Consider the following 110363-nt stretch of genomic DNA (forward strand, 5'->3'; position numbering starts at 1 on the left):
ACCCCGGCACCTCCAAGCTCTACGGTGACGTCGCCGTCAACGGCACCTCCGCCGTCAAGCAGGCCCTGCTCTTCGACCTCCACGGAGGAACCCTGAAGCCCCTCCAGACCGGCCCGAACGACACCGCCATCCTCGAAGGCACCACCGTCCACATCTCCTCCGACGCCGCCGGCCTCCTGAACGACACGTTCAAGACCGACGCCGTCAAGGCCGGCCTCCTCGTCGGAGTCGCCAAGATCACCGTCAACACCAAGTAACACCCCCGCCCAACCAGAACGGCCCGCCACAAACGTGGCGGGCCATTCTGCTGTGTACAGCTCGGTCGAGCGGCTAGTCGAGGTTCACTTTCGCGTTCTCGCTGCCGCCACCGGTCGACCCGGTGACCTTCGACTTCACGAAGCTGATCACCGAAGCGATGCGACCCCCGGGGCTGTCCCAGTACTCGGCGCCGGAGGCGGAGAACTTGACGAGCGTCACGTTCGGGTCCTCCGGTCCATCGGGGAACCAAGCCTCGACGAACGGGTTCCAGTACTCCTTGACTCGCGCGAGGTCGTCCACCTGCTTGGCCGTGCCGGTCAGCGAGACCCAGGTGTCGTTCGACGCGAACGAGACTCCCGCGACCGGGTTGACCCCGAGCTCCGCGACCTCGTGCGAGTCGCGAGCGACGATGAACCACAGGTCGCCGTCGAACTCGGCCTCCTGAACGGTGAGGGGGCGGGCGACGAGCTCGCCCAGTGTGTTGACGGTCGTGACCATCGCGAATCGGAACTCGCGAATGAGTTCGGCGACCTTCGCGACGTCTGCTGATGAATCAGGCATAGTGCTTCTCCTTCTGTGGGTACTCACAACCTTGCGGCAGTGCGCAGGTAGCCGACAGGGGATAGACTTGTGCTCGCAAGGGGAGTATTCCCGCACGGCTGACTCGTCAGTACGGACCCATCGACGGGTTCCGGGCAGCCGGCCTTCACATCGTGAAGGTGGAAGAGACCTTGGTTCTTCTACACCCGACCGTGGAGCTACCCCTATGCAGATCACCCCTCTCGTCTGGCTGATCACCATCGCCGTGACGATTGCCTTCTTCGTCTTCGAGTTCTTCGTGCACGTGCGAAAGCCGCACGAACCGTCCATCGCCGAATCGGCCCGCTGGTCGGTCTTCTACATCAGCCTCGCCCTCCTCTTCGGAGTCGGCATCGGCATGTTCTCCGGCTGGAACTTCGGCGGAGAGTACTTCGCCGGCTACCTCACCGAGAAGGCGCTGTCGATCGACAACCTCTTCGTCTTCCTGATCGTGATGACCGGGTTCGCCGTACCCAAGGCGTTCCAGCAGAAGGTGCTGATGATCGGCATCATCATCGCCCTGATCATGCGCGGAGCCTTCATCGCGGTCGGCGCGACCCTGATCGACAACTTCTCGTGGATCTTCTACATCTTCGGTGCCTTGCTGCTGGTACTGGCCTACCGCCAGGCCTTTAGCAACCACGAGTCCGACCCCGCCAATGGCAAGATCGTCAAGTTCGCCCGCAAGCTGCTGCCGATCACGAACGACTATCACGAAGACAAGATCTCGGTGAAGATCGACGGCAAGCGCTTCTTCACCCCGATGCTGCTCACCATCGTGGCCATCGGCTTCATCGACCTGGTGTTCGCGGTCGACTCGATCCCCGCCATCTACGGGCTCACCAACGAGGCCTACATCGTCTTCACCGCCAACGCGTTCGCACTCATGGGCCTGCGCCAGCTGTACTTCCTGATCGGTGGGCTGCTTGAGCGCCTCGTCTACCTCGCCCAGGGCCTCGCGGTCATTCTCGCCTTCATCGGTGTGAAGCTCGTGTTCCACGCCCTGCACGTCAACGAGCTCCCGTTCATCAACGGAGGAGAGCACGTCGAGTGGGCGCCCGAGATCCCCATCTGGTTCTCGCTCGTCTTCATCGGTCTCACCATCACGGTGGCCACGGTGCTCAGCCTGCGCAAGACGCGCGGCGACGCTCGTCGCGACGAGGTGGCCGTGGCCGAAGACGCCAAAGAGGGCAAGCTCTAAGCGCTCAGCGAGCTCCGGATGCGCGACACGATGACCTCGCGCGCGTCACGCCCGACACGAGTCGGTAGCAACGGGAACACGTGCACCTGGCCGATGCCCTCGTGAAGGTCTAGTTCGACCCCGGCGTCCGCCGCCTTCTGTACGAGGAGGCGGGCGTCGGGGTTGAGCACATCGCGCGTTCCCGTGAACAGGGTGATCGGCCCGAGCCCGGCCAGCTCGCCGAACAGGGGACTCACGACGGGATCGAGCAGATCGTTCTCGCCCCGCCAGTACTCGGCGAAGACCTTTCCGCCGGGCGTCGCCAACCACGGGTCGGTGGGCTGCACCCGAGGAATCTCGGGGTTGCCCCACGTGAGGTCGAGTGCGGGCGAGATCAGCACAGTCTGACGCAGCGTGATGCCGTGCGAGTCACGCAGCGCGAGCGCCACCGACAACGAGATCTGGCCGCCGGCCGAGTCCCCTCCGATGGCGGCGCTGCCGTAGCGGTCGATGTTGTCTCGAACGAGGTCGGCGACCTTCGACGCGACGTCCGCGGCCGTGCCGAACGGAATCAGAGGGTAGATCGGCACGGTCACCGTGGTGTTCGACTCCACAGCGATCTGTGCGGCGAGGTTCCAATGCTGGCTCACGATCTCGTTCACCCAGCCGCCGCCGTGAACGTAGACGAGGCTTCCGACCGGCGTTCCGACGCGCGGCGCGACCGTGTACACGGGCCAGCCGTTGCGCAGGGCGACGTCGACCCGAACATCCGGATGCAGCTGGCCGGGCGGGGCATACGACGTGGGCCTGAGCGATCGGGCACGTACGTGACGCCGCGCCTCGGCGGCCGAGACGAAGTTGCGGTTGGCGCGCACGAGTCGCAGGGCAGGAGCGACGATGCCGCTCGGAACGGTGACCATGACTCCTATTGTGGTCGGCGTTCCTGTGCCGCGGTGTCGAGGTCTCGCAGGTAGTCGGCGTTGCCGCGAAGTGCCGGCTCGTAGCGGTCGATGTCGGGCGAGTGGATGCGATCGGCCGCCAACGCAAGCAGCTCGGCGACGGCGGCGTCACTGCGCGATGCCGCGTGCAGCGACAGGGCGAGGAACGCCCGCAGCGAGTCGGAGTCGGGATAGTCGGAGCACGCCTCTCGGAGAACCGCGATCGACTCGTCGAACAGGCCCAGGTTGCGCAGGGTGCTGCCGTATTGCAGCAGGCATCGCCGCCGCGTATCGCCCTGCAGGCCGGCAGCGAGGGCACGTTCGTAGAAACCACGAGCGCGTTCCTCCTCGCCGGCGGTGTCGTATGCCCCGCCGACCTCGTAGATCGCCTCGGGGTTGTCGGGGTACTGAGCCAGCAGCGCGGTGAAGTACTCGATCGTCGGAGCCATATTGCTGCGATCGCGGCGCGCGTATCCCTCGGCGATCACGGCCCGAAGATCCGGGTCGTCAGCTGAATGCAAGAGCTTCTCCTGTCTCGAGCAACGACTTGAGGCTCGACAGCACGATGGGCCAGCCATCCGTGACTCCCGCAAGAACCGCGCTGCCGGTGTCGAAGCCGCTGTGGGTGATCGTGAGTTTCGTCTGCGCTCCGGCGGGCTCGAGGTCGAAGGTCGCGATCGAGCGCTTCTCCGACGCCAGCCTCGCGAGCAACTCGGGATCGTCTCCGACGGCCTCTCCGAACTCGGGCGTGAACGTCTGCCAGGTGAACGAGAGCCGGCGCGGCTCGTCGAACACGAGCACGAGCTGTTCCGCATCCACGATGTCGACCCCGGCGACGTGCCACGTCATCGTCGACCCGACCGCCCAGTCGGTGCTGTGCGTGAGAAACCAGAACTGGCTCTTGAGCGACGGGTCGGTGAGGGCCTGCCAGATACGCTCTGGCGTCGCACGAATGTAGTTCGTATAGGTGAAGGTCTCGGCCGACATGGTTCTGACGGTAGCGGATAGCCGCCGATGCCGACAATGCACACCGGATGTCGGTGGCCGGGTCGACACTGTGCGCATGACAGTCTCGACACCTTCGATCCATGTCCTTCTGCACACATATTTCGAGCCGAAGATACGGCGAGCCAAGGCAGAACGACGTGAACGTCTGATGCATGTCGACAAACGGCTGCGACGCTATCTCGAGAGTGAGGTGCCGGGCCGTTTGTGCTCGGAGTGCAACACTCTTATCGCCGCCGAGCGACAGTTCAGCCCGTACGATGTCGTGGCTCGATTATTCGATGCCCGGGTGCCGCTGGCAAACCTTCCGAGATTCTTGACGCCGGATCTTCTGCCCGCCGACGCGTTGCCCAGGCGAACCCAGTTCGAGGTCGTTCGAGGCCTCGGCCGTATGCTCGCCGATGACGAACTCGTCGATGAAGACGATTACAGGGCGTTCGAAGCCGCCGTCTCCAGAGTCGTTCAGCGTCCTCCCTACCGTGGTCGGCGGTGGCGGTGACGGAGTGCTGGTGGTGCGCACTCGGTCGACGTAGTCTTCCGCCATGAGAATCACGACTCTGCAGCCCGGCGAGATCTTTGTCTTCGGCTCGAATGCGAGCGGGCACCACGGTGCGGGTGCCGCTGCCCAGGCGCATCGAGACTTCGGTGCGGTCTGGGGTGAGGGCCATGGACTGCACGGGCAGTCGTACGCGATCGATACCATGAGCGGGCTCGAGGTGATGGGCAGGGAGATCGACACCTTCGTCGAGTTCGCCGAGTCGTGCCCCGACCTCACCTTCCTGGTCACCGAGATCGGATGCGGCATCGCCGGGTACACGCCAGCCGATGTCGCACCGCTTTTTCCGCGAGTGCCACTGAACGTGCGACTGCCAGAGTCGTTCGTTCGGGAGCTCGACCCGGGACGGTAGGTACAGTGGAGTGGTGAGTTACTCCAGTTCATCGGCATCGCCCTCAGGGCGTGAGGGGGTTGTCGGCAGTTCTCTTGCCGGCATCAGATAGCCCCGCTCCCCAGCCGCACGCGATCATCGCGCGCGGCCAAGCGGTGCGCTTTCTACCGCGCCGTCCGAATGAACATCTGCCCGTGCTGCTCTGTGCCGCGGGCCGACTCTGATTGGCGACTCACCATGTTTTCTCTGAACGACACAACCATCCGCGACTCCTTTGTGAACGCGTCGCGCAAAGAGCTCTCCGACCTCACGCTGCCCGCGGGCTTCGCCGAGATCGACTGGGCGAAGCTCGACTACGTCGGCTGGAACGACCCGAAGCGCCCCCGCCGCGCGTACGTGGTGGTTCCGGTCGGCGACGTCGCGGTCGGCGTGCTGCTGCGGCGGGCCGAGACGAAGCCCGCATCCAGAGCCCAGTGCTCGTGGTGCCAGGACGTGCGGCTGCCCAACGACGTGGTGTTCTTCAGCGCACGTCGCGCGGGCGCGGCCGGACGCAATGGCGACACCGTGGGCACGCTCGTGTGCTCGGAGTTCGAGTGCTCCCGCAACGTGCGCACACCTCCGGCCATGGCGTACATCGGTTTCGATGTGGCGGCTGCGCGGCTCGAGCGCATCGCGTCACTGCAGACCCGAGCGGCCACCTTCGTCGACGACATCCGCGCGACCGCCTGACGTAAGTGCGCGAGTTCGGTGCTCCTCGAGCATCTCCGCGAGCATCCGGTCGTGCAGTTCGGATTCTGCCGAGTCGTTCGGGTCCATGCCGAAGAGCCAGGTGAGCCCGCGGAGCCGTCTGTTGTCGATGCCGATCAGGGCGATCGAGATCGTCTCGTTCGGCTGCGCCGTGCCGCGTGCCCAGGCGAGGGTCTCGGTGAACGTCGCATTCGAGACGTCGACCGTGCGCACCGCACGATCGGGCAGGGTCGCGAAGTAGACCCGAACGCTCGACTCGTGCTGTTCCCAGGTGCTGTCCCGCTCATCGGAATCCACGATGTTCATGCCGTCGAGCCTAGAGCGGCGGAGGCCGACGGACGTATTCTTGCCGCACGACACAAGGAGGCGACCGTGACGATCTCGCGCCTGCTCGCCCAGATGACGGTGAGCGATTCCGCGCAGTCCATTCCCTGGTATTCGCTGCTGTTCGGGCGCGGGCCCGATGCGCGTCCGATGGACGGCCTCGTCGAGTGGCATCTCGCCGATACCTTCGGCGTGCAGGTCTGGATCGAGCCCGAAAGAGCTGGCGCCTCGTGCATGGTGCTCGACGACGATGACCTGGATGCCCGGCTTCAGCTGCTCGACGGCGCCGGCATCGAGCATGGCGGCATCAGAGCGGCGTCGTCGTCTCGGATTCTGCCCGTCGTCGACCCCGACGGCAACCGCATCGTCTTCACGGGACCGTGAGTCAGCACGTGTGAGGCGTGGCGAAGGCCGTCACTTCAGGCCGCAACGAGCGTCACTGCAGTTCACGACACTGCCAGCCCAGCTCTCCTCGTTCCTGTCTGGCCTGCCATAGTCGTCGTCATAGGAGATGGTGGCGACGTCTGGCCTGATGTCGCCCGCGAGCCTGTCGCCCGCGGCGATGATCGGGTTGCCGTGCGAATCGAGGCTCAGGGCGAGAGCCTCGGTCGACCTGAGATCCTCATTCCGAGTCAGTTTCGCGATCGAACGCGACTCGAGATTTGTGCACTTCGCGTCGAGGCAGCTGATCAGGTCGAGGGATTCGCGCCGCTCGTTGGCGACGGCGATAAGCGGCCGCCCGCTCTCGTCGATGGCGAACGCGGGCGTTCGCAGGCCCGCGTCATAGCCGGTCAGATCGCTGGTGTTGGTCGACGAGCAGGCACTGTCGGCGCAGGTGAAGAGCCGCAGTTTCGAGCTGTCTTCGGGGCGAGAGAGTATGACGGGCAGCCCGTCGGCTCCGAGCTCGATCTGTGCACCGAATGTCTCGTCGTAGCCGAAACCAGATGACTCCTCGCTCTCGACCACGGGGGCCAGTTCGGGGGCCTCGACGCGGAGCTCGGCGCCATCGGCTTTCCCCGAGATGACCCGCAGAGCGGGAGCCGGTACGTCCGCGCGAGAGTCCTCTCGGTTGGCCAGAGTCACGACCGCCGTGCCATCGGCGGTGACGGCGACGTCGATGGAGGCTCTGCTCGGCGCGTTGCCGATCCATTCGAGCTGCGTCGTCTTCGTGGTGGCGGAGGAGCAGGCGGCGTCGTCGCAGAAGACGATCCACATGGTTGCCTCGGGCGGTCCGCCGGTGCGTCGTGCGACGGCGGCGATCACGGGATGCGCGCCGTCGTTCGATACGGCGACGGCGCTGCGGTCGGTCACGGTTCGGGTGTCGACCTCGTCGTCTTCATCGAACGTCGAATCGAATGAGGCGAGGGTGGTGCGGCTTCCGGGGGGCTCCGTGGAGGTTCGCTCACCCTGACGCGTCGTGTCATCCCATCTACGCAGTTCGTCGGCGCTCGTTGACACCGCGTCGAGCTCGAACCGATTGTCGGCGGTGTCTTCCTCGTCTCCGACGAACATCCACTGCGCGGTGAAGAGACCGCCGTCGTCTGTACCGATCGTGTCTGTCGAAAGGTACGACGACAGGGTGGAGATCGGCGAGCAGCTCGCGCCGTGGCAGACGCGCAGCGAGTATCGGTCGTAGCCGACATTTGCGCTCAGCACAGCCGTGCCGTCGTCGCCCACGGGCACGATGCTCGCCGAATCCTCGATCGAGGGCACCGTGACAGCCGAGTACGACACGAATCCCCACGGATTCACGAGCGCGAGCGGCACCGCGAGCAGAGCGGGAACCAGCAGCACGGCCAATCCGACCAGCGCGCCGCCGCGGGTCCCGACATCCGAGTCTTTCTGCGCCCACGACGGCGCGGGCAGGGGCACGATCGGCTGGGTGCCGATGCGAGCGCGGGACTCCTCGCGTACGATCACGGCGCGCACCGCGACGGCGGTGAGAAACAGAACGAGAGCGGCGGGAACGACGATGCCGAGCGCGACGGAGACCATGGCGGAGAGCAGCGACTGGAGCATGAGTCCGGCGAGCAGCCTCAGGCCAACGCCGATCCCGACCACGACCACGGCCGCGATGATCAGACTGACCCTGGGCGAGCGGTCTTCGGTGCGCCCTGAGACGACATCTTTTCCCGAGCGCCAACCGCGCGCGAGAGCCTGACCCCACGACGCGCTGCGCAGAACGAGCTGTGGCCACGCCAAAAGCAACGGCGCGGCCACGATCAGAACGATCAGGGCCACGACGAGGCCGACGATGGCCTGAACCGGTGCGATCGCCAGAGCGACGGATGCGGCCACGCCGGCGACGGCGATCGCGAGCGCGCCGACGAACGCGAGCGCGACCAGACCGGGTCGGCCCGCGGCACGGCGCCACGCAGCAGGCGCCGGGAGACGGGCATCGGTGGTGTTCGCGATCAGGGAGTGCGTGGCGGCGGTGATACCGAAGGCGTGACCCGCGCAGAGCAGGATCACGGCGATCGCAGCGGCGACGAGCGCCTCGGTCGTGCCGGCTACTTCGGTGACGTTTCCGTTGATGAGCACGAGCGCGTCGCGCGGCACGATCGACAGAGCAGCGACCGTGGCCGCGACGGCGGCGATGATGACGGGAACGCCGTAGGCCAGCGCCGGAGCCGGCGACAGCAGGACCAGCGCCCAGGCGCGGGGCGGGCCGTACATGCGGCGGGCGGCATCCCGAGCGGCTTCGGCGGAGCGCTCCGGCTGCTCCGGCGCAGGCTCGGGGGTGGGCGTGGTCTGTGAGGCGGAGTCTGGCACCTAAAGCACACTAACAGCGACGGAAAATCCCCCACAGGGGGAGAACTCCCCATACCCCGCATACGATTGAAATGGTGCAGACAGAACCGAACCAGCCCATCGCATCCGCCGAGCCCGGTTTCGTGCGCGTGCGCGGCGCCCGCGAGAACAACCTGCGCGACGTCGACGTCGACGTGCCGCGCGACCGCATCGTCGCCTTCACCGGGGTCTCGGGATCGGGCAAATCGTCGCTGGCGTTCGGCACCATCTTCGGCGAGGCCCAGCGCCGCTTTCTCGAGTCGGTCGCGCCGTACGCACGTCGTCTGATCGCACAGGGCAGCACTCCTCACGTCGATGAGATCACGGGTCTGCCTCCCGCCGTCGCCCTGCAGCAACGACGCGGAGCCCCCAGCTCGCGTTCGACCGTCGGCACTCTCACGACGCTGTCGAATCTGCTGCGCATGCTCTATTCGCGGGCCGGTACCTACCCCGCGGATGCGACGGGTCGGCTCGACTCCGATTCGTTCTCTCCCAACACCGCGGCCGGCGCCTGCCCGCGCTGTCATGGACTCGGCATCGCGCACGACGTGACCGAGGCGACGGCCGTGCACGACCCCGCCCTGAGCATCCGCGACGGCGCCATCGCGGCCTGGCCCGGGGCCTGGCAGGGCAAGAACCTGCGCGACGTCACGGCCGGGCTCGGCTACGACATCGATCGCCCGTGGCGCGAACTGTCGCAGAAAGACAGGGACTGGCTGCTCTTCACCGACGAGCAGCCCGTTGTCGAGGTGACGCCGCAGCGCGATCGAGTGGCGAAGCCGTACAAGGGGCGCTTCTGGAGTGCCAAGAGCTTCATCATGCACACCCTCGCCGACTCCAAGAGCGAGGCCCAGCGCAATCGTGCTCAGCGTTTCGTCGAGACGGCGCCCTGCTCGCTGTGCGGGGGCAGCGGCCTCACGCGCGCGGCGCTCGCGGTGACCTTCGCGGGGCACAGCATCGCCGAACTCAACGACATGCCCTTCGCCGCGCTCGCCGACGTGCTGCGCCCCACCGCCGAGCTGAAGACCGCTGGCGTCGCACGTTCCGACCGCTCGTCCGGTGAGCTCACCGAGGTGGCGGTCACGATCGCCTCCGATCTGCTCGCCCGCATCGAGGTGCTCGTCGGCCTCGGCCTCGACTACCTCGGTCTGAGCCGCGCGACCCCGACTCTGTCGCCCGGCGAGATGCAGCGCCTGCGCATCGCCACCCAGCTGAGATCGGGTCTCTTCGGCGTGATCTACGTACTCGACGAGCCGTCGGCCGGGCTGCACCCTGCCGACGCCGAACCTCTCATCACGGTGCTCGAGCAGCTTCAGGCGTCGGGCAACTCGGTCTTCGTCGTCGAGCACAACATGGACGTCGTGCGTCGCGCCGACTGGGTCGTCGACGTCGGCCCGGGGGCCGGTTCGAACGGCGGATGCGTGCTGTACAGCGGACCCGTCGGCGGGCTCGCCGAGATCGAAGACTCCGTGACGCGGCCGTTCCTCTTCGCGTCGCCGGCCGACGGGTCGTCGCGGCGCACGGCACGCGACCCCCAGCGCTGGCTGAACCTGCGAGCGGTGTCGCGGCACAACATCCAGAATCTGGATGTGGACATACCGGTGGGAGTGCTCACGGCGGTGACCGGGGTATCGGGCTCGGGCAAGTCGAGCCTCGTGGGCGGCGTGCTCGCGGAGCAGGCGCTGGCCGACGACGCCGTCGATCGCGTCGTGCAGGTCGATCAGAAGCCGATCGGGCGAACTCCGCGATCGAACCTGGCCACCTACACGGGCCTCTTCGACGCGGTGCGTTCGACCTTCGCCGCCACCGACGATGCGCGTGAGCGCGGCTACGACGCCGGTCGCTTCTCGTTCAACGTCGACGGTGGACGCTGCCCCACCTGTCTCGGCGAGGGGTTCGTCTCGGTCGAGTTGCTCTTTCTGCCGGGGAGCTACGCGCCCTGCCCCGACTGCGGCGGCACGCGCTACAACCCGGAGACCCTCGAGGTGCGCTATCGCGACGCATCGATCGCCGATGTGCTCGCGATGACCGTCGATGAGGCGGCAGTATTCCTCGCCGACGTGACCGTGGCGGCGCGCAGCCTCGACACCCTGCGCAAGGTGGGGCTGGGCTACCTGCGACTCGGCCAGCCCGCGACCGAGCTCTCGGGAGGCGAGGCTCAGCGCATCAAGCTCGCGACGGAACTGCAGCGTGCCCGACGCGGCCACACGCTCTACGTTCTCGACGAACCGACGACGGGGCTGCATCCGGCCGACGTGCGCCTGCTCGTGGCGCAGCTGAACGCCCTCGTGGATGCCGACAACACGGTGGTGCTCGTCGAGCACGACATGAGCGTGGTCGCCGACGCAGACTGGGTGATCGACATGGGCCCGGCCGGCGGCGACAAAGGTGGCCTGGTCGTGGCGGCCGGTCGTCCGGAGGCTGTCGCCACGAATGGAGACAGCCGCACGGCGCCCTACCTGGCGGCTGCGCTCGCTTCGGCCTGAGTCTCGTCGAGTTCGTCGGCGTCGTCGGGCCCGCGCAGGCGAGCCAGCAGATGTTCGATCGCGAAGCCGGCGGGGGAGTCCGGCTCCGGGACGATCACGTTCATGAAGAGACCGCCGGGTACGTCGAGCACCTGAAAGGGAAGCTCGACCCAGCCGTAGCCGTCGACGAAGTTGGGGGCGAGTCCCGACGAGAAGGGCCGAGCCTCGTGGGCCAGCCAGAACTCCCGGAAGTCGGCATCCGGCATGAGCTGGTCGACGATCTGCCGTAGACGAGGGTCATCCGGATCGGCGTGGAAGCGTAGCGCCGCGACGGAGTCTCGCGCGGTCTCGCGCCAGCGCTCGTTCGATCTGTTCTCGAGGGGAGTCTCGAACATCATCACGACGTAGTTGTTGCCCGGTATCGAGTAGCCCGGTGCAAGAGCCGCCGCGAGGCTGTTGACGAAGATCAGGTCTTGATTGCGGTCGAAGATCTCTGCCGAGGTGCCCGCCCACTGGTCGAGCAGGGCGCGCAGTCGTGGAGTGACCTCGTGGTCTGTTTCCTGGAGGCGTGCATCGGAGGGCGATGGAAGAGCGAGCTTGTAGAGGTAGCTTCGACCGCTGTCATCGAGGTCGAGCGCGCGGGCCAACGCCTCGAGCACCTGTTCGGAGATGCGGTGGTTCTGCCCCTGCTCGAGACGCACGTAGTACTCGAGACTGATGCCGGCGCGCTCGGCGACCTCTTCGCGCCGCAGTCCCCGCACGCGTCGCTGCGGGTCAGGCGGATATCCGACGTCCTCGGGCTTCAGGGCGGCGCGTCTCGCGCGGAGATACTCCGCGAGAACCACCTGCTTCGCCGTCATGGCTCCAGCATAGAAGCATTCTGGAGTCGTCATGCAAGAAATGCCGACGGGGTCGTGTGCCGGTCATGCGCTGTTACTTGCCGATACCGTCGGCGAGGCCCTTCACGAAGTAGCGCTGGCCGAAGAAGAAAAGCAGAACGACGGGGATCGCCGCGATCACCATTCCAGCGAACACGACGGGGTAGTCGGTGCCGTGCTTGCTCATGAGACTGGTCAGCCCGACGGGCAGTGTCTGCACGTCGGTCCCGCTCGTGAACACCATCGCGAACAGGTACTCGTTCCAGGCGAAGAGGATGTGCAGGATCACGGTCGACACGATGATCGGTTTGCACATGGGCAGGATGATGCGCCAGAACGTCGACCAGCGGGATGCGCCATCGACCTCGGCGGCCTCGTCGATCTCGCGGGGCAGGTCAATCATGTATGCGCGGATCAGGAACGTCGTGAAGGGGATGCGGAACGCCGTATAGAGGATGAGCAGGGCCCAGAAGGTGTTGTAGAGACCGAGGCTCTGGAACATCTTCACGAGCGGAATGAGGGCGACGGCCGGAGCGAGCATGAGTCCGCCGAGGATCACGGTGACGATCGCCCTGTTGAAGGGGATGGTGACTCGGGTGAGACCGTAGGCGGCCCAGGCGCTGATGAACACCGTCGCGATCGTCGAGGTCACGGTGACGAGCACGCTCATCATGAGGTAGTTGCTGACCCCGCGGTTCCACGCGGTCACGTAGTTCTCCCATTTCCAGGCGATGGGAAGGGCGAACGGGTTGCCGAACAGCTCGGCATTCTCTTTGAAGCCGTTCAGGATCATCCAGAGAAGCGGATAGACCACGACGACCACGAGGCCGAGCAGGAAAGTCCACATGAACACCCTGCCGATGCTGCCGAGGAACGTGAGGCGTTTCACCATTCCACCCTTCTTCTGCGAGTGATCCAGAGTTGAACGAGCGCGATCGCGAGGGTGACGAGGAAGATGACCATCGCGATCGCGGCTGCGTAGCCGAAGTCGTTGCGCACGAAGCCCGAGCGGTACAACCAGGTGCCGAGCACCTGCGTCGAGTTGTTGGGCCCTCCGCTCGTCATCACCATGACCTCGTTGAACACCTGGAAGGCGCCCGAGATGGTGACGATCATCATCAACCCGGTCATCTCGCGCACCAGTGGCAGCGTCACCGTGAAGAAGCGGCGGAATGGGCCGACGCCGTCGATGGAGGCCGCCTCGTAGAGTTCCGACGGAATGCGTTGGATGGCGATCGCGAACAGCAGTGTCGAGTAGCCGAAGCCCTGCCACTGGCTCATGGCGATGATGCCGAGCATCGCCGTGCTCTCTTGACCGAGCCACGGGCGGGCCAATGCATCGAGGCCGACGGAATCCAGCGCGGCATTCAGGAGACCGAGGTTGGGTTCGTAGATGAAGTAGAACAGCAGGCCCGCGACCGTGAGCGAGATGGCGGAGGGGACGAAGTAGATCGCTCGAAGGCTGCGCCGCCATCGGTCGCTGCGGATGCTCTCGATGATCGCCGCGAGGACGATGGCGCCGAAGACCTGGAATGCCACGGAGATGACGGCGTAGAGCAGATTGTTGCCGAGCGCCGACCAGAAGATCGGATCGTCGACCAGTTTCAGGTAGTTCTTCAGTCCGACGAACTCCGAGGTGCCACTGTAGATATCCCACTTCTGCAGGCTGAACCCGAAGTTCTGCACGAGAGGAAGGTAGACGAAGGCGCCGAGGAGGACGAGCGCCGGCAGCACCCAGGCGAACCCGAGGGCTTTCTTCACGGCTGTCTGCATCGAGATTTCTTCCGGCTAGAGGTGTGGGAGGGAGGGGATAGCCGGGGCGGCATGTGTGCGCCGCCCCGGCCGGTTGCTACTTGGCGGACTCGGATGCGTCGCGGACGCTGGTGAGGACCTCGTCGGGTGTCGCGCTGCCGCTGATGATCGCTTCGCCGCCGGCCAACCAGGCATCGGCAACTTCGGGAACCGTGACCATGTCGAGCCAGGCCACGATCTGCGACGCCTCGTTGACCTGCGAGATGCCGTCGACGACGGCGTTACTCGAGGTCTCGGCCGACACTGCTCCGACCACCGTGCTCGGCTGACCGTAGGGAGGCGCGGCGAGGGTCTGGGCATTGGTCTTGTCGGTCACGAACTTGAGGAAGTCGATGGCGAGAGCCGCTCGGGGCGACTTCGCGTTCACCAGATAGCCCTCGGGTGCTCCCTCGATGGCGTCGGGATCTCCCTGTGCTCCGGCGGGAACCGGCAGGGCGAAGAATCCGAAGTTGTCGGTGGTGAGGGCGTTGCCCTCCGCGGTGACCGTGTCGAACTCGAGGATCTCCTGGTAGTACATGGCCGCCTTGCCTCCGGCCAGCGCCTCCTGCGCGGTCGTGTAGAGAACACCGTTCGTGCCGTCACCGGTGTCGGTGCAGGTATCGACGAGGGTCTTGAACTGTTCGAGCGCCTTCAGATACCCGGGGTCGTCGAGGGTGGCGGTCTCGGGGTCGAAGTCGGCCTCGAGCACATCGGCGGGCACGTTGTAGGCGAATAGCTGCTGCAGGTAGTGCAGGCCAGGCCATCCGTCTTTGTTGCCGAAGGCGATCGGCTCATAGCCCGCCGCCCGGATCGTGGGGCAGCTGTCGATGAGCTCCTCGAATGACGTGGGAACGCTGACGCCCGCCTCGTCGAAGATCGCCTTGTTGTAGCCCATGAACTTGCCGTTGTTGTAGAGCGGAACGCCGTAGTACTTGCCGTCGGTCTCGAAAGCGCCGAGCGAGGCGGGGCCGAAGGTCTGGCCCCAGTCGGTGTCGGGCCCGATCACGTCGGTGAGGTCGGCGGCCAGTCCGCCGCCGATGAAGTTGTCGGCCCAGTTGCCGGTGAAGCTGAAGTAGATGTCGGGCAGCGCGCCGGATGCGGTGAGCGTCTTGGTCTTGTCTTTGACGCTCTGGTCGGTCTCTTGGATCAAGTCGAACGACACGTCGGGGTGCAGCGCGGTGTACTCCGTCGCGAGATCTTCGAAGTAGGGCTGCAGGGGGTCGCCCGCGAATTTGGTCAGGATGCTGAGGGTTCCGGAGTATTCCGGTGTCGCGGTCACGTCGACCGGCGCGGCGGACGAGCCCCCTGCACATCCCGTGACCAGGAGGGCTCCGGCCGCGATGAACGCCGCCGCTGTGATTCGTGTTCGTGTGTGCATGGTCTTCCTTCATCTCTCGCCGGAGCGGGGATCTCGGGGCGGCGTCCCGAGGGCTGCCTTCCACCGATCCGCCATTGGATCTGGTTCAACACGTACTGCGTGGTTTCGCTGAACTATATACACAATCTGATACCGGTACCACTCCCGGGCGAAACTTTCTCGAAGATTGGGCTGATCGATCATTTCAACGTCGATGTGTTGACGATCCGAGGATTCGTGTGTCAGCATCAGAGCCACCTGATACCGGTACCACACTGGGCCGGTGCAGTTCACGCTCCTGAAAGGACACCTGATGCTCGGATTCGACGAGTCTGCATTCGTCAAGCAGATCGCCAGCGCGGTCGCCCTCCGTCCGCAGATCGAAGAGCTGGTCGACACCCTGGTCGCCCGCGGCTTCGACAACCTCTTTCTGATCGGCGCCGGCGGCACCTACGCGGCGATGTGGCCGTATGAGCACTTCGCCAAGACAGCCTCGACTCTGCCCGTGAAATCGGTCATCGCGGCCGAGCTGCTCGTCTCGGGCGACAAGACCCTCACGGATCGTTCGGTGGCGATCTTCACCTCCGTCTCGGGCACGACCGATGACAGCCTGCGCGCCATCGAGTACGTCAAGGAGCGCGGGGTGCTGACCGTCGCGTTCACCGGGTTCCCGGACTCCCCGATCGCGCAGCAGGCCGACATTGCCCTCGTCTCCGAGCCCAAGACCTGGCCGTTCGACATGCAGATGATGCTCTTCACGACACGACTGCTCAGCGTGCGCGGCGAGTTCGACGGCTACGAGAAGTTCGCCGGCGAGCTCGAGAAGCTGCCCGAGATCCTGGTCGAGGTCGCGAAGCAGGCCGAGCCGATCGCATCCGATTTCGCGGATGTCCACAAAGACACCGACTACTACTTCCTCGTCGGGGGAGGCAATCTCTGGGGCTTCACGTACCTCTACTCCATGTGCATCCTCGAAGAGATGCAGTGGCTCCGCACGACGCGGGTGCACAGCGCTGAGTTCTTCCACGGGTCGCTGGAGCTGCTCGAGAAGGACACGAGCCTCATCCTGTTCCAGGGCGAAGACGAGACCCGCGCTCTCACCGATCGGGTCGAGAGATTCGTGCGCACCGTGTCTGACGATGTCACCGTGTTCGACACGAAGGACTACCCCCTCGAGGGGATCAGCCCCGAGTTCCGAGGGCTTCTCGCGCCGGTCGTTCTCGACACCATCACGGGGCGGGTGAGCAAGCACCTCGAGCGGGTGCGTGAGCACTCCCTCGATCTGCGTCGCTACTACCGCGTCGTCGAGTACTGATCCTCCTGCTGCCGGGCGTCCGCGTGAACGTCGCGGATGCCCGGCGGCGCTCGCCCCCTATTAAGGACCATTCATGAAGGTGCTCGGCTTCGGAGACAACATCGTCGACCGTTTCGTCGACCGGGGTATCGCCTACCCCGGCGGCAACAGCGTCAACTTCGCGGTGTTCGCGCGCCAGCTCGGCGTCGATGCCTCGTATCTGGGCGTCTTCGGCTCCGACGCCGCCGGCACCTTTCTGCGTGACGCGGTCAGCGATCAAGGCGTCGACATCTCGCGCTCAGTCGTGCGCGAGGGACCGAGCGGCGTATCGACGCTGACCGTCGTCGACGGCGATCGGGTGTTCGGCGGGTGGAACGGCGGAGGCGTCACCGTGGGCCAGCCACTCGAGCTCGACGCCGAGCTCCTCTCGTATGCCGCGAGCTTCGACCTCGTGCATACGAGCGTCTACTCGGCCACCGAGTCGGAACTGCCCGCGCTGCGTGAGACATCGGCACTCGTGAGCATCGATCTCTCGAGCGAAGACGAGTTCCGCTCGCCCGAATACCTCGACCGCGTCGCCCCGTTCGCTGACCTCGTGCTGCTGTCGTGCAGCCACCTCACCCTGCGCCAGACCCGCGCCGTTCTGGCCGATGCCGTCGACCGAGGTGCGGGGCTCGCGGTCGGCACCCGGGGCATCCGTGGAGCCATCGTGTTCGACGGCCGTGACCACGTGACTGCGCCGGCCCAGCCGGTCGACGACCCGTCGACGATCGTCGACACCATGGGATGCGGCGACGCATTCGTCACAGCCTTCGCCGTGTCGCTGCTGACCTCCGGATGGACCCGCTCCCGGCGTCCCTGGGTGGGGGCGCTCGATACGGCGCTCCGCGACGGCGCGGGTTTCGCAGCGCGCCAGTGCCTCGTGGAGGGGGCCTTCGGCCACGGAGTCGACGCCGGCATCGTGCCCGCTACGATGTGACACACCAGCCTTCATGCACTCGATGACTACCAGATGGGCTCACTGACATGGCCGCCGAACGCGACCGCAACTCCTCGCCGCCGACCATCTCCGAAGTCGCCGCCGAGGCGGGAGTGGGTCGGGCATCCGCCGCTCGCACGCTCGGCGGCTACGGTTACGCCAGCCCCGAGCTTCGCGACAGGGTGCTCGCCGCAGCCGAGAAGCTCGGCTACCGCACGAACGCGCTCGCGCGCAGCATGTCGACGGGGGTCACTCACACCCTCGGAGTGATCGTGGCCGACATCGGCAATCCCTTCTTCGCCGGCGTCGTGCGCGGCATCAGCGACACCTCGCGGTCACGTGGCTTCGACACCATCGTTCTCAGCACGCACGAAGACCTCGACGAGGAGCGCGCCGCGATCGGCGTGCTCGTAGACAAGCGCGTCGACGGCATGATCATCGCCTCGGCGGCACTCGGTCGTGACGACGTCGACCACATTCGCGATGCGGTCGACAGAGGTGTGCCCGTCGTTCTCGTCGACCGGGCGCTCGACTACCTCGACCTCGATTCCGTCGTCATCGACAACAGGGATGCCGCACGGCGGGCCGCCGCCGGGCTCATCGAGGCGGGCCACCGCCGCATCGGCTTCATCTGGGGCCCGTCGACCACGGACGAGATCACGACGCGGCGTGAGCTGAGCGCCGCCGCGTCGGTGAATCTGTGGACAGACGGCGAACGTCTGCGCGGCTACCTCGATGCCCTCGACGACGCCGGCATCCCCTTCGACGCCCAGTTGGTGATGACGGGCCCGAAGACCGAGGAGAACGCCACGGCGTGGGTCGCGCGCATGCTCGAGCTGCCCAGCAGGGCGACGGCGATCCTCTGCAGCGAGACCGACGGCACCACGGGTGCCCTGCGGGCCATCAGGGCGAGCGGATTGCGCTACCCCGACGACGTGTCGCTCATCGGATTCGACGACAGCTCGTGGGCCGCGGTCATGGATCCGCCGCTCACCATGATCGAGCAACCCATGCTCGAGCTCGGTGCGCGCGCGGCAGAGATCCTGCTCGAAGAGATCAATGGCAAGACGCCCAGTCGAACCATGCACACCCTGCAGTCGACGTACATCGAGCGCGCCTCGGTTGCGGCACCAGCAGTCGGGGCCTAGCTGGCACGGCGGTGCCGTTGTCTCGTCTGTTTCATGACCGACGGGCGACGGCGCTATCGATGACCACGAAGGACAAGTCCGACATCATCGACTTCCCGATCATCGAAGAAGGCGGGCAGCGCGCGACGGCACGGCCCGTGTGGGGTGAGGAGATGCGTGACGTGCCAGACCTCGACTGGAACGCCTAGACCCAGACTCGATCGAAGAGGGGAGGACGCTAGCTTCTTTCACGAACTTCCTGGGGGTATCGACATGGCTTGGCACTCTCGGCGGTCGAGTGCTAACTTATTTGTCACAAGTTGAGTCAACTTGACTCAGGTTCACAGAAAGGGGAATCCTCATGGCAATGTCTTTTGATCCTTTCAGCGAGCTCGACCGCATCGCCGGCGACCTGCTCACGTTCCGTCCGGGGCCGAAGTTCATGCCCGTCGATCTCTACCGCGACGGCGACCAGTACGTGCTCAGCGCAGACCTGCCGGGCATCGACCCCGGCTCCGTCGATGTCGATGTCGATGGCCAGTTGCTGACCATCAGGGCCAAGCGAACCGCAGCAGCCCACGAGGGCGTCAAGTGGCTGGCCCAGGAGCGCCCGAACGGCGACTACCTCCGTCAGTTCAGCCTGGGCGACGGTGTCGACTCCGAGAAGATCTCGGCGAGCTACGACAATGGCGTGCTCTCCGTGATCATTCCGGTCAGCGAGCGGGCAAAGCCGCGCAAGGTCGAGGTCAAGACCGTGCAGAGCGCAGACGAGCAGAAGACACTCGCCGTCTGACGAAGCCGACGAAGAAGGGGCGGGCCGATGGCCCGCCCCTTCTGGCGTTGTTCCGACGTAGCCCGTGGCTACGAGCGCTTGGTCGCTCGCGCGATCATGTAGAGGATGGCGCCGAGAACCAGGAAGCCGCCGCCGAACGCCCAGACGATCGGCTCCTGCTGGGTCAGCAGCAGAATGCAGGATGCGACGCCGAGAACGGGAACGAAGGTCCAGACCCGAAAATGCTTGTGTTCCACGCGGTCACGGCGCAGAACGAGCACGGCGATGTTCGTGCTGATGAACACGAACAGCAGCAGGAGCACGACAGCTGACGCAAGCGTGCTGAGGTCTCCCACGAGCGTGAGCAGCAGGGCGAGGATCGTCGTCGCGACGATCGCGACCCAGGGTGTTCTGCGATTGGGCAGAACACGACCGAGAACCGACGGCAGCAGGCCCTGCTCCGCCATGCCGTAGGTGACGCGGCTCGTCATGATCATCGTCAGCAGGGCGCCGTTCGCCACCGCGATCAGTGCGATCAGGCTGAACACCCATTCGGGAATGCCTACCCCGGTTGCGGCGACGACGGCGAGAAGGGGCCCTGACGACGACGACAGATCGTCGGCGGGCAGCGCAATCGACGACGCGAGTCCGACCAGGATGTAGACGACCCCGGCGGCGAGAAGAGCACCGAACAGCGCGCGGGGATAGACGCGCGAGGGATCCCGAACCTCTTCGGCGACGTTGGCCGAGGTCTCGAAGCCCACGAACGAGTAGTACGCGATCACCGCACCCCCGAGGACAGCGAGTCCCGGAGCCGTTTCGCTGGGGAACTCCGCGACCCGCGAGATGTCTCCACCCCCGCCGCCGAGCATCACGGCCACCGCCACGACCACGATGACGAGTCCGGAGACCTCGATCACCGTCATCACGAGGTTGCTCTTCATCGACTCGCTGATGCCCCTCGCGTTCAGTGCGGCGACGAGCACGAGGAAGATCAAGGCTGCGGGGATCGTGGGAACGTCGAGGAAGGTCTTGAGGTACTCGCCGGCGAAAGCGATCGCGAGACCAGCGGCGCTGGTGACGCCGGCGGCCAGCATGCTGAAGCCGACGAGAAAAGAGATGATCGGGGGCTTGAAGGCGCGTTGCGCGAAGATCGCAGCCCCTCCGGCCTTCGGGTATTTGGTCACGAGCTCTGCATATGACCCGGCTGTGAGCAGGGCCAAAACGAGCGCGAGAGCCAGCGGCGCCCAGAGCGCCCCTCCGACCTCTCCAGAGAGCACCCCCATCAGCGCGTAGATCCCGGCTCCGAGTACGTCGCCGAGGATGAAGAGAAAGAGGAGTGGTCCGGTGATGCGGCGGGTGAGCTTCGAATCCGTGTCGCCCGCGGCCTGCCCGGTTGTTGTCGTTGATGCCATGGCGTCACTTTAAGTGCGCGCCAGAAATGTATTCCGACGCCTTGACAGCGGTGCAGAGCCTCCCGGCTCGACGGGCCCAGCCGGTGTTTCATCAGGCTCTTCTCGGCACCTGCCCAGAGCGTTCGTGCATCCTGTGAGGCCAGACCGTTCTATTGAAAGGCCCGAGATGAGCACCCTCCAGCGATTGATGAAGATGGCGTCGAAGGCGCTCGACGGCTCGGGTCAGAGCAAGGCCTCGGGTTCCGGCTCAACCGACTGGCGCGATCTCGTGCGTTCCGCCGCCGACAAGGTGACGGGCGACGGGCGCAACGCGTCTCCTCAACCCGGCACCGCGCATCCGTCGCCGTCGCGTGTTCAGGATGCGCCGGTGCACGACGCACCCGTGCCGCACCCCCACGACGTTCCCGTCTACGGCACGCCGTCCGGCGCTCCGGTTCAGGATGCGGCGAGCGCGGCCGCGTCGACCCCGGAAGACCGGGCCGCGATCGCGCGCTACGACTATCTGCTGAAGACAGCGATGCCGGAGCAGCTCGAGCAGGTGCACCGCGACGCGTTCGCGAGGCTTACGCCCGAGCAACGCCAGCAGGTCGAGTCGCGTCTGCGTGACGAACTGCCCGCATCCGAACAGCCTGTGTCGTCTTCGCCCGACGACTTGGCGCGCTCCGCCGTTCGCGGCGAGGCGCACAAGCCCGGGTTCCTGCGCGGAATCTTCTCGAAGCCCGCAGCCGCGGGCGCCGCCGGAGTCGGAGTGGGCGCCGTCGCCGGCGCAGGCATCGGCGTTGCGGGCGGGCTTCTCGCCGCGGTCGCCGGGGGCGCCGTGCTCAGTAGCGTCGCAGGGCCTCTGCTCGAACAGGCGTCTGGAATGGGTATCGACTTCGATGCCCTGGGTGGCCTCGAGGGCGGTCTCGAAGGACTCGAGGGTGGTCTCGGCGACGTGGCTTCCGGGGCCGGCGAATACGCGAGCGGCATCGGCGAGCACCTCTCGGGGCTCGGCTCCAACATCGAGATTCCCGGCCTCGGCGACCTCGGAAGCCTGTTCGGGCGCGACTAGCCTCAGTACCCCGCGCTGCAATTCAGGGAAAAGTAGATATGGCGCGGGCGAAATTCACTGATCTGGGCAGTTCGGCCTGAGTTGCAGCGCGACCTCCGTGCCAATCTGGAGTCGTGACCGAACTTCTTGTCGTACTGGTGCTCGCTTTCGCGGCGATCGCAGCGTCTACCGTGCTCGGACCGCGGCTGGGCGTGGCCTCTCCTCTACTGCTCGTCGCCATCGGCGTGGGGGCGAGCTTCCTGCCCGTGTTCGCCGAGGTCGAGATCGAACCGGAATGGATTCTCGCCGGCGTGCTCCCGCCACTGCTGTATTCATCGGCGGTATCGATGCCCGCCATGAACTTCCGCCGCGAGTTCGGCGCGATCAGTGGGCTGTCTGTGGCGCTGGTCGTGGCCAGTTCGCTCGTGCTCGGCGTGTTCTTCATGCTCGTCATCCCGGATCTCGGCTTCGCGTGGGGTGTCGCGCTCGGCGCGATCATCAGCCCGACCGACGCGGTTGCGACATCGATCGTGAAGCAGACGTCGGTGTCGAAGCGGGTCGTCGCGATGCTCGAGGGCGAGAGCCTGCTGAACGACGCCACCGCCCTGGTGCTGCTGCGCACGGCCATCGTCGCCACCGCAGCGTCGTTCTCGTTCTGGGGAGCGGTCGGCACCTTCGCCTACTCCGTCGTGATCGCGACCATCATCGGCGTGCTCGTCGGATGGGGAAACCTGGTCGTGCGCAAGCGCGTCACCGATCCGACCGTCAATACCGTGATCTCGTTCGTGGTTCCTTTCGTCGCGGCCGTGCCTGCCGAGTTGCTCGGCGCATCCGGTCTGGTGGCGGCGGTCGTCGCGGGACTCGCCACGGGCATCCGCGCCCCGCGCTATCTCTCCGCGCAGAACCGGCTGTCTGACTCGCAGAACTGGCGCACAGTCGAACTGGTTCTCGAGGGTGCTGTCTTTCTCACGATGGGAGTGCAGATCTCGTCGATCGTGGCGAACGTCGAACGCGACCACGCGGGCGTCTGGGCGGCGGTGCTGGTGGCTGCCGGAGCGCTCGTGCTCACGATCGTCGTGCGCGCCGCCTACGTGGCGCCGCTGCTCTGGGTGCTTTCGACCCTGCGCAATCGCAACGAGAGAATGCAGGACAGGCTGCTCGAGATGCGAGAGAAGATGAGCACGCCCGAGGGCGCTGAGCAGATGTTCGGTGAGATGAACGGGCGACGGCGCCGGGCATCCGACAATCAGATCGAGCGGTTGGGTCGACGCGTGGTGCAGTCGCTCGCCGACATCACCTACTTCCGCAACGCTCCGCTCGGGTGGCGGGATGGCACGGCGGTCGTGTGGGCGGGCATGCGCGGGGCCGTCACGGTCGCGGCGGCGCAGACGCTTCCCGAAGACACGCCCCAGCGGTCTGTGCTCGTACTCATCGCATTCGCGGTGGCGGTGCTGTCGTTGCTGGTGCAGGGCGGCACCATTGCCCCGCTGCTGCGCGTCGTCGCGCCGAAGGTCGACCAGAAGGCCGTCGATGAGCAGACGACCGCAGAGCGGGCTCGACTCATGCAGCTCTTGAAGACGAGCGCCGAGGCTGTTCCTCCGGCGCCGCCGGTCGAGCAGTCGATGAAGGGGTTCATCTCGTCGAAGCAGCACGAACTGGCGGTGATCGGCGCCCAGAGAGCTGCGCTGCTCGAGGCCCGAGACCACGGCACCTTCGATGCAGACGTGCTCGCGTACGCCCTTCAGATTCTCGACGCGTCGCAGATCGCGCTCGAGCTGCGCGGTGGCCCGAAGGGGTGACCTTCGGGCCCGCAGGCGAACGCTAGCCGAGCTGCTTCAGTGCCTCGATCGTTCCGCCCCAGTTGTGTGACGAGATCGCGTCGGCGAACGTGGAATCGCCGCGACCCGTTCCCAGCTTCTCGCCGGATGCGTCGTCGACGACGTCGACGCGGTGGCCCTTCTCGGGGCTGTCGCCGCTGCCCTCTTCTACGAACTCGATGCGCAGGACGCGGCCGTCGAGTCGGCCTGTGACCACAGCTCCCGTCTCGGTGTCATTCGAGCTGTCGGTCATGAAGGGTCCGGTTCCCAGCGTGGCGAGCGATTCGTTGACCTGGTTGATGAGTGACGACGTGTTCATGGTTCTCCTAGTCGTGAGCGAGGCCCCAGGCTAGTGGCGCAGCGCGACGTGTCGACAGGCCTTGACGGCTCAGGATCAGGCCTCGTCGCGTTTTTCGTAAGCGTCGGCGAGCCCCTTCATGGTTTCCATGTCGAGGGGCATCGAGGTGTGCTCGTGGGTGATCTTCCACTCGCCGTCGCGCTTCTCGAGCACCACGGTCATGCGGTTCATCATCGAGTCGACCTGCTCGCCATCGGCGGTGACTTCGGCGTAGCGCACGGCGGCGTGAGCCGTGGCGAGGTCGTCGCGCACCGAGGTGACGACCTCGGTGAAGCGCGCCTCGCAGAGCTTGTCGCCCAGGCTCTCGAACCACATGGTCACCATCGGTCGCCACGCATCGACGCCGGCGAACTCCCACATGCCCCAAGCATCGAAGACGAGGGTGTCGTCGGCGTAGAGGCTCAGAAAGCGCTCGACGTCTTTGGCCAGGACGGCCGACGTGTAGTTCTCGAAGAGAGTGGTCACGGGAGTGGATTCAAGGGGCATGTGCTTATCCTGCCGTTCGATAGCGGATCATGGTGAGCGGGCCGAAGACGGCGACCAGCCCCGCGCACCACAGGAGTGTGATGCTCAACTCGCCCGACGCATCCATGCCCCCCATGAAGTCGCGCACAGCCGTGACCAGGTGCGACACCGGGTTGACCTCGACGAAGGCCTGCAGCCAGCTCGGAAGCGTCGACGGTTCGATGAAGATGTTGCTCGCGAAGGTGAGCGGGGTGATCACGAGCATGCTCACCCCCATGACTGCGCCGGGCGTTCGCAGCACGAGGGCGAAGAAGGTCCAGAGCCAGCTGAAGCTGAACGCGAAGACGAGGATCAGCAGCACCGCCATCAGTACGCCCGCTACGCCACCCTCGGGCCGGTAGCCCAGCGCCAGCCCGAGCGCGATCGTGACGGTGGCAGAGATCGTGTAGCGCACCGCGTCGCCGAGCAGCATGCCGACCAGAGCCGACGGCCGCCAGATCGGCAGCGAGCGGAAGCGGTCGAAGACGCCCCGATCGATGTCGGTGCGCAGCGTCGACCCGGTGTACATCGTGATCATGATCACGCCCTGCACGAGCAGACCGGGCAGCACGTACTGCAGGTAGCCGCCGACGCTTCCGGCAATCGCCCCGCCGAAGAGGAACGTGAACAGCAGGGTGAACATCACCGGGAAGACGGTGACGTCGAACAGCTGCTCGGGCACATGCTTGATCTTGAGCAGCGCGCGCCAGCCGAAGGTCAGCGACGTCGACAGCGGGCCGGGCGGGGTGGGGCGCTCGACGTCGGCCAGCGCCGACCGCATGGCGGCCGCGAGCGACTCGGCGCTCGCGGGTGCGACGTCGGCTCGTTCGTCGAGCTTGTCGAGACGGGTCATGCTGCGACCTCCTCGTCGCTTGTGCTCTCTGAGGTGTGACCCGTCAACGCGAGGAACACCTCGTCGAGCGAGGGCTGCCCGAGTGAGAACTGAGCCAATTCGATCTTCTCGGCAGCCAAGGCTGTGAGTGCGGATGTCACGATGCCAGGGTCGGCGACCGTCGCGCTCAGCGCTGCGGGGTCGGCTTGGTCGCGAATCTCGACGCCCAGAATGCGATTCAGAACCTCGGATGCCCGTGGCCGGTCCGCCGGATTCATCACGCGCACGTGCAACGCCCCGTTGCCTACCTTCGCCTTGAGTTCGCTCGACGTGCCCTCGGCGATGACCTTGCCGGCATTGATGACGCTGATGCGGTCGGCCAACTGGTCGGCCTCGTCGAGATACTGGGTCGTCAGCAGAACCGTGGTGCCCGATGAGACCATCGCCCTGATGATGTCCCACACCTCGTTGCGGCTGCGCGGATCGAGGCCGGTGGTCGGTTCGTCGAGGAACAGCAGCTCGGGGGTGACCACGATGCTCGCGGCGATGTCGATGCGGCGACGCATGCCGCCGGAATACTTCTTGACCTGCTTGTCTCGCGCATCCGACAACCCGAACGCCGTCAGCAACTCGTCAGAGCGCCGTGTGGCGCGAGCGCCTGTGTAACCGAAGAGGCGGCCGATGAGTCGCAGGTTCTCGGCACCGGTGAGGTCTTCGTCGACCGAGGCGAACTGGCCGGTGAGGCTCACTCGGCAGCGCACCTCGTTGGCGTCGGTGACGACGTCGCGGCCGAGCACCCGAGCGGTGCCCGAGTCTGGTCTGGTGAGCGTCGCGAGCATGCGGATCGTGGTCGTCTTGCCGGCTCCGTTCGGGCCGAGAAAGCCGTGCACCCCTCCGCGAGGAATCGCCAGATCGATGCCGTCGACGGCGACCGTCTTCTTGAACGTCTTCACGAGCGCGTGCGTCTCGATGGCGAGGTCGGTCATGCTGCACTCCTGATCTGTCGACGGCGACGGGTCTATTCCTAGTAGGAATATACCTATCAGGAACCTATGGTTATGTCCATGGTTAATTCCGCTCTGTCGACCACGGCGTACGCGCTGCTGGGCCTGCTCGTCTTCGACCGAGAGAATCCCGAGGGCATGACGGGCTACGAACTCAAGCAGCGCGCCGACTTCACGCTGCGTTATTACTGGGTCAGCCCGGCCATGAGCCAGATCTATACCGAGCTGCGCAAGCTGTCCGAGGCAGAGTTCGTCGAGACGGCGCCCTCGGATGGCCCGGCGCGGTATCGGGTGACCGAACTCGGCGAAGAGCAGCTGCAGACCTGGCTCTTCCATGGTGAGGTCGGCTTTCCCATCCTCAAACATCCCGTCGCGCTGCGCCTGCTGATGGGTCGCCTGTCGACGCCAGAGCAGTTGGGCGGCATGCTCGAAGGGCATCTGGACGACCTGGCGGCGCGCCGGGCAGATCTGCAGGGTGTGCGAGACATGCTCGGTGACGAGCACCGGGTGCGCTACGCCGCGATGGTCGCCGATTGGGGTCTCGCCTACTACGACAGTGAGGCGCAGATCGTGGCCGGGCTGCGGGAGCGCCTCGACGGAATGGACTGACGGAGGCTACTCCGCCAGCGCCGCGAGCTCTGCCATCACGCGAGGGTGCGCGAGCACCCGAAAGTGCCCGCCCGTGTCGAGCCGCACGTTCTTGGCGCCGACCAGTTCGCTGCCCGCCGGAACGTGCGGATCGAACTCGCCATAGACCGACACGATGCGATTATTGACCGTCTCGTCGTGCGCCAAAGCCAGGATCGTGGCGTTCTTCGGTGAGAAGATGCGCAGGCTCGGCAGCACCATCAGACGCGCATAGAACGAGCCCCCGAACGGAGCCGCGACCGCCAGCATCGAGTCGACGCGCGCGGCCTCGGCGCCCGCACTCATGACGTACTTGCCGATGAGCCCGCCCTTGCTGTGCGACACGACGACCACGTCATGAAGACCGTGTTCGGAGAGGAACGCCGACACGACATCGGCGGCCTCCACGACAGGGCGATTGTTCCAGTTGAGCGCGTCGACGACGTACACCGGATGCCCTCGGTCGTGCATCGCGCGGATCAGCGGCTGCATGAAGCGCCAGGTCTCGTACACCCCGGGGATGACGACGATCGTCCGCGCCGATCCCGAACGGAACGCCGTGGGGTCGGTTCTGCCGACGATCGCTCTGGCCTGCCAATAGAGGGCGTAGGCGTAGTCGCGTGCCCACCACCCCGCGATGCGAAGAGCTCTCATCGGCGGGTGCTCTGATCGGTGCTCATGCGGGCGATGGTGGAGCGGATGGCCCCCGCAACCGCCTTCGGGGCCGTGAACTGCACGACGTGACGATTGCCGGGAACGGTGACGACGCATCCGACTGGAGCCCGAGCGGCGAGACGGCGACACCAGTCGTCGCCCGCGATCGGGTCGTTGCCGCCCCGGATGACCAGCAGCGGGCGGGTGAGCGCGGCCACGCGCTCGTCGACGGGATAGCTCAGCATGGGCTTCGACTGAGCCAGGTAGTAGGCGGGGCCGCAGCGCAGATAGTCGACGAACACCACGGCGTTCGTCAGCGGGGGTTCGCCCATGACATCGACGGCCAGGGCCCGAGACTGGGCGGCGAGTGTGCGATGGGCCGAGTCGGCAACCGGACCGATCGCGACCACCAGCGACACGAGGTCGGGTCTCAGGAGTGCGAGTTCGACGACCCATTGCACACCCATGGAGTGGCCCACCAGCACGGCATCGCGCACGGCGAGCTCGTCGAGCGCGTTCGCGATCAGCAGCGCCATCTCGCGCACGCTCGCCGTGAACGCTGGCTTGGGAGTGCCGCCGAAGCCCGGCAGGTCGAGCGAGTAGACCATCGTCTCTGTCTCGAGTTCGCGGTGCAGACGAGAGAAGTAGCGGTGCGACGTTCCGATTCCGTGCACGAGCACGATCGTCGGCAGGCGATCGGACGCGTCGGAGGGTGGCGCTGTGGTCGTCGGGCCGCCGAGCACCCGGATGCCGCTGGCCTCGCGCACTGCTGATCGCATGTCTTCACGCTACGGCGTCGGCTCGGGCCTCGCGCGGCGTTGACCAAGCTGAGGCTGTGGGCTAGACCGCGCCGACGAATGCGTCAGAACAGAGCCTGCTGCACGCGTTCCGGGGGAAGAAGGGCTGTGAGAGTGGCCTTGATCGCGGTGAGTCCGGGCTGCTGGGCGGCGGCCAGCAGGCGGCGCATCTCGGGCAGCCACGCCTGCGGATCCGACGTCGCCGACGGCATCCGGTGTTTGAGAACGACGGGCGACTCGCCGCCGTCGAAGCGGAGCGCGACGGTGAGCCCGCCGGCCGCCAGCTCGGCCTTCGATGCTCGCCCGCAGACACGAGTGATGCAGGCCTCCATGAGCTCGGAGGGGCTCCAATCGGGGCGGTTGTAGCCCGAGATGGTTCCTTCGGAGGAGAGGCTCGATCTCGTCTCGATCGGGTTGAGCGTTGCATCGTCGGTGCCGGCCCGAATGCGGCTCAAGCGCTGCGCCATGGTCGCTCCGCAGACCCTGCGTAGTTCGTCTGATGAGATGCGATCGAGGTCTGCGAGGTGAGTGACCTCGATGAGACGCAGGCGCTCGACGGTCTGCGGGCCGATGCCCCAGATGTCGGAGATGGCCAGCGAGACCCGCAAGTCGGCTTCATCACCGTGGTCGATGACGTGCAGGCCGTCGGGCTTCGCCGCCCGCGAGGCCAGCTTCGCCATCAGCTTGGTGCGCCCGATGCCGACGCTGATGGGAATGCTGAGTTCGCGCGCCACGCGTCGGCGTAGAGCCTCGCCGGCCTCGACGGCGGTCTGCCTGTCTACGGCTTCGACGTCGAGAAACGCCTCCTCCATCGACCCGGGCTCGACCGCGTGAGCGCTGTCTCGAAAGATGTCGAAGAGCGCGTCGCTGACCTCCTCGACCTCGCCACGCGGCGTCTCGATCATCACGAGTTCGGGGCAGACGTGCAGGGCTTCATGCAGCTGCATGCCGCCCCGGACGCCCCGGAGTCGAGCCGGGTAGTTGGCGCTGGCGATGAACACGTGGGCGGTGGCGGCCATGGGCCTGTGGGCGAGCTCCGGGTGATGCCGAAGGATCACCGAGGCGAAGAACGAGTCGGCGTCGACGTGCAGAATGAGCGACGTGGTCACGCAATTTATCGTACTGGTGTTCGAACGTCGTCGCGCAGATCGGTGTCACGTTTTAGCCCCAGACGTGACTTTGTTAGCGTGTTGAGCATGGCTGCAAAGAGATTTCCGCTTCGCTGGTGGCTGACGACGGGCCCCGCCACACTCTTCGTGGTGCTGTTCGCCGTGGGGCTCTATCAGGAGTGGCCCGGGGCCGTGATGCTCGTCGTCGTGCTCGGCTTCACCCTGATTCTCTGGGTCGTCGAGCGCCATAACGAACGAGAGATCGACGTCGATCAGATCTGGTGGGTTCCCTCGAGCGTGCTGTGGGCGAGACCGTCTCGCGTCGGTGCGTCGATCATTCTGATGCTGGCCGTGTTCGTCGCGGCGGCTTTTCTCGTGTTCGGCACAGTGAACCCGTGGCTTCTCGTCATCGCCGTGGCTGCCTCGCTTCTCCACCGGCTGGTCTTGGGCCGACTGTGGCTGAAGCGCGATCGCGCCGAGCTCGCTGCGAGTGAGCCCGACGCGCCGAGCTACTAGCGGTCGATGCCTTCGATCGCACACGACGACTGGGCTGGCCGACGAGACCTGTAGATAGCGAGTCCGATGATTCCGCCCACGGCTGCCAGGCTCGTGAGATAGAGCACTCCCGCCCACACCGTGTGCGCCCCGCCGCTGACGCCGTAGGTGTCGGCGATGTCCATGTTCAGGCGAAAGCCATCGAGGAACGCGGGTACGGCCCCAGCCGCGACGATGGCGAGAAAGACGATCGCCAACGTCGAGAGCGAGAGCCGTCTCCACACTCCGACGATCGCGGTGGCCGCGGCGAGCACAACACCGATGGATGCTGTGGCGATCACCCAGGCGATGTCACCGGGGACATCGTCGCCGGCCGCCGTGAGATACGCGTGGATCTCTTCGAGAGTCGCACCGGGAACGGCCGCGAGCGGATCGAGCACGAGCGATTCGACGGCCATCAGAGCCGCGTACGCCGCGACGAGCACGACTCCGCCGACTGCGAGCAGTATGCGGCTTCGGGTCACTTCGCCGCGGTGCGCGTCGACCACAGGGCCCACGCCACGAGCAGGGGCTGACCGAACAGACGCCCGACGCGCTTGGCGTCGGAATCGAGACCGAACGCATCCCGGTGGTGGATCGCCTGCGCTATGTTGCCGGGGAAGATCGCGGTGAAGAAGGCTGCGGCGAGCCCGCCGACGCGTGCCCGCTGCGAGCGCGGGGCGAAGAGCAGAGCCGCGCCCAGCGTGATCTCGGCGACGCCGCTCAAGAGCACGGTCGTGTCTTCTTTGAGAGGCACGAACTCGGGCACCTGCGCGCGAAAGTCGTCGCGACCGAAAGTGAGGTGGCTCGTTCCGGCAAGAACGAGGATGGCCCCGAGAGCGATGCGTGCCGCCGTGCGGCCCTTGGATGCGGGCTTGTCGAGCTGTTTCGTCATGGCGGCTCCTCGTGAGAATCGAATGGTCTGCTTCGACGATACGCCTAGCTCACGACCGGATGCGCCGGATCGGCTACCACCGTGAAGCGCGTAAATCTACGGGGCCGGGTAAGGGCGCGAGCACTCCGTACATTGGCGGAATGAAGAAAATCATCGCTACGACCATCGTGGGTTCCGCCGCGCTGCTTCTTCTCACCGGATGTGTGGGAGAGGCGCAAGACACGGACAAGGTCGGCACGGCGACGCCCAATCCCTCTGTGTCGGAGACGTCCACGCCGACCCCGACAGAGACGCCCACGCCGACTCCGACGCCTACCGAGACTCCCTTCGAGCCCGACAACATCTGATGGCTTCCGGCGTCGGCCTGTGGCCGCGAGCGGTAGCCTGCGAAGCATGAAACACGTGAATCTCGGAACAACCGGTCTGACCGTTTCGCAGCACATTCTGGGGCTGATGCGCATTCCCGAGCTGTCGGCATCCGAGATTCGAACCCTCGTGGGCGATGCGCAGGCCGAGGGCATCACCTTCTTCGACCATGCCGACATCTACGGTTCAGGCGGCAGCCCCGAGCACGTGTGCGAGAGCCTGTTCGCCGATGCTCTGAACTACACCTCGGCCGAGCGTGAGCAGATGGTGCTTCAGACGAAGTGCGGAATCCGCCCCGGCTACTTCGACTTCTCGGCCGAGCACATCGTCGACTCGGTCAACGGGTCGTTGGCGGCGCTGAAGACCGACTACCTCGACCTGCTGCTTCTGCACCGCCCCGACGCGCTCGTCGAACCAGACGAGGTGGCGGCCGCTTTCGAGCAGCTGCACTCCGAGGGCAAGGTGCGTCACTTCGGTGTATCGAACCACACGCCGGGGCAGATCGAGCTGCTCAAGAAGTCGGTGCGTCAGCCCCTCGTCGTGAACCAACTGCAGCTGAGCATCACCCACGCGCCCTCGATCACCTCGGGGCTCGCCATGAACATGGCTCACGCCGAGCAGTCCGTCGACCGGCACAATGGCGTGCTCGACTACTGCCGTCTCAACGACATCACGGTGCAGGCGTGGTCGCCATTCCAGTCGGGCGCGACCGGCAACGTCTTCATCGGCGACCGCGAGAACTACGCGGAGCTGAACGACGTTCTCGACGATCTCGCGGCCGCCCACTCGGTGACGCCCACGGCGATCGCGGCCGCCTGGATCACCCGGCATCCGGCTCGAATTCAGCTGGTGCTGGGAACGACGAAGGGATCGCGTCTGCGCGAGGCGGCCGCGGGGTCGGAGATCGAGCTCACGCGGCCGGAGTGGTACCGGCTGGCGGTCGCCGGAGGGGCGCTTCTTCCCTGATCCCTAGCGGATGAAGGGAATCGCGATGCGGTTGCGCAGCACCGTGTGCTTGTTCGCCGCGACGAGACCCATGATGCTCACGATGAGGTGAGCGAGGCCGATCGCGAGCACCAGCAGAACGGGGATGCCGACCGGGAAGAACCCCGTGTTCTCCTCGGGGCGCGTGACGAGCAGAATGATGAAGAACGTGAAGTCGAGCACCATGTAGACGATCAGGCTGAGTCCCCAGTTCGCGGCCTGCCGGGCGTTCTCTGCAGCGAACCCGCCCTTTCTCTTCTGTGACGGGTACACGGAGGCCATGACGATTCCGGCGATGATCAGGCTCAGATACGGCAGGGGAATGTAGGCGAGGAACCCCAGCCCGTAGGGCAGTGCCCCGGTGGCGGGCGCGGCGGGCGGCGGTGAGTAGGAGCCGGGCGCTGCGGCGGGCGGAGTCGAATTCTGGTGCGGCAGGGATTCGTAGAAGGATCCGGTTGTCATGCTTCCACGTTAGGCAGAGTCGCCCTCGGCCAAAATGGGGAGAAGTCCCCATGCCGCGGTTCAGCTCCCGCTCGCGACTACGCTTGTCTGATGCTCACCGCTGGGGTCGATCTCGCTGCCGAGAGCAAGGGCACCGCGCTCGCGGTCATCGACTGGACCGGGCCTCGTGCGACGCTGACCGAGCTGCGACTCGGCGTCGGTGACGACGTGATCGCGCAGGCCGCGACAGAGGTCGACAAGCTCGGCATCGATTGCGCCTTCGGCTGGCCCGACGAGTTCGTGAGTTTCATCGTCGCCCACGCCGATCACGACTCGACCGAGGCGCCCGCCGTCGACGGCGGCATGGATTGGCGTCGCACCCTCGCCTACCGCGCGACGGATCGCGACGTGCGCGCCAAGACAGGCCGCTGGCCGCTCAGCGTGTCGACAGATCGGCTGGGGCTCACCGCGATGCGGTGCGCCGGGCTGCTCGGCCGCATCCAGGCTCGGGGTGTGCATGTCGACCGCTCGGGTTCCGGGGTCGTCGTCGAGATCTATCCGGGGGCGAGCCTCAGGCTCTGGGGGTTCGACACGACCGGCTACCGCGTGAGCGCGCTGGCGCGCGAGCTGCTGCTGGCTCGGGTTCTGGATGCCGCCCCCTGGCTCGACCTCGAGGGTCACGTCGAGCTCATGGTGCGCTCGGGCGACGCCTTCGACGCCGTGATCGCCGCCCTCGCTTCGCGCAGCGCGGCTCTCGGCCACTACGGCCGTCCGGCTCCGGAGCAGCTCGCCCGCGCACGCCGCGAGGGGTGGACCGCTCTGCCGACGACCTCGCTCGCCGCGCTGCAACCGTCGTAACCGCGCCGCTTCGGCGCATCCGCTGCTGGACGACCAGGCGCCGATGCGCCCAACCGGCGCGGATGCGCGCGCGGGCCTAGAGCGCGGCGGCCGCGGGAGCGGCCACTCGGAGAAAGTCGAGCTTGGCCGCGGCCTCCGACGCCGCCGGGGCTGTGTAGGCGACGACGCGCAGATCGGTGCCGGCCACGCTGAACACGTCGCAGTCGAGTTCGATGTCGCCGACCAGCTCGTTGCTCACGACCTTGCTCTCCGACTGGTGCTCGCCCACGATTCCGCTCTCCCACAGCTCCTTGAACGGCTCGCTCGTCGAGAGCAGATCCTGAACGAGGGCACGCACTCCGCGGTCGTCCGGATAGCGGCCGGCCACGCGACGGAGGTCGGCGACGAGAGACGCGCCGAAGGCATCCACGCTGCCGGATCGACGGACGATGCGGCCCCCGCCGGCGCCGAGCGAGAGATTTCCGAAGTGCGCGCGCAGCAGGTTGGGGCGACCCGAGGCGGGCCACACGGGCTCGCCGAGAAGCGCCACCCAGAGCGGGCTCCAGCTCAGCAGATCCCACGATGCGGTGAAAACCGCGACGGGAATCTCGCCCAGTCGTGCGACCAGTCGCTGCACCCCGGGAGGGATGTGCGCGGGAACCTCGTGGGGTGACGGCGGAAGAAGGCCGGCGAGCACGAAGAGGTGGTCGCGCTCCGCGTCGGTGAGCTGGAGAGCGCGGGCGAGGGCTGAGGCGACCTGCTCCGAGGGGCGCCGGGCACGGCCCTGCTCGAGGCGCACGATGTAGTCCACGCTGAGTCCGGCGAGAGCAGCCAGCTCCTCGCGTCTCAGACCAGCCGCCCGGCGCACATCTCCAGCGGGAAATCCGACGTCGAGCGGTGACAGGCGGTCGCGCCACGCTCGAAGGACCGTTCCGAGATCGCCGTGCGCATCCTGCATTCATTCAGTGTGCCAGCGGTCGGCACACCGTGGGTGGTACTGAGCGTCCATACGCCGAAGCGGGCCACGACAGTTCTCGACGGCAGACGCAGACTTCTGGTCATGACAACAACACTGATCACCGGGGCCAACAAAGGCCTCGGCTACGAAACCGCCCGTCGCCTCATCGAGGCCGGGCACACCGTGTGGATGGGCGCACGCGACGAGACCCGCGGCAGGGCGGCCGCCGACGAGCTGGGTGGCCGGTTCGTGCAGCTCGACGTGACGAGCGACGACTCCGTCGCGGCCGCCGTGAAGACCATCCAGGGCGCGGGTGGCCTCGACGTGCTCATCAACAACGCGGGAGTCAGCGGCCCCTATGCCGCTGCCGAGGATCTCACCGCCGACGATGCCGCGTTTGTCTTCGGCACGAACGTGCTGGGGATCGTGCGGATGACGCTGGCGTTCCGCCCCGTGCTGCTGCGATCGAACGAGGCGGCGATCGTGAACGTGACGAGCGGAATGGGCTCGTTCTCGTTCGTGCTCGACCCGGAGCACGTCGAGTCGCAGATCGTGGCGCCTCTCTACCAAGCGTCGAAGTCGGCGGTGACCATGCTGACCGTGCAATACGCCAAGGCGTTCCCCGAGATCCGTATCAACGCCGCCGACCCCGGCTACACGGCCACCGAGTTCAACAACAACAGCGGCCCACAGACCGTGACCGAGGGCACGGATGCGATCGTCGAGCTCGCCACGCGGGGCGGCGCTGGGCCGACGGGTACCTTCATCAACCGCCTCGGCGTCGCGCCCTTCTAGACGGCGGTCCCTTCCCTATCCCATTCGCACGCGCCGGGGGAAGAAGGTCAGGGCATCGACTGACCGACATCGATGCGGTTGCCGTCGGGGTCGCAGAAGACGAATCCACGCAGACCGTAGTCGGCATCGCGGAGCCCCTTGATCATGCGAACCCCCGCCGCGTCCATCGTCGAATAGAGCGCAGCCGCGTCATCGACGAGTAGATGGGCGACGTTGTGGCTGCCGCCGTGGTGGTTCTTGACGAGCGTGAGATGCAGCTCTGCAGCCCCGTTGCGCACGATGGCGAAGCCCACGGGCTGGCCGTTCGTGAAGTTCACTTCGAGGGCGAGGAACTCTCGGAAGAACGAGATCGAACGATCGATGTCGGTGACAGCGAGCGTCGGCGCGAAACGGCCGAGTTGCAGGGTACGGGTGGTGGAGTTCGTCATGGGATACCTCTCGTCGCGATCACTCCGAAGGCGGTGCTTCTCGGTGTAGTCGGCGCGGTGGCCCTCGGAAGCGAGATTACCAGCCACGACAAACGACGAGGCTCACAGTTTCATGTGGGGCATCACTCTGTGAAGGAACGAAACGACGGGGCGCAAGGGCATGGGGGCTCGGCCCGCACCCGAGTATTCTGGCGGGATCGGGAGGGGACCGAGATGGCGGCCAGAAAGAACGAGAGCGACGACGAGAAAGCTCAGCGCGGCGCCTCACGACGCAATTTCCTCCGCACCGCCGGCATCGGGGTCGCGGGGCTCGCGGTCGGCGGGGCGACGGTCGGCGGCGTGACCGCCGGCATCCGCTCGTCTGACCCGGATGACGACGAACTCGGCTTCTCGCCACTGCCCGTTCGTCACGAACCGGGATTCGACCACGTGGTCGTGATCATGTTCGAGAACCGATCTTTCGACCACATGCTGGGCTGGCTCTACGAGTCGGGGCAGGAGCCCGCGGGGCAGACTTTTGACGGTCTTCACCAGGGGGAGTACAGCAACCCCGGACCCTCGGGTGACACCGTGCCCGCTCACGTCTACAGCGGTTCGACCGACCGCATCATGGCCCAGCCCGATCCCGACCCCGGCGAGTTCTACCCCCACGTGAACACGCAGCTGTTCGGAACGATCGACCCCGAGAGCAACTCCGATCTGAGGAACCCGCTGCAGGAGCCCTGGAACCTGCCAAAAGACGCGTCGACGCCGAAGAACGACGGCTTCGTGAAGGACTACATCGTGAACTCCACGCTGTCTCGCGGGCGCGCGCCGACACCCGAGGAGTACGCCGTGGTGATGGGCGGATTCTCGCCGGCCATGCTCCCGGTGCTGTCGACGCTCGCGAAGAGCTTCGGTGTCTACGATCACTGGCACGCGGCCGTTCCCTCGCAGACGTTCTGCAACCGCTCGTTCTTTCACGCGAGCACCTCACACGGCTTCGTCACGAACGTCGAGGGTGGCGGCATCGACAAATGGCTGGATGCGCCGGCCGTGCCGACCGTGTTCAGTCGGCTCGACGAGGCGGGCAAGTCGTGGCGCGTGTACTACGACGCCCAGCAGGTCGTTTCGCTCACCGGACTGCTGAGTGCTCCATCGCTGCAGAAGTACTGGAAGAGCAACTTCCGCAGCATGGAGCAGTTCCACGAGGACGCGGCCAAAGGAAAGTTGCCCGACTACGCCTTCGTGGAGCCGCGCATGGTGTTCGACCACAACGACATGCATCCGCCTGTCGTGCGACCGGAGAAAGACAAGGTCGAGCCGGATACGCCCGAGATGGAGTCCGCCTTCTCGGACATGCGGGCGGGCGAACAACTGCTCGGCGAGGTCTACACGTCGATCAAAGACGGAGCCTCGACCACCGGCTCGAACGCGATGAACACCGTGCTGCTCGTGACCTTCGACGAGCACGGCGGCCTCTACGATCACGTCGCGCCGCCGGCCGCCGTGCCGCCCGTGAAGAACGAGGCCCCGGGCGAGATGGGCTTCACGTTCGATCGTCTCGGCCTGCGGGTTCCCACCATCGTGGTCTCGGCCTACACGAGAGCCGGAACCGTCATCAACGACGAGATGCACCACGGCTCTCTTGCCAAGACCATCGCCGAGTTGCACGGACTCGAGCCGCTGACCGATCGCGATGCATCCGCCAGGCCGATCTTCAACGCGGTGAATCTGAAGAAGCCGCGCCAGCCCGCGCTCTGGCCCACGGTTACCCCCGCCTACGTTCCCCCAAATCCTGAGGCAAATCCGCGCTCCGACAAGGAGAAAGACCGTAAGCGCCCCCTGACCCCGCCCGCGCTCGGACTCATCGGCATCCTGCTTGCCCGCTACGAGCCGGATGCGCCGGTGCCCGACAACTACGCCGACGCCTACGACGTGCTGGTGAAGCACGGCTTCGGACTGTTCGGCGTGCGCGACTGACGAGTCAGTTCGTCGTGGTGCATGACCGATCACTACTCTGAAGCTCGATGGACATCACACTCACGAACCCCGAATCCGGCTCACGGCCGGTGACAATCGGCATCCTCGGTGCCGGAAAAGTGGGCACCGTGCTCGCCCGGCTCGCGATCGCAGCCGGCTACCGCGTGCTCATCGCGAGTTCCCGACCGCCAGCGGCGATCGAGTTGACGATCGATGTGCTGGCGCACGGCGCAGAGGCGACGACGGCACCGGATGCCGCGGGCCGGGCGGATCTCGTCATCCTGGCTTTGCCCCTGGGTAAGGCCGTGCCGCTCGACGGCCACCGGGCGCTGCCGGTCGACGAGCTGCGCGGCAAGATCGTGATCGACGCCATGAACTACTGGTGGGAGGTCGACGGAAAGCGCCCCGACCTCACCGACGCAGAGTCGACGACCAGTGAGATCGTCGAAGCTCTCCTGCCTGCCTCCCGCGTCGTGAAGGCGTTCAACCACATGGGGTATCACGACCTCGACGAGGGCTCGCGGCCGGAGGGCGACCCGGACCGCAAGGCGATCGCGCTCTCGGGAGACGACGTCGAGGCGAACGACGTGGTCGCCGACTTCATCGATTCTCTGGGCTTCGACGCGGTCGACCTCGGCCCGCTTGCCGAGGGAGCCGTGCTGCAGCCGGGCCGCGAGTTGTTCGGGGCGAACCTCAGTGCTGCCGAGATCCGCGACATCGTGGAGCGGGCTGCCGCCTGAGCGCGCCGCCAGCGGGCGAACGCGCGCTCGACGAGGGAGCGCGTGCCCGCTAAGAGCGCGCTCGGCGATCGCCCGCAGAGGTGGTGAAGCACGGACGGATCAGGCCTTGTCGTGCAGCGTGATGGCGTAGCCGTCGGGGTCGGCGAAGGTGAAGGTGCGGCCGAACGGGCCGTCGACGGGTGCCGAGGTGATCGTGAATCCGTCGGCCGCCAGGGTGTCGTGAATCTGCTGCGCATCGGGTGCGTGCATCCAGACGCCGATGCCGAGACCGAGCTGGGCGCCGGAGTTCAGGTCGACGCCGGGCAGTGCGTCGCGCACCGCGAAGGCAGCGGGCGTGGTGTCGAAGACCACGGCGTGAGGCGGGCCGGGCTGGCGGCTCACGCCGAGGTACTTCTCGTAGAAGGCGGCAGACGCCTCGATGTCGCGGACCTGAAGTGAGATGAAGCCGGGGCCGGATGCGGTCATGAGATTCTCCTTGGTTATGTCAGTTTGTTGACATGATCAGTATGTCAGAATGTTGACATGAGTCAAGGCGCTTCGGGAATCGAATTGAGCACCTCGTTGGGATACCTGATGAAGGAGGTCGCCAGCGCCTTGCGCGCGGCGATGGAGGCGGTGCTGCGCCCTCTCGGCATGAGCGTGACCCACTACTCGTGCCTCGAGTTGCTCGCTCAGCGACCGGGTCTGTCGAACTCGGAGCTGGCCCGCGGAACATTCGTGACTCGCCAGGCGATGAACGTGCTGCTGCAGGCGCTGGAGGCCGACGGGCTCGTGACGAGATCGGAGCAGCCTGCGTCGGGGCGAGCGCTGCCGACGCAGCTGACCGCAGCGGGCCGGGCCCAGCTCACCACGGCGAGTGCTGCGGTGAGAGGGGTCGAAGACCGCATGAAGTCGCAGCTCTCGTCGAAGGATCAAGACGCGCTGCGCGCGATGCTGTCGACCTGCGCGGCGTCGCTGCGCGCGAGCTGAGAGGCTGCGCCTCACCCGCTGAGGTTGCCGCGGAGAATCGTTCGATACGATGCTGAGGCACGAGCAGGGCCGATCGTCGTGGTCGGTGACTGTGTCCGAATCTCCGACAGAGAAGTAGACCGTAGATGACCGCATCGACCATCGATCCCGCAATCGCCCGCTCCTGGCTGCTCGTCTCGGGCATCCGTTCCGAGGAGTTCGACGCGGCCAGCAACTCGCGCGCCGACCAGATCATTCTCGACATCGAAGACGCCGTCGACCCCAAGCTGAAGGCGGATGCGCGCGGCTCGGTCATCGATTGGCTCACGGCCGGCGGTGCCGGGTGGGTGCGCATCAACGACCGCAGCACGGAGTTCTGGAGCGGTGACGTCGACGGCCTCAAGGGTGTTCCGGGCCTCTCCGGCGTGATGCTCGCCAAGACCGAATCCGCCGAGCACGTCACCGAGACGTTCGACCGCCTCGGCGGCACGGTGCCCGTTCTCGCCCTCGTCGAGTCGGCGCTGGGAATCGAGGAGGCGCCGTCGATCGCCCGCGCCCGCGGAGCCTTCCGGCTCGGCTTCGGCAGCGGTGACTACCGGCGCGACACGGGCACGAGTGCCGACGACCTGGCCATGGCGTATCCGCGTTCGCGTCTGGTCGTGGCCAGCCGCATCGGCAATCTGCCCGGCCCCATCGATGGCCCGACGGTCGGCAGCAGCCATCCGGTGCTGCGGCAGAAGTCTGAGCACGCCGTGGCCATGGGCCTCACCGGAAAGCTGTGCCTCGACCTCGACCAGCTCTCGGTGATCAACGAGACCATCAGCCCCACGGTGTCGGATGCCACGTGGGCGCGCGACTTCCTCGACGACTTCGAGTCGCGTGGTCGGGTCATCCGCGATGGCAGCGACCTGCCGAGGCTCGGTCGCGCCGAGAAGATCGACCGTCTCGCGAAGGCATTCGGCATCCAGCCGATCGCGCGCCGCTAGCAGCGGGCGGAGTGCCGGCGGGCGCCTACTGCCGGCGCCCGCCGCACCGGCTAGACGGCGCTCGAGTTCGCCCAGAGGTTGATGTCGCGGTCGCCGGCGAACTCGTCGATGCTCGCGAGTTCATCGCTCGTGAACGCGAGGTTCTGCACCGCGGCGAGGTTGTCGTCGAGCTGCGTCACCGACGATGCGCCGATCAGCACCGAGGTCACGCGCTCGTCGCGCAACGCCCACGACAGTGCGAGCTGAGCGAGCGTCTGCCCGCGCCCTGAGGCGATCTCGTTGAGGCCCCGAACCCGCTCGAGTGTCTCGTCGGTCAGCATCCGCTTCTGCATCGAGCCGCCGCGCGCGCCGCGCGAATCGGCGGGGATGCCATCGAGGTAGCGGTCGGTGAGCAGGCCCTGGGCGAGGGGCGAGAAGGCGATGCAGCCCACGCCGAGATCTCCGAGGGTGTCGAGCAGGCCGGCCTCGATCCAGCGGTTGAACATCGAGTACGACGGCTGGTGGATGAGCAGGGGAGTGCCGAGATCGGCCAGGATGCGCGCGGCCTCGACCGTGCGTTCGGGCGAGTAGCTCGAGATGCCGGCGTAGAGAGCGCGCCCCGACTGCACGGCCGTGTGCAGCGCACCCATCGTCTCTTCGAGGGGCGTGTCAGGGTCGGCGCGGTGGCTGTAGAAGATGTCGACGTAGTCGACGCCCATGCGGGCCAGCGACTGGTCGAGCGAGGCGAGCAGGTACTTGCGCGAGCCGTGGTCGCCGTAGGGTCCGGGCCACATGTCGTAGCCGGCCTTGGTCGAGAGGACGAGCTCGTCGCGATAGCCCGCGAAGTCCTCGGCGAAGATACGGCCGAAGTTCGTCTCGGCGCTGCCATACGGAGGGCCGTAGTTGTTGGCGAGGTCGAAGTGCGTGACGCCCGAGTCGAACGCGCGGTGCAGAATCGCGCGCTGTGTCTCGATGGCTACATCGTCGCCGAAGTTCTGCCAGAGCCCGAGCGAGACGGCGGGAAGCTTGAGGCCGCTTCGGCCCGTGCGTCGGTAGGGGAAGCTGTCGTAACGGGACGGGTCTGCGAGGTAGGTCATCTCTCGATCATGGGTCACCGGGCAGACGACGCGCTACCCGGCAGAGCCGCGCAGAAAAAAGTTCGGCGAAGGTGCATCCAAATGCGGCCCTTCGAGAGAAGTGCTTTATGTAGGCAGTTTTCTCTCAGCCCCTCGGGGCGCTAACAGGAGGTACCCATGCGCAAGACCCTCATCGCCGGCATCGCCGCCGGCGCGCTCGTCGCCGTTGCAGCCGCACTCCCCGCATCCGCAGCGGAAGGCGACGCCCAGCTGTCGGTGCTGCACGCCGTTCCCGGCGTCACCGTCGACGTCTACGTGAACGGAGCCCTGACCCTCGACGACTTCACGCCCGGTACCCTCGCCGGACCGCTGCCGCTGCCCGCCGGAACCTACTCGGTGGCGATCACCGCCTCTGACGCGGCCGACGCCAGCTCGCCCCTGATCGGCCCGGTCGACCTCGCCCTCGCGGCCAACGGCAACTACACCGCCGTCGCGCACCTCGATGCCGCGGGCAAGCCCACCGCGACGCTCTTCACCAACGACACAGCCACCCTCGCCGCCGGCGAGGGACGCCTGACCGTGCGCCACGTCGCCGCCGCCCCCGCGGTCGACGTTCTCGCCGCAGGCAGCCCCGTGATCACGAACCTCGCGAACCCGGGCGAGTCCGTGCTCACCCTTCCCGCCGGCACCGTGTCGGCGTCGGTCGCCGCCACAGGAACCACCGACCCTGTGATCGGCCCGGCCGACGTCGACGTGGCCGAGGGAACGAACACCATCGTCTACGCGTGGGGCAGCCTCGCCGATGGCAACCTGGCGCTCGCCGTGCAGACCATCGGCGGACTGCACTCCAACCCCGGTGGAGTCCCCGCGGGAACGGCCGGTCTCGTCGCGACCAACCAGCCCGCAGACCCCGCCGGCCTGCTGATCGGCGGGGCACTCGCCCTGCTGCTCTCCGCGCTTGCAATCACAGCAGTGCGCAGCCGGATGCTCGCCAAGGTCGAGCGCTGACCCGCAGGCATCCCCACACGGCCGCGGTCCGGGTTCACGCAACCCGGGCCGCGGTCTTCGGCGCGCTCGCGCTCGCCTCGCTGCTGCTGACGACCGGATGCGGCGCCGCCGCCGACGCCCCCGCGAAGTCGACCCCGGCGGGCGTCGAGCGACCGGCGACCCCCACGCCGACGCCCTCGGCGACGGAACCGCCCGCCGGGCCCGTCGCATCCACCGTGCCTCTGACCGACGCGAGCCTGGGGGCGAACGCCGCCGAACCCGTCGTGCAGCCGGCGCGGGTGCAGGTGCCGGCGCTCGGAATCGACGTGACGGTGTCACCGGAAGGTGTCGACGGCACGGGCGCGCTCGCCCTGTCGGATGACCCCGCGATCGCGTCGTGGTACCGCTACGGACCCACGCCGTGGAGCGCCTCGGGCACCAGCGTCATCGCCGCCCACGTCGACTCGTTCGACTACGGGGTCGGCCAGTTCGCGCTGCTGAAGGACGCGCCCGTCGGCACCGAGGTCGTGACCACGTCGGTCGACGGGCAGACGGCGAGGTTCTCGGTTCAGAGCGTCTCGATGCTCGAGAAGAACGGTGTCGACTGGAATGCCGTCTTCGACCGGGAGGGAGACCATCGGCTGGCCCTCATCACTTGCGGCGGAGAATTCGACTACAGCACCGGTCACTACCTCAGCAATGTGATCGTCTACGCCGTGCCGATCGCGTGATGGGGGATGCCAAGTATGCTCGACCCTACGCTGACTCATCGCCCCGAATCCCCCTCCGATCCGCGATTCTCGGCTCGTGCGATCGGGGTGTCCACCAGGAAGCCGCACGCTGACGTGACCGACGTATCCACCGACGACACCACACTGGTCGACGCCTTCTGCTCGGGCGACGATCGTGCTCTGGCGGGCGTCTACGAGCGCTGGTCGTCGCTCGTATACACCTTGGCGCTGCGGTCGCTGGGTGATTCGCGCGACGCGGAGGACGTGACGCAGAAGGTCTTCGTGGCCGCATGGAGGGGGCGCGAGAAGTACGACCCCGCCAGGGCGAGCATGGGCAGTTGGCTGGTGGGGATCACCCGGCACTCCATCGCCGATGCCCACGAGGCGCGAAGCCGGATGCGTCGAGCCGACGAGGCGCACATTCTCGAGAACGCCGTCGCGACGACCGATGACACGGCGGAGGTGGCCGATAGGTTGATGATGGCCGATGAACTCGAGCGTCTCGACCCGGTGCCGCGCACGATCATGAAACTGGCCTTCTTCGCGGATCTGACGCACGCGCAGATCGCGGAGAGACTCGAGCTGCCGCTCGGCACCGTGAAAAGTCATATCCGTCGAAGTCTGTCTCGGCTACGAATACGTTTGGAGGTGAACGATGGCACACATTGATGCAGACCAGCTGGCTTTGATCGGGCTGGGTGAACTCGCTCCGAGTGACGACGAGAGCGCGCACGTGGCCTCGTGCGCGGAGTGCGCGGTCGAACTGCGCGAGCTCCAGGCGGTCGTTCACCTGGGTCGCTCGGCCGAGGGCGAGTCGCTCGCCACGCCCCCGCCCGCCGTCTGGCAGCGCATCCAGGCCGAGATCGAGGATGGCGCCGCACAGGAGTCGCTCGCAGCGGCGCCTCATATGGCCGCGCCTCACGTGGCTACGGGGCGATGGCGGCGCCGCTGGAGCACCCGCTTCGTCGTGCCCGTGACGGTCGCCGCCCTGGTCGTGGGAATCGTCGCCGGAACCGGAATCGGCTCCTGGTGGCAGGCATCCCAGACCGCGCAGACCGGCATCGCGGTGGCCGGAGCAGAACTCGATCCGTTCCCCGACTGGGCCGACTCCCGCGGCAGCGCCGTGGTCGAGGTGCTGCCCGATGGCACGCGCCAGGTCGTCGTCGACGTCGACACGGCGGGCGATAGCGGCCCTTCAGACGCGCAACTGCGAGAGGTGTGGCTGATCTCGGGCGACGGAACGCAACTCGTCAGCATCGGATATCTCGACGGGGTGGAGGGAGTCTTCACGGTTCCGTCGAATGTCGATCTCGCCGACTACTCGCTCGTCGACGTGTCGGCCGAACCCGACAATGGAGACACCACTCACTCGGGCAACTCGATCGTTCGAGGCGAGCTGCGCACGATCTGACTGGCGGCGGAGCACTCCCCGTGCGGGGAGTGCTCCGCCGCTACCAGCTAGTCGTCGGAGTCGCTGCGCTCGACGTCGGATTCGTTCGAGATGTCGACAGCTCCGTCGGCGCCGCTGCCGTTGCCCTCGGTACGGGCGCGATTCTTGCCCTCGTCGACGACGCGGATGCTGCGGAGATCGTCGTCGAGTCCTCCGTCGCGGGCGTTGTCGGCCTTGATCTGGTCTTCGCGACCGGCCTGCTTCTCTTCTTCGGTCGCTTCGTTCGCGCCGTCCATGATGGGGGCGTCCTGGGTCTTGTCGTGTGAGCTCATATCGGAATCGTACGGCGGGGCCGTGACCACCGACATCCCCTTGCGCGCACACGATTGCCGCTCGTGTCTCGTAACGAGGCCGTAACGTGGCAGAAATCGAATAGATCAATCTGATCTGTTTGACTGACCCAGTCGCTACCCGAAAGGACGACATGACCCTGACGATCGCAGGACTTCAGCACGCCGGTGTGCCCGGAGACGTCGACGCGAACCTCGCCATCATCGAGCAGGCCGCGCGTGACGCCCTCGAACGCGGGGCGAGCATGCTGGTCACCCCTGAGATGTTCGTGACCGGGTACAACATCACCGGCAGCCTCGATGAGCTCGCCGCCCTCGATCTGCCGGCCCGCGTTGCCGATATCGCGAGGTCGGTCGGCATCGCGATCGTCGCCGGGCTGCCGCTGCCACGCGAGAGCGGCGGCATCTACAACGCCCTCGTCGTCGTCGACTCGCACGGCATCGAGCTGACCCGCTATCGCAAGACACATCTCTTCGCCGATCTCGACCGCTCTCTCTTCTCTGCCGGTAACGACCTGCCCGAACCGATCGACATCGACGGCGTGCGCCTCTCGTTCCTCATCTGTTACGACGTCGAGTTCCCCGAGACCGTGCGGGCCGCCGCGCTCGCTGGCGTCGACGCGGTCATCGTTCCCACCGCTCAGATGGAGCCGTTCGCCCACATCGCGGAGCAGCTCATCCCCGTTCGGGCGTGGGAGAACCAGGTGCATGTCGTCTACGTGAACCGATGCGGAGCCGAAGGCGATCTGCGTTACGTGGGGCGAAGCAGCATCGTCGCCCCGAGCGGCGAGCGCCTCGCGTTACTGGGCGAGGCAGAGTCGGGCCTGATGGTCGCCACGATCGATCCGGATGCGACCGCTCGAGCCCGGATCGCCAACCCCTATCTCGCCGACCGCCGCCCAGAGCTGTACTGAGCGTCTCGCTCAGACCTGGCTCCGACCACCCGACCACCCGACCGAAAGCAGACCATGACCGCCTCACCCACTGTCACCTCGCACTCGAGCACACGCCTCGAGGGGCAGCTCGGCACGCGCTCCATCGTCTTCATGGTGATCGCCGCGGCGGCTCCGCTGACGGTGATCGGCGGCAACGTACCTCTCGCCGTCGGGAGCGGCAACGGCGCGGGGGCACCCATCGGATTCGCTCTCGCCGCAGTCATCCTGCTGCTGTTCTCGGTGGGCTTCGTGACGATGACGCCGTTCGTGAGAGAGGCGGGCGCCTTCTTCTCCTACGTGACCGCGGGGCTCGGAGCCAGACTCGGTCTCGGCACCGCCTTCACCGCCCTCGTCGCCTACACGGCGATTCAGGTGGGAGTGTACGGATACATGGGGTGGGCCGTCGGCGACCTGGTGACCTACTTCGGCGGGCCCGATGCCGCGTGGTGGCTCTACTCCTTCGCCGCCATGGCGATCGTGGCGGTGCTCGGCTACCGGCACATCGACCTGAGCGCCCGCGTTCTAGGCGTGGCTCTGGCGCTCGAGATCCTGGTCGTCGTCGTGCTCGATGTCGTGATCTTCGCCTCGGGAGGCGACAGCGGCATCGCCACCGAGACCTTCGATCCCGCCACCGTCTTCACTCCGGGAATCGGCGTCGCGGTGCTGTTCGCTCTCACCGGTTTCATCGGGTTCGAGGCGACCGCCGTCTTCCGTGACGAGGCGCGCAACCCCGAGAAGACCATCCCGAGAGCGACGTACATCGCCGTGATCGTCATCGGAGTCTTCTACGCCGTCTCGTGCTGGGCTCTCATCACGGGCGTCGGTGCCGGCAACGCGGTCGCAGTCGCCCAGAAGACTCTCGACGGCGAGGGCAACCTCCTGCTCGACACGGCCACCCGGTACCTCGGCCCGATCATGCGCGATGTGATCCAGGTGCTTCTCGTGACCAGCCTTTTCGCGTGCGTTCTCTCTTTTCACAACGTGATCGCCCGCTACCAGTTCAGCCTCGCGAACAAGCGCGTCTTGCCGTCTGCGCTCGGGCGTCGGCACGCCCGTCACCACTCCCCATCGGTGTCGTCGATCGTTCAGACCATCACGGCCGCCATCGTTCTCGCCGTGTTGGCTCTGTCGGGTCTCGACCCCCTCGTCGGTGTCTTCGGTTCGATGGCCGGGGTGGCGACGGTGGGCATGGTCATTCTCATGCTCCTCACCTCGGTTGCCGTCTTCGTCTTCTTCCTCCGCCGCCCCGCACTCGCCGAGGGGCGCACCGCGGGAGCGCGAGTGTTCCCGGTGCTCGCGGTTCTCGGCCTCATCGTCGCGATGTGGCTCGTGCTGTCGAACTTCACTCTTGTGACGGGTGGCAGCGTGGCCGTGAGTACGGCGCTCGCTCTGGTGCCGGTCGTCGCGTTGCTGCTTGGTATCGTGCTGGGAGCGCGGCTCCGGCTCGATCGGGGTGCGGCAATCGATGTGGATGCCGAGATGCCGCCCGCCTGACCGGCCCTGCCAGCCGGGCCGGCGGCATCCATGACCTGAACGGAGCCGACCGTGGATCTCGACTCACCCGCGCTCGGCGCGATTCGTCGCACCTCGGCCGTCGACACCGTGCGCGCTCGCATCTGGCTCGGAGTGGATCTGGGAATGCTCGCCGCCGGGCAGCGCCTGCCGACCCCGGCGGAGACGGCTCGAGCGTTCGGCGTCAGCGAGATGACCGCACGACGGGCCTATCGGCTGCTGAGTGACGAGGGACTCGTGGTGCGGCTGCGCGGAGGCTCCGGGGGGTCGTTCATCGCCGAGGTCCTTCCCGAACACGGCATTCCGGCTCTGGCTGCCTACCGGGAGGATGCCCAGCACGTTCACGACCTCATCGATCAGCGTGCCGTGATCGAGGCGGGCCTCGCCGGTCTCGCCAGCGCAGCGCGCACGGATGAGGAGTTGGCCGAGCTCGGCGCGCTCGTGACGCGGATGCGGGCGGCCAGGGACTGGGCAGACTTTCGCGAGGCGGATGCCGCCTTCCACGAGGCGGTCGCGGCGGCGGCCCATGTGGCGGGAGCCGCGACCCTGCATCGTCGGGTGTCGAACGAGCTCTACGAGTACTTCGTGCCCTATCGCCTGGAGTATCTCGCGGAGTCGAACACGGAGCACGCGTTGTTGATCGAGGCGCTGGCGAACCGCGACGCGGCGAGTGCGAGCCGGCTCGCGTATGCCCACGTGACAGAGCTGCACCGCTCGATGTACGTGGGGCGCATGGACTCGTTGAGTCGAGACTGAGAGTCGTCGACGAGGCGGCCTAGTTCTGCAGGTCGCCGCTCGTCGACACCGTGGCGAAGCTGCCGTCGAGCGCGGCCATGAACGACGCGTGCACCGTGGCGCCCGGGATCACCGTGTCGCCGAAGGTGAGATCCGGTGCGGCGCAGGCGTCGCTGACGACGGTGACCTCGAAGCCCAGTTCGCTGGCGGCGCGCGTCGTCGAGTCGATGCACATGCTGCTCATCATGCCGACGACGACCAGCTCGGTCACCCCCTCGTCGGTCAGCACCTGCTGAAGTCCCGTTCCGATGAAGCTGTTGGGTTCGTGCTTCTCGAGCACGATCTCGTCGCCGACCGGCGCCACCAGGGGGTGGATCTCGATGCCCGGGGTGCCTTTCACGAAGAAGGGGGCCTCGGCCTCGGTCGAGACGTGAAAGATGTGCACGATGGGCTCGCCGGATGCGCGGAAACCGTCGAGAACCGAGCGGGCCGCGGCGGCTGCGGCATCCGGCCCGACCAGCGGGAAGGCGCCCCCGTCGAAGTAGTCGAGTTGGATGTCAACGATCACCAGTGCGCGAGTCATTTGTCCAGTATGACGTTGTCCATATACAGAGGTGGGAGCGCGGCGGCGGCGAACCTGGCTGTTGCCCGTGACCGCGAGCGTTGACGGGAGAACCGCATGGGACTGTAGGGCCACTCCCAGTCGGCGCCGGAAGAATAGTTGTCATGACAACTAATAGAGGAACCCTCAGCATGGTCACCCGAGTGGCAGCAGCCGTTGCGGGCGTCGCCATTCTTGCCGGATGCTCGACTGCCGGCTCGGCCTCATCGACCGGCGACACGTCATCCAGCCCGACGGCGGCCGCGGTGGTCGACACGACCTCGAGCGGCGGAACGAGCGCGGACCGCTCGAATTCGACGGTCGAATCGGCCAACGAGAAGGCGGTGCTCACCCTCATCGCGGATGTCTTCCCCGATCCCACGTCGGCCAAGGCCAAGGCCGAGGCGGAGGCCGTGGTCGCCCCCGACGCAGTGGCGCACGGTTCCGGTCTCACCGCGGGCCCCGGCGGACTGCTCGACCAGTTCGCGGCGGCGCACACCCGTGTCGCCAACGCGCAGGCGGTTGTCAAGCACGAGGCGGCCGACGGAGATCTCGTGGCCGTGCACTGGCAGATCGCTTCCGACCCCAACGATGAGCGAAGCGGAGAGGCCGCGGTCGACCTCTTCCGCGTGACCGACGGCAAGATCGTCGAGCGGTGGTCGTTCTCGCAGCCGATTCCAACGGGCACCCCGGCGAGCGGAAACACGAACACCATGTTCAGTGATCTGTACGCCAACGCCGCCAAGCCGGGATCCGTGTCCGAGGCCCAGGAGGAGCAGAACCGCACCTTCGCAGTCGGGGCCTACAACACGCTGTTCCGCGACCAGGACGTGTCGGTGCTCGACACCTCGTTCGACCCGAACTACCTGCAGCACAACTCCGTGGCCCCCAATGGCACGGCCGCGCTCAAGGGCTTCTTCTCGGGTTCCACGAAGTTCCCCGCCCAGGAGTCCTCCATCTCGCTCTCTGACGGCGACCTCGTCTGGACCTTCTCGCAGAGCGCCGGCGCGAAGGCGAGCGATCCGTTCCTTGCGGCCGACATCTTCCGCGTCGACGGCAAGCTCATTCGCGAGCACTGGGACGTGGTGCCCGCGAACTGACGCTCGGCGAAGGGTGCCTCTCCATCTGTCGCCACGAGCCGCCGAGCAGCGGGGTCAAGGTGACCAGCGTGTAGACGACCGCGATGATGCCGAAGGCCCAGGAGAGTCCGATGGTGTCGGCAGCGACTCCGCCGAGTAAGGCTCCGAAAGGCACCCCCGCCCACGCCCCGGCATTCACGAGGCCGAATACCCGGCCTCGCATGTGCTCCGGAACCCGCTCGAGTTGCACCGCCCCGAGGATGGGGTTGACGGCCCCGGCGGCGAGTCCTCCCAGAGCGGTGGCCGCGACCAGTACCGGAAGGGGAGCGTCGAGGGCGAACGCGGCGCTGGCCGGGCCCCCGGCCAGAGCGAAGCACACGGCGAGTGTCACCCGACGCCCGACGCGATGCGCAACGAATCCGAAAGCGATGTTGCCAAGCAGCGCGCATCCGCCCATCACCGCGACGAGCAGGCCGAGCGCGGCCGCGCCGCCGAGCCGATCGTTCGCGTACAGGGGCAGCAAGGACGAGCTGCGTGCGGCATCCATCAGGTTCGTGATCAGCACCAGCGCGACGATCAGTCGCATGAGCGGATCGCGGACGACGAAGCGAAGCCCCGCGGCGAGGTCCCTCCAGTAGCCGCTCGGCGCAGCGAGCGCGTTCGCCTCGGCAGCGGGCTCGACGGGAGCAGCAGCCACGAAGGCCCGGGTGAGCAGGCCTGAGACGGCGAAGGTCGCCGCGTTGACGAAGAGCGCCGCGATCGGCCCCATCAGTGCGACGAGCAGTCCGGCGAGTGTGGCGCCGATCAGACGGGCCAGCCTCTCGGAGCCGTCGAGCAGGCCGACGCTGCGCTCGAGCGGAATGCCCGCGCGTTCGGTGAGCCGAGGCAGCATCACCCGGCGCGCGGTCTGGCCGGGGGTGTCGAGCAGGCCCCCGGCGAAGACGAGAACGAGAAGGGCCCAGAACGGCAGTCCGACCGTGAGCGCGAGCAAGGGGATCGCCAGCACGGTGGCTCCGCTGATCACGTCGGCGACGATGGCGGCTCGGCGATGCCCGACGCGATCGACGACCACCCCGCCGAGCGCTCCGCCCACGACGATCGGCACGGTGGAGAAGAAGGCGGCGATTCCCACTTCGACCCCGGATCCGCCGAGACCGAGCACGTAGAAGGGGATGGCGAATGTCGTGATGACGTTGCCGGTCTGCGAGATGGCGTGGGCTGCGAGCAGGGCCGACAGTGACCCGAATGCCCGCCGTCGCTGGCCACGGGATGCTGTCGGCGGCGCGGTGCTCACGGGCGGCGGTAGGCCTGGTACACCACCGACACGGGCGCGGTGTCGGAGTCGGAGTCGGTGCGACCCGCGCTCGTCTCGGCGTAGCGAGTGACCAGAGCCTCGACCTCGGTGGTCAGCGAGGCGAGTTCGTGCGCCGTGAGTCGCAGCACGCGGTCGCCCGTCGCGCCGGCCTCGATCCATTCGCGCGGCATCGTCGGTGCGGCGTCGATGTAGTCGGAGAAGCGGGCGGCATACGCCTGCCCGATCGACTTCTGCAGCGCCCACGATGCGGCCGCCTTCTCCGGGTCGTCGAGCAGCTCGGCCATGTCCCAGCTGGTGAGCGGAGCGGCCGCCTTCCACCAGCGCTCCCGCTTGTCGGCGCTCTGCGGCTCGGCCGGTTCGATGAGGTCGATGGATGCGAGCTTGGCCAAGTGGTAGCTGACCGTGCCCGGTGCCTCGTCGACGATATCGCCGAGCTGCGCGGCCGTCTGTGGCCCGCGCTCACGCAGAAGGCCGAGCAGGGTGAGTCTGGTCGGATGCGCGAGGACGCGCATCGAGGCGGCCGAGGTCAGCGGACTGTGGCCTTCGTGTGCGGGGGTCATAGCCCCACCGTAACTACACAAGAACTATTGCGCAAGAGTTCTTGTGCATTTGAGATCACGGCGCTCGCGGACGCGGGGCTAGTTCCTCCTACGCCTCGCTGACGCGCAGTGGGCGGCGGCCCAGCGACGACTGAAAGCGCACGAGGTATCCGTCGGGATCGGCGACGATGAACTGCGTCACACCGGTTTCTTCGTCGCCGACGCGATACCAGGTGGTCTCGAGCGGCAGGTAGAACGGGATGTCCGCCGCGGACATCGAGGCGGCGAGGCCGTCGGCATCCGGAACGCTGATCTGGAAGTTGATGCCCCGACCGAACGGCACCTCGAGCGGGCCTGTGATCCAATGCCGACCGTCGCCGATCTCCTCGAGCATGAGGTGTGCGGAGCCGTGCGTGATGTAGGCGAAGCCCTCCTCGGGCCGGTCGTACAAGACCGCGAATCCGCACGTGTCGCGCCAGAAGGCGAGGCTCGCGTCGAGGTCGGTGACGAGGAGCTCGGGAACGAGTGCGGGTTCGGGCATCGAGCCATTGTGCCAGCCGTGCGCCTGGTCCCGTGCGATGAGCGCGCCTCGAGCGGGCGAGCGCGCCATGCAGGACGGCGCGCTCGCCCGCTGACGGCGCGCTCGGGCCGGGCTCGCTCTCGACGCGAGCGCGCTCGCTGCGGCTACTCCAGCCCGGCGATCTCGCGGAGCGTCGCGAGGTGGGACTTCCACGCGGAGCGGCCCTGCTTGGTGAGCGTGAGCGAGGTGCGCGGCATCTTTCCGGCGAAGGACTTTCCGACCGCCAGGTATCCGGCGCCCTCGAGCAGAGAGACCTGCTTGCTCAGGGCAGAATCCGTGACCTCGACGGCGTCGCGTACCTCTTTGAACGAGAGGGTCGAGGCGCGGTCGAGCGCGGCCACGATCGAGAAGCGAACGGGGTTCTGCAGCAACTCGTCGAGGCGGTGACGCGGGTGCTGCTCGACCGCGGTCACGGGCGAGCCTCGCGAGCAGCGCAGGCCATGGTCACGAGCAGGATGAGGGCCGACGTGATGCCCGACCAGAGCACCGATCCGTGCGCCCAGATCACGACCGAGATGGCCGCAGCATAGGTCACGAACCAGGCCGCGATGTAGCCGGTCCAGCGGCGGCCGCGTGAGAACGCGGAGCGACCGCGGATCGAGATCATGAAGAACATGATCAGGGCGAACGTCGCCGTCAGAGTGCCGAAGTAGGCCAGACCGAACGCGTTGCCGGTCGTGAGGCCCATGGCGAGCGTGCCCATCGACGTCGCCACTCCGAGCGACAGGATGAACGTGATGTAGGGCCAGCGCGTGGCGTTGTGCGCCGATCTGCTGAGTCGGTCGGCCTGGTCGAGCAGCAGTCGCGCGTCGGCCGGGGCTACGGGTGTTCTGTTCTCCATGAGAGGTCTCCTCGTCGTTTCCTCAATCATGGCAAGTACTTGCCAAAACGGCAAGTACTTTCTCGAGCGAGGTTCTCGTCGCAGGGGTCGAGCGCGCCGTCGGCGGGCGAACGCGCCACTCGCGACGGCGCGTTCGCCCGCTGTGCGCGCGCTCGACGGCCACGTCGCGACAATCCGCACCGCCCGGCATCCGCTCGTCGTCGATTACTGAGCGAAATTCCCGGAATCTTGAAACAATGGCCAGTGACGCACCATTGGCGGTGCATGGGGGAATTCAGTGTCGACAGTGCAGAACGTGACCCGACGCGATGCGATCGCGCAGTACGAGATTCTCGGAGCATCTCCCGAGGAAGACCTGCAGGGGCTCGCTCAACTGGCCGCGACTCTGTGCGCGGTTCCGACCGCGGTGATCAACCTGATCGACGACGAGAATCAGTACCAGGTCGCGGCCGCCGGCTTCGAGCCCTCCGTGTGCTCGATCGAGGAGTCGATGTGCGCGGTGGCCCTTCAGACGCCGGGCCTGCTCGTGGTGCCTGATGCGACGAACGACGACCGTTTCGCATCCAACCCGTTCGTGACCGGCGCCCTCGCCAATGTGCGCTTCTACGCGTCGAGTCCCCTCATCACGCCCGCGGGCGTGCCCATCGGAACCATCTGCATCTTCGACGATGTCACCCGCGATCTCACCGACGAGCTCAGCGGCTGTCTTGCGCTGATCGCGCGCCAGATCGTCGATGTGCTCGAGCTGCGTCGGGCCACCCGCGAGCTCGAGAGATCGAATGAGCAGCTCGAACGCTTTGCCGGTCAGGTCAGTCATGACCTGCGCAATCCGCTCACCGCTGTCGCCGGCTTCATCGAACTCGCCGCCGACAGCCCCGAGGTGGTGGCCGCACCGATGGTCGCCGCCGCTCTCTTTCGGGCGGATGCGGCTGCCACGCGCATGGACAGCATGATCGCCGACCTGCTCGATTTCGCGCGTCTCGGCGGATCGCGCCCGCGCCGAGAAGAGATCGACCTCGACGAGCTGATGACCGCTGTGCTCGACGACCTCGACCAGGCGATCCGCATCACCGAGACCGTCGTGTCTGTCGACGCCGACGCGCGGGTGTCGGGAGACCCGACCCTGCTGCGCGCGCTGTTTCAGAACGTGGTCGCGAACGCGGTGAAGTTCAGTCACGCCGCGGGTGTCGACCCGAAGGTCGAAGTAAAGACTTACGCGCTGGATGGCACGTGGCGTATCACGGTCGATGACAACGGCCCCGGCGTTCCCGATGACCAGCGCGAGCGGGTGTTCGGCCTGATGGAGCGCAACGTCTCGAGTGAGACTCCCGGTCTCGGTATCGGACTCTCGACATGCCGCCGAATCGTGGATGCGCACGGCGGCAGCATCGGCATCGACACCTCGCCTCTCGGCGGCGCGAGCGTGTGGGTGATCCTGCCGCGAGGGGCGTAGCTGCCGACTACGAGCCTCGCTTGCCCTGACCTGTCGTCGACCCCGCCGGCACCACAGCCCTGTTGCGGATGTGCTCGTAGACCACGGTCGTTCGCACGTCGGCCACCTCGCGGCGCTGGGTGAGCCGGTCGATGACGAAGGCGTATAGGTCGTCGTTGTGGCGCACGCCGACGTGGATGATGAAGTCATCGTTGCCGGTGGTGACGAAGACGCCGAGGGTCTCGGGTAGCCCGCTCACCCAGTCGCGAAACGCCTCGATCACCTCGCGCGAGGGTGGCCGGATGCGGACCGCCACCAGTGCCTGCACGCCTCGGCCGATCGAACCCAGGTCTACTTCGAGGCTGGCACCCGTGATGATGCCGCGTGCACGGAGGCTGCGTGTGCGCTCGAGGGCGGTGGTGGGTGAGACGCCGACAGAGGCGGCCAGGTCGCGATTCGTCTTGCGTGCATCTGACTGCAATTCTCGAAGAATCGCGAGGTCTAGTTCGTCCATGTCGGCCATACGCTCTCCTCCACCGCATTAAGTACGGAATTCCAGCGCCGCACCTATCGATGATCGTACGCTGTGCCGGTATTGCTGTTCACTCACGATCCGGAGCATCCATGTCTGACTCTTCTCCATCTGCAATCGGCTTCACCGACGACGAGATCGACACCTCTGCTCCCACGAGAGCTGCGCGTTTGAAGTGGGTCGTCGTGATCAACGACTCGATTCCCGCCGGGCGAGCGGTCAACGCCGCGGTGTGCGTGGCGGGCGCGACGGTCGCGGCGGTGGGCGGCCTTCTCGGGCCGGATGCTGTGGATGCGGCCGGCCAGACGCATCCGGGTCTGCCCTGGGCAGGCTGCTCGGTCTTGACCGCCGACGCCGAGACCCTGCGAGCCATCCGGGCGAAGGGTGAGGCGCACGAGGCGACCTTCGTGGCGGACATGCCCGAGGCCGCCCAGACCACCCGGGTCTACGACGAGTATCTCGGCGCTATGTCGTCGAGCGAGGCCGAGGGGATCGAGTACCTGGCCGTCAGTCTCGTCGGGCCGAAGAACCGCATCGACAAGATCGTGGGGCGGCTACCGCTGATGGCGTAGGTGCCCCTACGACGCGATCGCTCGGTCGAGCCACTCCAGCAGAAGTCGGCGCTCGCCGGTGGTCAAAGATTCGAGCTGCGGAGCGACGGCACGGAAGGCCACGGTCGTCGCGAGGGTGTCGTCTGTGACCGGCCCCGTCGCATCCGTGAGGATCTGAGAGAGAGCGGCGTCATACATCGTGTCGGGCAGTGCGTTGTCGCGCTGCTCCAGGGGTGTCGCCAGCATTGCGAGGATGGCGCCCGTGCCCGCAGCCTGAATGATGCCCACGGCCCGGTTCTCGCTCACGCGAAGGCGGCCGGCGGCGGCGATGCGGTGTACGCGAGCCTCGAGAATGCGCAGCCCGGACTGCGCGGCGGGGGAGTTCTCGGCGCGGGACGGGTCGCTCAGTAGGCGGAACAGCACTGGATTGGCCAGGCCGAAGTCGATCTGGTTCTGCCATCCGGCGCGCAGATCGTCGAGCGGGTCGATGTCGTTCTCTGCCGCGGACTGCACGGTTGCAGCCTTCGCTGAGACGAGCTCGCTCATCACGTGTTCGGCCACGGCCTCGAGAAGACCGTCTTTGTCGCCGAAGATGCGATAGATCGCCGGAGCCTGCACGCCGGCTCCCTCTGCCACGGCTCGCGTCGTGACGGCGGTCGGTCCGCCGTTCTGGAGGAGGCCTGCAGCGGCGGCGATGATCCGGGCGCGCGTGTCGGCCTGCCCGGCTGTTCGAGTCGATTTCTCCACGTAACGACGATAACAGTCGAGTGTTACCACAGAATGTTTCCGGTGCTACTGTTTAAACGATTCCATCGATAACACAAGATCGACTACGCGAAAGGCCTTCTCATGATCATCATCACCGGAGCAACCGGAGCCCTCAATGGCGCCACCGTCGACCACCTCCTCGAGCGTGTCCCTGCGAGCGAGCTCGTCGTGGCAGCGCGCGACACCGCGAAAGCCCAGCGCTTCGGCGACATCGGCATCGAGGTGCGCCGAGCCGACTATGCGGATGCGGACTCGCTGCCGGCAGCGTTCGACGGAGCAGACCAGCTGCTGCTCGTTTCGTCGAGCGACCCCGCGGCTGACGCCGTCAGCCTGCATCGCGCCGCCATCGATGCCGCCGCCCAGGTCGGCGTCGGGCGCATCCTCTACACGAGCCATCAGGGTGCCGCGCCCGACACGCCCTTCGCGCCCGGCCGTGACCATGCCGCCACCGAGCAGCTGCTGGCCGCATCCGGAATCGCATGGACCTCGCTGCGCAACGGCTTCTACGCGCACAGCCTCAACTGGAGCCTCGGCGACTGGCGCGAATCCGGCATGATCGTCGTGCCTGCCGATGGACCGATGTCGTGGACGGCACGCGAGGATTCGGCCGAGGCCGCCGCGGTGATCCTCGCGTCGAACGGCGGCTACGACGGCGCCGTCACGCTCACCGCGAGTGCCGCGCCGACGTTTGCAGACATCGCGGCCATGGCATCGGATGCGGTCGGTCGCGACGTGCGCCTGCGCGTGCTCGACGACGATGCCTGGATCGCGGCCCAGGTTGCGGCCGGTCAGCCGGAGTTCGTGGCTCGCTTCATGCTCGGCATGTACCAGGCTGCTGCCGCGGGGTTCTTCGCCGGAACCGACCCGCTGCTCGCGAGCCTGCTGGGGCGTGAGCCGAAGACGGTGCGGCAGCTGCTCGAGGCGTGACTGGCGAGGTGTGACCGGCGAGGCGTGAGAAACCGCCCTTCATTCAGCTCGCGCGGGGCGATATCTCACACCTCGATGCGTCGCGCGACGATGGCCGCGTGTGGTCGTGTCTTCGGCGAGGTGCGGGTGTGCGTCTCGACGATCTCGAATCCGGATGCGCGCAACCGCTCGCCGAGTTCGGCGGTCGGCCAGCGATAGGCCGTCGTCACGGCGTGGTCGAAGGGCTCGACGATCGCGCCCTCGAAGAACCCCGCCAGCAGGAGCCCGCCGGGCCGCAGGGCACGCGCGATCTCGTCGAGGCCCGGGCCGATCGCATCCGGCGTGTGGTGAATCAGTGAGTACCAGGCCAGCACGCCGCCGAGTGAGGCGTCGGATGCGTCGAGCGCCTCGACGCTTCCCGTCGCGAATCGCACGTCGGGGTAAGTGGCGCGAGCGTGCTCGATGAACGCGGGCGTGAGGTCGACGCCGCGAATGTCGAGGCCGCGCTCGGCGAGGAAGGCGGTCCAATGGCCGGGGCCGCATCCGACGTCGAGCGCCGGGCCGTCGACCTGAGTGCCCCAGCTGGTGATAAGCGCTGCGTCTGAGGGGTGCATGGCCTCGACGACTCCGAGCGCCTCGATGTACTCGGCCGCCCGGGCCGAGTACGCCTCGCTGACGTCGTTCATGCGGATTCCTCTCGGCGTCACCGGGTCTTGTCCGAATCCGACGGGACGTCGTCGAGCTCGTCGGTCTCGACGGGGATGGTCGGCTGGTTTGCGCGGTACCGCATCGTTAGGGTGGCCGCGATCGTGACTGCGAAAAAGAGGATGGCGACCACGAGCCACGGCCAACTGTGGTCGAGCGTGTAGAACAAGAGGTAGCTCGCAATGTAGAAGAACGGCGCGATGAAACTCACGTAGCGCAGTCGTCGGGTGGTGAAGGTTCGCGCCGCAGCAGCTTTCCATCGTTCTGCCATGTCACCCCCCTCGCCGCATCCATTGTCGCCCAATGCTCTTATTCACGTTAGAGGGAGCGTGTGGTGACGAATCGCTGAGCTCCGCTCCGCGCGTCGCTCTGTATTTCAGAGTTGCTATTCAATAGCTAGCGGCGTACTGTGAGGCGCATGACTCCGAAGCCTGCCGCCTCTACCCATGATCTGCACACCTGCGACGCGGCAGTGAGCCTGGCATTCAGCATTCTGGGCAAGCGGTGGAACGGCATGCTGCTCTCGACGCTCGGCAACGGACCGCTCTCGTTCGCGGCGCTCAAGCGCGGTGTTCCGGGCATCAGCGACGCCATGCTCTCCGACCGCCTCACCGGGCTGGCCGAGGTCAACCTCCTCACCCGCAGCGTCGACGCCGGGCCCCCGATTGCCGTCACCTACACGCTCACGTCGCAGGGGGAGCAGCTCCTGCCCCTGCTCGAACAGCTCGGCCAGTGGGCCGCCAGCAACCTCGAGCGCCCCGCCGAAGAGCGCCCTGCCGAAGAGCGCCCGGCCGAAGAACGGCCCGCCGCCGCGCACCAAGACGCGGCTCCCGCAGAAGAGAACTGACCCATGGATTACGGACACACCCTCCGTTTCGGCACCTTCGTCACACCAACCGCGGCACAGCCCCAGGGTGCGGTTCAGCTCGCGCAGCTCTCCGAGACGCTCGGCTACGACCTCGTCACCTTTCAAGACCACCCCTACCAGGCGTCGTTTCTCGACACCTGGACCCTGATGTCGTACGTCGCGGCGGCGACCACGCGCATCCAGATCTCGCCTAACGTGTTGAACCTACCTTTGCGGCCAGCGCCGGTCACGGCCCGCGCGGCCGCGTCACTCGACCTGCTCAGCGGCGGGCGCTTCAACCTCGGCCTCGGCGCCGGCGGGTTCTGGGATGCGATCGAGGCGATGGGTGGGCGACGCCTGACCCCGGGTCAGGCCGTGGGTGCCCTCAGCGAGGCCATCGACATCATGCGCGGCACGTGGGCGGCGGGCGAGCGCGCCCTGCTCAAGGGCGGCGAGTATTACCCCGTCAACGGAGCGAAGCGCGGTCCCGCCCCGGCGCACGACATCCCGATCTGGGTGGGCGCGTACAAGCCGCGCATGCTGCGGCTCACCGGCGAGAAGGGCGATGGATGGCTGCCGAGCCTGCCCTACCTCAAGCCGGGCGACCTGCAATCGGGCAACGCCCGCATCGACGACGCGGCGGCAGAAGCGGGGCGCAATCCCGCGGAGATCCGACGCCTGCTCAACATCACCGGCACTGAGAGCCTCGACCAGCTCGCGGGCATGGCGCTCGACGACGGCATCGGCACGTTCATCGTGATGGGCGACGACCCCGCGGTGCTGCAGCGCTTCGCCGAAGAGACGATGCCGCAGCTGCGCGAAGCCGTCGCCGAAGCGAGGGCGACGAGCGGGATCGTCGCGACCGACAGCATCCGGCCGGCCCGCGCGATAGCGCAGCGGCGCGAGGGCATCGCCTACGACGAGCTGCCCTACTCGCTGCGGGAGAGTGCGATCGAGCCGGGGGACACGGCGTATGCGGGAGTTCGCTCCACTTATATGCGCGGCGGTGCGCCCGGCCTCGTGCTGCGCCCGCGCGACGTCGATGAGGTGCGCGACGCCCTGGCGTTCGCGCGAAAGCACCCGTCGCTGCCGCTCGGTGTGCGCAGCGGAGGCCACGGAATCAGCGGCCGCAGCACCAATGACGGCGGCATCGTCATCGACCTCAAGAAGCTGAACGAGATCGAGGTAGTCGACCCCGAGAATAGGCTCGTGCGCGTCGGTCCGGGCGCGCGATGGATGGACGTGGCCGCCGCCCTGCAGCCCTTCGGCCTGGCGCTCTCGAGCGGAGACTATGGCGGAGTCGGTGTGGGCGGACTCGCGACCGCCGGCGGCGTGGGCTTTCTCGGCCGCGATCACGGGCTGACCATCGACCACATGGTGGCGGCGGATGTGCTGCTGGCCGACGGAACGCTGGCGCACGCGTCGGCGACCGAGAACCCCGAGCTGTTCTGGGCGGTGCGCGGCGCCGGAGCGAATGTGGGCATCGTGGTGTCGTTCGAGTTCGTGGCCGATGAGGTGGGCGACGTCGGATGGGCGCAGCTCGCGTTCCAGGTCGACGACGCGGCGCAGTTCCTCGAAGACTTCGGTCGCCTTCAAGAGGAGTCGCCGCGCGACACCACGCTGTTCCTCATCTTGAGCGGTGGTCGCCCCGCCGAGCCCGCGACCGCGCAGATGTACGGAGTGGTGAACTCCTCAGACCCCGACACGATCATCGCGCGCCTGCAGCCGTTCGCGGAGCTCGCTCCGTTGGTCGGCCAGCAGGTGCAACTGCTTCCGTACGCCGCGGTCATGGCGAACGCCTCGGATGTCGCGCACAACGGCCAGGGCGAGCCGTCGTTCCGCTCGGGGCTGGTCGAGCACCTGGATGCGCCGACCGCGCGGGCCGCGGCCGCTCTGGCGACGTCGGGTTCGGCGCCGTGGTTCCAGATCCGCCCGGTGGGCGGCGCGATCAACGACGTGGCCCCGGATGCGACAGCGTACGCCCACAGATCGGCCAACTTCTCGATCACCTCGGTCGGTCGCAGCGCGCGCTTCGAGCAGCTGTGGGATTCCTTGGCCTCGCACTTCGATGGCCTGTATCTGAGCTTCGAGAGCAGAACGGGCGAGCAGATCGTGGCGCAGGCGTTCCCGCCCGCCACGCTGGCCCGGCTCCGGGCGATCAAGGCACAGGTCGACCCAGACGCCGTGTTCAAAGACAACTTCGGGGTGGCCGTGGAGCCGGTTCCGCTGGGCTGAGCACCTGTGCGGATCGAGGGGCCGTGCCAGGAACGAGCAGCCGTATCGAGATCACTTTCTCGTGACAAGGGGCTGACTTGCCGAAGGCCCGCTGCAACACTGTCCCCTGGTAACGACGCCGCTTCGAAGGGATGAAACATGACGACGATTCTTTGGTACATCGGCGCGGTGGGTTTTCTCATCGCGGGCGTTGCGATGGCACTGCTCAACCAGTGGGCCCTGGGCGCCGCGTTCTTTGCACTGGCTGCGGCCCTGTTCGTGTTCGCCGTGAGGGAGCAACGCAAGGGCGCGCCTCGGAGCTGAGGTGCCGGGCCGCTCCGTACACCACGTGCGCCGGCGATCTCATCCCTTGCCGTATGGAATCTCCCTCTCACGAGGGAGGCGCCGTGCTGTTGCACGCCCGTAGCGTCTGAGTTATCGGGAACAGCACCGTGCTGCGTGAGAGGTAACGATGCAACAAACGATTCGCATCTGGCCGGTGATCGTCGACTCGATCGTCAAGCGCTATGGCAAGAAAGTGGTGCTCGACGACGTGTCGCTGAGTGTCGACTCTCGCGAGATCTTCGGGCTGCTCGGCCCGAATGGCGCGGGTAAGTCGACTCTGCTGGAGAGCATTGCCGGTCTCCGGGCGGTCGACAGCGGAACGGTGCGCGTGTTCGGCGCCGATCCGACCAAAAGTCGTGCCGCCATCACCCCCTACATGTCGGTGCAACCGCAGGCGGCTAGCCTCTTCGAAACGCTGACGGTCGCCGAGACCTTGCGCCTGTACGCCTCGTTCCACTCCTCGCCGGATGATGTGGGCGCGCTGATCGGACGGCTCGGCCTGCGAGAGCAGCGCGACACGAGAGCCGGGAATCTCTCGGGTGGGCAGATGCGCCGCCTCCTCATCGGAACAGCCCTCGTCGGCAGGCCGAAGCTCGTCGTTCTGGACGAGCCATCTGCGGGCCTCGACCCGCAGGCCAAACGCTCCCTCCATGACCTCATCAGAAGCACACGCGACCGAGGCATTACCGTGCTGCTCTCGACGCACGATATGCAGGAGGCTACAGAGCTGTGCGACCGCGTCGGGATTCTGGCCGGGGGTCGACTGCGTGCCGTCGGCACGCCGGACGAGCTGATGCGGGATCGTATCGGCGGGGCGACGGTGTCGTTCGTCATCGACGAGGCCGTCGATCTCGCATCCCTTCGGCACCACCTGGAAACGAGCGAGGTCAGCGTCGACGCAACCGGGTCGGGCACCCGCGTCGTCGTCCGCACCAGTGATCCAGACGACGTCGTTCGCAAGCTCACGTTCAGTCCGACGCTACGGGCCCGCGGCTTCCACGTGCAGCTCCGCACTCTCGAAGACGTCTATCTGGAACTCACCGGAGACGGCACGATTCCTGTCTTCGACGGACATAGCGCAGGAGGACGGGCATGAGCGCGGTTCAGAGCGACACGCCACGATCGGCCTTCGTCGAGTTGAGTTCGGCCAGCGCCAAGGAACTCGTGCGGAACAAGAAGGGTTCCTTCTCGATCTTGTTCATGGTCGGCTTTCTGTTCCTGCTCATCGTCGGGATCAACCAGGCCGTCAACGTGGCGGGACGGCCGGCGCCCGTGGTCAGCGTCTCGGGTGACGCAAGCTCCGTCTCCTCGGTCGAGGCTGCATTCGATGACGCCGGCATCGCCCTCGCCACCGCGGGGTCTAACGCGACCGTCACCGTTCAGGGTGAGTCCGCGATAGTCGTCGTCGATACGGCGGATCCGCCGTACTGGTTCGGGATCGTGGACGCGCTCGAGGGAGCCGGCGTCAGCTCTTCGAAGATCTCGGTCGTCGACGACACCGGCTTCGTGCAATCCGATCTCGTTCGAGCGAACCTCGCCACGATCGCGGCTCTGGGATTCATGGCCATCACGTTCATGGGCACGGCGCTTCCGCTCGTCGCCATGCGCGAGCGCGGAACGCTGCGGCTGCTCGGCACCACCCCGCTGCGGAAGCTGACGTTCATAGCGGCCCAAACCCCCGTGCGAGCCGCAGCAGGCCTCATCGTGGCAGCCGTCGTCGTCGTGGTATCGATCGTCATGGGGTACTTGGATTTCGGCGGAGTGCTGAGCTTGCTCGTCTCGTTCGTGCTCGGTCTCGCGATGTTCTTCTCGTTCGCGTACCTGCTGGCATCTCGCTCTCGCAATACCGAGTTCATCAACAGCATCGCCGTGATCGTGCCCATCGTGGTGATGTTCGCGTCCGGCGACGTGTTCCCGAAGCAGATACTTCCCGACTGGATCGAGGTGATCCTTCAATGGCTTCCGTCATCGTGGTTCGTGCAGGCAGCGAGCGCGGACCTCGTCGGGTCGGCGACCATGCTGCCGGTTCCGATCCTGTGGCTGATGATGGCAGGGTGCACCGTGGCGATGTCACTGCTCGCAGCTCGCCTGTTCGTGTGGGACGACAGAGAACGCTGATTGACCGAAGCGCCGCACGCGATTCGCAGGCGCCCTACTTCTTCGACTTCTCCTGAATCTTCTGAACAGCTTCGTTCCACTCAGCGGCCAGCGTGGCCCTGGTGTCTTCGTCAAGACGATCATCCAGCACGTCGAGGAACGGGTTGGGCATCGCCTTCTTGGCGGGTAGCGACGACAAATAGAGGCTGGCCGCTTCTCGCACGCGCGTCGTAGCGCGCTCGATCTGCTTCATCGAGCTCTTGTCTGCATTAGCCACACGGGAGTGCTTCTCAAGGGCCGACATCAGCTTCTTCAGCGCGTTCGCATTCTTGGTCATACAGGTATTGTGGCGCGTTCTGGAGTGCGCAGTACATGGCCTCTGTAGCAAGCCTTCCGGGCTCGACATGGACTTCCCATAGCGTTCATAATCGGCAGTTTGCTAGAGACCTTTAGGGAATCCGATGGGACGCAGCTCGGGGGCGAGGCTCTCCCATTGCCAGACTCGCTCGGCTTCTTGATCGACGGTGCCGCCCCCGTCGAGGCCAACGGCTTTCGCAGCATATGCCGCAGCGTGCGGCGAGTGGTCGAACATGTGGGCCACAGCGCACGCCTGGCCGGCTGCACGAGCGGCGGCGACGGCTGCCGGCGCCCCTGCTGTGGTCGCATCCCGAGCGGCCGCGTGAGCTGCGAATGCAGCCGTGCGACACGCCGTCATCGGAAGCTCGCCGCGCTCCCACGCGCGCACTGCTTCGATCGCTGCGCGCGGGCGATCATCACCTGGTCGCTGTTTTTCGAAGATCGGCAGGGCGCGCTCTGCGCAGCTCGCCGCCCACAGCGCGATCGCGTGATGGACCGGCGGCTCAGGATTGGCCCACGTGGTCTTCGACTCCTCGCTCACCCCTCGATCGTCTCAGTAATCAGCTTGAACAGGATGGCGAGCCCCCCCAGCCACCAGTATGTAGACCCCAGCGGCGACGAGGCTGACTCGGAATCGCTGTGGCACCCGCGTTGCAGCACTGGTGTTAATGGGCTCCCTGGTCATCGGATATCCCATTCCGCAGAGGCGCGTCGACCGCGTGCGTTCGTTCGTCGGTTCCCTTGATGACCCAGTACACGACGACAAGCGAGAGGACGCCGACAACGGGTCCGAGAAGCGACCCGAGCGCGGTCGAGATCGGAGCGTGGTTCACGGAGAACACCGACACGTCCCACAGGCCGTGTAGCAGCATGGCCCAGATCAGCGAGCCGGTGACGCGACGCACGATGTAGAACGCAGTCCCCGAGGCGAACGCCAGCGCTGCCTGCAGGAGCGAGCCCGCCAGAGGGGCGCCGAGGGCAGCGTTGACGAGGTGCATAACACCGAACAGGGCGCTCGAGAGAAACCAGACCCAGCCCTCACCTAGCCGGGACCGCAGGGCGGTCAGCAGCAGGCCCCGGGCCATCAGCTCTTCGTTGAACCCAACAAGCACCCCGAGCGCCACTAAAGCAAACACGAACGAGGCATCGAACTGCGACCAGTCCGTGTTGATCAGGTTCAACACAGCGGCGACGAGCATGATGATCGGCACGAATACCGGCCACCTGTGCTGAGACCGTCGGCGCTCGAACAGGGCAGGGCGCCACCAGCCCAGCAACGTCGCGACAATCACGAGCCCGACAGCACCGACGGCCAAATCGAGCACCGCCCCACGCCAGGTCGACTCAGCGGATGTGCCGATCTCGGGGAAGGGCACACCGCTCAGGGTCGACACGACGAAGATGACAAGCACGTAGCCGGCCCAAATCGCCAAGCCGATCCAGATCCGAGGAGAAACACGCATAGACAACCCTTCCGTACGGGGGACTACAGACAACTAGGTGAGGAGCCCCCCGCTCGTACTAGTTGTTGATCGGCGCCGACCGCGCCGGCGGCCGGTCAGGCAGGCGTAGCTCGATCGCAGCCGACTTCGCCCAACAAAGTCAACACGACCGTGGGCCAGAGAACCAGACCTTTGTCGATTCGTGACGCGACCATCACAGCGAGTCCTTGACGACCCCTCATCGGGCGCTTCGCCTTGAGCCGTCATGCAAGTGCCCGTAGGACCGGCGTCTTGCAAGCCCTCCGTGTAGAGCGCTGTGCAACTACTCAGGTCACTCGCGGCTAGACGAGGTCGGCTGCACGGTTTGGTCTAGTTGGTGTCGTGCGCGACGGAGTTCCAGAAGGACAGAGGTAGCTCCGATTCCCATGACGGCAGAACCCACTAGTGGTAACCAGCTGCCGCTTCCTAGGGCGAGGAGAATCAACTCCGCAGCAACAACTAAGCCACTCCCAATAGCGATGGCCACCAAAAGGACCTTTATGGGTTTGCGCTCACGCTTCACCCTTGACAGTCAAGCCTACGGAGGCATCAGAACGCAGCGAAAAATTGACCAATCTCGCGGAGCGCCCGTTCGACGAGCCCTCAACGGGTAGTTCGTTCTGCGCAGTCGAGCTGGTGCCCGTTTGGCTACCGCTACATGAGCACCATCCAATGGCGGCGTGTGAGTCGCAGCGATAGATGGTCACATTGCTGCAGCGCTCGATGTCACGGGCGGTGCACGCAAGCCGATTGCCCAGCGCGCTCTGCCCGCTGCTCGTAAACTCGTCGGGGTGAGCGTGAGGCGAAGCACCGTCGATGAGGTCAGGCGTGAAATCATCTCCGCAATAGCCGAGCTTCGCGTCGTAGCGCGGTCGGAAGAGGACGGACCACGGGACCAAGCCTCGGATTGGCTCGAGCAGCTGTTTGCAGGCATTGAGGATCAGCAGGCACTTCGCCGGGCGTCAGCACAGGCTTTGGGGCTGTATCGAGGAGGGATGGGCTCGTTTCAAGACGTGGGTAGCGCCGGGTCGTCAGAAGCCGTCGGCCGTCTGCGGGTTGCTTTGCGTCGCGGGCGTTCCTGGTTCCCGCGCGCGTAGCGTCCAGTGAGGGGCAAGCGCCCCTCAACCGATCCCTCAGCGGGCGCTCGACGCTCGGGAGCTGAGCGAATGAATCGCGACCTCATTACGCTTGGTGGCCGGATGCCGAAATCGGCAGGCAGTGGATTGCCGAGGGCGAAAGCTTGGTGCGTGACCTGCAGGTCGAACTTCCACGGTTCCGGGTCGTCGAAGGTTTCAAGGACTGTGACCCAAACGGAGAACAGAAGCCCGGGCACTGATGCCGAGGCAGTGGCTCCTGCCCCACTCGCCCCTTTGGGGCCCGTCAGCGGGCGCCTGAACCGAGAAGTCGCCGGGTCCAGTCGGCCAGCGCTGCGGTTGCGCTCACCGAGATGGCGGCGGTCGGCATCATGCTCGTGAAGCCGTGGAATGCTCCCGGCCACACGTGCAGCTCTGCGTCACCACCGGCAGCCCACAAACCGCTGGCATAAGCGACCGTCTCGTCGCGGAAGACCTCCGCGCTTCCGCAGTCGATGTATGTGCGCGGGAGTCCGGAGAGGTCGGTCGCCCGCGCCGGTGCGGCGTAGACGGAGACATCCTCGCCGGCTCGGCGGGAGCCGAGGTAGGCGTCCCAGCCGAAGCGGGTCATCTGCCGATCCGCGACCCCGACGCCGTCGATCTGTCTCGTCGAAACGGTGGAGTCGCGATCGTCGAGCATGGGTGACACCAGGATCTGCGCTAGGAGCGCCGGCCCTCTTCGGTCGCGAGCGAGCAGGGCGGTGCCGGCGGCGAGCCCGGCGCCGGCACTCTGCCCGGCGATCACGATGCGCTCGGGGTCGATGCCGAGCTCGTGGGCGTGGGCGTGCACCCAGACGAGCCCGGCGTAGCAGTCCTCGACAGGGTAAGGGTCGGGGTACTCGGGGGCGAGGCGGTAGTCGACGCTGATGAGCACGACGTCATGGTCGTTCAGCAGCCAGTCGTCGTATGAATCGAGGTTGCCGAGGTAGTGGCCGAACATCATTCCGCCGCCGTGGATCGTGTACACCGCGCTCGTGGCTCCGGTTCTGCCGATCCGCTGGATGACCGCGAGGGTGATCGGATCCCCGAGGTGCCCAGGCGCCGTGATCGTGCGCCGCTCGTACCCGCGAGACCGCAGCCGCTCATCGAGCGCTTCTTCGGTGATGTCGAGTCCGCGCATCCGGGGCAGCATCTCGGTGGTTAGCGTGAACGGCCCGCGTGCCTCGAGGGCGGCGAGGAACGTGGCGAGCTCAGGATCGAACGGAGGGCGGGGCATGAGGTCAGACATAGGAAGGCTCCTGGGTGGTGGGCTGGGCGGGGGTGCGGCGCGAACGGTGGATACCGATGCAGACGAGCGCGGCCGCGAGGGCGGTGATGGTCAGGCCCGCGATGAGGATCGCCTGCTGGAATGACGCGAGCTGATTCGGGCTGAAGGTCATTGTCGCGATGCTGCTGCCGACGAGAGCGGCGAGGATCGTGCCGGTCGCGGCGATCCCGACAGCGGTCGCGATCTCGCTGGCCGTGTCGACCATAGCCGCCCCGATGGAGGTGCGATCCCCAGGAAGGCCGCGCAGCACGTTGTTTCCGGCGACGACTCCGACCACCCGCATCCCGGCGGCGACGAGCACGAGGGCGACCAGCACCCAGGGGTAACCGAGTCGGCCGAGGAGCGCGAACACGGCGAGACCGGCGACCACGGCGGCAGCGCTCATCCAGGCCGCTCGATCGAGGCCCACCCGTTTCACGAACGGACCGACGAAGCGGCCGCTTGCGAGGAGCACCACGACCTGCGGCAGCGTGCCGACGGCGGCGAGGGCCGGTGGCCAACCCCAGGCGAACTGCAACTGCAGCGTCACCATGTACGACAACCCGGCCATCGCGAGCCCGGCCGCCGCTTTGTAGGCCAGGCCGCTGGCGACCAGCGGCTGTGCGACGAGACGAAGCTCCAGCATCGGGTGGCGCGCGGTGCGCTCTCGGGCGACGAAGCCGACCACTGCGGCCACGGTGGCCGCCGCTGCACCCCAGGCCAGAGCGACATCGGTGCCGGCGACGAACAGGGTCGGCGTGAGGAGGACGCCGACGACGGACGCCGTGCCCAGGACGGCACCGATCACGTCGACGGGATCGCGGTGGAGGTCGGTTCGACGATCGGCGGCGATCCCGGCTCGGATCCCGAGGAAGGCGATCACCGCGATGGGCGCATTGGCGACGATGAGCACCTGCCACGGTGCCACGGCGAGCACGAATCCGCCGATCGTGGGCCCCACGGCCAAGCCGACCAGCCCCGCTGTAGAGATGACCGTCAGGGCGCGCACGCGTAGATCGTCATCGTCGAACAGGCGGAACGCCAACGCCATCGATCCCGGCGTCGTCATCGCCGCGGCGACCCCCATCAGAGCCCGCACGGCGATCAGCTGCTCCACCGAGGTGACGAACAGGGTCAGGATGCTCACCACCGCGAGCAGCGTCAGGCCGAGGAGCATCACCCGACGCCGACCGACACGGTCCGCGACCGCGCCGAACAGCAGCATCAGACCACCGAACGCGACCGAGTACGCACCGGAGACCCATTGCAGCGAAGCGGTGGACGCCGTCAGCTCGCGCCCGATGGTCGGAAGCGCCACGTTCAAGACGGAGTTGTCGAGCATCTCGAACAGGAACACCGCAGAGAGGCCGGCCAGCGGAATCCACGCGTGGCGGAGACGCTGCGGTGGGGCCGCTGTGGCTGGGGAGGTTGTGGGTTCGTACATGGGCGCACTCCTTCGATGAAGAAGTGGCGACTCCCATGAGACGCTTGTGCGTTTCCGTCGGCCGGAGCCTGACGGGATTTTTCCCTCTGCGGTAAGGCTACCGCACCTGTGCTCAGCCGGACGCGTCCAGACCTCCCGCATACCGTTTCATAATCAATGCCCGAAGACGTTGGTGCTGGCTTGGTACCTTTCGGGCCGTTACCGTTGTTGCGTGACAGCCGCTCCGTTCTTCGTTCGTACGACAAGCGAGGACGACTGGCAGCATCTTCGTGACCTCCGCATCGAAAACGCGACCGACAACCCGATCTCGTTCGGCGCCACTCTCGAGACGACGCTGGGCCTGGCGGAAGACGACTGGCGCGCTCGGGCCCGACGAGGACAGTCAGACGAGGCCACCAGCATGGTCGCGATCGAAAATGGCACCGAGCGTTGGATCGGGATAATGAGCGCCCAGAGTGTAGACGAGGATGGTCTCGACCCAGTCCTGACCGGGGTGTACGTGACTCCTGACTTTCGTGGACGCTCTTATGGCGTTGCAGACGCCCTACTCCACGAGATCCTCACCTGGGCAGCGGGTCGTGGCGACTCCCTGCGGCTCTACGTTTACGAGCACGGCACTCCTGCGCGCCGTTTCTACGACCGTCACGGCTTCGCGCCAACCGGTCGAACACGTCCTCTCGGATTCACCGAGCGTCGCACCCTGGAAATGATCAAACCGCTGCGCTGACACCTGATGGGCAGTCAGCCGGTGCAGATCGTCGGTGGCAGTGAGCGCCGGCGGCGGCACAGATGTCGCGGCTACGGCCGCCCATCGGTGATCGTCAGGACCGCTGCGAAGATCAGCACGATCGGCACGAAGTAGGCGACGAAGTAGGCAACGAAGGCGACCACGTTGAGCAGCAAGGAACTCACGCGCCACCTGCGCTTCTGCGGCACGAAGCGCCGGCCGCTTCGTGCGATGAGCGGAACCGGGGCGTTGGCGAGCACCCCGACGGTGACGGCCGGCGCAACGCGCTGAGTGACGGGCTCCGCTGCGGCGAACTCGAACGCAGGAAGAAGTGAGCGATGTGGCCGGGGCAGTCGCTCGTCGACGAAACGCTGCGTTCTCTGAGCGAGGCGGGGAACGACGCTGTCGATCAGCGTCTGCACCGCGATCCAGGTCTGTGCGTCGGTGAAGTCGGTGGGAGCCGACGTGAAGAACACGAGGGTGTCGTCGACGATCTCGACGTTGTAGTCGCCGGCGTACTCGACCAGGTCGGACATCACCTCGGGCGAGAGCACGTAGAGGGCGTCGGCGCGCTTGTCCACGGGCGCATAGGTCACGAACGACCGGTCGAACTCCCTCTCGAGCGAGATGCGTTGCAACGGCCCGAACCCCGCGGGCAGATCGCTGCGCGACGAGTTGTTCGACGTGGAGTCGAGCACGAGGTGCGGCAGCGGGGCAGGCAGGGTGACCGCCAGGTAGTGCCAGGTCGGGCTGCCCGGTCGCGTGGTCGTGAGAGAGCCGAATTCGAGACCGGATGCCGTAAAGCGCGGGTTTTCGAGCACCGCGTCGCGGTCTGCGGTGATCATCGACGAGAAGGTAGCCCGCTGCGAGGGCTGCGGCTCGAAGCCGTTGGCGAGAGCGGTGAGGTTCTGGCGCCACTCCGTGACGGTCGCCCGCGAGCTGGTTTTACTGCGTCTTCTTCGTGCGATGCGGGCGGCGATGACGATCCAGACGGCGAGGATTCCGACCATCCAGGCCAGGCTGCCCCAATCGCTGCCCAGCACCTGACCGTCGTGCTGATTGTCGATCACGATGTCGATCGAGATGAGCGCAACGGTGAGGTACCAGAGCATCGATGCGGCGTTCAGATGGCCGAGCGCTTTCGGCAGGGTCATGGTCCACGTGATCCGTGATTGCCTCAGATGGGCACCCCTTGCGCGCAGAACCCTGCCATCGGGTTCGTGCAGCCACTCGAGGTACAGCGGTTGGAGGGGCACTCGAAGATCCTACGCGGCGTCCGGCCGGCCAGCCGTCAGAGAGACCGGCTGGCCGCGTTCGTCTCGACGAGCTCTGAGTAGAGTCGCAGTTATGAGCGACCCACGCAGCCGCGCGCGGCCCTACCTCATCGTCGCTCTGGTCGTCGTCGCCGTGCTTGCAGTGCTGTACGCGGCGCGTGTCGGACTCCTCCTAATAGGCGCGTCCGAATGGGACTCGCCGCCTGTCTCAGCAGTCCCTCTTCCTGATGGGACTGAAGTCACACAGGTCAGCACCGAGTGCGCTTCCGGCGGATGCTGGACGCTGATCACGGTGCGCCCGCCCGACGGGACCACCCCTGAAGATCTGAAAAACGAACTAGGAACAACCCCTCAATCACGCCTGCCCGGCTCGTTCTGGGATCCGCGCACAGTCTCATTGACGTCGAAGACCAAGGGTCCATTCCTCGTGATCAAGGCTGACTACTTCTCTCCGGAGTACGTGCACTGACAGTCGACCGTGAGCGGAGCTGGCCCTCGACTAGCGATCGGATGCGCGACCCCGTTCGATGACATAGGCACGCGCTGTCAGAGGTCGCGCTTCTTCATCCACAGGTTGACGGGAACGGCGATGACGCCGACCGCGACGAGGGCGAGGCTGCAGATCACCAGTACGCCGTCGTCTCCCGCAAACGTGAACCCATTCCGCGCCGCCACCACGATACCTACGACGATGCAGACGTACGGCAGGATCTCGCGAAGAGGATTGAACCGCAGGCGTCGAAACCTCTTCGGGGTCGAATTCTCGTCGTCGCCAGCGGTGCTCATGCCTGCAGTCTTGCAGGGACACGCCGCACGAGAAAGCCCCCCCCGCCATGCGCCGAGTTACCCGAATCTGCCGCCTCGGTGGCTCGGGAGGCGGCAGATTCGGGCAACTCGGCCGGCGCCCCCGTCTCGATATGGTTCGGTCGAGATCACAGAGCAGGTGGCCAACCTCGAGGGGAGCACAGGCATCTCGATCGGTCGGGTGGAGTCGGCCGACAACTCGCGGCAGGACCTGATCATCGACACGCAGACCGGAGCGTTGATCGGCGAACGCGAGGTGGCGTTGACGGACGAGGAGTGGGGCTTCCCTGCCGGAACGACGACGAGTTTCACGGCGGTGCGCACCTCGGTGGTCGACTCGGCTCCCGACGGCGGAACGCAGAATGGGCAGTTCGACCGGGAAGGTTGCGTGGATAAGGGGAAGGGGAATTTCCAGTGCTGAGCGCGGGAGAGGCTGTCAGGCCGGACGCACTGTGGCCGGTCGGCACCTACACGGTGGACGTGCCCCTGACGGCGTCGAGTCACTCGACCAGCGAACGACCCTGAATCGCGACTCGACGTGGCGCACATCGACCTAACTTCGCCAAATTAGGTCGATGTGCGACAAGTAGGTGGGCGTGACGGGCCCACCCGCGGTGGCGCACCGGCCGTGGTCACGAAGACCACGGCCGGCGCGTGCATCAGGATGCGGTGGGTCGGCGACGCCGTCGCAGCAGCAGGCCGGCCCCGGTCGCCAGCGCGAGCACGGAGAGTGCCGCCGCGAGGGCAAGGGGAGCGGTCGACATGCCTGTGTCGGCCAGCGGCCGGGTCGAGCTCGCCTGCGGTGAGACGAAGTTCTGCCCGATCGCGCCATTGCCCAGCTCGCCGTTAGAGCCAGAACCCGATCCAGGTCCAGCTCCCGTTCCGGGGTCAGTTCCGGTTCCCGGCGAACCCGACCCGCTGCCGGGCCCGGTTCCGGGATCGACCGGAGTGGGAACATCCGGAGCGTCTGCCGTGATCGCCGCCACCCGCACTCGCGCGCCCAGTCCGAGCGTGTCGTTCACGTCGACGCCCGTCACCGAGAAGCCGTCGGCCGCGCCCTTCTGCAGGTTGAGCGTGATCACCGCGGATCGTCCGGCGAGCTGCACCACCGTATTGGGTGCGATCTCGCCAGCGGCGATGGCCTGGCCGGCCACGGTTCCTCCGCCGGTGGTCATGGTCGCGCCGGTCTTCGTCATCGCCACGCGGATGTTGCTGAGCGACACCTCGAGACTCGACCCCGGGTAGAGCGAGAGCGAGTCGACCTGGGCCGTCGCGGTGCCCGCGGCATTGGATGCGCGTGCTCCGGTCGCCGAGATCTGCCCGGCGACGCCGTCGGTCACGGTCGCGACCTCGAGTTGAGCAGCGCCGAGGGCGGCAGCGTCAGACGTGGCAGCCGACGAAGCGTCCGACGAAGCCGCGTCAGGCCGCGCAGCGTCGGAGTTCGCCACGGCGTTCGGCGCCTTCGCGCTCGCGGCGGCCGCGGCAGCGGCATCCGGTGTCACGAGAGCCACGGGCGACACGACCGAGGGGCCGGATGCGCTGAGCGCGTAGGCGTAGCGGCTCGGCAGCGGCGAATCGGGCTGGGGCGTGGGCTCGGGGTCGGGGGTCGGAACCGTGCTGGGCGCCGACCACCTCACCGTGCCGAGCGCGACTGACGGATAGGTTCCGGTGAGGTCGGTGTAGTGCACGGCCGTGATGAGCACGCTGCCGTCGGGCTGCGTGACCCGCTCGTTGAAGCGCACCGTCACGCGCGGGGTGCCTTGAGCATCGAGTCCCGTGTAGAGGTCGGTTCCGGTGTTGATCCAGACGCCGTTCACGAAGAGCCCCGAGTTCGAGCCCGGGAACGACACCACAGAGCTGCCGTCTGCGGCCACGTCGAGCGCGAGCCCGTAGACGCGGAACGCCGACCACATGTACTCGCCGACGGACGAGGTGTCGGGCACCTGAGTGAAGCTGTCGATCGAGACCTTCGCGGCGCTGTCGTCGGTGCGGCTGACGGTGACGCCCTTCGCGGCGATCGGCGGGTTCGAGGCCGAGAACGTGGCGTCGGTCTTGGTTCCCGAGGCGGTGAGGCTGGGCTCGCCCGCCACGATCGGCGTTCCGTTCGGAGCGGTCACGGTGATGCCCGACACGAGTGCCGGGGTTGTGACCGGCGCGGCGGGGGTGCAGGCGACCTGGCCGAGCTTCACTCGCCAGATCTCCGACGAGCCGGCCTCGGCCTCGATGCGCAACGCGGTGGTCTGAGCGCGACCCGTCGCATCCGTCGTGCGCTCGCCGATGTAGAGCTTGGTGGCGCCCCACGTCGACGACACGGGCAGGTCGACGGTGTAGCCGGTGGCGATGCGCGCCGGGTCGAGGGCGTCGACGCCGTTCACGGTGAGGGTGTCGAACGAGACGGTGCTCGATCCGTCGGCAGTGCACTCGGAGGTGAGCCCGGTGAACGCCACGGGCACGCGGTCGCGCAGCTGGAACGTTCCCGACGCGATCGTCGAGCGAGCCCCGTCAGACGCGGCCCGCGAGACGAGCCCCTCGGTGCGCGTGGTGTTCAGCTTGTAGAGGTCGCCGGTGGAGGCGGCGTTCTGCGTCACCGTGTCGCCCGAGGTCCAGTCGGCGAGCGGGGTGGAGGCCTGCAGCGTTCCTCCGTCGGAGTCGAGCATCTGCACGCCGAAGGCGCTGTTGGTTCCGGATGCCGCGGGTGCGGCGATCGCGGTCGTCGCGGCGGTCGCGGTGAAGCCGACCGCGAGCACGGCGGCGAGGGCCGCCGCGGTCACGAGCCGCACGGAGCGGGAGGTGCGTCGAATCATTTCTGTGCTCCGAACTGGTCGAGAAAAGCGGTGCCGCGGGGAATGCCGAGTCCGGTGACTCTGTCCCAGCCCGGCCCGGACTGCAGGGATTGGGGCTTGGTGTCCCACATGTAGAGGGTCTCGAGCCAGAGCGCGCCGGTCGACGGCGAGCGGCGGAACCAGGTTGCCGCCGACGCCGGCTGCACGTCGGTGATGGCGGTCGAGCCGCTGAGCGCGTAGAGCGAGGGCGTGGCGAGGCCGACGTGAACGCCGTTGCGCACCTTGGCGATGGCGACCATCGAGGCGACCATCGGGGTGGCGAGGCTCGTGCCGCCGTGCGGCTCGGCGCTCACGACGCCGTTCGAGGGCGCGTTCACGATGAAGCCGGTGTTCGGGTCAGACAGCGACGCGACATCCGGAAGCAGCCGCTTGGTTCCCGGCTGGGCGATCTTGTCGCGCTGCCATGAGGGGCGGTCGTAGTAGGCCGACTCTCCTCCGCCGGCGCCGTAGATGAAGCCGGGCGGAACGATGGCGCCGTTGCGGGCGAACCGCGTCTGCGTCTCCCAGCCCGCTTCGACGGCCACGGTGTTGTCGGCGTTGAGGCCTATGCTCATTCCGCCGACCGCGGTGACGTAGGGGCTCGAGGCGGGTGAGGCCACGTCGGTGCCGTCTTGGTGGTCGCCGGCCTGGCTGTAGTCGCCGTCGTTTCCGGTCGAGGCGAAGATCGAGATGCCGCGCGAGGCGCCTTCGACGAGCACTCGCGTGAGCAGGGTGCGGTCGGCGGCGGTGTCGAGCTCTTCGGGAGCGCCGAACGAGAGCGAGATCACGCTGGGGGCGCCATTCTCGGGGGTGCCGCTCTCGACCGCGTCGAGCAGTCGCAGGTAGAGCGACTGGGCTTCGCAGGTGTCGCTTCCCCAGTAGACGATGTTCGCGTCGGGTGCCATCGCGTGCACGGCCTGCACGTCGAGGTGCTGCTCGACGGTCCACGAGCTGGGGCCGCCGCAGCGGCTGTTGTTCGGGTTTGCCGGGGCGTGGTGCGTGTACTGCCCGTCGCGCAGGGGCTGCGCTCCCGCCTTGCTGAAGTAGGCGTTCGTGTTGGCCTCGACGGTCGCGTCGTCGAAGACCCCCACGATCGCGATGGTCGCTCCGGCGCCGGTGGCGTCGTCGGGCAGCTGGTGGATGGCTCGCAACTGCTGCGGTCCGTAGCCGCACAGCGCGTTCGAGCGGTGCTCGACCGTGACCGACTCCGGCCACTGCGAGCTGAGGGTCTGGCCCCAGTAAGTGGCGCAGTCGTCGCTGGTGATGGGAGCGGTGGTGGCGGTGGGAGCGGCGGCGGCGGGCGCTGCGGTTGTTGCTGTTGCGCTCGCGGCGCTTGCCGATGTCGCCGACGAGTCCACGAGTGTGGGCTGCATCGCATCCGTGCTCACGAGGCCGGCGACGGTCTCGATGGCCGTCAGATCGGCGGGCACCGACAGATCGGTGGTGGGCACAACGGCCGTGCGGCCATGGATGTCGGTGGTTGCGAAGGTCGTCGAGAAGGCACGGGCGAAGTCGTCGTAGGAGCCGCTGATCGACTGGCTGCGCACGCTGTCGTGCTGGTCGCCGAGGTCGAGTCCGGCGGTGACGAGCCAGGTGCGGGCAGCCGAGATGGATGCGGTGTCTGCGTTCTCAGCGAAGAGCACGACCGCCGAGGTGACGCCGTCGGGGGAGGTGGAGTCGCTGCTCGGCGCCGCGGTTTTCGCCCAGGCGGGCGCGGTGTCAGGAAGGGAGTGTCGAGCGTCGGAGGGGGAGGAGGCGCACGCGGTCAGAATGCCCGCGCACACGACCCCGACGATCAGGAAGGTGGATGCAGACATCACCGACCCGGGGGAACGCAAAGAGCGCATTGAAGTACTTTCTCGATCAGAGTGTGAAGTGGCAGAGGAGCCGATTCGAACTCTAGCTGAGAATTGTTCTCATTAAGCAATCCGCGAAGATGACGACGCCGATCGAGCAGGCGGTCGTCGACGACGCTCCAGGCTGGGTGCCGGAGCCCGCGTGCGAACTCGAACTCTCACATGGAAGCGCTTCGGGTTCAACCGGCTGCGGCCGAGCGCGGCGGGTGCGAAGCTGGGGCTGCGGCCCACCGAAAGGAAACACCATGCTCAAGGTTCTGTTCATCGGCGGAAACGGCATCATCAGTTCGGCGTGCAGCCGGCTGGCCGTCGAGCGAGGGTTCGACCTGACTCTGCTGAACCGGGGTCGCGATACATTGCGGCCGCCGATCGACGGTGTCGAGACCATCGTCGGCGACTCGACGGATGCGCAGAGCATGCGGGATGCGCTCGGCCCGAGAACGTTCGACGTCGTCGTCAACTTCCGCGCCTTCAGCCCCGAGCAGGTGAAGGCCGACGTCGACCTCTTTGGCGATCGCACCGGCCAGTACATCTTCATCAGTTCGGCGTCGGCGTACCAGAAGCCGGTGACCCGCTTTCCGATCGTCGAGTCGACTCCGCTCAGGAACCCGTTCTGGCAGTACTCAAGAGACAAGATCGCGTGCGAACGGGTGCTGATGGATGCGTTCGACGAGCACGACTTTCCGGTCACCATCGTGCGCCCGTCTCACACCTACGACCGCACGCTGGTGCCCCTCGACGGCGGCTGGACGGCGATCGAACGCATGCGGCAAGGCAAGCCGACGCTGGTGCACGGCGACGGCACCTCGCTGTGGACGCTCACCAATCACCGAGACGTAGCTCGCGGCCTGGTGGGCCTGCTCGGTCTGACGCGCAGCATCGGCGACACCATTCACATCACCGGCGATGAGATCCTCACCTGGGACATGATCGCGAACGAGCTCGCGGCCGCCGCCGGCACCACGGCGCACCTCGTGCACGCGGCGTCGGCAGAGGTGGCGCAGGCCTTCCCGGAGTGGGCGGACGGAATTCTCGGCGATAAGGCGCACTCCCTGATCTTCGACAACAGCAAGATCAAGTCCCTGGTTCCGGACTTCGTCGCCAGCGTGCCGTTCTCCCTTGGCGCCAGAGAGATCGTCGGCTGGTACGACGACGACCCAAGTCGACAGGTGGTCGACCGCGAAGTCGACGCTCGGATCGACGCGTTCGTTGCCCGCGTCGCGGAGCGCGATGAGTTCTGAGCTTCGCGGCCTGTCGATCCCGCGGCTGCGCGAGGCACAGGAGGTGCGCGAGCTGAGCGCAGTCAGATGGACGGCGGCCCCTGCGTCGGTGCAGACGCGGGTCGCTTGATGAACGGGATCGCAAGCCGGTTGTTCAGCACTCCGCGCCCATGGGCTTTGACGAGACCCATGATGATGATCACCAGGTGGGCGACGCAGAGCGCCCCAAAGATCGTGATGAGGATGCCCACCGGGTAGAAGCCCTTCGCGACCGGGGTTCCCGAAACGAAGTAGAGCAGCACGAAGTGGCCGCCCAGGGTGAGGACGGTGCCGATGATCAGGGTCCAGCCCCAGTTGGCCGCCTGTCGCGCATTCTCGGCGGCGAGCGCGCCCTTCTTCTTCATGGCCGAATACACGGACACCATCACGATGCCCGCGGTCAGCACCGACAGAAACGGGATGCCGACGATGGCGAGAAAGCCGAGGGCGTACGGCAGAGATCCGGTGGGAGGCGCCGGCGGGGCGGGCGCGACAGACTGGGCGGGCGCGACGGGCTGGGCAGGCTGGGGCTGGATGGGGGCGGCGTCGAAGTCTGTCACGCGCCCAGCATAGGGAAACCGGGGCAGCGGGCGCCATCGTGGCGTCGTTGCCCGTGAGTGGCGGGCTTCAGTGTTCCACGGACTGCTGTTTGCCAGCATCCCTGCCGAACTCGCTCTCGAATCTCCGTCGCTCGTTCGTGGCCAGAACCAGCTGTGTGGTTCCGATGGTCACGAACAAGACGGTCGGAAAAATCACGGACAGTCTCAGGGGGCGATCCTGACTGATGATGAACAAGATCACCTCGAGCGCCGGGAAAAGCACGGCCCCCGCTAGAAACAGCAGCCCTGTGTTCCGTGATCGGTCGAGTCGCATCCGTTGTTGGATGAGCGAGCCAGGACCGTGAGCTGTTTCGGCTGCTCTGTTGCGACGGTCGATTCGGATGCGCCCTGCCGTCCCCGCAAGCGCGGCTCCGGCGAGGCCGATCATGGTGCCCCAGAAGGCGTCTGCCGCGAATGCGACGACGACTCCGGCGACAGCGATCGCGACACCGCTGATGATCGCAACGAGGACTTTGTTCGTCGTGCCCTTCGTTCCGTGCCGACCGCTCATGGCTTTCCCGTCTGGTGCTCGGCTTCTGTCAGTCGATATCTTGGTGGCGCTGCTCGTCCTTGCACAAGGAGTTGCTGCGGTGGTGGAGTAGGCATAGCCGAGGGGGCGCGCAATGGATGTTGCCGGAAGTGTCTTACCGTGGTTCTGTTGCGCCGTCTTCCTTGCCGTCGTCGTGCTGGTGCCGCGACAGATGAGAGGCTCGGATCGTCTGCGTGACATGCAACTGTCGATGGACGCGTCACCGGGGTGGACCGTGGCCAGCGGAGTGTTGCTGTTGATCGGAGCCGCCATTGCAATTGCCCTGGGAATAGTCTTCCTCGGTACCGGATACGCATTCGCGTGGGGCTTCTTTCCTCTGGCTGCCGGCAAGCTCTTCATCGTCGGCTTCTACGCCTATGTCGTGCGGCAGCCCTGGGTATCCTTCGATGACGACGAAACGAGCGACCAGTTATGAATACACCGCGCGCGCTTGGATTGCGCGCGCTGCTCTTCGGGGCGTTCACCGTTGCTCTAGGCATCTTCATCATTGTGCGCCTGGTCACGGAAGGGTTCGTCGCCAAAGATTTTGTCGCCATCCTGGGCTGCGTCCTCTGCCTGGGGATGAGTCTCGACCTGGGATTCAAGTGGCGCAAGGCGACGCGTGATGGCGCGCCGCCGTCGAGCGTCGATCCTGCCGAGGGGGAACCACCGGCGTGAGAGCTGACGCTGCGCGGATCGATGACACGAGCAGGCGTGATCAGAGTCCGCGTTTCTTCATCCACACGTTGACGAGGGTCACGATGGCGCCGACGGCGACGAGCGCGAGGCTGCAGATCACCAGAACGCCTTCATCTCCTGCCAACGTGAATCCGTTCCGTGCCGCCATCACTATTCTCACAACGATGCAGACATAGGGCAGGACCTCGCGGTGCGGGTGCCGCTGCCGCCGGGAACCGTCGCGCCGATCGAGTAGCCCTGCGCTGATTGAGTTGCCCACCCGCTGCGCCGATCGAGCAGTCGCGCGACGAAGGAGCCGACGTATCGAGATCAAGCCCCAACTGAGGTGGCATGTGCCACGTCGATGAGACGTCGAGTTCCCTCGTGCGTGTGGGCGATCCCCTAGCGTGAGGACATGACGTCGCATACGCCCCCATCCGGTGGCCGTTCACCCGCACGGCGCATCGACGTCGCGTGGCTCGCCGCCGTGATCGCTGCGGTGCTCTGGGTCTCGAGCGGCGCCGTCAACGGTGCGCTCGTCTGGAACGGATTCCTCGGCGGCAGCATCGGAGCATTCCTCCCCGACACCATCCCCCTGTTTGTCTGGGCACGAACCCCGTTGTGGGCGGCACTCGCCGCACTGGTCGGCGCTTGTGCCGTGGTCCTGGTCCACCTGCTCGTCGTCCGAGTCGTCGGCGAGACCCAATCCTCGCGGGCGCGTTTTGTGATCGTCTGGTTCGCCACGATCGTGGCCGGCGCCCTCGTCGGCTTCGCTGCCGACGCGACGACGATCATCGACGCCTTCCCGCCCGGACGGCTGCAGATGCTCCTCAACGGTCTCGGTACCCAGGCCGGAATCGGCGCCTATTGGGGTCTGGTGCAGGGCTGGATTCCCGCGCTGGTACTGGCGGTGCTGGCTCGACGTCGCGCCCGCGTGCCCCGCACATCCACTGACGGGCGCGAGCCGGGCCGCCGCAGACCGGCGATTCTGGCGGCGACGGTCGTCGTGGCGCTCATCGCGGTGGCCGGGGTGGGCGTCGCCGGGCTGCGCGACGCGCGCACAACCGCCCTGCAGCAGGAGGCGGTCGCGAACGGGTTCGATGAGAGCTCCGGGGCGCTTCCCGACCCGTATGCAGAGGGCGATCCGGTTCCGACGGTGGCTCCGGATGCGGCTTCGCCGGCCGCCGATTGGTGCACGCCCGACCAGGCCACGCTGCTGCTCGGCGAGCCGGATGCGGCGACCGGGCACCGCGTGTATTCGGTGACGCTGATGAACTTCTCTGACGCGCCGTGCGTGGTGGAGGGCTACCCCGACTTCGCGTTCGCAGACCAGAACGACCACTTGCTCGACGTGACCATCGAGCACGGCGGCTCGTTCATGGCGACGGACCCGGGCGCTCAGCGGGTGGAGATTCCGGCGGGCGGCTCGGCGATCACATATCTCGGATGGGACGCGGCCTCGTCGGGCGGCCAGCTCGTGGCCACAAAGTTGTACGGCGCTCAGTATGCGGGCGCGGTGCGAGGGTCGTGGCCGGTGAGTGTGGATGTCGTGGCGGGGTCGACCGTGGACGTCACCGCGTGGGCGCTGCAGCCGGCGGACGGCTAGCTTGGCAGAGGCTCTTGTAAAGGGCTGTCTGCCAGGAACTTCTCTAAATTAGTCGCACAGGCGTAACACAAATGTAGGCGACGCAGATCATTGGCCAGGCGAGGACAGATGAGTCGATGACGAGGTGTCTTTGTTCTTCTGCTCCTCGTCGATGATGACCACCCCCATTTGCGACAACGTCTGCACTACGACGAACAGCTCCGCAACGGCATAAAAGAATGTACTGAACCCAAGGGCCAACCCGAGCGAGTGGCTCCAGGTGATATTGGCGGGCGCCAATGCGATTGGACCTCCCAGCGCCAGAGCAATGACGCATGTACCTACAAGGCCAATTTGGCAAAGTGTTGCCCAAACTAGGACGAAGATGAGATCTGAAAGCGCGCTCTTATTCTTGGTTGTCCCGGGCAGGCGTGCCCATCGTTTTATGCGGGCAGCGCCCGGTAAACCTAACGCCAACACAATCGCAGCGATACACGCTCCCATTGCAATCGATGCGAAGGTGAAACCTATACTGGCGGCTTCAGATATTGGGAAATAGGCGGCGGGCAAGTGGGGTAAAGCGATCGCAAGTAAGATCGCCAGCCCGATTGAGACCCACAATGCGGGGCTCGTCAGTAGTTCGTTTCGTCTCGGGAGAACCTGTCCCCGAAACAGGCGCAAATCACGCCTGCCGCTTAAGGAATCGATTGGATCAGCCATCTATCTCATGACCGGTACTATTTCGCCTCTGAGTCGCCGTTAGCATCGCCGCGTTCGACTTCTGGGGCTTCTTGGGGTTCGGCTGCCGAGGGCAGGGCGAGCCTGATATCTGCGTGCTTGATCCCGCTCACGACTTGCCCAATCAACTTTGTAGCTAGGTCTCTTAGTTTGTCGAGCTGCTTATGCGGTCCCTCTGAGGGGTCAAGGCGCGTCGTTCCCTTAATGGTGTGTTTCTGAAGGCTGACGCTTTTTTCCCCTTCGTATTCCGGTGACTCCCCTTTTACTACCGCGTTCTTGAGCGCTGATATTGGGTTTGACGCGAGCTGCATGACATCCATCACTACGCCTTCGGACTTCGAGAGACTCTGTCCTCGGCTTGCCTTCAACTGCACTTGGACTTCTTCGGCATTTGACTCCGGCAGATTTCCGAGAAGACCCTCCGCTGTCTTAGTCCAACTATGATTCGGCCGTCGGAGCGTTATCGATGCTTCCCGAATGCGTGTAAATGATTCAATTTCTTGAACGAAACCAGCGCTCGGTATTGGATTAATCGAAATGGCCAGGCCGCCTAGCCTGAGTTGTTCTTCTCCGAATTTTGCAAGGAAGCGTTCTAACAGGTACACAGGAAGGCCCGGACGTTTTTTCTCCAGAATGAGTACACGCTCAGCCTTATCGACAACTACCCAGGCACCGTTGACAATAAAGCGGTCTTCTCCAGTATCAAGTTCCGACACGGTGGCCGTGCCTGTGTCGTAGACGAGAGCGATCTCGTCGGCACTGCCGACCACGAAGCGGAAAGCTAACAGCCCATTCCCATCGCTGACATCGGAGATCGCGACTGTGTCGCTACCGAATGTATATCTGAGAGTTCGAAGGTCGGACTTCTTCAGCTGGTCGAAAAACTCACCATAGGCAAGGACGTCCTCGTCTACAGATCCAGGTTGAACGTGACCATGAACGCTGAATGCTTCGAGCGTGCGGAGTACCAACTTTGCCAAGACTGCCCCAATCGTGTGATTGAACACTACTGCCCGTATTGGTTAGACGCGACCGATCGGGTTTCTTGCAGAGCTCGAGGCTGAGCGGGCATGCGTAGGGAATCGAAAAGGGCCGCCCAGGTGGCAATAGAGTCAAGACTGCACTGATGCACGGTGCGGTAGAGAAGAGTGGATCCGGCTCAATGTCACAGCAAAACAACGCCAACTTCATCTGGTCGATCGCGGACCTCCTTCGCGGCCCGTATAAGCCGCATCAATATGGCGCGATCGTTCTTCCGTTCACGATCCTTCGTCGGCTCGACGCCGTCCTTGAACCGACTAAACAGGCCGTCCTCGACGAGGCCAAGAAGCGAGCAGATTCCCCGTCAGCGAACGTGTTCCTCGCAAAAGCTTCCGGTGCCGGCTTTTACAACACGTCCTCTTTTACCTTGCAGTCGCTCATGGGTGACCCCGCCGGAATCAAAGCGAACCTAGTTGACTACATTCACGGTTTCTCAGAGAACGTGCGCGACATCTTTGATCGTTTCGAGTTCGAGAAGCATATTGAGAAGCTTGATGCCGAGAACCTGCTCTATCTGGTGACCCAACGCTTTGCGGCTGTAGACCTGCACCCCAATAACGTGACAAACATCGAGATGGGCCTCATGTTCGAGGAGCTCATTCGAAAGTTCGCCGAGACCTCTAACGAGACCGCGGGCGAGCACTTCACGCCCCGCGAGGTAATCAGTCTCATGGTGAGTCTGCTATTCATCGCCGACGATGAGGCACTCAACCAGAAGGGCGTGGTCCGTTCCATCTACGATCCGACTGCTGGGACGGGTGGGATGCTGTCAGTCGCTGACGAATACCTGCTCGAGCACAATCCGGATGCCCGGCTCGTTATGTATGGCCAGGAAATCAACGGCGAGTCCTACGCCATCTGCAAGGCCGACCTGGTGATCAAGGGCCAGGACATCGACCACATCGTGCACGGTGACACCCTCACTCACGATGGGTTGTCCGGCGAAACGTTCGATTACTGCCTCTCCAACCCTCCGTTCGGCGTCGACTGGAACAAGCAGAAGCCTGCCGTGCTCAAAGAGCACGAGGACCAGGGGTTCAACGGGCGATTCGGCCCGGGTCTTCCCCGCGTCTCCGATGGATCGTTACTCTTCCTTATGCATCTCGTCAAGAAGCTGCGTCCGAAAGCCAAGGGCGGCGGCAGGGCCGGAATCGTTCTCAATGGTTCACCGCTGTTCACAGGCGGAGCGGGTTCTGGAGAATCAGAGATCCGCCGCTACCTGCTCGAGAACGATCTGCTCGAAGCAATCGTAGCCCTGCCCACCGACATGTTCTACAACACCGGAATCGCGACGTACGTTTGGATCATAGACAACGACAAGCGCCCGGAACGCCGCGGCACCGTGCAGCTTATCGACGGCACCGGTCTGTCTCAAAAGATGCGTAGGTCGCTCGGCTCTAAGCGCAAGGAACTCGGTACTAAAGACATTGCAAAAATCGTTCAGCTCTATGGCGACGCGAAACAGACGGATGTCTCCAAAACCTTCAAGAACGAGGATTTCGGCTACCGGACGATTACGGTGGAGCGCCCGCTTCGCCTGAACTGGGCACTGACCTTCGAACGGCTGAATTTTGCTGTCGAACAGAAGGCCATTGCCAAGCTCGACATCGATTGGAGCGATTTCGCTGCGGACACCTCGGCGAACGAGTATCCGCCAACGGTGGACCTCAGAACATTTACGATTGAGATCAAGCATCGCCTCGAAAAGACCGGAATCGCTCTCACGGCACCACAGCTTAAGACCTTCCTTGCCGGGCTCTCCGAACGCGACGAGCACGCCCCGATCCTTCCGGATGCCAAGGGCAACCCGCAGCCCGATACAGATGCTCGAGATACCGAGAATGTGCCCCTTAGTGAAGATGTCCACGAGTACTTCACTCGTGAGGTGCTTCCACACATTCCAGGTGCCTGGATCGACGGATCGAAGACGAAGGTCGGCTACGAAATCCCATTCACCCGTCACTTTTACCAATACGTGTCGCCGCGCTCCCTGGACGAGATCGACGCCGACCTCAATAAGCTCGTTCGTGAAATCACAGAGCTCCTAAACGAGGTTGAGGCGTGACGCAAAACCCATACCTTCGTTATCGCGCCTCAGGTATTGCTTGGCTTGGAGAGGTGCCGGCTGAATGGGAGGTCCTACCAGCGAAGGCGATTTTCGCCGAGCGTAAGCAGCGCAATCGTCATGACGATATCCATCTGACACCGTCTCAGAAGTTCGGTGTTGTAGCTCAATCTGAGTACATGCAGCTCACCGGCAACAAAGTTGTACTCAACCTCAGCGGTTCGGACGCCATGCGTCACGTCGAGCCTCGTGACTTTATAAGTCATCTACGAAGCTTTCAAGGCGGACTCGAGCTCTCGCGCTTGCGGGGCAAGGTAAGTGCCGCGTACACGGTTTTGACGCCCCGAGTAGGCGTGGTTGCCTCTTACTTTCGCTATGTATTCAAGTCGGTTTTGTATGTACAGGCGCTTCAAACGACCACGGATCAGCTTCGTGACGGACAGTCCATTAGGTATGGGCAGTTTGCCGGAATCCGATTGGCTCTTCCGCCCGTCGTTGAACAGAGGCAGATTGCCAACTTCTTGGATACGCAGACGGCCAAGATCGACCTGCTGATCGATACGCAGGAGCGGCTTATCGAGACGTTGGCGGAGCGGCGGCAGGCCGTCATCAGCCTCGCTGTCACCAAAGGCCTCGACCCTGATTGCCCCATAAAGGATTCGGGGGTCAATTGGCTTGGCTCGATCTCGGAGCATTGGGCTGCAGTTTCACTAAACAGACTCTTGCGTACCCCCCTCAAGTACGGCGCGAATGAAGCCGCGGTGTATGACAACCCTGAATGGCCCCGATATATCCGAATAACGGACTTCGGCGTCGACGGCGCCCTTAGGGATTCGACGTTCCGGTCACTTCCGCCGGACATTGCGAGTGAGTACCCTCTTCAAGGAGGAGATATTCTTCTTGCAAGAAGCGGGGCGACGGCTGGCAAGTCATTTCTAGTGCCAGACGATATTGGGCCAAGTTGCTATGCCGGGTATCTGATTCGTGTTGCGCTCAATCGCAACCGTGCCAGCCCGCGATTCATCTCATACTTTCTAGCAAGTGCTCCCTTTGCAGAGTGGCGGGCGCTAAGCGTTATCCAAGCCACCATCGAAAACATCAGCGCTGAAAAGTACGCGCGGATGATTGTCCCAGTTCCGCCTATCGAGGAACAGCTCCAAATAATCGCGCATCTGGACCGCGAGACATTGCTAATGGACGCTCTCTCGGCGAAGGCCCGAGAGATGATCAACGTGCTCAAGGAACGTCGGCAGGCGCTGATCAGTGCGGCAGTAACGGGGAAGATCGACGTAAGGGGACTGTCTTGATGGACAAACACAACGAGTACTGGTTCGAGGACGAGCTGGCCACGCACCTTGCGGCGAACGGGTGGGAGTACTCTAAGGACGACGCTGGCTATGATCGGGCCCTCGCACTCTTCCCAGCAGACGTTTTTAGCTGGTTATCTGATAGCCAGGGTGACGCGTTCGGTAAGCGTGTCAAAGCATCCGACCCGCCGGCCCTGCAACACCAAGCGCAGCGGCAGCTGCTGACTCGGCTGACGCAGGTGCTCGACAAACCGTTCGAGCAAGGCGGCGGCACACTGAATGTGCTGCGGCACGGGTTTAAAGACATCGCAACGCAGTTTGATATGTGCCAGTTCCGTCCGTCGCAGAACTTAAATCCCGTGACGCTCGAGCGATACGCAAAGGTTCGTTTGCGAGTCATGCGGCAGGTGCACTACTCCATGTCAAATCAAAAAAGCTTCGACCTGGTGTTCTTCGTCAACGGCCTGCCCGTGGCGACGATGGAGGTCAAAACAGACTTCACACAATCGGTCGAAGACGCCAAGATTCAATACAAGAAAGACCGGACACCGCGAGATTCGGTAACTAAGAAGGTCGAGCCGCTGCTTGGGTTCGGCAGCCGTGCGCTAGTCCACTTTGCTGTCTCCAACTCTGAAGTGTGGATGACCACGCGCCTCGACGGGGACGACACTCATTTTCTTCCCTTCAACATGAGTAACGACGGCGGCAAGGGCAACCCGGAGAACCCGAATGGGTCACCGACCTCGTACCTGTGGGAGCGGGTGCTGCAGCGTGACGCATGGCTGGAGATCATCGGCAAATTCCTGCACGCTAGCTCATGGAAAGAGACAGACGCAGTTACCGGCGAGGTCACGACGAGACAGTCGCTGCTATTTCCTCGGTTTCACCAGTGGGAGTCGGTCACTTCACTTGTGCAGGCCGCGCGCACCGAGGGACCGGGCCACCGATACTTGATCCAGCACAGTGCGGGCTCGGGCAAGACGAACTCCATCGCCTGGACAGCGCATCAGCTCAGCTCTCTTCACAACGAGGCAGGCGCGAAGGTATTCGACTCCGTGATCGTCGTCACCGACCGTACGGTGCTCGACGACCAATTACAGGATGCGATATACCAGATCGATCACAAGTCGGGCGTCGTCGTGCCGATAACGAGGGGCGGCTCGGACTCGAAGTCTTCGGCCCTGACGAAGGCGCTGACAGACCGGGCACAGATCATCATCGTGACGATTCAGACGTTCCCATTTGCTCTCAAGGCGATTCGCACGTCCGGAGCCCTCGTCGGCCGCAACTTCGCGATCATCGCCGACGAGGCGCACTCGTCGCAGACCGGTAACACCTCCGCCAAGCTCAAGCACGTGCTCTCCCCGGATGAACTCGCTTCTCTGGAGGATGGAGGAACGTACGATGTCGAGGCGCTCCTTGCGGCCGAGATGGAAGAAAAGGCGAAAGCGGCGAACATCAGCTTCTTCGCGTATACGGCCACTCCGAAGGCCAAAACGTTGGAATTATTCGGTCGCAAGGACGAAGACGAAATACCGCACGCATTTCACGAGTACACGATGAAGCAAGCGATCGAAGAACGCTTTATTCTCGACGTTCTGCAGAACTACACGCCTTACAAGTTGGCATTCAAGCTCGCCCACAACGGACGCGAGTATGACAGCACCGATCCGCTCGTCGACAAGACAAAAGCCGCGAAAGATCTCATGCGATGGGTGCGGCTGCATGACTACAACATTTCGCAGAAGGTAGCGGTGATCGTCGAGCACTTCCGCGACAACGTCGGCTGGCGCCTGGGTGGGCAGGCCAAGGCGATGGTGGTTACAGGCAGCCGCCTTGAGGCGGTGCGCTACAAGCGTGCCTTCGACAAGTACGTGAGCGAAAAGAAGTACACGGGTCTCGCGGCACTCGTCGCCTTTTCCGGCGAGGTCACCGATGAGGAGGGTGGCGAAGAGTCGGTTACCGAGGTCACGCTCAACCCCGGTTTGAAGGGGCGGAGCTTGCCAAAGGCATTTGCCACGGACGACTACCAGGTCATGCTGGTCGCAAACAAGTTTCAGACGGGATTCGATCAGCCGCTGCTGGTGGCCATGTACGTCGATAAGAAGCTCTCGGATGTTGCGGCGGTGCAGACGCTGTCACGACTGAACCGAGTAGCAACCGGCAAAGATCAAACGTTCGTGCTCGACTTTGTCAACGACCCGAGCGAGATTCTGAAGGAGTTTCGCAAGTACTACCGCACAGCTGATCTTGCTGGGGTCTCGGATCCGAACGTCGTGCACGAGCTACAGAACAAGCTCGACCAGGCACTCATCTACGAGGAATCTGAGGTGGAGGGCGCCGCAAAAGCGTGGATGTATGAGGAAGGCAACAACGCGCTCACGAAGTGGCTGACCCCCGCCAAACAAAGATTTGCCGGCCAATATGCCGATGCGATCAAGGCGGAGGATGCTGGACGCGTTGAGGAGTTGGTTCTTTTCCGCAAAGACCTGAACAGCTTCATTCGCGCATACGACTTTCTCTCTCAGCTCATCAACTATCACGACACAGGGTTGGAGAAGCGGTCAATCTTCTACCGGCTGCTTGCGCCTCTCATCACCGGATCAGAGAAAGATCGTCCGATCGATCTGACCGGAGTGAATCTCAGTCACTACAACCTGCGGGCTGAAGAGGCCGAGGACCTGCAATACGGCGATGAGGGTGAACTCCTCAAGCCGTTCACGGCTGTGGGCTCGGGCACGGCAAAAGATCCCGAGTTTGTGCGGCTGAGGGAACTCATCGACAAACTCAACACTCTGTTCGAGGGTGACGGGCTCACGGATAACGACATGGTCGGCTTCACCGGATACGTTGGCGGCAAGTTCGATGAGAACGAGCGACTCCGGGAGCAGGCCAAGGCGAACAGTTTTGAGCAGTTCATGGGAAGCCCCGACCTCGGTAGCGCTTTCCAAGATGCCGTCATCGAGTCGGACTCGAACTTCAAGTCGATGAGTGAACAGGTGCTCGGAAACAAGGGTATTCAGAAGGCTCTTCTAGACCTGCTTGCTCGGGACTTCTACGAGCGTCACCGCGGGGAGAGCGCCGCGTGATCGTTGCTTGACTCGCTGTACCTGTACTTCAATTCGCGAAAATGTTTTCCAACGGAGGAAATTTGAAGGCCGTCGACTCGCACCTGCTGACACTTCTGAAGAAGAGTAGCCAGTTCGTGGTTCCGATATATCAGCGGGTCTACTCGTGGCAGGACTCGGAATGTGACCAGCTTTGGTCCGACATCCTCCGAGCTGGAGGGAACGAGAAGCTGGGTGCACATTTCACCGGCTCCATTGTGTATGTCGCGAAAGATCAGTCAACAAATACGTCGGCCGAGCCTGACTTAATCATCGACGGGCAGCAGCGGGTTACGACGGTCATATTGCTGCTCGCCGCGCTCGCTAGCCGCCTAGAGGGTCTGGCCGAGAGCGAGCGTGAGCCCGTGGAAGGTTTCTCGCCAAAGAAGATCAGGAACCGCTACCTCCGTGATGATGACGAGGAGGGTGATCGTCAGTTCAAGCTGATCCTTTCGCAGGGCGACAAAGGAGCGCTCATCTCGATTCTTCAGGGTGTGCAGCCCGCGGCGGATGCCTCGACGCGGGTGACGGAGAACTACGATTTCTTCGTCCGGAAACTGAGCGATCCAAAGCTCGACCTGGCCGTGGTGTGCAGGGGGCTCGATAAATTGGTCGTTGTCGACGTAACTCTTACGCGAAACGTCGACAACCCGCAGTTGGTCTTCGAAGCAATGAATTCGACGGGGAAGAAACTCTCCCAGGCGGACCTTATTCGCAACTATGTCCTGATGGACTTGCCGCCTAGGGCGCAGGACACGCTCTACTCGGCCTACTGGCGACCAATGGAGATCGAGTTCTCGGGCGCCGACGAGACGGAATTCGATGAGTTCGTTCGGCACTTCCTAACGGTAAAGACTGGGTCGCTCCCGCGTCTCGGCGATATATATGAAGCTTTCAAAGAGTACGCGCTGTCACTCGCGAGCGAAGACGAGACGATCGAACCCTTGGTCGTAGAGCTTCGTGAGTACGCGCGCCGCTACTGCGCCATCGCTCTCGGCAACGAAACGGATCCCAGACTCCGGGAGGCGTTCAAAGATCTCGACCAGATTAGGGCGGACGTTGTCTATCCATTGCTGCTCGAGGCCTACACGGACCGTGATCTGGGCAGTATCTCTAGCGAAGACCTGCTGGAAATCGTACGGATGGTGACGTCATACGTATTCCGTCGTGCGGTGTGTCGCATCCCCACCAATTCCCTTAATAAGACATTCGCGGGGTTTGGCGCGGCTTTGCGGAAGGACCGATACCTCGAGAGCGTGAAAGCTCACTTCCTCAGCCTCACGAGTTATCGGGCGTTTCCAACTGACGAAGAGTTCTTGAACGCCCTACAGTCGACCGATCTGTACAACTTTCGGCGCCGTTCTTACTTCCTACGGATGTTAGAGAATCTTGGGCGAAAAGAGCGCGTGACGATCGAGGACTACACGATCGAGCACATTCTGCCGCAGAACGAGAATTTGTCTGCCGCGTGGAAGGCCGACCTTGGCCCCGAATGGCAAGACGTGCAGCATCAATATCTGCACACCCTCGGCAATCTCACGCTGACGGGATATAACTCCGAGTATTCGGACCATCCATTCGCAATGAAGCGAGACATGGAGGGCGGGTTCAAAGACAGCCCGCTGCGCTTGAATCGGGGGCTGGGCCAACTCGAGGGCTGGAACGCCATGGAAATCGAGAAACGCGCCAAGCGTCTGGCTTCGGACGCGGCGAAGATCTGGACAAGGCCCGAGCTCCCCGCAGGGGTGATCGCGGAGTTCCAGCAGGCACGCGACGAGTCGGTTCTCACTATCGAGGACCATCCATACTTACTGCCTGCCGTTCGCCGCAGACTCTTCGAGCGGCTGAGGGCCGAAACGCTTGCGCTCGACCCCCTCATTACGAGTACTTTCCTGAAGAACTATGTGGCGTTCAAGGTCGAGACCAACTTCCTCGATGTCGTCCCGCAGAAGGCGAGACTCCGTCTCAGCCTCAATATTCCGATCGAGTCTCTTCACGATGAGCGGGATCTTGCTGTGGATGTTCGAAACAAGGGGCATTGGGGCAACGGTCCGACCGAGGTTGGGCTGGTCGAGGACAGCGACTTCGCATACGTCATGGGGCTGGTGCGTCAGGCTCTCGAGTTCCAGATGCCCGCTGAGTAGTTACGTGGTTACGGTTTGTCGTGCCGCGGCCATCGCCATCGCCCTCGCCGCGCTCCTTGCGGTCGCCGCATCCGGCTGCGCCCTGCTCGCGCCGAGACCACCAGCCTCCGTCTCGCAGACGGTCGACCAGGCCGTCGCCGAAATTCGCGCCACACCGGGCGTCGCCGCCGTCACCTCGAACCTCTATCCCTACGACATCAAAGACGGCGGCCCGCTGCCTAACCCGGGCACCTGGAACGCGAGCATCACCGTTGAGGCGGAGCCCGACGCATCCGGTCTGCCCGTGCTCGCCGACGCCGTTGAGCACAGCATCGACGGGGTGGCGGGGTCGATGCACGTGGATGGCCGGCTCGATCTGAGCGTCGGGGCGAACGCCGTGGCCACCGCGATTATGTTGCCCGTCGAGGGAGGCAGCGCCCGTGCGAGTTCGGCCGGCGAGCTCGTCGCGACGGCCGAGCAGCTCGCCGCGCCAGGCTCGGTGCCCGAAGTTTCCGCTGCGGTGAGGCAACTTGCTGGCTTCGGCGCGGGCGACCTCGAGACCGTGGCGGTGATCTCAGCCTCGAAAGACGCCGAGCCCATCACGACCCGGTTCCTAATGGATGCCTCCTCGCCCTCGGGCGAATTGCTCACCTTTCTCGCGGGCATGGCATGGCTGGGCAGCCGGGCGTCGCATCCGTCGGGTTCGAAGGTGTTCAGTTCTCGCAGCAAGCCATCCCCGAGGGAGGCTGGCGGCCATCGGTCAGCGTGAGTGTCGACGACGAGGCCAGCCAAGCGGCGGTGGTCTCTGCCCTGGCGGGGTTCGCGGGGCCGCAGGGTGTCGACGGCACGGTGCCCCGGGCATTCTTCGAGGCGAGGCGATTCAGCGAGCAAACCGGAGCCGTCGCCGAGACGGGCTTCGTCGGGCTGCCCGTCGGGTCGGCCGATCCGGGAGACGGCAGGCGGCCTCCGCCAGCCGCAACGCCCTCGGATCCGTCTGCCGATGGGTCGGCCCAGCCTCCGCTGACGGTCGAGACGCCCGACGAGCAGGCCGCACGGCTCGCGAGCGATCAGCTGGTCGTCGCCCAGTTTCTGGATGCCGCGGGTGACGCCGCCGGAATCCGTGGCCCTGCCACCACCCAGACAACATCATGCGAGGTGAACGGGGTGGCGATGGGCCAGAAGGTGACTGGGTCGGTCGTGATTCCTGTTTTTGAGATAGCCAAGACTGCAGACGATGCGTATGCCGCCGTGACGAGTGCGTGGACGCAGGCCGGGCTCGGTTCGACAGAAACCGTGATGGGGCGAAAGTACTACTCGACGTCGTCGACGGACGCGGTGGTGAGGCGCGCCAGCATCCGGGGAACGGAAGAGGGGCTGAGCGTCATGGTCGAGGGGCGCTGCTGAGGTCGGGCAGAGCGTTGTCGCCCGTCAGGCTGCCAATGTGGGAAACGTCATCGTCAGGGCGGCAGACGTCGACTGAGCCGACGTGGGTCAGAGGGGAAGAAGTCCTCTGTCAGGCGACCATGTCCAGCGATTCGCAGAAGGATCCGTGTATGTGATTTCCCGGATGTTCCTCTTTTTCGCGTCGGTGACGGGGCGAAGGCCCTGATGTTCCCGTAAGGCAGTCTCGGATGCCCAAACGCGTGGTTCGGTTTTGGTAAGCGATTCGACGAAATACCGACCAGGAGGCAGTGCTGTGAAGTGGAGGCCAGATCGATTGTCGACGTCATCGAGGACCGGAGATATGGTCACATCTCTGAATACGGCCTCGGACGTATTCGAGATGACGACTCCCCATACCTGACGGCCTTCTAATAGACCCTCCACCCACCATGCGCTAAGACCGGCCGCGCGCTGAGTGCGGTCCGCTCCCTGCTGATGGCGAAGAGAGCGCCACGCAAAATAGGCAGCGAGGATCGCGGCGAACAACGCCCCTGCTGTGCCGATCGCAGCGATCCAGTTCGGCACATACTCGCCCCACAATCGATCCACGAGCTGAGCCTATCGGCCTCGATCGGGGTTCAGAGTTTGGGCTGTCACAGCGCCGTCAGCACTGCTCGCGCATCGGTCGACCAACGTTGGTTGAGGTTGTCGGCGAATTCGATGCTCTCGATCTGGTAGTCGTCCGTGTTCATGTACGGCTGGAGGACACCGGTGCAGGCCTCGACGGGGAGGGGGAAGTCCCAGATGAACTTGCCCTTTGGAGTGTGGGCGACGAAGTGTGTTCCCGGAGGAAGGATCTTCAGATTAATAGGCCACTGCACTCGCGAGCCATCGATCTTGACCGTGATCTTCACGTCATGGAACGTTGACCCCGACGAATTGGAGACAACCACACCGAGGATCTTCGGGTCGTGAGTCTTGATGTCGCTGACGGTCCAAGCGGTCAGGCCGGTGGCTTGAGCCTTCGATTCGCGTGCCGCTTCGACCGCTCACAGCTTCTTGTCGGCGGCGAACTGACGGGCGGCAATAATAACCGCGCCCGCCGTGAACCACGTTGGCAGATCGCCCAGCCACTGATATTGATCGATTCGGAGTCCCTTCGAGCGTCCCCCAACGGTCCGATGGTAGTTGGAATCGGGCGCACAGGCCGGGTGCCAAGTGGACGCACTGTCTCAACACGGGATGTGCCCGTCGAGTCACGATGTGCCGAATGATCGGATCATCTCAGCTGCCCTCGTTCGCCGGTTGGAACCGCGTCCTGTGTTGGCTATTTCCCGAACCTGAAGATTCGGCGTGACGTGCCCACCTCACGGCGTCAAATTTCACTAGACGATCGTATGATCAACCGTCGCGCGAACGAGCGCTTCTTACGAGCCTTACCCGAGGGTAAAGAAGGAGATCAACGTGAACAGTTCCATCAAACGATCGGGAGTCGCAGCAGTGCTACTTCTCGCCGCCTCTATGGCGGTGGTTCCCGCGGCAGCGGCCACGGCCGCGACCACCGACTCGTCTGGGACGGTGAACTACGTCGCCCTCGGTGACTCGTACGCCGCAGGCCAGGGTCTGGCGACGCCGACGGGGCAGCCGGCCGCCGGCTGCAATCAGACCGCCGAGGACTACCCGCACCAGCTGGCCGCGAAGCTGGGCTACACCCTCACCGACATGACGTGCTCGGGCGCGGTGACCGAGAACATCAGCAAGAACGAGCAGTCCGTCACGGACGCGTCGGGTGCGGTGACGTCTCTCCCGGTTCAGGCGTCTGCCCTCAACGACAGCACGAACATCGTCACCGTGACCATCGGCGGCAACGACGCGGGCTTCTCCCCGGTCATCCAGTCGTGCGTGGCCTCATCGGCAGACGGGCCGGTCGCCGGAAGCAACCAAGACTTCAAAGACCCCAACTGTAAAGAGCAGTACATGAAGAAGGGCGTCGACACCCTGTCGAAGAACATCGCCGACAAGGTGGCGCGACACCTCGATTCGACGTTCAAGACCATCAAGAGGGCGGCTCCGAACGCTCAGATCTTTGTGGTCGGCTACCCGTCGCTGTTCCCGGATGCGGCCAGCACCCCCGCGGCGGGCTGCTTCACCGACCTCGGCTCCGAGCCGTCGTCGGTGTCGTTCACCGCAACGGATGTCGCCTACCTGCACTCCGTTGAGGTTCAGCTGAACCAGACGATTGCCGAGCAGGCAGCGGCCGAGGGTCTCACCTTCGTCGACAACCTGCCCGCGAGTGTCTCGCACAGCATGTGCCCGCAGGGTCCGAGCTCGTACATCAACGGCATTGCGCTCAACAGCACCGGCACCGGCCCGCTCGTGAACCCGGCGTCGCTGCACCCGAACCTCGTCGGAGCGACCTTCCTGGCGTCGCAGACGTACGACGCGGTTACCGCCTCGGGGTACTAACAGCCCGCCATCGTCGGGGCTCGGATGGGATCTCCGAGCCCCGACGGTGGCGTTACCGTCGCTATGGTGAGTTTGTGACACGTTCCTTTTGGCTGCCGACCGTTGTCGTGCTCGCGTTGGCGACGCTGACCGGATGCTCCGCGGGCGTCGGCGACGCCCCCTCCGGCACCACGAAGCCCGACACCCCCGCCGCGAGTGCTCCGCCCTCGGCGACTCCGACTCCGGAGGCATCCGGAACCGACGCCTCAGCCGACGCAACAGCCCTGCCGACGAGCTGCGAGTCGATCTACAGCCCGGCGTACCTCGACATGCTTCGCGCTGCACCGGGCATCGCCCTGAATCCGGAATGGACGGCGACCCCGGGGCAGGCCACCTTGGGCTCTACGGAGCCGGCTCTGTTCGATGTGCTCAAGTCCAAAGAGCGGTTGGACTGCTTCTGGGTGTCGCCGGCGGGGGCCAGTGGCATGGGGCTGGCCACGTCGATCAGTCTTTCCACGAGCGACGAGCAGGCCGTTCTGCTGGCAGACATGACGGCAGCCGGATTCACCTGCACCCCGCAGAGCGCGGGCACTCGCTGCGAGATCGACCGGACCGATGAGAACGCCTCGTGGGGAGAGACGCACTTCATCGGGGGAGGTCTGTGGATCGCCACGTCGTACGTCGACTTCGCGCCGAACGGCTACACGGACGACATCGTCACGACGCTCCTGCCTGGCTGAGCGCTGGGCTGACCAGAACGGGCCGGGGATGACGGCTGGTGGTCGTCGAAGCGTCTTGGCTCCACGTCGTCGCGCCGCAATTCAGGATCGATCGTGATGTGAGCGTGTTTTCGCACGCGGCGACCCGGTTGAGCCTGAGTTGGAGCGGCTGGGCCTACGCGGACCCACGCTCCACGAGCTCGATCGGGATCCACGTCTCGCGCTCGACCGCTTCTCCGGCGATGAGCGTCAGCAGCGCCTTCACCATCTCGGCGCCCTTCTCCGACGTGTGCAGGTCGACCGTCGTCAGCTGAGGCTTCGTGTCTGTTGAGAAGGAGTTGTTGTCGATCGTGCTGATGGCCACATCACCGGGAACCGAGAGTCCGTGCTCGCGCAGAACGGACAGGGCGCCCGACGCCATCTGCGCCGATGCGACGAAGAGTCCGTCAAACGGAACCCCGCGCGCGAGCAGGCGTTCCGCCGCCGCCGCTCCGCTAGCCGGGGTGTAATCTCCTTCTTCGACCAGCTCGAGAGCCGATTCGGAGGCGGAGCCTGACGCAAGCCCCGCGGCCTCCAGCGTCGAACGCCACCCCTCCAAGCGGTCTCGAGCTGCGGTCGCCGCGAGCGGCCCGGTGATCGTCGCGATGCGCGTGCGCCCGCTATCGATCAAGTGCTGCGTGGCGATCGACGCCGCCGCGACGTTGTCCACATCGACCGTGTGCGCCTCGAAGTCGACGTCGTCGACGGGCCGCACTCCGAAGACCACGGGCAGCGAGCGCGACAGCTCGAGATAGGTGGCCGACGAGCTGTGATGTGACAGCAGCAGGGCTCCGTCGACGCTTCCGCTCTGCAGAAAACGGTGGGTCTTCTCGGCGTCTGCCTCGCTCTCGATCAGCAGCGTGAGCGTGTAGTCGGTCGTCGACGCGTACATGGCCGCGCCCTGAATCACCTCGGCGAAGTACGGGTCGGCGAAGAACGCGGCCGTGCGCTCCGGGATCACCATCGCGATCATCTGGGTGCGCCGGCGCACGAGGTTGCGCGCGGCGCGGTTGGGCACGTAGTGCAGCTGAGCAATTGCCGCGTTCACTCGCGTGATCGCTTGCTCTGTCACGCGGGGTGATCCGTTGATCACGCGCGATGCCGTCGACTTCGAGACGCCGGCGAGCGCGGCCACGCCCTCGAGAGTCGCGACTGCAGGGGCGGCCGGCGCCGAAGCGGCCGACGAAGCCGCAGCCGCATCCGATGCCGCAGCCGCATCCGAAGCCGGCGCCGCATCCGATGCCGGAACGGCAACAGTAGTCGAGGCCGACGCCGAGGCAGCAGCAGCCGCGACAACGGGCACCCCACGCGCAGCCCACTCAACGCGGGGGATGTCGGTCGTCACGTGGGTGCCTGCGATCTACTAGTCGAGATGGTCGTTCAGCGCGCAAGAGCGCTGGGATCACTTTATTTGGTGTTCCCTCAGCTTTTGCGCGCGAAGCCCTATTCAGGAATCGCGTGCGACCGGATGAGCCTCGACAGCCACCGCCCGCTGTCCTTCACCGTGCGCTGCTGCGTCTCGTAGTCGACGTGCACGATGCCGAACCTCTTGCTGTAGCCGTAGCCCCACTCGAAGTTGTCGAGCAGCGACCACACGAGGTACCCCCGCAGATCGACCCCGCGCCCGATCGCGCGATGGGCAGCCGTGAAGTGCCGACGCAGGTAGTCGAGCCGTTCCACATCAAGAACGCGTCCACCCACCACCTCATCATCGAAAGCCGCGCCGTTCTCTGTGATCATCAGCGGCAGCTCCGGAAACTGCGAGCTCAGCGACACCAGCAGCTCCTCGAGACCGTCGGGGGCTATGTTCCAGCCCATCGCGGTGAACGGCCCATCCTGCGTGAGAAATTCGACATCGAGGCTGCCCGGCCAAGGCGACCCGCCGACATCCTTGTGCCCGTCGGCGTTCTCGCGCGGCGACGTGCCGTTCCACATGCGCACCCGGGCCGTGGAGTAGTAGTTGACGCCCAGAAAGTCGAGCGGCTGGTGAATGATGGCCGCATCGCCGGCATGCACGAACGACCAGTCGGTGACGTCGGCGGTGTCGGCGATGAGATCGGCCGGGTAGCCGCCCGCCAGCATCGGCCCGGTGAACGAGCGGTTGGCCAGCGCATCGATACGCCGGATGGCCTGCGGCGAGGTCTCGTCGTCGCCACGGATCACATGGAAGTTCAACGTGACGGACACCTCGGCGTTCGGCACGACCTCGCGCAGCACCTGCACCGCGAGGCCGTGGGCGAGATTGAGATGGTGCATCGCGGCGAGGGCATCCGCCCCGGATGTTCGGCCCGGCGCGTGCGCGCCCGATCCGTAACCGAGAAAGGCGCTGCACCACGGCTCGTTCAGCGTGGTCCACACCTGCACCCGGTCGCCGAGCTCGGTGGCCACGATGCGGGTGTATTCCGCGAAGCGATACGCCGTCTCGCGGTTCGTCCACCCGCCCGCGTCTTCGAGCGCCTGCGGCAGATCCCAGTGATACAGGGTGGCGATGGGCCGGATGCCGCGGTCGAGTAATCCGTCGACCAGACGCCCATAGAAGTCGAGCCCCGCCTCGTTGACGGCGCCCGAGCCGAGAGGCTGGATGCGCGGCCACGCGATCGAGAACCGATACGCCTCGAGCCCCAGCTCGGCCATGAGATCGAGGTCGTCTTCGAGCCGGTTGTAGTGGTCGTCGGCCACCTCGCCGGTGTCGCCGTTGACGATGGCGCCGGGTGTCGCGCTGAACGTGTCCCAGATCGACGGTCCACGTCCGTCGGCGGTGACAGCTCCCTCGATCTGGTACGAGGCCGTGGCCGAGCCGATCACGAAGACCGTGTCGAAGACGAGTCCGGAATCGCGGTAGTCGGGGTTGCCCGCGGGGCTCTCCCGGGTGTCGGGAAGGATGTCGATGGTCATGTCAGCCTTTCACTGCGCCTTGCATGATGCCCGCCACGAGCTGCTTGCCCGCGACGATGAAGAGGATAAGAAGGGGAATCACGCTGAGCACGGCGCCGGCGAGCACCATGGAGTTGTCGGGAGTCTGCCCTCCGCTGGCGCTGAGCGCGGCGAGCGCGGTCTGCACGCTCGGATTGCGCGGCCCGAGCACGAGCAGCGGCCAGAGGAAGTCGGTCCACGCGGCCATGAAGGTGAACAGGGCGAGCACGGCCATGGCGGGCCTCGCGGCCGGAACGGCGACGTGCCAGAACGTGCCCCACATGCTCGCGCCATCCATGCGTGCGGCCTCGATGAGCTCGTCGGGAATCACGTCGACGAGGTACTGCCGCATGAAGAACACGCCGAACGCAGTCACCAGCCCGGGCACGATCACGGCCTGCAGGGTGCCGATCCACTGCCACTCGGCCATCAGCATAAAGAGAGGAATGATGCCGAGCTGCGTGGGAATCGCCATGGTTGCGATCACTGCGAGCAGTAGTCCGTTGCTGGCCCTGAAGCGCAGCTTGGCGAACGAGTAGCCCGCCAGCGTCGAGAAGAACACCACCGAGATGGTGATGGCACCCGAAATGATGATGCTGTTCGCCAGCGCCTGCCAGAACGGCACCGTCGTGAAGACCTCGGCGGCTTTGTCGAGAAAGTTCGGGCCGGGCAGGATGGCCGGGGGCACGAGATTGGTATCGGACGACTGGCGGCTGCCGATGACGAACGACCACCAGAGCGGGAACGCGGAGCCGATGAAGAAGGCGGCGAGCAGCGCGTAGCTGAGCATGCCGGGGCGCTCATAGGCCTTCTTGCGTCGCGACCGGCGCTCGGCCTCGATGAGCCGTGGCGTCGCATCCGGTTCTGATTTCGGCGGGGTGATCAGGGCGGTCATGACGCCGCTCCTTTCGCTCGCTGCGCAGCCGCGGGTGCGGATGCGATGGGCACCGGTTTCGCGTCGGCCGTGCGGATGGCGCGGGTGATGGCGAAGTTGATGAGCCCGGCCAGGATGATGATGAGGAAGAGGATCCACGCGGTGGCGGAGGCCCGGCCGAAGTCTCGGCGGGGGAAGGCCAGCTCGTAGAGGTAGAGCACGATCGTCTGGAACTGGCGGTCGCTGCCGCCGTTCGTGCGGCCGTCGAAGAGCTTCGGCTCGGTGAAGATCTGCAGCCCGCCGATGGTCGACGTGATGACCACGAAGATGAGCGTCGGGCGGATCATGGGAACCGTGATCGACCAGAACCGTCTGATCTTGTTCGCACCATCGAGGGCGGCGGATTCATAGACGTCGCGGGGGATGGCCTGCATCGCGGCGAGCAGGATGAGCGCGTTGTAGCCCGTCCAGCGCCAGTTGACCATGCTCGCGATCGCGAAGTGCGAGGGCAGAACGTCGAAGGCCCAGCGGATGGGCTCGAGCCCGAACGCTTCGAGGAGCCCGGCGACGGGTCCGTGGTACTGGTTGAAGATCTGCGCGAAGATCACGGCGACGGCGACCGGGGCCACGATGTACGGCAACAGGATGCTCATGCGCCAGAAGGTCTTGCCGCGCAGCGCCTGATCGAGCAGGGCCGCGAGACCCGTGGCGATGATCAGCTGCGGGATGGCCGACAGCAGGAAGATGCTGATGGTGTTGCGGAACGCATTCCAGAAGAACGGGTCGGTCAGCACCTCGACATAGTTGTTGAGACCGACGAAGTCGCCCTGGCCCTTGAGCAGGTGCCAGTCGTAGAGCGAGACGTTCAGCGTGTACGCGATAGGGAAGATGCCGATGAGCGCGAAGAGGATGAAGAACGGCGCTATATAGAGGTAGGGGGAGACCTTGTAGTCGAAGCGGGCGAGCTTCTGCTTGAGGGTCAGGTCGGGCTTCGCCGGTTTCGGTGAGCGCGGCGGTGTCGACGGGTGTGACGGTTTCGTCAGGGTGGAGCTGGTCATCTTTGAGCCAATCCGAAAGGCGACGCGGGGTGCAGGTGGTGTGGGTGGGGGCGACTCGACAGGCCCGCGACAGACGTGCGGTTCACCTGTCGGTCCTGTCGGGCTTGTCGAGCCGCCCCCGGTAGAGCGGGAGAGCTAGCCGACGATCTGGTCGAGCAGCTTCATCGCTTCCTTCCAGGCGGTGTCACCGTCGGTGATCTCGCCCTGGCTCACGCGGTCGAAGATCGGCCCGAACACGTTGTCCTGGATGTTCGAGTCCTCCGGTCCCTTGACCTGGGCGATGACGCCCTCCGAGCGGGCAGCGAAGATCTCGCCGATGGGAGCGTCGTTGAAGAACGCGCTCGTCGTGTCGCCGACGAGCTTCTGGCCCTCGACGGTGCTGGGGAACGGGCCGGCCAGTTCGAACGATGCAGCCTGCTGCTCGGGAGCTGCGAGCCAGAGAGCCAGCTTCGCTGCCTCTTCCTTGTGCTCGCTCGACTCGGAGACACCGAGGAAGGCGCCGCCCCAGTTGGCCGATCCGCCGGGAAGAACGTCGGCGAAGTCCCAACCGCTGTCGGTGGTTCCCTCGTCGTAGTAGCCCTGCACGATGCCGAGCATCCAGCTCGGGCACATGTAGACGGCGTACTTGTCTTCCTTGGCCTCGGGGCCCACGTCCCATCCGGGAAGGCCGGCACCGAGCTTGGACTTCTCGGCCTCGACGATCTTCACGAACTGGTCTTTGAGAACGTCGTTGCCCTCGATGTTGAGGGTCTCGCCGTCTTTCTTGTAGTAGCCCTCCTCCTGCTGGTTCACGAAAGAGTTCCAGAAGAATCGGGGGCTGTGATAGAACGCTTTGCCGCTCTTGTCCTTGTACTCCTGGCCGACCTCGAAGAAGCGATCCCACGTGGCGTCTTCGCCGCCGAAGTACTCTGCGACTGCCGTGCGTTCGCTCGGAAGGCCCGCGGCCTCGAACAGGTCGCCGCGGTAGCAGAGGCCCTGGGGGCCGATGTCGAGACCGGCGCCGATGACCCGGCCGTCGGCATCCGTGCCCTGCTTGTACTTCCAGTCGAGCCAGGAGTCCTTCTGGTCTTCGATGCCGTAGTCGCGCAGATCGACGAACGAGTCGCTGACCTCGGCGATCGTGCCGAGCCAGCCCTCTTCGATGGCGACGACGTCGCTGAGGCCGGTGCCGGCCGCGATCTTCGCGTAGGCGTCGTCGCGAGCCGCGCCGCCGCCCTCGAGGTTGGTCGCCTCGATGGTGACGTTGGGGTTCTCCTCCATGTACTTCTCGTAGTTGGCGTCGACGCCCATGGTGCCGAACGTGGTGATCGACAGGGTGACTTTGCCCCCGTCTTCACCTCCGTTCGACGAGCCGGATGCCGCGCATCCGGTCGCGAGTAATGCCAGTGTTGCGACGCCGGCGACAGACGCGGCGATTTTTCGTCGTGAAGATTTCACGGTCACTCCTTTGTGTGCGTGGGCAGTGCCAGAGAGCGCTCTCAACCGACCTCGTTTGCCAGCCGTGGAAGCGCTCCCATGGGTTGCGAGAAACACTATGTCGAGGCTTCTCGGGAGTCAAGAGTTTTCGTGGAACCGTTCCCACGGATGTCGAATCGTGACCTTTGCGGGGCTGCGGCGCCGGGTGCCTCGGGGCTGCGGTGGTGGCGTCTGCTGTATCCGCGCCGGTTGGGAGCATCCGCGCCCAGCCGTCCAGGCGCGGATAGACCGAACAGCAGCGAATGCGCGCAAACGCGGCACTGCGCAATACTGAAGAGCGTGATCAGCGCCGTCGAAGTCGAAGAATGTGCCCTCTCGATCGACGACGTCGCTCTGCTCGAGCCCGTCTCGTTCGCGGTCGAAAGCGGCGAAGCGCTCGCGGTCACCGGCTCGAATGGCTCGGGCAAGACGACTCTGCTGCGCATTCTCGCTGGACTCGCGCGACCGACCTCGGGGGTGGCGCGCATCCAGGGATCTGCCGTCGACGAGCGCAGCGCCGCGTTCCGCAGGGCGGTCAGCGGATCGATCGGGCGGCCTCCCGTGGCGCGAGACCTCACACTCGAAGAGCACCTCGCATTGGTGGCCGCGTCGTGGGGCGAGTCGGTGGATGCCGCACGGCAGCGCGCCGCGGCCGAACTCGAGCGGTGGCAGCTGGGTGCGCTCCGCCGCAGGTTTCCGCACGAGCTCTCGTCGGGGCAGTCGCAGTTGTTCGCGCTGGCGCTCGCGGTGGTGCGCCCCTACGACGTGCTCGTGCTGGATGAGCCGGAGCAGCGGCTCGACTCCGACCGGCTCGGCATCGTGAGCGAGGTGCTGCTCAGCGAGATTGCGGCGGGGCGCACGCTGGTATTCGCGACGCACAGCTCGGTCTTGGCCGACGCCGTGGCGACGCGGTCGATTCGGCTCGGCGACGTCTTCACGCGCAGCGGCGCGGCTGAGCTCGACAGCGAAGGTCGCGACGACGCTGCGATGGAGGGCGCACGAGGCGACCACCCGGCAGCCGACGGCACACGAGGCGACGCCGCGGCGGGCGACGGCGCGTGACCGAGGCGGCCACGAGCATCCGGCCCGCGAGCGTGCCGAGCGCGAGCGAGACCGCGGCGTCGCTGCGGGCGGTGCGCGTGATCCGGAAGGCGCGCTCCGAGGGGCGTTCGCGCGGCGACGTGGCCTATGCCGTGTACGCCGGAATCATGGTCGCGGCGATCGTGGTGGCGCCCATTCTGCGGGCCGTCGTTCTGTATCTGGCCGAGCCGGCGGCATCCGCGGTGCTGGTCGAGGTGGGCCCCGCCACAAGCGGAGCCGTCTTCGCGCTCGCGTGCGCCGCATTCGTGGCGCTCGGCGGAGTGCGCGGCCCGGCGCTGGTGACGCCGTTTCTGACGTTCGCGATGGTGGGCGGTGGGCATCCGCGGCGACGCACGCTGCTGAGGCCGATGGTGCGAGCGGTGCTGGCGCTGGCCCTGGCGGGTGCCGCGATCGCGCTGCTGCTCGGGCTCGTTCTGGTGACCGTGGGCAGCGCGTCGGTGGGCGCCGCGGGCGCGTTCGCTGGGGCGGGTGCCCTGGTCGGCATCGTGTGCGCCGGATGCTGGCTGCTCGGCCAGCGCGCGTCGGCTGCGGTTCGCGCGGGCGCCGTGGGTGGGGTGCTGGCGAGCGCGGTTCTCTGGGCGGCGCTGCCCGGGGCATCTGCCGTGTTGCCGTGGGGGTGGATCGCGGAACTCTTTCCTGCCGGAGCCGTGGCGGGCAGCGCGATCGGCCCGCTGCTCGGGCTCGGCGTTCTCGCGGTCGTGGCGCTCGCGGCCATCCCGCTGCTGCTCGACGGGCTTCGTGGGTCGGGGCTGCTGGCTCAGGCTCAGCGCTGGCAGACCGCCGGAACGCTCGCCTTCACGGGTGACCTCGCGATGGCGATGGGGGAGTTCCGGGCGGTGCCGCGGCGAGGGCGAGGTCTGGCCGCTCTGGGCCGCGGCGGCGGTCGCCGTCGCGGCGGCGGTCGCCGTCGCGGCGGCTTGGTGGGGGTGTTCGCGCGGCGCGACCTCGTGGGGTCGTTGCGCACGCCGGCGCGCTTCGTTCTGGCGTGCGCCGGATGCCTCGGGTTCGGTCTGCTGATCGCGGTGGCGGTCGGCGCATCCGGGGTCGCGGTGTGGATCGCGGCCTGCGCTGCCGCGGTCGTGGGGTTTCTCGCGCTGGGGGTGTGGAGCGACGGATTCCGGCACGCAGCCGAGGCGGCATCGGCGCCCGCGCTCTACGGGGTGTCGACGCTGCGGCTGGTCGGCCTGCACGCGGTGCTGCCGGTGGTCGCGGGCGTTCTGTTCTCGGCGGGCGGCGTGGTGATCGGATTCATCCTGTGGGGCGGGGGTGCGTGGCTCGCGCTCGGCGCGGCCGTGTTGAGCGTGCTGCTGCTCGTTCTCGTTCGCGTCTACGACTCGGTGAAGGGGCCGTTGCCGCAGGAGCTGATGGCTCCGATTCCGACGCCGGCGGGTGACGCGTCGGCGCTGGTGGTTGCGGTGTGGCAGGCAGACGCGGTGATCATCGCGTGCGTGGCGGTGGGAGTCGTCACAGCGAACGTCGCCTCGGGTGGCGTGGCTGGCGTCGCATGGGCGGTGGCGTTCGGGGTCGTGGTCGGCTGGATGGCGCGGCGGCGCGTTCTGGCGAGCTGACGCGTTCACCGAGTTGCACGAAAACGCCGCTTCCCGAGGAAGGGAAGCGGCAATTTTATGCAACTCGGTGCTGTGGCGACTGCTCGTCGCCCGGCGCAGCGCCTACGAGGCCGGGGCGGCCGTCGTGTTCAAGCGGCCGTAGCCCGATCCGATGTGGTCTTCGATGAGGTGCTCGAACGACGGTGTCTTCGCGGTGAGGATGTCGTCGAGCAGCGCCTTGTGCTCCTGCACGATGATGCTGTGATAATCGTCGACGCGCACGCGCCGGGCCAGCAGGAACAGGGCGACCTGCCACTTGATCGCCGTCCAGGCCGTGTAGAGGCGTGAGTGGTCGGCGAGCACGAAGATGCGGTCGTGAAAGTCGATATCGAGTCGAACGAGCTTGGCCTTCTGCTCGCTCTTCACCGCGAACTCCATCTCGGCGATGATGGCGTTCAGGTCGTCGACGGCCTCGGGCGAGACGCGCTCGACGGCGCGTGCCCAGGCCAGCTTCTCCAGTGCGATGCGCAGCGTCGAGAGTTCGAGAAAGTCCTGCTGCGACAGGCTGACGACAGACGCTCCTTTATAGGGGAGCGAGACGACGAGCCCCTCCTGCTCGAGATGCAGCAGCGCCTCGCGAACCGGTGCGCGGCTCACGCCCAGCGTGCTCGAGAGGCTCACTTCGCTGAGCCGCTCTCCCTGAACCAGGCGCCCTTCGAGGATCGCCTCGCGAAGCTCGTTGACTGCGGCGCCCGATAAACCGGAGCGGGGGAGTGTGTCCATAGAGGACACCATACTGGACGAAAATGCGCGTCGGTAGATTGTCGACAGTCGGCAAAATTGTGCTAGCTTGTGTGAATCAACAGCGCTCCATAACCACGTCGGTTGCTCGCTTTTCGGGATTCCGACTCCAAGAGATTAGGGACACTTCGTGAAACGAAACGTGCGAGTCACGCTGCTGGGTGCAGCTCTGGCTATCGCTCTCACCGCCTGCGCTCCGACCACCTCGAACACCGGAGGTGATGACTCCGGCACCTCCGCTGACGCCGCCCTCTACGGCGGAACGATCGAGACGGCCGCCGCGTCAGACCCCGAGACCTTCGACCCCGCCGTCTGCACCGGCGCCACCTGCTGGAACATCATGCGCATGGTCTTCGACCGCATGTACGACTACAAGGGCGAGACCAGCGAGCTCAAGCTGCAGGCCGCTGAGGACTTTCCCGAGATCAGCGACGACGGTCTGACCTACACGATGAAGCTCAAAGAGGGGCTGACCTTCTCGAACGGCGACCCCGTCACCGCGAAGGACGTCGCCTACTCGTACGCTCGGGTTCTCGACCCCGCCACGCAGGCCGGACTCGCCGAGTTCTGGAAGGGCATCGCCGGGGCCGAGGAGTACGCCGCGAACCCCACCGGCCTTCCTTCGGGCATCGAGGTCGTCGACGATCTGACCCTCAAGATCACGCTGACCTCGCCCAACTCGTCGTTCAAGTACGTGCTGGCGATGCCGGCCGGCTCGATCATCCCCGAGGGCTCCGGTGACACGATCGGTACCGAGCCCGTCGGCTCCGGCCCGTTCACGCTCACCGACTTCACCCCGGGTGTCGAGGTCAACCTCGACCGCAACGCCGACTACTGGGACTCCCCGCGACCCTACGTCGACGGCGTGCACATGACGCTGGGCGTCGACCCCGACAACCAGGTGCTGATGCTGCAGAAGGGCGACATCGACCTGATGGGCAGCCCGATTCCGCCGGCCAAGTTCTTGCAGGTGACCACCGACGCGAAGCTCGCCGACCAGATCGTCGAGATCGAGAAGCCGAGCATCTACTACCTCGCCATGAACGTGACCACGGCGCCGTTCGACAACCCGAAGGTGCGCGAGGCCATCTCGTACGCCTTCGACCGCGACGCGCTGCTGAAGCTCGTGAACGGCCAGGGCAAGCCCGCCACGGAGTTCATTCCGCCGGGAGTGCTCGGCTACTCGGGTGACGACATGACCCACGGCAAAGACGTAGAGAAGGCCAAGGAGCTGCTGGCCGAAGCCGGCTACCCGAACGGACTCGAGACGCAGATGTTCGCCTGGAACGTCGCGCCGTTCTCGGCTCTCGCACCGCAGATGCAGCAGGACCTGAAGGCCATCGGCATCACCGTCGACCTGCAGACCCTGGCGCCGAACACCTTCGCCGAGCTCGCCGGTAGCGGAAAGGCGCCGCTGGCGCTGACCTTCTGGGTCGCCGACTACCCCGAGGGATCCGACTTCCTGCAGGCTCTCATGAGCTGCGCGACCGCTGTGCCCCAGGGTCACAACTACGCGTACTACTGCAACGAGAAGATGGACGCCAGCGTTCAGGAGGCCCTCGCGGCCACCGATCCCGACGTCGCCACCGAGAAGTACACCGAGGCCTCCGAGCTCATGCTGAGCGAGAACCCGGTCGTGCCCCTTTACTTCGGTACCAAGACCGAGATCCACGGCCCGACCGTCGGTGGCTACTTCCCGCAGCCGATCTGGGGTTGGGACATGGCCGAGTACTGGAAGACCGACGGGGAGAAGTCCCGCTCGTAGCACCCGCACAACCGCTCGGTGTCGGCGGCCGTCTCGACCAGACGGCCGCCGTCATCGCACCGGCACCGGCACCCCACCGAAAGAAAGCGCAATGACCGCACTTCTCGAAGTCTCAGACCTCGTCGTCGACTTTCCGACCTCGTCAGACGGGGTGTTCCACGCCGTCGACCGGGTGTCGTTCACGGTGAGCGCCGGTGAGCGAGTGGGCATCGTGGGCGAATCAGGGTCGGGCAAGTCTCTGACCTCGCAGGCTCTGATGCGTCTCGTGCCCAGCCCCGGCACCGTGTCTCAGGGAACGGTGCTCTTCGAGGGCGAAGACGTGATGTCGTTCTCGCCCAAGAAACTGCAGACCTGGCGCGGCTCGCAGACCGCCATGGTCTTTCAAGACCCCATGTCGAGCCTGAACCCGCTGATGCGCATCGGCCGCCAGATCACCGAGTCGCTTCAGGTGCACCTCGGTCTCTCGAAGGCCGAGAGTCGCACCCGGGCCATTGAGTTGTTGCAGAAGGTGGGCATTCCCGACGCCGAGTCGCGGCTCAGTGACTTTCCCGGGGCGTTCTCCGGCGGCATGCGTCAGCGGGTCTGCATCGCGATCGCCACCGCCTGCTCGCCGAAACTGCTGATCGCCGACGAGCCGACGACGGCCCTCGACGTGACCGTGCAGGCGCAGGTACTCGACCTGCTCGACAACATGGCCAGCGAACTCAACACCGGCGTCATTCTCATCAGCCACGACCTCGGCGTCATCTCGAGCTTCTGCGACCGCATCCTGGTGATGTACGCCGGCAGAATCGTCGAGCAGGGCACCGCCGAGCAGATCGTCGGCGACCCCCAGCATCCGTACACCAAGGCGCTGCTGGCCTCGATCCTCAAGCTCGGAGAGCCGATTCCTCGTCGGCTGCGCTCGATCTCGGGCGCTCCGCCCACCGCGGGTCACCGGCCGGCCGGATGCTCGTTCGCCGCCCGGTGCGCCTCGGTCATCGACACGTGTCTCACGATCGACCCGGCCCTCGTGCCCGCCGAAAACACCCGGCCCACGAACAGCACCGCCACGAGCACCACGACCACGTTCGCCGGAACCCCTGAGCAGCTGGTCGCGTGCGGCGTCGCCGCCCCGGCCGCGTTCGCGATCAGCGAGGGAGCGACCGCCGCATGAGCACCTCTCTTCTCGAGGTCAACGACCTCGAAGTCACCTTCCGCCGTTCGGCGGGGCCCGGCCGCAAGGCCGCGTCGGTTCCGGCCGTGCGCGGCGTGAGCTTTCAGCTCGAGGCCGGCACCACGCTGGGTATCGCGGGCGAATCCGGATCGGGCAAGAGCACGATCGCCCGAACGCTGATGGGCATCAACACGCCGTCTGGCGGATCGATGAACCTCAACGGCGAAGACGTGACCGGGCTCAAGGGCCGTCGCCTGGCCGAGTACCGGCAGACGATGCAGATGATCTTCCAAGACCCGTACGACTCGCTCGATCCGCGCATGACGGTGTCGCAGACCTTGCTCGAGGCGATCAAGCTGCGCAAGACGAACAAGCCCCTCAGCCCGATGGCCGAGGTGCACGAGCTGCTCGACAAGGTGGGCCTCTCGCGCAGCTTCGCCTCGCGCAAGCCGCGTGAGCTCTCGGGCGGTCAGCGTCAGCGCGTCTCGATCGCACGTGCGCTCAGCGTCGACCCGCGGCTCATCCTGTGCGATGAGGCCGTCTCGGCGCTCGACGTTTCGGTGCGAGCCCAGGTGCTCAACCTGCTGAAAGACCTGCAGGAGGAGCTGGGCCTCGCCTACCTCTTCATCTCGCACGACCTCTCGACGCTGCGTTTCATGGCCGACTACGTGGGCATCATGTACCTCGGCAAGATCGTCGAGCTCGGCACGCGCGACGAGATCTTCGACCGCCCCCAGCACCCCTATACCCGTGCCCTGCTCTCGGCCGTTCCCGAGCCCGTGGTCATCGACCGCACCGTGCGCCTTCCTCGGGTGCGGCTCACGGGCGAGCCGCCGAGCTCCACGAATCCGCCGTCCGGCTGCAGCTTCCACCCCCGCTGCCCGCTGGCCCAGGATGTCTGCCGAACGGTCTCTCCGGCAGCCCGGCCCACGGCATCCGGCCAGGTCGCGGCCTGCCACTTCGCCGACCCCGAACTGGTGGTGGCCGAGTCATGAGCGAAGCTATTCCCGCCGCGGCGATCGTCGACCCGGCCGAGCTGGGTGACAAACCCGTGCGCGCCCGCGAGGTGTGGCGGAGCCTCACCAGAGATCCCGCGGCGCTGATATCGATCATCGTGCTCGTGCTGCTGGCGCTCATCGCCCTGGCGGCCCCGCTGCTCTCACCGCACGACCCGCTGCAGACCTTCCCCGACCAGGGTCTTGGCCCGCAGGGGCAGCCGCTGCCGCCGGGAACGCCGGGCTTTCTGCTCGGCACCGATGCGCTCGGGCGAGACCTGCTCTCGCGACTCATCTACGGCGCCCAGGTCTCGCTGACCATCGGAATCGTCGCCAACGGTCTCGCCACCGCCTTCGGTGTTCTGGTGGGCGTGGTGGCCGGCTACTTCGGCGGCGTCGTCGAGGCCGTGCTCATGCGCATCACCGACGTGGTCATCTCGTTCCCCATCCTGCTGCTCTGCACCGCTCTCATCGCCGTGACCACGCGCAGCACCTTCA

General features: G+C 65.7%; 118 protein-coding genes and 1 pseudogene (1 of these 119 running past the window's edge). 62 read left to right on the forward strand and 57 right to left on the reverse strand.

The features are described 5' to 3' along the window. A pseudogene (locus ASF79_RS10295) lies at nucleotides 1–257 on the forward strand (hypothetical protein); the annotation flags it as partial. A gap of 73 nt (nucleotides 258–330) precedes the next feature. Here ASF79_RS10295 and ASF79_RS10300 read toward each other — a convergent pair. Next, the gene (locus ASF79_RS10300) at nucleotides 331–819 is read right to left on the reverse strand and encodes a pyridoxamine 5'-phosphate oxidase family protein (RefSeq protein ID WP_055779663.1); all 489 of its coding nucleotides are present in this window, start codon (nucleotides 817–819) and stop codon (nucleotides 331–333) included. Between the two features lie 205 nt (nucleotides 820–1024). Between ASF79_RS10300 and ASF79_RS10305 the strand changes: the two genes are divergently transcribed. Next, on the forward strand, nucleotides 1025–2038 hold the full coding sequence (locus tag ASF79_RS10305) for a TerC family protein (protein WP_055779660.1): 1014 nt from the start codon (nucleotides 1025–1027) through the stop codon (nucleotides 2036–2038). Here the strand turns inward: ASF79_RS10305 and ASF79_RS10310 are convergent. Genes ASF79_RS10310 through ASF79_RS10320 form a run of 3 tightly spaced genes read right to left on the reverse strand, consistent with a single transcriptional unit; the run spans nucleotide 2035 to nucleotide 3942 of the window. Beyond that, complete coding sequence (locus ASF79_RS10310) at nucleotides 2035–2937, reverse strand: alpha/beta hydrolase fold domain-containing protein (protein WP_055779657.1); 903 nt, start codon at nucleotides 2935–2937, stop codon at nucleotides 2035–2037. The two genes, ASF79_RS10305 and ASF79_RS10310, sit on opposite strands and share 4 nt — an antisense overlap. A 5-nt stretch (nucleotides 2938–2942) precedes the next feature. Then, nucleotides 2943–3476, reverse strand: a complete 534-nt coding sequence (locus tag ASF79_RS10315; protein WP_055854732.1) for a tetratricopeptide repeat protein — start codon at nucleotides 3474–3476, stop codon at nucleotides 2943–2945. Beyond that, complete coding sequence (locus tag ASF79_RS10320) at nucleotides 3463–3942, reverse strand: SRPBCC family protein (RefSeq protein WP_055854735.1); 480 nt, start codon at nucleotides 3940–3942, stop codon at nucleotides 3463–3465. Before ASF79_RS10320 ends, ASF79_RS10315 begins: the two co-directional genes overlap by 14 nt. Here ASF79_RS10320 and ASF79_RS10325 point away from each other — a divergent pair. From ASF79_RS10325 to ASF79_RS10335, 3 genes are all read left to right on the forward strand, one after another. Beyond that, on the forward strand, nucleotides 3941–4459 hold the full coding sequence (locus ASF79_RS10325) for a hypothetical protein (RefSeq protein ID WP_156366219.1): 519 nt from the start codon (nucleotides 3941–3943) through the stop codon (nucleotides 4457–4459). The genes ASF79_RS10320 and ASF79_RS10325 overlap by 2 nt on opposite strands. Before the next feature lie 43 nt (nucleotides 4460–4502). Further along, on the forward strand, nucleotides 4503–4868 hold the full coding sequence (locus ASF79_RS10330) for an A1S_2505 family phage non-structural protein (protein ID WP_055854740.1): 366 nt from the start codon (nucleotides 4503–4505) through the stop codon (nucleotides 4866–4868). A gap of 216 nt (nucleotides 4869–5084) precedes the next feature. Further along, nucleotides 5085–5576: an FBP domain-containing protein gene (locus ASF79_RS10335; RefSeq protein WP_055855970.1), complete on the forward strand. Its 492-nt coding sequence runs from the start codon at nucleotides 5085–5087 to the stop codon at nucleotides 5574–5576. On the opposite strand, the gene ASF79_RS10340 is transcribed toward ASF79_RS10335, so the two are convergent. Beyond that, complete coding sequence (locus ASF79_RS10340) at nucleotides 5523–5900, reverse strand: hypothetical protein (protein ID WP_055854743.1); 378 nt, start codon at nucleotides 5898–5900, stop codon at nucleotides 5523–5525. The genes ASF79_RS10335 and ASF79_RS10340 overlap by 54 nt on opposite strands. Before the next feature lie 66 nt (nucleotides 5901–5966). Between ASF79_RS10340 and ASF79_RS10345 the strand changes: the two genes are divergently transcribed. After that, entirely contained in the window at nucleotides 5967–6302 is a 336-nt protein-coding gene (locus ASF79_RS10345; RefSeq protein WP_156366220.1) for a VOC family protein, read from the forward strand. A 30-nt stretch (nucleotides 6303–6332) separates the two neighbouring features. Here the strand turns inward: ASF79_RS10345 and ASF79_RS10350 are convergent, their stop codons facing one another. Beyond that, nucleotides 6333–8690, reverse strand: coding sequence for a hypothetical protein (locus tag ASF79_RS10350; protein ID WP_156366221.1), 2358 nt, complete (start codon nucleotides 8688–8690; stop codon nucleotides 6333–6335). A 71-nt stretch (nucleotides 8691–8761) separates the two neighbouring features. On the opposite strand from ASF79_RS10350, the gene ASF79_RS10355 reads away from it, so the two are divergent. Beyond that, nucleotides 8762–11194 carry an ATP-binding cassette domain-containing protein gene (locus ASF79_RS10355; protein ID WP_055854749.1) on the forward strand — a complete coding sequence of 811 codons (2433 nt, stop codon included), beginning with the start codon at nucleotides 8762–8764 and terminating at the stop codon, nucleotides 11192–11194. Here the strand turns inward: ASF79_RS10355 and ASF79_RS10360 are convergent. The 4 genes from ASF79_RS10360 to ASF79_RS10375 form a co-directional block, all read right to left on the reverse strand. Continuing rightward, nucleotides 11164–12033, reverse strand: coding sequence for a helix-turn-helix domain-containing protein (locus ASF79_RS10360; protein WP_055854753.1), 870 nt, complete (start codon nucleotides 12031–12033; stop codon nucleotides 11164–11166). The genes ASF79_RS10355 and ASF79_RS10360 overlap by 31 nt on opposite strands. Before the next feature lie 73 nt (nucleotides 12034–12106). Next, entirely contained in the window at nucleotides 12107–12943 is an 837-nt protein-coding gene (locus ASF79_RS10365) for a carbohydrate ABC transporter permease (protein WP_055779634.1), read from the reverse strand. Next, complete coding sequence (locus ASF79_RS10370) at nucleotides 12937–13824, reverse strand: carbohydrate ABC transporter permease (RefSeq protein WP_055854758.1); 888 nt, start codon at nucleotides 13822–13824, stop codon at nucleotides 12937–12939. Before ASF79_RS10370 ends, ASF79_RS10365 begins: the two co-directional genes overlap by 7 nt. A 76-nt stretch (nucleotides 13825–13900) precedes the next feature. After that, a complete protein-coding gene (locus ASF79_RS10375) occupies nucleotides 13901–15220 on the reverse strand; it encodes an ABC transporter substrate-binding protein (RefSeq protein ID WP_055854761.1) in 1320 nt (439 codons plus the stop codon). A 262-nt stretch (nucleotides 15221–15482) separates the two neighbouring features. On the opposite strand from ASF79_RS10375, the gene ASF79_RS10380 reads away from it, so the two are divergent. The 5 genes from ASF79_RS10380 (at nucleotide 15483) to ASF79_RS10395 (ending at nucleotide 19392) form a co-directional block, all read left to right on the forward strand. Then, nucleotides 15483–16514 carry an SIS domain-containing protein gene (locus ASF79_RS10380; protein WP_235500731.1) on the forward strand — a complete coding sequence of 344 codons (1032 nt, stop codon included), beginning with the start codon at nucleotides 15483–15485 and terminating at the stop codon, nucleotides 16512–16514. A gap of 73 nt (nucleotides 16515–16587) precedes the next feature. Beyond that, entirely contained in the window at nucleotides 16588–17472 is an 885-nt protein-coding gene (locus ASF79_RS10385; protein ID WP_055854768.1) for a PfkB family carbohydrate kinase, read from the forward strand. Between the two features lie 47 nt (nucleotides 17473–17519). Next, nucleotides 17520–18620, forward strand: a complete 1101-nt coding sequence (locus tag ASF79_RS10390) for a LacI family DNA-binding transcriptional regulator (RefSeq protein ID WP_055854771.1) — start codon at nucleotides 17520–17522, stop codon at nucleotides 18618–18620. Between the two features lie 59 nt (nucleotides 18621–18679). Then, entirely contained in the window at nucleotides 18680–18808 is a 129-nt protein-coding gene (locus ASF79_RS17790; RefSeq protein WP_268750578.1) for a hypothetical protein, read from the forward strand. Nucleotides 18809–18960: 152 nt separating this feature from the next. After that, nucleotides 18961–19392: an Hsp20/alpha crystallin family protein gene (locus ASF79_RS10395; RefSeq protein WP_055854775.1), complete on the forward strand. Its 432-nt coding sequence runs from the start codon at nucleotides 18961–18963 to the stop codon at nucleotides 19390–19392. A gap of 68 nt (nucleotides 19393–19460) precedes the next feature. Here ASF79_RS10395 and ASF79_RS10400 read toward each other — a convergent pair whose 3' ends face one another. Continuing rightward, nucleotides 19461–20786, reverse strand: a complete 1326-nt coding sequence (locus tag ASF79_RS10400) for an APC family permease (protein ID WP_055854779.1) — start codon at nucleotides 20784–20786, stop codon at nucleotides 19461–19463. A gap of 166 nt (nucleotides 20787–20952) precedes the next feature. Here ASF79_RS10400 and ASF79_RS10405 point away from each other — a divergent pair, with 166 nt between their 5' ends. Both ASF79_RS10405 and ASF79_RS10410 read left to right on the forward strand, forming a co-directional pair. Further along, nucleotides 20953–21837, forward strand: a complete 885-nt coding sequence (locus ASF79_RS10405; RefSeq protein WP_055854781.1) for a hypothetical protein — start codon at nucleotides 20953–20955, stop codon at nucleotides 21835–21837. 113 nt (nucleotides 21838–21950) lie between these two features. Further along, a complete protein-coding gene (locus ASF79_RS10410) occupies nucleotides 21951–23615 on the forward strand; it encodes a cation:proton antiporter (RefSeq protein ID WP_055854784.1) in 1665 nt (554 codons plus the stop codon). 22 nt (nucleotides 23616–23637) lie between these two features. Here ASF79_RS10410 and ASF79_RS10415 read toward each other — a convergent pair whose 3' ends face one another. The 4 genes from ASF79_RS10415 to ASF79_RS10430 form a co-directional block, all read right to left on the reverse strand. Next, the gene (locus ASF79_RS10415) at nucleotides 23638–23952 is read right to left on the reverse strand and encodes a hypothetical protein (protein ID WP_055854787.1); all 315 of its coding nucleotides are present in this window, start codon (nucleotides 23950–23952) and stop codon (nucleotides 23638–23640) included. Nucleotides 23953–24027: 75 nt separating this feature from the next. Continuing rightward, nucleotides 24028–24477, reverse strand: coding sequence for a YybH family protein (locus ASF79_RS10420; protein ID WP_055854790.1), 450 nt, complete (start codon nucleotides 24475–24477; stop codon nucleotides 24028–24030). 4 nt (nucleotides 24478–24481) lie between these two features. Further along, nucleotides 24482–25348, reverse strand: a complete 867-nt coding sequence (locus tag ASF79_RS10425; protein ID WP_055854792.1) for an ABC transporter permease — start codon at nucleotides 25346–25348, stop codon at nucleotides 24482–24484. Continuing rightward, entirely contained in the window at nucleotides 25345–26313 is a 969-nt protein-coding gene (locus ASF79_RS10430) for an ATP-binding cassette domain-containing protein (RefSeq protein WP_055854796.1), read from the reverse strand. The genes ASF79_RS10425 and ASF79_RS10430 overlap by 4 nt, the downstream gene beginning before the upstream one ends. Nucleotides 26314–26391: 78 nt before the next feature. Here ASF79_RS10430 and ASF79_RS10435 point away from each other — a divergent pair, with 78 nt between their 5' ends. After that, on the forward strand, nucleotides 26392–26940 hold the full coding sequence (locus tag ASF79_RS10435; RefSeq protein ID WP_162239081.1) for a PadR family transcriptional regulator: 549 nt from the start codon (nucleotides 26392–26394) through the stop codon (nucleotides 26938–26940). Between the two features lie 6 nt (nucleotides 26941–26946). Here ASF79_RS10435 and ASF79_RS10440 read toward each other — a convergent pair whose 3' ends face one another. The 3 genes from ASF79_RS10440 to ASF79_RS10450 all read right to left on the reverse strand — a co-directional run bounded on the left by ASF79_RS10440 (nucleotide 26947) and on the right by ASF79_RS10450 (nucleotide 29518). Further along, entirely contained in the window at nucleotides 26947–27612 is a 666-nt protein-coding gene (locus ASF79_RS10440; RefSeq protein WP_055854801.1) for an esterase/lipase family protein, read from the reverse strand. Continuing rightward, complete coding sequence (locus ASF79_RS10445) at nucleotides 27609–28391, reverse strand: alpha/beta fold hydrolase (protein ID WP_082495828.1); 783 nt, start codon at nucleotides 28389–28391, stop codon at nucleotides 27609–27611. Before ASF79_RS10445 ends, ASF79_RS10440 begins: the two co-directional genes overlap by 4 nt. 83 nt (nucleotides 28392–28474) lie before the next feature. Beyond that, complete coding sequence (locus ASF79_RS10450) at nucleotides 28475–29518, reverse strand: DNA polymerase Y family protein (RefSeq protein WP_055854805.1); 1044 nt, start codon at nucleotides 29516–29518, stop codon at nucleotides 28475–28477. Between the two features lie 87 nt (nucleotides 29519–29605). On the opposite strand from ASF79_RS10450, the gene ASF79_RS10455 reads away from it, so the two are divergent. Continuing rightward, a complete protein-coding gene (locus ASF79_RS10455; protein ID WP_055854808.1) occupies nucleotides 29606–30034 on the forward strand; it encodes a hypothetical protein in 429 nt (142 codons plus the stop codon). Here ASF79_RS10455 and ASF79_RS10460 read toward each other — a convergent pair. Both ASF79_RS10460 and ASF79_RS10465 read right to left on the reverse strand, forming a co-directional pair. Continuing rightward, a complete protein-coding gene (locus ASF79_RS10460) occupies nucleotides 30031–30537 on the reverse strand; it encodes a hypothetical protein (RefSeq protein ID WP_156366223.1) in 507 nt (168 codons plus the stop codon). The two genes, ASF79_RS10455 and ASF79_RS10460, sit on opposite strands and share 4 nt — an antisense overlap. Then, the gene (locus ASF79_RS10465; RefSeq protein WP_055779572.1) at nucleotides 30534–30947 is read right to left on the reverse strand and encodes a DoxX family protein; all 414 of its coding nucleotides are present in this window, start codon (nucleotides 30945–30947) and stop codon (nucleotides 30534–30536) included. Before ASF79_RS10465 ends, ASF79_RS10460 begins: the two co-directional genes overlap by 4 nt. A gap of 140 nt (nucleotides 30948–31087) precedes the next feature. Here ASF79_RS10465 and ASF79_RS10470 point away from each other — a divergent pair, with 140 nt between their 5' ends. Both ASF79_RS10470 and ASF79_RS10475 read left to right on the forward strand, forming a co-directional pair. After that, nucleotides 31088–31294: a hypothetical protein gene (locus ASF79_RS10470; RefSeq protein ID WP_055854813.1), complete on the forward strand. Its 207-nt coding sequence runs from the start codon at nucleotides 31088–31090 to the stop codon at nucleotides 31292–31294. 46 nt (nucleotides 31295–31340) lie between these two features. Then, nucleotides 31341–32279: an aldo/keto reductase gene (locus ASF79_RS10475; RefSeq protein ID WP_055855980.1), complete on the forward strand. Its 939-nt coding sequence runs from the start codon at nucleotides 31341–31343 to the stop codon at nucleotides 32277–32279. A gap of 3 nt (nucleotides 32280–32282) precedes the next feature. Here the strand turns inward: ASF79_RS10475 and ASF79_RS10480 are convergent, their stop codons facing one another. Further along, entirely contained in the window at nucleotides 32283–32759 is a 477-nt protein-coding gene (locus ASF79_RS10480; RefSeq protein WP_055854816.1) for a DUF4870 domain-containing protein, read from the reverse strand. Nucleotides 32760–32849: 90 nt separating this feature from the next. On the opposite strand from ASF79_RS10480, the gene ASF79_RS10485 reads away from it, so the two are divergent. Further along, entirely contained in the window at nucleotides 32850–33596 is a 747-nt protein-coding gene (locus ASF79_RS10485) for a DUF429 domain-containing protein (RefSeq protein ID WP_055854819.1), read from the forward strand. 76 nt (nucleotides 33597–33672) lie between these two features. Here ASF79_RS10485 and ASF79_RS10490 read toward each other — a convergent pair whose 3' ends face one another. Continuing rightward, a complete protein-coding gene (locus ASF79_RS10490) occupies nucleotides 33673–34533 on the reverse strand; it encodes a helix-turn-helix transcriptional regulator (protein ID WP_055854822.1) in 861 nt (286 codons plus the stop codon). A 102-nt stretch (nucleotides 34534–34635) separates the two neighbouring features. Between ASF79_RS10490 and ASF79_RS10495 the strand changes: the two genes are divergently transcribed. Then, nucleotides 34636–35328: an SDR family NAD(P)-dependent oxidoreductase gene (locus tag ASF79_RS10495; RefSeq protein ID WP_055854824.1), complete on the forward strand. Its 693-nt coding sequence runs from the start codon at nucleotides 34636–34638 to the stop codon at nucleotides 35326–35328. A gap of 47 nt (nucleotides 35329–35375) precedes the next feature. Here the strand turns inward: ASF79_RS10495 and ASF79_RS10500 are convergent, their stop codons facing one another. Beyond that, nucleotides 35376–35756, reverse strand: a complete 381-nt coding sequence (locus ASF79_RS10500; protein ID WP_055855984.1) for a VOC family protein — start codon at nucleotides 35754–35756, stop codon at nucleotides 35376–35378. 213 nt (nucleotides 35757–35969) lie between these two features. On the opposite strand from ASF79_RS10500, the gene ASF79_RS10505 reads away from it, so the two are divergent. Further along, nucleotides 35970–37718, forward strand: a complete 1749-nt coding sequence (locus ASF79_RS10505; RefSeq protein ID WP_055854826.1) for an alkaline phosphatase family protein — start codon at nucleotides 35970–35972, stop codon at nucleotides 37716–37718. Nucleotides 37719–37765: 47 nt separating this feature from the next. Then, nucleotides 37766–38458: an NADPH-dependent F420 reductase gene (locus ASF79_RS10510; RefSeq protein WP_055854828.1), complete on the forward strand. Its 693-nt coding sequence runs from the start codon at nucleotides 37766–37768 to the stop codon at nucleotides 38456–38458. Nucleotides 38459–38557: 99 nt separating this feature from the next. Here the strand turns inward: ASF79_RS10510 and ASF79_RS10515 are convergent, their stop codons facing one another. Then, the gene (locus ASF79_RS10515; RefSeq protein ID WP_055779553.1) at nucleotides 38558–38923 is read right to left on the reverse strand and encodes a VOC family protein; all 366 of its coding nucleotides are present in this window, start codon (nucleotides 38921–38923) and stop codon (nucleotides 38558–38560) included. 57 nt (nucleotides 38924–38980) lie between these two features. On the opposite strand from ASF79_RS10515, the gene ASF79_RS10520 reads away from it, so the two are divergent. Together ASF79_RS10520 and ASF79_RS10525 are read left to right on the forward strand one after the other, a co-directional pair. Continuing rightward, complete coding sequence (locus ASF79_RS10520; RefSeq protein ID WP_055854831.1) at nucleotides 38981–39427, forward strand: MarR family winged helix-turn-helix transcriptional regulator; 447 nt, start codon at nucleotides 38981–38983, stop codon at nucleotides 39425–39427. Between the two features lie 125 nt (nucleotides 39428–39552). After that, nucleotides 39553–40392 carry an HpcH/HpaI aldolase/citrate lyase family protein gene (locus tag ASF79_RS10525; protein WP_055779548.1) on the forward strand — a complete coding sequence of 280 codons (840 nt, stop codon included), beginning with the start codon at nucleotides 39553–39555 and terminating at the stop codon, nucleotides 40390–40392. 50 nt (nucleotides 40393–40442) lie between these two features. On the opposite strand, the gene mgrA is transcribed toward ASF79_RS10525, so the two are convergent. After that, nucleotides 40443–41468: an L-glyceraldehyde 3-phosphate reductase gene (gene mgrA, locus ASF79_RS10530; protein ID WP_055854834.1), complete on the reverse strand. Its 1026-nt coding sequence runs from the start codon at nucleotides 41466–41468 to the stop codon at nucleotides 40443–40445. Between the two features lie 156 nt (nucleotides 41469–41624). Here mgrA and ASF79_RS10535 point away from each other — a divergent pair, with 156 nt between their 5' ends. After that, the gene (locus tag ASF79_RS10535; protein WP_055854836.1) at nucleotides 41625–42455 is read left to right on the forward strand and encodes a DUF4397 domain-containing protein; all 831 of its coding nucleotides are present in this window, start codon (nucleotides 41625–41627) and stop codon (nucleotides 42453–42455) included. A gap of 34 nt (nucleotides 42456–42489) precedes the next feature. On the opposite strand, the gene ASF79_RS17485 is transcribed toward ASF79_RS10535, so the two are convergent. Continuing rightward, nucleotides 42490–42669, reverse strand: a complete 180-nt coding sequence (locus ASF79_RS17485) for a hypothetical protein (protein ID WP_055854840.1) — start codon at nucleotides 42667–42669, stop codon at nucleotides 42490–42492. 1 nt (nucleotide 42670) lies between these two features. Between ASF79_RS17485 and ASF79_RS17490 the strand changes: the two genes are divergently transcribed. From ASF79_RS17490 to ASF79_RS10555, 3 genes are all read left to right on the forward strand, one after another. Then, nucleotides 42671–43165: a class F sortase gene (locus tag ASF79_RS17490; RefSeq protein ID WP_055854843.1), complete on the forward strand. Its 495-nt coding sequence runs from the start codon at nucleotides 42671–42673 to the stop codon at nucleotides 43163–43165. A gap of 114 nt (nucleotides 43166–43279) precedes the next feature. After that, nucleotides 43280–43834: an RNA polymerase sigma factor gene (locus tag ASF79_RS10550; protein WP_235500732.1), complete on the forward strand. Its 555-nt coding sequence runs from the start codon at nucleotides 43280–43282 to the stop codon at nucleotides 43832–43834. Continuing rightward, nucleotides 43821–44576, forward strand: coding sequence for an anti-sigma factor (locus ASF79_RS10555; protein WP_082495832.1), 756 nt, complete (start codon nucleotides 43821–43823; stop codon nucleotides 44574–44576). The genes ASF79_RS10550 and ASF79_RS10555 overlap by 14 nt, the downstream gene beginning before the upstream one ends. A 47-nt stretch (nucleotides 44577–44623) precedes the next feature. On the opposite strand, the gene ASF79_RS10560 is transcribed toward ASF79_RS10555, so the two are convergent. After that, nucleotides 44624–44887, reverse strand: coding sequence for a hypothetical protein (locus ASF79_RS10560; protein ID WP_156351768.1), 264 nt, complete (start codon nucleotides 44885–44887; stop codon nucleotides 44624–44626). Between the two features lie 152 nt (nucleotides 44888–45039). Here ASF79_RS10560 and ASF79_RS10565 point away from each other — a divergent pair, with 152 nt between their 5' ends. The 3 genes from ASF79_RS10565 to ASF79_RS10575 are packed head-to-tail and all read left to right on the forward strand — an operon-like array spanning nucleotide 45040 to nucleotide 48108. Beyond that, nucleotides 45040–45819 carry a carbon-nitrogen hydrolase family protein gene (locus ASF79_RS10565; protein WP_200933569.1) on the forward strand — a complete coding sequence of 260 codons (780 nt, stop codon included), beginning with the start codon at nucleotides 45040–45042 and terminating at the stop codon, nucleotides 45817–45819. Between the two features lie 54 nt (nucleotides 45820–45873). Further along, entirely contained in the window at nucleotides 45874–47334 is a 1461-nt protein-coding gene (locus tag ASF79_RS10570; RefSeq protein ID WP_055854849.1) for an APC family permease, read from the forward strand. A gap of 51 nt (nucleotides 47335–47385) precedes the next feature. Further along, nucleotides 47386–48108 (forward strand): FadR/GntR family transcriptional regulator, encoded by a 723-nt coding sequence (locus ASF79_RS10575; RefSeq protein ID WP_055854852.1) that lies wholly within the window; start codon nucleotides 47386–47388, stop codon nucleotides 48106–48108. A 19-nt stretch (nucleotides 48109–48127) separates the two neighbouring features. Here the strand turns inward: ASF79_RS10575 and ASF79_RS10580 are convergent, their stop codons facing one another. Next, nucleotides 48128–48670 carry a cysteine hydrolase family protein gene (locus ASF79_RS10580; RefSeq protein ID WP_055854854.1) on the reverse strand — a complete coding sequence of 181 codons (543 nt, stop codon included), beginning with the start codon at nucleotides 48668–48670 and terminating at the stop codon, nucleotides 48128–48130. A 143-nt stretch (nucleotides 48671–48813) separates the two neighbouring features. Between ASF79_RS10580 and ASF79_RS10585 the strand changes: the two genes are divergently transcribed. Beyond that, nucleotides 48814–49788, forward strand: a complete 975-nt coding sequence (locus tag ASF79_RS10585; RefSeq protein WP_055854857.1) for a nuclear transport factor 2 family protein — start codon at nucleotides 48814–48816, stop codon at nucleotides 49786–49788. On the opposite strand, the gene ASF79_RS10590 is transcribed toward ASF79_RS10585, so the two are convergent. From ASF79_RS10590 to ASF79_RS10610, 5 genes are all read right to left on the reverse strand, one after another. Further along, nucleotides 49751–51061, reverse strand: a complete 1311-nt coding sequence (locus tag ASF79_RS10590; RefSeq protein ID WP_235500733.1) for an MFS transporter — start codon at nucleotides 51059–51061, stop codon at nucleotides 49751–49753. The genes ASF79_RS10585 and ASF79_RS10590 overlap by 38 nt on opposite strands. Then, nucleotides 51058–51642, reverse strand: a complete 585-nt coding sequence (locus ASF79_RS17705; protein WP_055779517.1) for a winged helix-turn-helix domain-containing protein — start codon at nucleotides 51640–51642, stop codon at nucleotides 51058–51060. Before ASF79_RS17705 ends, ASF79_RS10590 begins: the two co-directional genes overlap by 4 nt. Before the next feature lie 88 nt (nucleotides 51643–51730). Then, nucleotides 51731–52162, reverse strand: coding sequence for a bleomycin resistance protein (locus ASF79_RS10600; RefSeq protein WP_055855997.1), 432 nt, complete (start codon nucleotides 52160–52162; stop codon nucleotides 51731–51733). A gap of 143 nt (nucleotides 52163–52305) precedes the next feature. Next, nucleotides 52306–52614, reverse strand: coding sequence for a winged helix-turn-helix domain-containing protein (locus ASF79_RS10605; RefSeq protein WP_055854863.1), 309 nt, complete (start codon nucleotides 52612–52614; stop codon nucleotides 52306–52308). Beyond that, entirely contained in the window at nucleotides 52611–53042 is a 432-nt protein-coding gene (locus ASF79_RS10610; RefSeq protein ID WP_055854865.1) for a hypothetical protein, read from the reverse strand. Before ASF79_RS10610 ends, ASF79_RS10605 begins: the two co-directional genes overlap by 4 nt. A gap of 295 nt (nucleotides 53043–53337) precedes the next feature. Between ASF79_RS10610 and ASF79_RS10615 the strand changes: the two genes are divergently transcribed. Beyond that, nucleotides 53338–54495: a sensor histidine kinase gene (locus ASF79_RS10615; RefSeq protein WP_235500734.1), complete on the forward strand. Its 1158-nt coding sequence runs from the start codon at nucleotides 53338–53340 to the stop codon at nucleotides 54493–54495. 7 nt (nucleotides 54496–54502) lie between these two features. On the opposite strand, the gene ASF79_RS10620 is transcribed toward ASF79_RS10615, so the two are convergent. Beyond that, complete coding sequence (locus tag ASF79_RS10620; RefSeq protein ID WP_235480564.1) at nucleotides 54503–54997, reverse strand: Lrp/AsnC family transcriptional regulator; 495 nt, start codon at nucleotides 54995–54997, stop codon at nucleotides 54503–54505. A gap of 101 nt (nucleotides 54998–55098) precedes the next feature. On the opposite strand from ASF79_RS10620, the gene ASF79_RS10625 reads away from it, so the two are divergent. Further along, nucleotides 55099–55578: a DUF2000 domain-containing protein gene (locus tag ASF79_RS10625; RefSeq protein WP_055854871.1), complete on the forward strand. Its 480-nt coding sequence runs from the start codon at nucleotides 55099–55101 to the stop codon at nucleotides 55576–55578. A gap of 6 nt (nucleotides 55579–55584) precedes the next feature. Here the strand turns inward: ASF79_RS10625 and ASF79_RS10630 are convergent, their stop codons facing one another. Next, complete coding sequence (locus ASF79_RS10630; RefSeq protein WP_055854874.1) at nucleotides 55585–56304, reverse strand: TetR/AcrR family transcriptional regulator; 720 nt, start codon at nucleotides 56302–56304, stop codon at nucleotides 55585–55587. 102 nt (nucleotides 56305–56406) lie between these two features. On the opposite strand from ASF79_RS10630, the gene ASF79_RS10635 reads away from it, so the two are divergent. Further along, entirely contained in the window at nucleotides 56407–57252 is an 846-nt protein-coding gene (locus ASF79_RS10635) for an SDR family oxidoreductase (protein ID WP_055854877.1), read from the forward strand. 65 nt (nucleotides 57253–57317) lie between these two features. Here ASF79_RS10635 and ASF79_RS10640 read toward each other — a convergent pair whose 3' ends face one another. Together ASF79_RS10640 and ASF79_RS10645 are read right to left on the reverse strand one after the other, a co-directional pair. Next, complete coding sequence (locus tag ASF79_RS10640) at nucleotides 57318–57917, reverse strand: class I SAM-dependent methyltransferase (protein WP_055854879.1); 600 nt, start codon at nucleotides 57915–57917, stop codon at nucleotides 57318–57320. Between the two features lie 17 nt (nucleotides 57918–57934). Next, nucleotides 57935–58207, reverse strand: a complete 273-nt coding sequence (locus tag ASF79_RS10645; RefSeq protein ID WP_055854881.1) for a hypothetical protein — start codon at nucleotides 58205–58207, stop codon at nucleotides 57935–57937. A gap of 147 nt (nucleotides 58208–58354) precedes the next feature. On the opposite strand from ASF79_RS10645, the gene ASF79_RS10650 reads away from it, so the two are divergent. The 5 genes from ASF79_RS10650 (at nucleotide 58355) to ASF79_RS10665 (ending at nucleotide 63460) form a co-directional block, all read left to right on the forward strand. Further along, nucleotides 58355–58783, forward strand: a complete 429-nt coding sequence (locus ASF79_RS10650) for a winged helix-turn-helix transcriptional regulator (protein ID WP_082495835.1) — start codon at nucleotides 58355–58357, stop codon at nucleotides 58781–58783. A gap of 3 nt (nucleotides 58784–58786) precedes the next feature. Next, nucleotides 58787–61018: an LLM class flavin-dependent oxidoreductase gene (locus tag ASF79_RS10655; protein ID WP_055854882.1), complete on the forward strand. Its 2232-nt coding sequence runs from the start codon at nucleotides 58787–58789 to the stop codon at nucleotides 61016–61018. A 138-nt stretch (nucleotides 61019–61156) separates the two neighbouring features. Further along, entirely contained in the window at nucleotides 61157–61321 is a 165-nt protein-coding gene (locus ASF79_RS17345) for a hypothetical protein (protein WP_156351762.1), read from the forward strand. 148 nt (nucleotides 61322–61469) lie between these two features. After that, nucleotides 61470–62438, forward strand: coding sequence for an ABC transporter ATP-binding protein (locus ASF79_RS10660; protein ID WP_082495836.1), 969 nt, complete (start codon nucleotides 61470–61472; stop codon nucleotides 62436–62438). Further along, complete coding sequence (locus tag ASF79_RS10665) at nucleotides 62435–63460, forward strand: ABC transporter permease (protein WP_055854887.1); 1026 nt, start codon at nucleotides 62435–62437, stop codon at nucleotides 63458–63460. Before ASF79_RS10660 ends, ASF79_RS10665 begins: the two co-directional genes overlap by 4 nt. Nucleotides 63461–63494: 34 nt before the next feature. On the opposite strand, the gene ASF79_RS10670 is transcribed toward ASF79_RS10665, so the two are convergent. The 3 genes from ASF79_RS10670 to ASF79_RS10680 form a co-directional block, all read right to left on the reverse strand. Then, the gene (locus ASF79_RS10670; RefSeq protein ID WP_055854889.1) at nucleotides 63495–63776 is read right to left on the reverse strand and encodes a hypothetical protein; all 282 of its coding nucleotides are present in this window, start codon (nucleotides 63774–63776) and stop codon (nucleotides 63495–63497) included. A gap of 102 nt (nucleotides 63777–63878) precedes the next feature. Beyond that, on the reverse strand, nucleotides 63879–64337 hold the full coding sequence (locus tag ASF79_RS10675; RefSeq protein ID WP_055854890.1) for a putative immunity protein: 459 nt from the start codon (nucleotides 64335–64337) through the stop codon (nucleotides 63879–63881). A 124-nt stretch (nucleotides 64338–64461) separates the two neighbouring features. After that, nucleotides 64462–65259: a CPBP family intramembrane glutamic endopeptidase gene (locus tag ASF79_RS10680; RefSeq protein WP_235500735.1), complete on the reverse strand. Its 798-nt coding sequence runs from the start codon at nucleotides 65257–65259 to the stop codon at nucleotides 64462–64464. Between the two features lie 815 nt (nucleotides 65260–66074). On the opposite strand from ASF79_RS10680, the gene ASF79_RS17875 reads away from it, so the two are divergent. Then, on the forward strand, nucleotides 66075–66374 hold the full coding sequence (locus ASF79_RS17875; RefSeq protein WP_442853863.1) for a DUF6966 domain-containing protein: 300 nt from the start codon (nucleotides 66075–66077) through the stop codon (nucleotides 66372–66374). A 283-nt stretch (nucleotides 66375–66657) separates the two neighbouring features. Here ASF79_RS17875 and ASF79_RS10685 read toward each other — a convergent pair whose 3' ends face one another. Together ASF79_RS10685 and ASF79_RS10690 are read right to left on the reverse strand one after the other, a co-directional pair. After that, nucleotides 66658–67638 (reverse strand): alpha/beta hydrolase, encoded by a 981-nt coding sequence (locus tag ASF79_RS10685; protein WP_055854893.1) that lies wholly within the window; start codon nucleotides 67636–67638, stop codon nucleotides 66658–66660. Then, complete coding sequence (locus tag ASF79_RS10690; protein ID WP_055854896.1) at nucleotides 67631–69100, reverse strand: MFS transporter; 1470 nt, start codon at nucleotides 69098–69100, stop codon at nucleotides 67631–67633. Before ASF79_RS10690 ends, ASF79_RS10685 begins: the two co-directional genes overlap by 8 nt. Before the next feature lie 211 nt (nucleotides 69101–69311). On the opposite strand from ASF79_RS10690, the gene ASF79_RS10695 reads away from it, so the two are divergent. Further along, nucleotides 69312–69827: a GNAT family N-acetyltransferase gene (locus tag ASF79_RS10695; protein WP_055854898.1), complete on the forward strand. Its 516-nt coding sequence runs from the start codon at nucleotides 69312–69314 to the stop codon at nucleotides 69825–69827. Between the two features lie 71 nt (nucleotides 69828–69898). Here the strand turns inward: ASF79_RS10695 and ASF79_RS10700 are convergent, their stop codons facing one another. Continuing rightward, nucleotides 69899–71083 (reverse strand): hypothetical protein, encoded by a 1185-nt coding sequence (locus ASF79_RS10700; protein WP_156366224.1) that lies wholly within the window; start codon nucleotides 71081–71083, stop codon nucleotides 69899–69901. Between the two features lie 91 nt (nucleotides 71084–71174). Between ASF79_RS10700 and ASF79_RS17350 the strand changes: the two genes are divergently transcribed. Beyond that, complete coding sequence (locus tag ASF79_RS17350; RefSeq protein WP_156366225.1) at nucleotides 71175–71570, forward strand: hypothetical protein; 396 nt, start codon at nucleotides 71175–71177, stop codon at nucleotides 71568–71570. A gap of 77 nt (nucleotides 71571–71647) precedes the next feature. Here ASF79_RS17350 and ASF79_RS10705 read toward each other — a convergent pair whose 3' ends face one another. Next, nucleotides 71648–71887 carry a hypothetical protein gene (locus tag ASF79_RS10705; RefSeq protein WP_055854903.1) on the reverse strand — a complete coding sequence of 80 codons (240 nt, stop codon included), beginning with the start codon at nucleotides 71885–71887 and terminating at the stop codon, nucleotides 71648–71650. 157 nt (nucleotides 71888–72044) lie between these two features. Between ASF79_RS10705 and ASF79_RS10710 the strand changes: the two genes are divergently transcribed. Further along, nucleotides 72045–72326 carry a hypothetical protein gene (locus ASF79_RS10710; protein ID WP_055854906.1) on the forward strand — a complete coding sequence of 94 codons (282 nt, stop codon included), beginning with the start codon at nucleotides 72045–72047 and terminating at the stop codon, nucleotides 72324–72326. 238 nt (nucleotides 72327–72564) lie between these two features. Here ASF79_RS10710 and ASF79_RS10715 read toward each other — a convergent pair whose 3' ends face one another. Continuing rightward, a complete protein-coding gene (locus ASF79_RS10715; protein ID WP_055854908.1) occupies nucleotides 72565–74709 on the reverse strand; it encodes an LPXTG cell wall anchor domain-containing protein in 2145 nt (714 codons plus the stop codon). Then, the gene (locus ASF79_RS10720) at nucleotides 74706–76574 is read right to left on the reverse strand and encodes a S53 family peptidase (protein ID WP_082495837.1); all 1869 of its coding nucleotides are present in this window, start codon (nucleotides 76572–76574) and stop codon (nucleotides 74706–74708) included. The genes ASF79_RS10715 and ASF79_RS10720 overlap by 4 nt, the downstream gene beginning before the upstream one ends. Before the next feature lie 254 nt (nucleotides 76575–76828). Here ASF79_RS10720 and ASF79_RS10725 point away from each other — a divergent pair, with 254 nt between their 5' ends. After that, nucleotides 76829–77824, forward strand: a complete 996-nt coding sequence (locus ASF79_RS10725; protein ID WP_055854910.1) for an NAD-dependent epimerase/dehydratase family protein — start codon at nucleotides 76829–76831, stop codon at nucleotides 77822–77824. Between the two features lie 62 nt (nucleotides 77825–77886). Here ASF79_RS10725 and ASF79_RS10730 read toward each other — a convergent pair whose 3' ends face one another. Both ASF79_RS10730 and ASF79_RS10735 read right to left on the reverse strand, forming a co-directional pair. Next, nucleotides 77887–78402: a DUF4870 domain-containing protein gene (locus tag ASF79_RS10730; RefSeq protein WP_055854912.1), complete on the reverse strand. Its 516-nt coding sequence runs from the start codon at nucleotides 78400–78402 to the stop codon at nucleotides 77887–77889. 67 nt (nucleotides 78403–78469) lie between these two features. Then, nucleotides 78470–78952, reverse strand: a complete 483-nt coding sequence (locus ASF79_RS10735) for a hypothetical protein (protein WP_055854914.1) — start codon at nucleotides 78950–78952, stop codon at nucleotides 78470–78472. 112 nt (nucleotides 78953–79064) lie between these two features. Between ASF79_RS10735 and ASF79_RS10740 the strand changes: the two genes are divergently transcribed. The 3 genes from ASF79_RS10740 (at nucleotide 79065) to ASF79_RS10750 (ending at nucleotide 81254) form a co-directional block, all read left to right on the forward strand. Beyond that, entirely contained in the window at nucleotides 79065–79406 is a 342-nt protein-coding gene (locus ASF79_RS10740) for a hypothetical protein (RefSeq protein ID WP_055854917.1), read from the forward strand. Continuing rightward, the gene (locus ASF79_RS10745) at nucleotides 79403–79648 is read left to right on the forward strand and encodes a hypothetical protein (protein WP_055854918.1); all 246 of its coding nucleotides are present in this window, start codon (nucleotides 79403–79405) and stop codon (nucleotides 79646–79648) included. Before ASF79_RS10740 ends, ASF79_RS10745 begins: the two co-directional genes overlap by 4 nt. 415 nt (nucleotides 79649–80063) lie before the next feature. Continuing rightward, nucleotides 80064–81254 carry a DUF4232 domain-containing protein gene (locus tag ASF79_RS10750; protein ID WP_082495838.1) on the forward strand — a complete coding sequence of 397 codons (1191 nt, stop codon included), beginning with the start codon at nucleotides 80064–80066 and terminating at the stop codon, nucleotides 81252–81254. A gap of 87 nt (nucleotides 81255–81341) precedes the next feature. On the opposite strand, the gene ASF79_RS17355 is transcribed toward ASF79_RS10750, so the two are convergent. Both ASF79_RS17355 and ASF79_RS10760 read right to left on the reverse strand, forming a co-directional pair. Further along, on the reverse strand, nucleotides 81342–81953 hold the full coding sequence (locus ASF79_RS17355; RefSeq protein ID WP_156366226.1) for a hypothetical protein: 612 nt from the start codon (nucleotides 81951–81953) through the stop codon (nucleotides 81342–81344). A gap of 17 nt (nucleotides 81954–81970) precedes the next feature. Next, the gene (locus tag ASF79_RS10760; RefSeq protein WP_156366227.1) at nucleotides 81971–82951 is read right to left on the reverse strand and encodes a hypothetical protein; all 981 of its coding nucleotides are present in this window, start codon (nucleotides 82949–82951) and stop codon (nucleotides 81971–81973) included. 146 nt (nucleotides 82952–83097) lie between these two features. Here ASF79_RS10760 and ASF79_RS10765 point away from each other — a divergent pair, with 146 nt between their 5' ends. The 6 genes from ASF79_RS10765 to ASF79_RS10795 all read left to right on the forward strand — a co-directional run bounded on the left by ASF79_RS10765 (nucleotide 83098) and on the right by ASF79_RS10795 (nucleotide 93018). Then, on the forward strand, nucleotides 83098–85077 hold the full coding sequence (locus ASF79_RS10765; protein WP_235500736.1) for a type I restriction-modification system subunit M: 1980 nt from the start codon (nucleotides 83098–83100) through the stop codon (nucleotides 85075–85077). Beyond that, nucleotides 85074–86384, forward strand: coding sequence for a restriction endonuclease subunit S (locus tag ASF79_RS10775; RefSeq protein WP_156366228.1), 1311 nt, complete (start codon nucleotides 85074–85076; stop codon nucleotides 86382–86384). The genes ASF79_RS10765 and ASF79_RS10775 overlap by 4 nt, the downstream gene beginning before the upstream one ends. Further along, nucleotides 86384–89473, forward strand: coding sequence for a type I restriction endonuclease subunit R (locus tag ASF79_RS10780; RefSeq protein WP_055854935.1), 3090 nt, complete (start codon nucleotides 86384–86386; stop codon nucleotides 89471–89473). Before ASF79_RS10775 ends, ASF79_RS10780 begins: the two co-directional genes overlap by 1 nt. A 62-nt stretch (nucleotides 89474–89535) precedes the next feature. Continuing rightward, the gene (locus ASF79_RS10785; RefSeq protein ID WP_055854937.1) at nucleotides 89536–91635 is read left to right on the forward strand and encodes a DUF262 and DUF1524 domain-containing protein; all 2100 of its coding nucleotides are present in this window, start codon (nucleotides 89536–89538) and stop codon (nucleotides 91633–91635) included. A gap of 4 nt (nucleotides 91636–91639) precedes the next feature. Next, nucleotides 91640–92383 carry a hypothetical protein gene (locus ASF79_RS10790; RefSeq protein ID WP_055854940.1) on the forward strand — a complete coding sequence of 248 codons (744 nt, stop codon included), beginning with the start codon at nucleotides 91640–91642 and terminating at the stop codon, nucleotides 92381–92383. After that, a complete protein-coding gene (locus ASF79_RS10795) occupies nucleotides 92380–93018 on the forward strand; it encodes a hypothetical protein (RefSeq protein ID WP_055854942.1) in 639 nt (212 codons plus the stop codon). The genes ASF79_RS10790 and ASF79_RS10795 overlap by 4 nt, the downstream gene beginning before the upstream one ends. Before the next feature lie 632 nt (nucleotides 93019–93650). Here the strand turns inward: ASF79_RS10795 and ASF79_RS10800 are convergent. Next, entirely contained in the window at nucleotides 93651–93911 is a 261-nt protein-coding gene (locus ASF79_RS10800) for a hypothetical protein (RefSeq protein ID WP_055854944.1), read from the reverse strand. 550 nt (nucleotides 93912–94461) lie between these two features. Here ASF79_RS10800 and ASF79_RS10805 point away from each other — a divergent pair. Beyond that, nucleotides 94462–95463 (forward strand): SGNH/GDSL hydrolase family protein, encoded by a 1002-nt coding sequence (locus ASF79_RS10805; RefSeq protein WP_156366229.1) that lies wholly within the window; start codon nucleotides 94462–94464, stop codon nucleotides 95461–95463. Nucleotides 95464–95537: 74 nt separating this feature from the next. Further along, the gene (locus ASF79_RS10810; RefSeq protein ID WP_156366230.1) at nucleotides 95538–96182 is read left to right on the forward strand and encodes a hypothetical protein; all 645 of its coding nucleotides are present in this window, start codon (nucleotides 95538–95540) and stop codon (nucleotides 96180–96182) included. Between the two features lie 154 nt (nucleotides 96183–96336). On the opposite strand, the gene ASF79_RS10815 is transcribed toward ASF79_RS10810, so the two are convergent. From ASF79_RS10815 to ASF79_RS10840, 5 genes are all read right to left on the reverse strand, one after another. After that, the gene (locus tag ASF79_RS10815) at nucleotides 96337–97545 is read right to left on the reverse strand and encodes a LacI family DNA-binding transcriptional regulator (protein ID WP_235500737.1); all 1209 of its coding nucleotides are present in this window, start codon (nucleotides 97543–97545) and stop codon (nucleotides 96337–96339) included. 98 nt (nucleotides 97546–97643) lie between these two features. Beyond that, nucleotides 97644–99095 carry a GH1 family beta-glucosidase gene (locus tag ASF79_RS10825; RefSeq protein ID WP_055854954.1) on the reverse strand — a complete coding sequence of 484 codons (1452 nt, stop codon included), beginning with the start codon at nucleotides 99093–99095 and terminating at the stop codon, nucleotides 97644–97646. A 1-nt stretch (nucleotide 99096) separates the two neighbouring features. Then, entirely contained in the window at nucleotides 99097–100008 is a 912-nt protein-coding gene (locus ASF79_RS10830) for a carbohydrate ABC transporter permease (protein WP_055779398.1), read from the reverse strand. Further along, on the reverse strand, nucleotides 100005–101045 hold the full coding sequence (locus ASF79_RS10835) for a carbohydrate ABC transporter permease (protein ID WP_055779395.1): 1041 nt from the start codon (nucleotides 101043–101045) through the stop codon (nucleotides 100005–100007). Before ASF79_RS10835 ends, ASF79_RS10830 begins: the two co-directional genes overlap by 4 nt. A 135-nt stretch (nucleotides 101046–101180) precedes the next feature. After that, nucleotides 101181–102482, reverse strand: coding sequence for an ABC transporter substrate-binding protein (locus tag ASF79_RS10840; protein WP_055779392.1), 1302 nt, complete (start codon nucleotides 102480–102482; stop codon nucleotides 101181–101183). A 318-nt stretch (nucleotides 102483–102800) separates the two neighbouring features. On the opposite strand from ASF79_RS10840, the gene ASF79_RS10845 reads away from it, so the two are divergent. Further along, on the forward strand, nucleotides 102801–103562 hold the full coding sequence (locus tag ASF79_RS10845; RefSeq protein ID WP_156366231.1) for an ABC transporter ATP-binding protein: 762 nt from the start codon (nucleotides 102801–102803) through the stop codon (nucleotides 103560–103562). Next, nucleotides 103559–105169: a hypothetical protein gene (locus ASF79_RS10850; protein ID WP_055854956.1), complete on the forward strand. Its 1611-nt coding sequence runs from the start codon at nucleotides 103559–103561 to the stop codon at nucleotides 105167–105169. The genes ASF79_RS10845 and ASF79_RS10850 overlap by 4 nt, the downstream gene beginning before the upstream one ends. Nucleotides 105170–105271: 102 nt before the next feature. Here ASF79_RS10850 and ASF79_RS10855 read toward each other — a convergent pair whose 3' ends face one another. Then, on the reverse strand, nucleotides 105272–105931 hold the full coding sequence (locus tag ASF79_RS10855; protein ID WP_055854958.1) for a GntR family transcriptional regulator: 660 nt from the start codon (nucleotides 105929–105931) through the stop codon (nucleotides 105272–105274). A 148-nt stretch (nucleotides 105932–106079) separates the two neighbouring features. Between ASF79_RS10855 and ASF79_RS10860 the strand changes: the two genes are divergently transcribed. The 4 genes from ASF79_RS10860 to ASF79_RS10875 form a co-directional block, all read left to right on the forward strand. Continuing rightward, nucleotides 106080–107714, forward strand: a complete 1635-nt coding sequence (locus tag ASF79_RS10860) for an ABC transporter substrate-binding protein (RefSeq protein WP_156366232.1) — start codon at nucleotides 106080–106082, stop codon at nucleotides 107712–107714. 91 nt (nucleotides 107715–107805) lie between these two features. Further along, the gene (locus ASF79_RS10865) at nucleotides 107806–108870 is read left to right on the forward strand and encodes an ABC transporter ATP-binding protein (RefSeq protein WP_082495842.1); all 1065 of its coding nucleotides are present in this window, start codon (nucleotides 107806–107808) and stop codon (nucleotides 108868–108870) included. Next, nucleotides 108867–109865 (forward strand): ABC transporter ATP-binding protein, encoded by a 999-nt coding sequence (locus ASF79_RS10870; protein ID WP_055856005.1) that lies wholly within the window; start codon nucleotides 108867–108869, stop codon nucleotides 109863–109865. The genes ASF79_RS10865 and ASF79_RS10870 overlap by 4 nt, the downstream gene beginning before the upstream one ends. Continuing rightward, nucleotides 109862–110363, forward strand: partial view of an ABC transporter permease gene (locus tag ASF79_RS10875; RefSeq protein ID WP_082495843.1) — the 5' portion only. It continues 422 nt past the right edge of the window; 502 of the gene's 924 nt are visible here — the first part of the coding sequence; its start codon is at nucleotides 109862–109864; its stop codon lies beyond the right edge, outside the window. Before ASF79_RS10870 ends, ASF79_RS10875 begins: the two co-directional genes overlap by 4 nt.

Source organism: Agreia sp. Leaf335, assembly GCF_001423605.1.
Classification (GTDB): domain Bacteria; phylum Actinomycetota; class Actinomycetes; order Actinomycetales; family Microbacteriaceae; genus Agreia.

Excerpts from the sequence above, each read along its gene's own strand:
- ASF79_RS10300 (WP_055779663.1), bottom strand. The coding sequence starts at position 819 with ATGCCTGATTCATCAGCAGACGTCGCGAAGGTCGCCGAACTCATTCGC.
- ASF79_RS10305 (WP_055779660.1), top strand. The coding sequence starts at position 1,025 with ATGCAGATCACCCCTCTCGTCTGGCTGATCACCATCGCCGTGACGATT.
- ASF79_RS10310 (WP_055779657.1), bottom strand. The coding sequence starts at position 2,937 with ATGGTCACCGTTCCGAGCGGCATCGTCGCTCCTGCCCTGCGACTCGTG.
- ASF79_RS10325 (WP_156366219.1), top strand. The coding sequence starts at position 3,941 with ATGGTTCTGACGGTAGCGGATAGCCGCCGATGCCGACAATGCACACCG.
- ASF79_RS10320 (WP_055854735.1), bottom strand. The coding sequence starts at position 3,942 with ATGTCGGCCGAGACCTTCACCTATACGAACTACATTCGTGCGACGCCA.
- ASF79_RS10330 (WP_055854740.1), top strand. The coding sequence starts at position 4,503 with ATGAGAATCACGACTCTGCAGCCCGGCGAGATCTTTGTCTTCGGCTCG.
- ASF79_RS10335 (WP_055855970.1), top strand. The coding sequence starts at position 5,085 with ATGTTTTCTCTGAACGACACAACCATCCGCGACTCCTTTGTGAACGCG.
- ASF79_RS10340 (WP_055854743.1), bottom strand. The coding sequence starts at position 5,900 with ATGAACATCGTGGATTCCGATGAGCGGGACAGCACCTGGGAACAGCAC.
- ASF79_RS10355 (WP_055854749.1), top strand. The coding sequence starts at position 8,762 with ATGGTGCAGACAGAACCGAACCAGCCCATCGCATCCGCCGAGCCCGGT.
- ASF79_RS10360 (WP_055854753.1), bottom strand. The coding sequence starts at position 12,033 with ATGACGGCGAAGCAGGTGGTTCTCGCGGAGTATCTCCGCGCGAGACGC.
- ASF79_RS10365 (WP_055779634.1), bottom strand. The coding sequence starts at position 12,943 with ATGGTGAAACGCCTCACGTTCCTCGGCAGCATCGGCAGGGTGTTCATG.
- ASF79_RS10370 (WP_055854758.1), bottom strand. The coding sequence starts at position 13,824 with ATGCAGACAGCCGTGAAGAAAGCCCTCGGGTTCGCCTGGGTGCTGCCG.
- ASF79_RS10375 (WP_055854761.1), bottom strand. The coding sequence starts at position 15,220 with ATGCACACACGAACACGAATCACAGCGGCGGCGTTCATCGCGGCCGGA.
- ASF79_RS10385 (WP_055854768.1), top strand. The coding sequence starts at position 16,588 with ATGAAGGTGCTCGGCTTCGGAGACAACATCGTCGACCGTTTCGTCGAC.
- ASF79_RS10390 (WP_055854771.1), top strand. The coding sequence starts at position 17,520 with ATGGCCGCCGAACGCGACCGCAACTCCTCGCCGCCGACCATCTCCGAA.
- ASF79_RS17790 (WP_268750578.1), top strand. The coding sequence starts at position 18,680 with ATGACCACGAAGGACAAGTCCGACATCATCGACTTCCCGATCATCGAA.
- ASF79_RS10395 (WP_055854775.1), top strand. The coding sequence starts at position 18,961 with ATGGCAATGTCTTTTGATCCTTTCAGCGAGCTCGACCGCATCGCCGGC.
- ASF79_RS10400 (WP_055854779.1), bottom strand. The coding sequence starts at position 20,786 with ATGGCATCAACGACAACAACCGGGCAGGCCGCGGGCGACACGGATTCG.
- ASF79_RS10405 (WP_055854781.1), top strand. The coding sequence starts at position 20,953 with ATGAGCACCCTCCAGCGATTGATGAAGATGGCGTCGAAGGCGCTCGAC.
- ASF79_RS10415 (WP_055854787.1), bottom strand. The coding sequence starts at position 23,952 with ATGAACACGTCGTCACTCATCAACCAGGTCAACGAATCGCTCGCCACG.
- ASF79_RS10420 (WP_055854790.1), bottom strand. The coding sequence starts at position 24,477 with ATGCCCCTTGAATCCACTCCCGTGACCACTCTCTTCGAGAACTACACG.
- ASF79_RS10425 (WP_055854792.1), bottom strand. The coding sequence starts at position 25,348 with ATGACCCGTCTCGACAAGCTCGACGAACGAGCCGACGTCGCACCCGCG.
- ASF79_RS10430 (WP_055854796.1), bottom strand. The coding sequence starts at position 26,313 with ATGACCGACCTCGCCATCGAGACGCACGCGCTCGTGAAGACGTTCAAG.
- ASF79_RS10435 (WP_162239081.1), top strand. The coding sequence starts at position 26,392 with ATGGTTAATTCCGCTCTGTCGACCACGGCGTACGCGCTGCTGGGCCTG.
- ASF79_RS10440 (WP_055854801.1), bottom strand. The coding sequence starts at position 27,612 with ATGAGAGCTCTTCGCATCGCGGGGTGGTGGGCACGCGACTACGCCTAC.
- ASF79_RS10445 (WP_082495828.1), bottom strand. The coding sequence starts at position 28,391 with ATGCGATCAGCAGTGCGCGAGGCCAGCGGCATCCGGGTGCTCGGCGGC.
- ASF79_RS10455 (WP_055854808.1), top strand. The coding sequence starts at position 29,606 with ATGGCTGCAAAGAGATTTCCGCTTCGCTGGTGGCTGACGACGGGCCCC.
- ASF79_RS10465 (WP_055779572.1), bottom strand. The coding sequence starts at position 30,947 with ATGACGAAACAGCTCGACAAGCCCGCATCCAAGGGCCGCACGGCGGCA.
- ASF79_RS10470 (WP_055854813.1), top strand. The coding sequence starts at position 31,088 with ATGAAGAAAATCATCGCTACGACCATCGTGGGTTCCGCCGCGCTGCTT.
- ASF79_RS10475 (WP_055855980.1), top strand. The coding sequence starts at position 31,341 with ATGAAACACGTGAATCTCGGAACAACCGGTCTGACCGTTTCGCAGCAC.
- ASF79_RS10480 (WP_055854816.1), bottom strand. The coding sequence starts at position 32,759 with ATGACAACCGGATCCTTCTACGAATCCCTGCCGCACCAGAATTCGACT.
- ASF79_RS10485 (WP_055854819.1), top strand. The coding sequence starts at position 32,850 with ATGCTCACCGCTGGGGTCGATCTCGCTGCCGAGAGCAAGGGCACCGCG.
- ASF79_RS10490 (WP_055854822.1), bottom strand. The coding sequence starts at position 34,533 with ATGCAGGATGCGCACGGCGATCTCGGAACGGTCCTTCGAGCGTGGCGC.
- ASF79_RS10495 (WP_055854824.1), top strand. The coding sequence starts at position 34,636 with ATGACAACAACACTGATCACCGGGGCCAACAAAGGCCTCGGCTACGAA.
- ASF79_RS10500 (WP_055855984.1), bottom strand. The coding sequence starts at position 35,756 with ATGACGAACTCCACCACCCGTACCCTGCAACTCGGCCGTTTCGCGCCG.
- ASF79_RS10505 (WP_055854826.1), top strand. The coding sequence starts at position 35,970 with ATGGCGGCCAGAAAGAACGAGAGCGACGACGAGAAAGCTCAGCGCGGC.
- ASF79_RS10510 (WP_055854828.1), top strand. The coding sequence starts at position 37,766 with ATGGACATCACACTCACGAACCCCGAATCCGGCTCACGGCCGGTGACA.
- ASF79_RS10515 (WP_055779553.1), bottom strand. The coding sequence starts at position 38,923 with ATGACCGCATCCGGCCCCGGCTTCATCTCACTTCAGGTCCGCGACATC.
- ASF79_RS10520 (WP_055854831.1), top strand. The coding sequence starts at position 38,981 with ATGAGTCAAGGCGCTTCGGGAATCGAATTGAGCACCTCGTTGGGATAC.
- ASF79_RS10525 (WP_055779548.1), top strand. The coding sequence starts at position 39,553 with ATGACCGCATCGACCATCGATCCCGCAATCGCCCGCTCCTGGCTGCTC.
- mgrA (WP_055854834.1), bottom strand. The coding sequence starts at position 41,468 with ATGACCTACCTCGCAGACCCGTCCCGTTACGACAGCTTCCCCTACCGA.
- ASF79_RS10535 (WP_055854836.1), top strand. The coding sequence starts at position 41,625 with ATGCGCAAGACCCTCATCGCCGGCATCGCCGCCGGCGCGCTCGTCGCC.
- ASF79_RS10555 (WP_082495832.1), top strand. The coding sequence starts at position 43,821 with ATGGCACACATTGATGCAGACCAGCTGGCTTTGATCGGGCTGGGTGAA.
- ASF79_RS10560 (WP_156351768.1), bottom strand. The coding sequence starts at position 44,887 with ATGAGCTCACACGACAAGACCCAGGACGCCCCCATCATGGACGGCGCG.
- ASF79_RS10565 (WP_200933569.1), top strand. The coding sequence starts at position 45,040 with ATGACCCTGACGATCGCAGGACTTCAGCACGCCGGTGTGCCCGGAGAC.
- ASF79_RS10570 (WP_055854849.1), top strand. The coding sequence starts at position 45,874 with ATGACCGCCTCACCCACTGTCACCTCGCACTCGAGCACACGCCTCGAG.
- ASF79_RS10580 (WP_055854854.1), bottom strand. The coding sequence starts at position 48,670 with ATGACTCGCGCACTGGTGATCGTTGACATCCAACTCGACTACTTCGAC.
- ASF79_RS10585 (WP_055854857.1), top strand. The coding sequence starts at position 48,814 with ATGACAACTAATAGAGGAACCCTCAGCATGGTCACCCGAGTGGCAGCA.
- ASF79_RS17705 (WP_055779517.1), bottom strand. The coding sequence starts at position 51,642 with ATGACCCCCGCACACGAAGGCCACAGTCCGCTGACCTCGGCCGCCTCG.
- ASF79_RS10600 (WP_055855997.1), bottom strand. The coding sequence starts at position 52,162 with ATGCCCGAACCCGCACTCGTTCCCGAGCTCCTCGTCACCGACCTCGAC.
- ASF79_RS10610 (WP_055854865.1), bottom strand. The coding sequence starts at position 53,042 with ATGGAGAACAGAACACCCGTAGCCCCGGCCGACGCGCGACTGCTGCTC.
- ASF79_RS10620 (WP_235480564.1), bottom strand. The coding sequence starts at position 54,997 with ATGGCCGACATGGACGAACTAGACCTCGCGATTCTTCGAGAATTGCAG.
- ASF79_RS10625 (WP_055854871.1), top strand. The coding sequence starts at position 55,099 with ATGTCTGACTCTTCTCCATCTGCAATCGGCTTCACCGACGACGAGATC.
- ASF79_RS10635 (WP_055854877.1), top strand. The coding sequence starts at position 56,407 with ATGATCATCATCACCGGAGCAACCGGAGCCCTCAATGGCGCCACCGTC.
- ASF79_RS10640 (WP_055854879.1), bottom strand. The coding sequence starts at position 57,917 with ATGAACGACGTCAGCGAGGCGTACTCGGCCCGGGCGGCCGAGTACATC.
- ASF79_RS10645 (WP_055854881.1), bottom strand. The coding sequence starts at position 58,207 with ATGGCAGAACGATGGAAAGCTGCTGCGGCGCGAACCTTCACCACCCGA.
- ASF79_RS10650 (WP_082495835.1), top strand. The coding sequence starts at position 58,355 with ATGACTCCGAAGCCTGCCGCCTCTACCCATGATCTGCACACCTGCGAC.
- ASF79_RS10655 (WP_055854882.1), top strand. The coding sequence starts at position 58,787 with ATGGATTACGGACACACCCTCCGTTTCGGCACCTTCGTCACACCAACC.
- ASF79_RS17345 (WP_156351762.1), top strand. The coding sequence starts at position 61,157 with ATGACGACGATTCTTTGGTACATCGGCGCGGTGGGTTTTCTCATCGCG.
- ASF79_RS10660 (WP_082495836.1), top strand. The coding sequence starts at position 61,470 with ATGCAACAAACGATTCGCATCTGGCCGGTGATCGTCGACTCGATCGTC.
- ASF79_RS10665 (WP_055854887.1), top strand. The coding sequence starts at position 62,435 with ATGAGCGCGGTTCAGAGCGACACGCCACGATCGGCCTTCGTCGAGTTG.
- ASF79_RS10670 (WP_055854889.1), bottom strand. The coding sequence starts at position 63,776 with ATGACCAAGAATGCGAACGCGCTGAAGAAGCTGATGTCGGCCCTTGAG.
- ASF79_RS10680 (WP_235500735.1), bottom strand. The coding sequence starts at position 65,259 with ATGCGTGTTTCTCCTCGGATCTGGATCGGCTTGGCGATTTGGGCCGGC.
- ASF79_RS10685 (WP_055854893.1), bottom strand. The coding sequence starts at position 67,638 with ATGTCTGACCTCATGCCCCGCCCTCCGTTCGATCCTGAGCTCGCCACG.
- ASF79_RS10690 (WP_055854896.1), bottom strand. The coding sequence starts at position 69,100 with ATGTACGAACCCACAACCTCCCCAGCCACAGCGGCCCCACCGCAGCGT.
- ASF79_RS17350 (WP_156366225.1), top strand. The coding sequence starts at position 71,175 with ATGAGCGACCCACGCAGCCGCGCGCGGCCCTACCTCATCGTCGCTCTG.
- ASF79_RS10705 (WP_055854903.1), bottom strand. The coding sequence starts at position 71,887 with ATGAGCACCGCTGGCGACGACGAGAATTCGACCCCGAAGAGGTTTCGA.
- ASF79_RS10715 (WP_055854908.1), bottom strand. The coding sequence starts at position 74,709 with ATGATTCGACGCACCTCCCGCTCCGTGCGGCTCGTGACCGCGGCGGCC.
- ASF79_RS10720 (WP_082495837.1), bottom strand. The coding sequence starts at position 76,574 with ATGCGCTCTTTGCGTTCCCCCGGGTCGGTGATGTCTGCATCCACCTTC.
- ASF79_RS10725 (WP_055854910.1), top strand. The coding sequence starts at position 76,829 with ATGCTCAAGGTTCTGTTCATCGGCGGAAACGGCATCATCAGTTCGGCG.
- ASF79_RS10735 (WP_055854914.1), bottom strand. The coding sequence starts at position 78,952 with ATGAGCGGTCGGCACGGAACGAAGGGCACGACGAACAAAGTCCTCGTT.
- ASF79_RS10740 (WP_055854917.1), top strand. The coding sequence starts at position 79,065 with ATGGATGTTGCCGGAAGTGTCTTACCGTGGTTCTGTTGCGCCGTCTTC.
- ASF79_RS10745 (WP_055854918.1), top strand. The coding sequence starts at position 79,403 with ATGAATACACCGCGCGCGCTTGGATTGCGCGCGCTGCTCTTCGGGGCG.
- ASF79_RS10750 (WP_082495838.1), top strand. The coding sequence starts at position 80,064 with ATGACGTCGCATACGCCCCCATCCGGTGGCCGTTCACCCGCACGGCGC.
- ASF79_RS17355 (WP_156366226.1), bottom strand. The coding sequence starts at position 81,953 with ATGGCTGATCCAATCGATTCCTTAAGCGGCAGGCGTGATTTGCGCCTG.
- ASF79_RS10765 (WP_235500736.1), top strand. The coding sequence starts at position 83,098 with ATGCACGGTGCGGTAGAGAAGAGTGGATCCGGCTCAATGTCACAGCAA.
- ASF79_RS10780 (WP_055854935.1), top strand. The coding sequence starts at position 86,384 with ATGGACAAACACAACGAGTACTGGTTCGAGGACGAGCTGGCCACGCAC.
- ASF79_RS10825 (WP_055854954.1), bottom strand. The coding sequence starts at position 99,095 with ATGACCATCGACATCCTTCCCGACACCCGGGAGAGCCCCGCGGGCAAC.
- ASF79_RS10830 (WP_055779398.1), bottom strand. The coding sequence starts at position 100,008 with ATGACCGCCCTGATCACCCCGCCGAAATCAGAACCGGATGCGACGCCA.
- ASF79_RS10835 (WP_055779395.1), bottom strand. The coding sequence starts at position 101,045 with ATGACCAGCTCCACCCTGACGAAACCGTCACACCCGTCGACACCGCCG.
- ASF79_RS10855 (WP_055854958.1), bottom strand. The coding sequence starts at position 105,931 with ATGGACACACTCCCCCGCTCCGGTTTATCGGGCGCCGCAGTCAACGAG.
- ASF79_RS10865 (WP_082495842.1), top strand. The coding sequence starts at position 107,806 with ATGACCGCACTTCTCGAAGTCTCAGACCTCGTCGTCGACTTTCCGACC.
- ASF79_RS10870 (WP_055856005.1), top strand. The coding sequence starts at position 108,867 with ATGAGCACCTCTCTTCTCGAGGTCAACGACCTCGAAGTCACCTTCCGC.